The 81655-nt window shown below is 62.6% G+C and carries 82 protein-coding genes and 1 pseudogene (1 of these 83 running past the window's edge); 32 read left to right on the top strand and 51 right to left on the bottom strand.

The features are described 5' to 3' along the window. Positions 1 to 49: 49 nt before the first annotated feature. The 12 genes from GM676_RS15070 to GM676_RS15015 all read right to left on the bottom strand — a co-directional run bounded on the left by GM676_RS15070 (position 50) and on the right by GM676_RS15015 (position 16838). Positions 50 to 1507 carry a flagellin N-terminal helical domain-containing protein gene (locus GM676_RS15070; RefSeq protein ID WP_155464468.1) on the bottom strand — a complete coding sequence of 486 codons (1458 nt, stop codon included), beginning with the start codon at positions 1505 to 1507 and terminating at the stop codon, positions 50 to 52. Between the two features lie 73 nt (positions 1508 to 1580). Next, positions 1581 to 3176, bottom strand: coding sequence for an SEL1-like repeat protein (locus GM676_RS15065; RefSeq protein WP_155464467.1), 1596 nt, complete (start codon positions 3174 to 3176; stop codon positions 1581 to 1583). Between the two features lie 9 nt (positions 3177 to 3185). Next, positions 3186 to 5450 carry an EAL domain-containing protein gene (locus GM676_RS15060; RefSeq protein ID WP_155464466.1) on the bottom strand — a complete coding sequence of 755 codons (2265 nt, stop codon included), beginning with the start codon at positions 5448 to 5450 and terminating at the stop codon, positions 3186 to 3188. 7 nt (positions 5451 to 5457) lie between these two features. Next, positions 5458 to 7548 (bottom strand): HDOD domain-containing protein, encoded by a 2091-nt coding sequence (locus GM676_RS15055; RefSeq protein WP_155464465.1) that lies wholly within the window; start codon positions 7546 to 7548, stop codon positions 5458 to 5460. Positions 7549 to 7814: 266 nt separating this feature from the next. After that, positions 7815 to 9098, bottom strand: coding sequence for a multidrug effflux MFS transporter (locus tag GM676_RS15050; protein ID WP_155464464.1), 1284 nt, complete (start codon positions 9096 to 9098; stop codon positions 7815 to 7817). A 71-nt stretch (positions 9099 to 9169) separates the two neighbouring features. Further along, on the bottom strand, positions 9170 to 10369 hold the full coding sequence (locus tag GM676_RS15045) for a THUMP domain-containing class I SAM-dependent RNA methyltransferase (RefSeq protein ID WP_371866246.1): 1200 nt from the start codon (positions 10367 to 10369) through the stop codon (positions 9170 to 9172). A 10-nt stretch (positions 10370 to 10379) separates the two neighbouring features. Then, positions 10380 to 10796 carry a CopD family protein gene (locus tag GM676_RS15040; RefSeq protein WP_155464462.1) on the bottom strand — a complete coding sequence of 139 codons (417 nt, stop codon included), beginning with the start codon at positions 10794 to 10796 and terminating at the stop codon, positions 10380 to 10382. Positions 10797 to 10804: 8 nt separating this feature from the next. Beyond that, positions 10805 to 12070 (bottom strand): glutamate-5-semialdehyde dehydrogenase, encoded by a 1266-nt coding sequence (locus tag GM676_RS15035; protein ID WP_155464461.1) that lies wholly within the window; start codon positions 12068 to 12070, stop codon positions 10805 to 10807. Positions 12071 to 12085: 15 nt separating this feature from the next. Continuing rightward, the gene (gene holA / locus GM676_RS15030) at positions 12086 to 13102 is read right to left on the bottom strand and encodes a DNA polymerase III subunit delta (RefSeq protein ID WP_155464460.1); all 1017 of its coding nucleotides are present in this window, start codon (positions 13100 to 13102) and stop codon (positions 12086 to 12088) included. A gap of 9 nt (positions 13103 to 13111) precedes the next feature. Continuing rightward, complete coding sequence (locus tag GM676_RS15025; protein ID WP_155464459.1) at positions 13112 to 13717, bottom strand: LPS-assembly lipoprotein LptE; 606 nt, start codon at positions 13715 to 13717, stop codon at positions 13112 to 13114. 8 nt (positions 13718 to 13725) lie between these two features. Beyond that, a complete protein-coding gene (gene leuS, locus GM676_RS15020) occupies positions 13726 to 16347 on the bottom strand; it encodes a leucine--tRNA ligase (RefSeq protein WP_155464458.1) in 2622 nt (873 codons plus the stop codon). A 221-nt stretch (positions 16348 to 16568) separates the two neighbouring features. Then, complete coding sequence (locus GM676_RS15015; protein ID WP_176648119.1) at positions 16569 to 16838, bottom strand: PAAR domain-containing protein; 270 nt, start codon at positions 16836 to 16838, stop codon at positions 16569 to 16571. Between the two features lie 77 nt (positions 16839 to 16915). On the opposite strand from GM676_RS15015, the gene GM676_RS15010 reads away from it, so the two are divergent. Genes GM676_RS15010 through map form a run of 3 tightly spaced genes read left to right on the top strand, consistent with a single transcriptional unit; the run spans position 16916 to position 18960 of the window. Further along, positions 16916 to 17671, top strand: a complete 756-nt coding sequence (locus GM676_RS15010; RefSeq protein ID WP_155464457.1) for a helix-turn-helix transcriptional regulator — start codon at positions 16916 to 16918, stop codon at positions 17669 to 17671. Positions 17672 to 17707: 36 nt separating this feature from the next. Next, the gene (locus GM676_RS15005) at positions 17708 to 18076 is read left to right on the top strand and encodes a VOC family protein (protein ID WP_155464456.1); all 369 of its coding nucleotides are present in this window, start codon (positions 17708 to 17710) and stop codon (positions 18074 to 18076) included. A gap of 44 nt (positions 18077 to 18120) precedes the next feature. Then, positions 18121 to 18960: a type I methionyl aminopeptidase gene (gene map, locus GM676_RS15000; RefSeq protein WP_155464455.1), complete on the top strand. Its 840-nt coding sequence runs from the start codon at positions 18121 to 18123 to the stop codon at positions 18958 to 18960. Here the strand turns inward: map and GM676_RS14995 are convergent. Genes GM676_RS14995 through GM676_RS14975 form a run of 5 tightly spaced genes read right to left on the bottom strand, consistent with a single transcriptional unit; the run spans position 18947 to position 21820 of the window. Beyond that, entirely contained in the window at positions 18947 to 19264 is a 318-nt protein-coding gene (locus GM676_RS14995) for a barstar family protein (RefSeq protein ID WP_155464454.1), read from the bottom strand. The genes map and GM676_RS14995 overlap by 14 nt on opposite strands. Further along, positions 19265 to 19690, bottom strand: a complete 426-nt coding sequence (locus tag GM676_RS14990; protein WP_155464453.1) for an ExbD/TolR family protein — start codon at positions 19688 to 19690, stop codon at positions 19265 to 19267. 2 nt (positions 19691 to 19692) lie between these two features. Then, on the bottom strand, positions 19693 to 20358 hold the full coding sequence (locus GM676_RS14985) for a MotA/TolQ/ExbB proton channel family protein (RefSeq protein ID WP_155464452.1): 666 nt from the start codon (positions 20356 to 20358) through the stop codon (positions 19693 to 19695). Continuing rightward, positions 20355 to 21161 (bottom strand): 4-hydroxy-tetrahydrodipicolinate reductase, encoded by an 807-nt coding sequence (dapB, locus tag GM676_RS14980; RefSeq protein ID WP_155464451.1) that lies wholly within the window; start codon positions 21159 to 21161, stop codon positions 20355 to 20357. Before dapB ends, GM676_RS14985 begins: the two co-directional genes overlap by 4 nt. Before the next feature lie 14 nt (positions 21162 to 21175). Further along, positions 21176 to 21820: an outer membrane protein assembly factor BamE gene (locus tag GM676_RS14975; RefSeq protein WP_155464450.1), complete on the bottom strand. Its 645-nt coding sequence runs from the start codon at positions 21818 to 21820 to the stop codon at positions 21176 to 21178. 150 nt (positions 21821 to 21970) lie between these two features. On the opposite strand from GM676_RS14975, the gene fur reads away from it, so the two are divergent. After that, positions 21971 to 22402, top strand: a complete 432-nt coding sequence (gene fur / locus GM676_RS14970) for a ferric iron uptake transcriptional regulator (protein WP_155464449.1) — start codon at positions 21971 to 21973, stop codon at positions 22400 to 22402. Here the strand turns inward: fur and hrcA are convergent. Continuing rightward, the gene (hrcA, locus tag GM676_RS14965; RefSeq protein WP_155464448.1) at positions 22399 to 23415 is read right to left on the bottom strand and encodes a heat-inducible transcriptional repressor HrcA; all 1017 of its coding nucleotides are present in this window, start codon (positions 23413 to 23415) and stop codon (positions 22399 to 22401) included. The two genes, fur and hrcA, sit on opposite strands and share 4 nt — an antisense overlap. A 32-nt stretch (positions 23416 to 23447) precedes the next feature. Then, on the bottom strand, positions 23448 to 24164 hold the full coding sequence (locus tag GM676_RS14960) for an HAD family hydrolase (protein WP_155464447.1): 717 nt from the start codon (positions 24162 to 24164) through the stop codon (positions 23448 to 23450). 57 nt (positions 24165 to 24221) lie between these two features. Here GM676_RS14960 and GM676_RS14955 point away from each other — a divergent pair, with 57 nt between their 5' ends. The 3 genes from GM676_RS14955 (at position 24222) to GM676_RS14945 (ending at position 27049) form a co-directional block, all read left to right on the top strand. Continuing rightward, a complete protein-coding gene (locus tag GM676_RS14955) occupies positions 24222 to 25637 on the top strand; it encodes a metallophosphoesterase (RefSeq protein ID WP_371866244.1) in 1416 nt (471 codons plus the stop codon). 133 nt (positions 25638 to 25770) lie between these two features. After that, positions 25771 to 26385 (top strand): hypothetical protein, encoded by a 615-nt coding sequence (locus GM676_RS14950; protein WP_155464446.1) that lies wholly within the window; start codon positions 25771 to 25773, stop codon positions 26383 to 26385. A 31-nt stretch (positions 26386 to 26416) separates the two neighbouring features. After that, positions 26417 to 27049 carry a hypothetical protein gene (locus tag GM676_RS14945; RefSeq protein WP_155464445.1) on the top strand — a complete coding sequence of 211 codons (633 nt, stop codon included), beginning with the start codon at positions 26417 to 26419 and terminating at the stop codon, positions 27047 to 27049. 148 nt (positions 27050 to 27197) lie between these two features. On the opposite strand, the gene rsmA is transcribed toward GM676_RS14945, so the two are convergent. From rsmA to GM676_RS14925, 4 genes are all read right to left on the bottom strand, one after another. After that, positions 27198 to 27971, bottom strand: coding sequence for a 16S rRNA (adenine(1518)-N(6)/adenine(1519)-N(6))-dimethyltransferase RsmA (gene rsmA, locus GM676_RS14940; RefSeq protein ID WP_155464444.1), 774 nt, complete (start codon positions 27969 to 27971; stop codon positions 27198 to 27200). Beyond that, a complete protein-coding gene (gene pdxA / locus GM676_RS14935; protein ID WP_155464443.1) occupies positions 27968 to 29047 on the bottom strand; it encodes a 4-hydroxythreonine-4-phosphate dehydrogenase PdxA in 1080 nt (359 codons plus the stop codon). Before pdxA ends, rsmA begins: the two co-directional genes overlap by 4 nt. An 18-nt stretch (positions 29048 to 29065) precedes the next feature. Further along, a complete protein-coding gene (locus GM676_RS14930; protein ID WP_229262700.1) occupies positions 29066 to 30541 on the bottom strand; it encodes a peptidylprolyl isomerase in 1476 nt (491 codons plus the stop codon). Positions 30542 to 30622: 81 nt separating this feature from the next. Then, positions 30623 to 32869, bottom strand: a complete 2247-nt coding sequence (locus GM676_RS14925) for an LPS-assembly protein LptD (RefSeq protein ID WP_371866243.1) — start codon at positions 32867 to 32869, stop codon at positions 30623 to 30625. Between the two features lie 108 nt (positions 32870 to 32977). On the opposite strand from GM676_RS14925, the gene GM676_RS14920 reads away from it, so the two are divergent. Genes GM676_RS14920 through GM676_RS14905 form a run of 4 tightly spaced genes read left to right on the top strand, consistent with a single transcriptional unit; the run spans position 32978 to position 37235 of the window. Beyond that, complete coding sequence (locus GM676_RS14920) at positions 32978 to 34021, top strand: aminoglycoside phosphotransferase family protein (protein WP_155464441.1); 1044 nt, start codon at positions 32978 to 32980, stop codon at positions 34019 to 34021. A gap of 10 nt (positions 34022 to 34031) precedes the next feature. Beyond that, entirely contained in the window at positions 34032 to 34766 is a 735-nt protein-coding gene (murU, locus tag GM676_RS14915; protein WP_155464440.1) for an N-acetylmuramate alpha-1-phosphate uridylyltransferase MurU, read from the top strand. Further along, complete coding sequence (pepP, locus tag GM676_RS14910) at positions 34766 to 36097, top strand: Xaa-Pro aminopeptidase (RefSeq protein ID WP_229262699.1); 1332 nt, start codon at positions 34766 to 34768, stop codon at positions 36095 to 36097. Before murU ends, pepP begins: the two co-directional genes overlap by 1 nt. After that, entirely contained in the window at positions 36090 to 37235 is a 1146-nt protein-coding gene (locus GM676_RS14905) for a UbiH/UbiF/VisC/COQ6 family ubiquinone biosynthesis hydroxylase (RefSeq protein ID WP_155464438.1), read from the top strand. Before pepP ends, GM676_RS14905 begins: the two co-directional genes overlap by 8 nt. A 3-nt stretch (positions 37236 to 37238) precedes the next feature. On the opposite strand, the gene GM676_RS14900 is transcribed toward GM676_RS14905, so the two are convergent. Genes GM676_RS14900 through GM676_RS14890 form a run of 3 tightly spaced genes read right to left on the bottom strand, consistent with a single transcriptional unit; the run spans position 37239 to position 40138 of the window. After that, positions 37239 to 38702 (bottom strand): NAD(P)(+) transhydrogenase (Re/Si-specific) subunit beta, encoded by a 1464-nt coding sequence (locus tag GM676_RS14900; protein ID WP_155464437.1) that lies wholly within the window; start codon positions 38700 to 38702, stop codon positions 37239 to 37241. Then, positions 38699 to 39013, bottom strand: a complete 315-nt coding sequence (locus tag GM676_RS14895) for an NAD(P) transhydrogenase subunit alpha part 2 (RefSeq protein ID WP_155464436.1) — start codon at positions 39011 to 39013, stop codon at positions 38699 to 38701. The genes GM676_RS14900 and GM676_RS14895 overlap by 4 nt, the downstream gene beginning before the upstream one ends. A gap of 12 nt (positions 39014 to 39025) precedes the next feature. Beyond that, entirely contained in the window at positions 39026 to 40138 is a 1113-nt protein-coding gene (locus GM676_RS14890; protein WP_155464435.1) for a Re/Si-specific NAD(P)(+) transhydrogenase subunit alpha, read from the bottom strand. 198 nt (positions 40139 to 40336) lie between these two features. Here GM676_RS14890 and GM676_RS14885 point away from each other — a divergent pair, with 198 nt between their 5' ends. Further along, a complete protein-coding gene (locus GM676_RS14885) occupies positions 40337 to 40834 on the top strand; it encodes an NUDIX hydrolase (protein ID WP_155464433.1) in 498 nt (165 codons plus the stop codon). A 6-nt stretch (positions 40835 to 40840) separates the two neighbouring features. Next, positions 40841 to 41959, top strand: a complete 1119-nt coding sequence (gene mnmA / locus GM676_RS14880; RefSeq protein WP_155464431.1) for a tRNA 2-thiouridine(34) synthase MnmA — start codon at positions 40841 to 40843, stop codon at positions 41957 to 41959. Here mnmA and GM676_RS14875 read toward each other — a convergent pair. Both GM676_RS14875 and GM676_RS14870 read right to left on the bottom strand, forming a co-directional pair. Further along, the gene (locus GM676_RS14875) at positions 41956 to 42381 is read right to left on the bottom strand and encodes an ANTAR domain-containing response regulator (RefSeq protein ID WP_155464430.1); all 426 of its coding nucleotides are present in this window, start codon (positions 42379 to 42381) and stop codon (positions 41956 to 41958) included. The two genes, mnmA and GM676_RS14875, sit on opposite strands and share 4 nt — an antisense overlap. 16 nt (positions 42382 to 42397) lie before the next feature. Further along, entirely contained in the window at positions 42398 to 43171 is a 774-nt protein-coding gene (locus GM676_RS14870) for a 5'-3' exonuclease (protein ID WP_155464429.1), read from the bottom strand. 151 nt (positions 43172 to 43322) lie between these two features. Here GM676_RS14870 and GM676_RS14865 point away from each other — a divergent pair, with 151 nt between their 5' ends. Both GM676_RS14865 and GM676_RS14860 read left to right on the top strand, forming a co-directional pair. Further along, entirely contained in the window at positions 43323 to 43535 is a 213-nt protein-coding gene (locus GM676_RS14865; protein ID WP_155464428.1) for a hypothetical protein, read from the top strand. Next, positions 43532 to 43927 carry a type II toxin-antitoxin system VapC family toxin gene (locus tag GM676_RS14860; RefSeq protein WP_155464427.1) on the top strand — a complete coding sequence of 132 codons (396 nt, stop codon included), beginning with the start codon at positions 43532 to 43534 and terminating at the stop codon, positions 43925 to 43927. Before GM676_RS14865 ends, GM676_RS14860 begins: the two co-directional genes overlap by 4 nt. A gap of 1 nt (position 43928) precedes the next feature. Here GM676_RS14860 and GM676_RS14855 read toward each other — a convergent pair whose 3' ends face one another. Continuing rightward, complete coding sequence (locus GM676_RS14855; RefSeq protein WP_155464426.1) at positions 43929 to 44600, bottom strand: glutathione S-transferase; 672 nt, start codon at positions 44598 to 44600, stop codon at positions 43929 to 43931. Between the two features lie 154 nt (positions 44601 to 44754). Between GM676_RS14855 and GM676_RS14850 the strand changes: the two genes are divergently transcribed. Continuing rightward, positions 44755 to 46368 (top strand): FMN-binding glutamate synthase family protein, encoded by a 1614-nt coding sequence (locus GM676_RS14850; protein WP_211923236.1) that lies wholly within the window; start codon positions 44755 to 44757, stop codon positions 46366 to 46368. 3 nt (positions 46369 to 46371) lie between these two features. On the opposite strand, the gene GM676_RS32225 is transcribed toward GM676_RS14850, so the two are convergent. The 4 genes from GM676_RS32225 to GM676_RS14825 form a co-directional block, all read right to left on the bottom strand. Then, the gene (locus GM676_RS32225; protein ID WP_229262698.1) at positions 46372 to 46563 is read right to left on the bottom strand and encodes a BrnA antitoxin family protein; all 192 of its coding nucleotides are present in this window, start codon (positions 46561 to 46563) and stop codon (positions 46372 to 46374) included. A 371-nt stretch (positions 46564 to 46934) separates the two neighbouring features. Next, the gene (locus tag GM676_RS14835) at positions 46935 to 47207 is read right to left on the bottom strand and encodes a DUF6587 family protein (RefSeq protein WP_211923235.1); all 273 of its coding nucleotides are present in this window, start codon (positions 47205 to 47207) and stop codon (positions 46935 to 46937) included. Position 47208: 1 nt separating this feature from the next. Beyond that, a complete protein-coding gene (gene feoB / locus GM676_RS14830) occupies positions 47209 to 49113 on the bottom strand; it encodes a ferrous iron transporter B (RefSeq protein WP_155464423.1) in 1905 nt (634 codons plus the stop codon). A gap of 3 nt (positions 49114 to 49116) precedes the next feature. After that, entirely contained in the window at positions 49117 to 49383 is a 267-nt protein-coding gene (locus GM676_RS14825; RefSeq protein ID WP_155464422.1) for a FeoA family protein, read from the bottom strand. 179 nt (positions 49384 to 49562) lie between these two features. Between GM676_RS14825 and GM676_RS14820 the strand changes: the two genes are divergently transcribed. Together GM676_RS14820 and GM676_RS14815 are read left to right on the top strand one after the other, a co-directional pair. Further along, complete coding sequence (locus tag GM676_RS14820; protein WP_155464421.1) at positions 49563 to 49784, top strand: (2Fe-2S)-binding protein; 222 nt, start codon at positions 49563 to 49565, stop codon at positions 49782 to 49784. Between the two features lie 8 nt (positions 49785 to 49792). Next, on the top strand, positions 49793 to 50473 hold the full coding sequence (locus GM676_RS14815; RefSeq protein WP_170304301.1) for an energy transducer TonB: 681 nt from the start codon (positions 49793 to 49795) through the stop codon (positions 50471 to 50473). Here GM676_RS14815 and GM676_RS14810 read toward each other — a convergent pair. Beyond that, positions 50470 to 51006: a pyridoxamine 5'-phosphate oxidase family protein gene (locus GM676_RS14810; protein ID WP_155464419.1), complete on the bottom strand. Its 537-nt coding sequence runs from the start codon at positions 51004 to 51006 to the stop codon at positions 50470 to 50472. The two genes, GM676_RS14815 and GM676_RS14810, sit on opposite strands and share 4 nt — an antisense overlap. A 216-nt stretch (positions 51007 to 51222) precedes the next feature. Between GM676_RS14810 and bfr the strand changes: the two genes are divergently transcribed. Further along, positions 51223 to 51696, top strand: a complete 474-nt coding sequence (gene bfr, locus GM676_RS14805; protein ID WP_155464418.1) for a bacterioferritin — start codon at positions 51223 to 51225, stop codon at positions 51694 to 51696. Between the two features lie 18 nt (positions 51697 to 51714). Here bfr and GM676_RS14800 read toward each other — a convergent pair whose 3' ends face one another. The 6 genes from GM676_RS14800 to GM676_RS14775 form a co-directional block, all read right to left on the bottom strand. Next, on the bottom strand, positions 51715 to 53016 hold the full coding sequence (locus GM676_RS14800) for an MFS transporter (RefSeq protein WP_155464417.1): 1302 nt from the start codon (positions 53014 to 53016) through the stop codon (positions 51715 to 51717). Next, the gene (locus tag GM676_RS14795; RefSeq protein WP_155464416.1) at positions 53013 to 53933 is read right to left on the bottom strand and encodes a PfkB family carbohydrate kinase; all 921 of its coding nucleotides are present in this window, start codon (positions 53931 to 53933) and stop codon (positions 53013 to 53015) included. Before GM676_RS14795 ends, GM676_RS14800 begins: the two co-directional genes overlap by 4 nt. Continuing rightward, positions 53930 to 55801, bottom strand: a complete 1872-nt coding sequence (locus GM676_RS14790; RefSeq protein WP_229262697.1) for an alpha-amylase family glycosyl hydrolase — start codon at positions 55799 to 55801, stop codon at positions 53930 to 53932. The genes GM676_RS14795 and GM676_RS14790 overlap by 4 nt, the downstream gene beginning before the upstream one ends. Before the next feature lie 16 nt (positions 55802 to 55817). Then, positions 55818 to 58106, bottom strand: a complete 2289-nt coding sequence (locus tag GM676_RS14785; RefSeq protein WP_155464414.1) for a TonB-dependent receptor — start codon at positions 58104 to 58106, stop codon at positions 55818 to 55820. 128 nt (positions 58107 to 58234) lie between these two features. After that, complete coding sequence (locus GM676_RS14780) at positions 58235 to 59269, bottom strand: LacI family DNA-binding transcriptional regulator (protein ID WP_155464413.1); 1035 nt, start codon at positions 59267 to 59269, stop codon at positions 58235 to 58237. A 4-nt stretch (positions 59270 to 59273) separates the two neighbouring features. After that, entirely contained in the window at positions 59274 to 59882 is a 609-nt protein-coding gene (locus GM676_RS14775) for a glutathione S-transferase N-terminal domain-containing protein (RefSeq protein ID WP_155464412.1), read from the bottom strand. A 104-nt stretch (positions 59883 to 59986) separates the two neighbouring features. On the opposite strand from GM676_RS14775, the gene purB reads away from it, so the two are divergent. The 5 genes from purB to GM676_RS14750 all read left to right on the top strand — a co-directional run bounded on the left by purB (position 59987) and on the right by GM676_RS14750 (position 65543). Further along, positions 59987 to 61363 (top strand): adenylosuccinate lyase, encoded by a 1377-nt coding sequence (purB, locus tag GM676_RS14770; protein ID WP_155464411.1) that lies wholly within the window; start codon positions 59987 to 59989, stop codon positions 61361 to 61363. A 163-nt stretch (positions 61364 to 61526) separates the two neighbouring features. Beyond that, entirely contained in the window at positions 61527 to 62054 is a 528-nt protein-coding gene (locus GM676_RS14765; protein WP_155464410.1) for a cytochrome b, read from the top strand. A 25-nt stretch (positions 62055 to 62079) separates the two neighbouring features. Next, the gene (locus GM676_RS14760; protein WP_155464409.1) at positions 62080 to 62634 is read left to right on the top strand and encodes a YceI family protein; all 555 of its coding nucleotides are present in this window, start codon (positions 62080 to 62082) and stop codon (positions 62632 to 62634) included. Positions 62635 to 62656: 22 nt separating this feature from the next. Next, a complete protein-coding gene (locus tag GM676_RS14755; protein ID WP_155464408.1) occupies positions 62657 to 63223 on the top strand; it encodes a YceI family protein in 567 nt (188 codons plus the stop codon). A 166-nt stretch (positions 63224 to 63389) separates the two neighbouring features. Next, on the top strand, positions 63390 to 65543 hold the full coding sequence (locus GM676_RS14750) for a S46 family peptidase (RefSeq protein WP_155464407.1): 2154 nt from the start codon (positions 63390 to 63392) through the stop codon (positions 65541 to 65543). 144 nt (positions 65544 to 65687) lie between these two features. Here the strand turns inward: GM676_RS14750 and GM676_RS14745 are convergent. After that, positions 65688 to 65968: pseudogene (locus GM676_RS14745) on the bottom strand (transposase); the annotation flags it as partial. 345 nt (positions 65969 to 66313) lie between these two features. Between GM676_RS14745 and GM676_RS14740 the strand changes: the two are divergent. Further along, the gene (locus GM676_RS14740) at positions 66314 to 66532 is read left to right on the top strand and encodes a S1 domain-containing protein (protein ID WP_155464406.1); all 219 of its coding nucleotides are present in this window, start codon (positions 66314 to 66316) and stop codon (positions 66530 to 66532) included. 3 nt (positions 66533 to 66535) lie between these two features. After that, a complete protein-coding gene (infA, locus tag GM676_RS14735) occupies positions 66536 to 66802 on the top strand; it encodes a translation initiation factor IF-1 (protein WP_155464405.1) in 267 nt (88 codons plus the stop codon). A 21-nt stretch (positions 66803 to 66823) separates the two neighbouring features. Here infA and GM676_RS14730 read toward each other — a convergent pair whose 3' ends face one another. The 5 genes from GM676_RS14730 to GM676_RS14715 form a co-directional block, all read right to left on the bottom strand. Beyond that, positions 66824 to 67852 carry a GGDEF domain-containing protein gene (locus tag GM676_RS14730; RefSeq protein ID WP_371866241.1) on the bottom strand — a complete coding sequence of 343 codons (1029 nt, stop codon included), beginning with the start codon at positions 67850 to 67852 and terminating at the stop codon, positions 66824 to 66826. A 22-nt stretch (positions 67853 to 67874) separates the two neighbouring features. Beyond that, the gene (locus GM676_RS14725; RefSeq protein ID WP_155464404.1) at positions 67875 to 68096 is read right to left on the bottom strand and encodes a hypothetical protein; all 222 of its coding nucleotides are present in this window, start codon (positions 68094 to 68096) and stop codon (positions 67875 to 67877) included. After that, positions 68089 to 68460, bottom strand: a complete 372-nt coding sequence (locus GM676_RS14720; protein ID WP_155464403.1) for a hypothetical protein — start codon at positions 68458 to 68460, stop codon at positions 68089 to 68091. Before GM676_RS14720 ends, GM676_RS14725 begins: the two co-directional genes overlap by 8 nt. 588 nt (positions 68461 to 69048) lie before the next feature. Next, positions 69049 to 69282: a transposase gene (locus tag GM676_RS32220; protein WP_229262696.1), complete on the bottom strand. Its 234-nt coding sequence runs from the start codon at positions 69280 to 69282 to the stop codon at positions 69049 to 69051. Beyond that, on the bottom strand, positions 69173 to 69874 hold the full coding sequence (locus GM676_RS14715) for an IS110 family transposase (protein ID WP_229262695.1): 702 nt from the start codon (positions 69872 to 69874) through the stop codon (positions 69173 to 69175). Before GM676_RS14715 ends, GM676_RS32220 begins: the two co-directional genes overlap by 110 nt. Positions 69875 to 70230: 356 nt before the next feature. On the opposite strand from GM676_RS14715, the gene GM676_RS14710 reads away from it, so the two are divergent. Further along, positions 70231 to 70401, top strand: coding sequence for a hypothetical protein (locus GM676_RS14710; RefSeq protein ID WP_155464402.1), 171 nt, complete (start codon positions 70231 to 70233; stop codon positions 70399 to 70401). Between the two features lie 31 nt (positions 70402 to 70432). Next, positions 70433 to 70999 (top strand): NADPH-dependent FMN reductase, encoded by a 567-nt coding sequence (locus GM676_RS14705; RefSeq protein WP_155464401.1) that lies wholly within the window; start codon positions 70433 to 70435, stop codon positions 70997 to 70999. On the opposite strand, the gene GM676_RS14700 is transcribed toward GM676_RS14705, so the two are convergent. Beyond that, positions 71000 to 71761, bottom strand: a complete 762-nt coding sequence (locus GM676_RS14700; RefSeq protein WP_155464400.1) for a hypothetical protein — start codon at positions 71759 to 71761, stop codon at positions 71000 to 71002. It lies immediately after the preceding gene. Positions 71762 to 71945: 184 nt separating this feature from the next. Between GM676_RS14700 and GM676_RS14695 the strand changes: the two genes are divergently transcribed. The 3 genes from GM676_RS14695 to GM676_RS14685 all read left to right on the top strand — a co-directional run bounded on the left by GM676_RS14695 (position 71946) and on the right by GM676_RS14685 (position 76835). Continuing rightward, a complete protein-coding gene (locus tag GM676_RS14695) occupies positions 71946 to 73634 on the top strand; it encodes a M14 family zinc carboxypeptidase (protein WP_155464399.1) in 1689 nt (562 codons plus the stop codon). A gap of 81 nt (positions 73635 to 73715) precedes the next feature. Further along, positions 73716 to 75911, top strand: coding sequence for an FUSC family protein (locus GM676_RS14690; protein ID WP_155464398.1), 2196 nt, complete (start codon positions 73716 to 73718; stop codon positions 75909 to 75911). A 9-nt stretch (positions 75912 to 75920) separates the two neighbouring features. Next, the gene (locus GM676_RS14685) at positions 75921 to 76835 is read left to right on the top strand and encodes an EamA family transporter (RefSeq protein ID WP_155464397.1); all 915 of its coding nucleotides are present in this window, start codon (positions 75921 to 75923) and stop codon (positions 76833 to 76835) included. Here the strand turns inward: GM676_RS14685 and GM676_RS14680 are convergent, their stop codons facing one another. Then, positions 76836 to 78251: a diguanylate cyclase gene (locus GM676_RS14680; RefSeq protein WP_155464396.1), complete on the bottom strand. Its 1416-nt coding sequence runs from the start codon at positions 78249 to 78251 to the stop codon at positions 76836 to 76838. It abuts the gene before it with no gap. A 194-nt stretch (positions 78252 to 78445) separates the two neighbouring features. On the opposite strand from GM676_RS14680, the gene GM676_RS14675 reads away from it, so the two are divergent. Continuing rightward, the gene (locus GM676_RS14675) at positions 78446 to 78667 is read left to right on the top strand and encodes a hypothetical protein (RefSeq protein ID WP_155464395.1); all 222 of its coding nucleotides are present in this window, start codon (positions 78446 to 78448) and stop codon (positions 78665 to 78667) included. A gap of 207 nt (positions 78668 to 78874) precedes the next feature. Here GM676_RS14675 and GM676_RS14670 read toward each other — a convergent pair whose 3' ends face one another. From GM676_RS14670 to GM676_RS14660, 3 genes are all read right to left on the bottom strand, one after another. Further along, positions 78875 to 80335, bottom strand: coding sequence for an APC family permease (locus GM676_RS14670; protein ID WP_371866240.1), 1461 nt, complete (start codon positions 80333 to 80335; stop codon positions 78875 to 78877). A gap of 384 nt (positions 80336 to 80719) precedes the next feature. After that, positions 80720 to 81244, bottom strand: coding sequence for an EF-hand domain-containing protein (locus GM676_RS14665; RefSeq protein WP_155464393.1), 525 nt, complete (start codon positions 81242 to 81244; stop codon positions 80720 to 80722). A 92-nt stretch (positions 81245 to 81336) separates the two neighbouring features. Beyond that, positions 81337 to 81655: the final stretch of a succinylglutamate desuccinylase gene (locus GM676_RS14660; RefSeq protein ID WP_155464392.1), read on the bottom strand. 683 nt of this gene lie beyond the right edge of the window; the window shows 319 of its 1002 coding nt (coding positions 684-1002); the start codon falls outside the window, past its right edge — the gene reads right to left on this strand; it ends in the stop codon at positions 81337 to 81339.

Genomic DNA, 81655 nt, shown 5'->3' with positions numbered 1-81655 from the left:
GGCGGCGGGCGGCGGGCGGCGGGCGGCGGGCGGCGGGCGGCGGGCGGGGCTAGCGTAGCAGGAGCAGGGCCTGCTGGGGCATGGCGTTGGCTTGGGCGACGATGGAGGCGCCGGCTTCGCGCAGGATGCGGGTGCGCGTCAGTTGCGCGGCTTCGTCGGCATAGTCGGCGTCCAGTATCCGCGAGCGCGCTGCCGACAGGTTGTCCGCCGAATTGCCCGCATTGCCAGCCGCCGCCGTCAATCGATTGCTGGCCGCCCCCAACTGCGCGCGGATGGCGTTCACCTGGTCCAACTTGCCGTCGATATAGTCCAGCGCCGCACTCGCACCGCTGAACGTCGACAAATCCATCGGCGGCTCGCCCGCCGTAATCACCGATTTCGCCTGATAATTCGGCGGCCCTATTCTCACCGACGCCTGCGCGCCCGCGCTCAATCCCGCCTGCGCCGGATTGGCCCCGCCGATGCTCATGCTGTGCGCACCCGAACGCGGCGCCTCATCCACCGTCACAGAGCCCTTGTGCGCGCCGCCGCTCAACCCCAGCGACCCAAGCGCCCCCGCCACCGCTTCCGACAACACGATATCGCGCCCATCCATCGCCGTCAGCGTCAGCGTGCTGCCGCTGGCGCTGGCGGTGACGCCGCTGGTGCCGGCCGTCGCGCTGATCGCCCCCGCCGCATTGGCCGCGCGCGCCGCCGCCGTGGCCCCGGCAATCGGTCCCACATCCACGCCGTTCACGGAAAGCGCGGCATTGGCCAGCGGCCCGCCTGCGCCGACCGCGCCATCGAGCGTATTGGTGGCCGTGGCAGACACATTGCGGATACTGGCCGCATTGATCGCCGCCGCCACCGCGTACGCGCTGCCGGCACTCTGCCCCGCCTGCGCACCGGCCGACGTCGCCCCCACCACCGAACCATTGATCACCAGATCGCCATACCGCAACGCGCCCAGCACCGTGCCGCCCACCGCCGTCGACTGCTGCGGCGCCACGTCCAGCAGCGCGGTTGAATAACTTTCCATGATGACCGCACGCGGTATCATCAGCTGCATCACCTGCCCGGCCTCCGCCCCCACCTGCAACTGCTGCGAGAACGTCCCGTCCAGCAGGCGCTGATCGTTAAAGCGCGCGCCGTCGACGATATCGACATTGGCCGACACCAGCGCATTCACCTCCTGCTGAATGGCCGCGCGGTCAATCTTGCTGTTCGTATCATTGGCCGCCTGCACCGCCAGCTCGCGCATGCGCTGGTAATTATCATTGAGCTGCCCGGCCGCGCCATCGGCCACCTGTAGTAGCGAAATACCATCGTTGATATTTTGGTTCGCCCGCCGCAAGCCATTCACCTGCGCCGTCATGCGCGCGCTGACCGCCTGGCCGGCCGCATCGTCGCGCGCGGAGTTAATCCGCTGGCCGCTCGACATGCGTTGCAGATGCACGGCCATATCCTCGCCCGAGCGCGTCAAGCTGCGCTGGGCGTTCAGAGAGGCGATGTTGGTGTTGATCTGCATGGGCGGCCGTCGTCCCGGGCGCGGAATTGCGCTCGTCGTCTAAATAACGGCAGTGCCAATGAGAAACTTGAACTTAACCCGGCAGCATTTCCACCCGCTCGCGCGCCTGCGCCAGCTGGACCGGGTCCATGCGGCTGGCGGCATTCGGCAGATAGCGTGCGGCGGTCTGGTAACCGCCACGTTCGGCCATGGTCAACCACATCCAGGCCTGGGCGGCATCGGCGCGCACGCCCTGCCCCGCCAAAAACATCAGACCCAGATTGAACTGCGCGCGGGTGTGCCCCTGCGAGGCCGCTTGCAGATACCAGTGATGCGCCTGGGCGTAATCCTGCGGCACGCCCATGCCATTGTCATAACGCAGGCCGAGCGCGAACTGCGCCTGTGTGTGCCCCTGCTCCGCCGCCTTGCGATACCAGTGATTGGCTTGCGCGCAATCGGGCTGCGGGCCTTCGTCGTTATCATGCAGCAGACCGAGGCTGTACTGGGCCGCCACATAATCCTGCTCGGCCGCGCGGCGATACCACCCCATGGCCTTGCGATAGTCCTGCGGCACGCCGCGTCCCGTTTCATAGCGCAGGCCCAGATCGAACTGCGCCCGCAAATGGCCCTGATCGGCCGCCTTGCGATACCAGAAGATGGCTTCCTGATGATCGACCACCACGCCGTGGCCGGCGTCGTACAGCAAGCCAAGATGATATTGCGCGCCCGGGAAGCCCTGCTCCGCCGCCTTGCGATACCAGAACTGCGCCTGTTCGTAATCCTGTTCCACGCCTTGGCCATGGTCATAGCGCAGGCCGAGATTATTCTGCGCCGCCGCGTGCCCCTGTTCGGCCGCCTTGCGGTACCAGTCCAGCGCCTTCTGCTCATCGCGCGGCACGCCCTGGCCGTTATCGTATATCAGGCCCAGATTGAATTGCGAGCTGGCGTGATCCTGCTCCGCCGCGCGGCGATACCACAGGATGGCTTTCTGCGAATCCTGTGCGATGCCGTCGCCTTTATCAAAACGGAGCGCCAGATTGAACTGCGCCGGCGCATAGCCCTGATCGGCCGCCTTGCGATACCACGACATGGCCTGCCCCACATCCTGCGGCACGCCCTGTCCATTGTCATAGCGCAGGCCGAGATTGAACTGGGCGCGCGCATAGCCCTGCTCCGCCGCCTTGCGATACCAGAAGATGGCCTGCTTGAAATCCTGCGGCACACCCTTGCCGGTGTCGTACATCATGCCGAGATTATTTTGCGCGCCGGCGTCGCCCTGTTCGGCGGCCTTGCTGAACCAGTGCATGGCTTGCAGCGTATCGTTAGGCACGCCCTGCCCTTTCGCATACAGCCAGCCAAGGTTGTACTGCGCGGCCGCATAACCCTGCTCCGCCGCCAGCCGATACCACGCCGCCGCCTCCTCGAAATTCTGCTCGACACCCTGGCCCTTCTGGTACATCACGCCCAGGTTGTACTGCGCGTGTTCCAGGCCCGCCTGCGCGGCCTGGCGATACCAGACCACCGCCAGCTCATAGCTTTGCGCCACGCCCTGCCCATTGAAATACATAAAGCCCAGACTATGCTGGGCATTGGCGACACCTCGTTCGGCCAGTCCCTTGACGCGCAGGAATTCAGCTGTGTACGTACTGCCGTTGTTCGCGTCGGCTTCGTTGGGACTGTATTTCGTCATGCTTTATTATCAGGCTTGAATCGCAATCATCGCCGGTTGTTCGTCGACGGCGCTCGGCACCGCGTGCAGCACAGCCACCGATGGCGACGACCGGCGGTTCTGCTCCTGCAATACATCGATAAAGCTGGTCAGCGAAATCGGGCGATGGTACAGATAGCCCTGCATCGTGGAGCAGCCGTTGGCCTCCAGATAGCGCGCCTGCACTTCGGTCTCCACGCCTTCCGCCACCAGATGCAGGCCCAGGCCGCGCGCGATGGAGATAATCGCCAGAATCACCGGATAGTGGCCGTTCTCGTCGTGGATCTCCTTGACGAAGGACTGGTCGATCTTGATGGTGTGGATAGGGAAGCGGTGCAGATACGCCAGCGAGGAATAGCCGGTGCCGAAATCGTCGATCGCCACCGACACGCCCAGCTGGCACAATTTGTTCAGCTGTTCAATCGCATACTGCGGATTGCGGATGCAGATGTTCTCGGTGATCTCGACTTCGATCTGCGCCGGCGAAATGCCGTAGCGCGTCAGCGCGCCGCGCATCTTCTCGAAGAAATCGCCGCGGTCCAGATATTGCGGCGACAGGTTGAGCGACAGACGCAGCGCCTCGCCGCCATTGGCATTCCATTGCAGCAGATCGCGGCACAGGGCGCCCAGCATCCAGTCCGAGATCGGCAGCATCAGGCCATTCTCTTCGGCGAACGGCAGGAACTCGCCGGCCGCCAGCAGCCCGCGCTGCGGGTGGTTCCAGCGCATCAGGCCTTCGGCGCCGATGATGCGGCCGGTGGCTACGTCGACCTGCGGCTGGTAGTACATTTCCAGCTCGTTGTGCTCCAGCGCCTTGCGCAGCGACTGCTCCAGCGCGATCTTCTGATGCGACACATCCAGCATGGAGTTGTGATAGAAGCTGTGGCCATTCTTGCCCAGCGCCTTGACCTGATACATGGCGATGTCCGCATGGCGCAGCAGTTCGTCGATGGTCTCGCCGTCGCCCGGATAGATAGCGATACCAATCGACGCGGAGATGTGCACCTGATGGCCATCCAGATCGAACGGGCGTTGCAGGCTTTCGAGGAATTTGTCGGCGATGGCCTTGGCGTCCTGGCGGTCGCGCAGTTCCGGCAGCACGATGGTGAATTCGTCGCCGCCCTGGCGCGCCAGCGTGTCGCCGCGGCGCAGGCAATCCTTCAAGCGCTGCGCCGCCTGTTGCAGCAGCTCGTCGCCTTTGACGTGACCCAGCGTATCGTTCACCAGCTTGAAGCGATCGAGGTCGACGAACATCACCGCCAACTCGGTCAGCTTGCGCTTGGCCTGAATCACGGCCAGGCCAAGGCGGTCCTTGAACAGCATGCGGTTCGGCAGGTCGGTCAGGATGTCGTGGTAAGCCTGGTACGAAATGACTTCCTCGGCGCGCTTGCGGTCGGTGATGTCGCGCGCCACACCATAGGTGCCGAAGAACTCGCGCGTCTTCACTTCGTGATCCGGAATGTGCATGCCGATCGCGTTCAGCGAAATCGTCATCAGCGTGTTATTGAAGGTGCGCTCGATGCCGCCGCCGGCGCCGGTGCCGGGATTGCACTTCAAACGCAGCTCGACGTTGCGCGAAGCGCGTTCGTCGACGCGGCGCTCGTTGAAGGCGTAGCGCGCGCGCTCCTGGTCCTCGTCGTGCACCAGCACCGAGTAGTGCTTGCCGATCAGCTCTTCGCGCGTGAAGCCCAGCAGTTGCTGCACGCGGTCGTTGACGAAGGTGAACTTGCCCTCGTGGTTCAGGGTGTAGATGATGTCCGGCGACGAATCGACCAGATAGCGGTACATCTTCTCCGAGTTTTCCAGCTTGGAGGCGATGCGCTCGTTGTCGATGGCCAGACGGCGCTTTTGCAGCGCGTTCTCCACCGTCTTGAGCAGCTCCTCGCGGCTGTAAGGCTTGCGCAGGTAATCGTAGGCGCCGCGCTTCAAGGCGCCGATGGCGGCCTCGATGCCGACGTCGCCGCTCATTACGATCACGTCGCCGTCGATCTCGCGGGCGTTGATGTAATCCATGATCTCGTGACCGCTCATGTCGGGCAGTCGCAGATCGAGCAGGATCAGGTCGAATTTCAGTTTGGTCAGCTGCGCCAGCGCTTCGCTGCCGCAGGTGGCGGTCACCAGATGATAATCGCGGTCACGCAGCAGTTCGTACAATGACGACAGCAAGCGCGGTTCGTCATCCACCAGTAGCAGGCGCGGGCGATTATCGTTGGACAGCGGTTCGACGGGGGCTAGGTCGAAAGAGTTCAGGTTCATCATGGCCTTAAGCGGAATCCATCACCCGCGTTTGCACGCTGGCGACTTGGCTGGTACTGCCCTTGGCGGGCAGCAGGATTTCAAAGGTAGTACCCGTTTTGCCGGAGCGGCAGGTAATCAGGCCTTGCATTTTCTTGACCAGGCTGTGGACGATGGACAGTCCCAGCCCGTGGTGGGCTCCTTCCTTGCTGCTGCGTACAGGCGAGAACAGGTTGGCCAGCACCTCGGCCGACAGACCCGGACCGGTGTCACTGACCACCAGTTCCAGATACAGCTTGCGTTCACGATTGACGTGACCGCGATTCGAAATCTCGATCTTGCCGCCGTCGCCCAGTGCCTCAACGGCGTTCTTGATCAGATTAACCAGGATTTGCTTGAGCAGGTCGGCGTCGCCGTCGATCTCGGCCGGCTCCTCCTGCATGCGCACCACGATCTGCACCGAGGCCGGCACGAAGTCGGTGGCGCGGAACAGGCGCAGCACGTCATCCACCACCTTGGCCACATCGGTGACGCGCGAAGTTTCGGTCGGCTGCAAATCGGCCAGGCCGTTAATCAGCTGGCCGACGCGGTCGATCTCCTCGTTCAGGATCGACATCTCGCCCACCACCGGCTCGCGCTTGGCCAGCTTGCCGTCCAGGACCGACAGATAGTTCTTGATGATCGACAGCGGGTTGTTCACCTCATGCACCACGCGGCGCGAGGCTTCGCGGTATTCTTCCGCCACATGGGCGATCTGGCGCTTGGCGTGACCGCGCTCGCTGATCGCGGTTTCCAGCGAGGCCGCGGCCTGGGTGCCGAACGATTGCAGGAAGCGCTCGCGCTTTTGCAGGTGCGGCATCTGCCAGGCCGGCACGCCGCCGATCAGCACACCGAGGCAACGCTGGTTGGCCACCAGCGGCAGGCACACCATGCTCTCGCTGCCGAGGATGCGGAACAACTGCTCTTCCGCCACGTTGTGCACCTGGCCTTCTCGGCTGACGTAAGCCAGCGTGCGCTCCAGCGCCGACTGCGCCACCGCGCCGCCCTTGTTGAGCGGGATGACGAATTCCGCCAGCCGTTGCTGATGATCGCCGGTAGCCATGCCGTGCAGCGCGTGGCCGGTGGGGTTCTCCAGCAGCAGGACAGCGTTTTCAAAATCGAACAGGATGCGGGCCGAGCGCGTGATGGCTTCCAGCAGGCCCGCTTCGCCATGCTGGCGCGCGAAGGTCTGTCCCATCTCGGACACCAGCATGATGTTGCGCACTTCCTCCGACAGCCGCTGCTGCACCGGATCGACCAGCGGCGGCGCGTAGGCGGCAGGCGCCACGATGTCGTCGGCGCCGGTCAGGTCGATGCCCAGATAGTTGGCCGACTTCTCCACCTGGCGCGCGGCGTTCTTGATGATTTGTTCCAGCTTCTCGCCATCGAGATTGCACAGGCGCGCCGATTCGGCAATCGCCTGCTCCTGGTCGTCGTGGCTGCACAGCAGGTGCGCCAGGCGCACCATGCGGATCAGCGGATGCGCGGCCTCCAGGCGCGCGATCGGCTCGTGGTGATACAGCACGCTGTCGGCCAGGAAGGAGTCCAGGTTCCAGCGCTCGATCAGCCAGGCGCCGGCTTCCGAGTGGGTGATTTGCAGCGTGCGCTGCTCGACCGCGCACAGGTCCTCGTCGTCGCGCGCGGTGAAATTGAAGGCGTATTCCTTCGGCGCCGTCGCCAGCAAGGCCAGGCGGCCGACGTTGTGCAGCAGGCCGGCCAGATAGGCTTCCTCGACGTGCGGGTACTCCATCTGCCTGGCGATGTCGCGCGCGATCACGGCGGTGGTGAGCGAGCCTTTCCAGAATCCGCGCAGGTCGGTGCTGCCCGAGTGCGGGAAGCTGTTGAAGGTCTGGAAGACCGATTCGCTGATCACCAGCGTCTTGATCATGTCGGTGCCGAGCGACACCAGCGACTGTTCGAGGCCCACCGTGCGCTGGTTGCGATGGTAGGCCGAGCTGTTTGCTACGGTCAGGATCTTGCTGGTCATCGCCGCGTCCTTGGCGATGAGGGCGGCGAGTTCCGGCATGCCGGCGTCGTCGGCCTGCAAGTGCTCAATCAACTTGATGAGTATCTGCGGCATGGCCGGCAGACGGGCAATCAGCAGTCGATTGCGAATATCATGGTCAGATTGTTGATGCATCGTATCAAGCATTGCCGCCAGTAGACATCGGTCAGGGGGCGGAACTCAACGGCCAAGTTCCGCAAACGTAGGCTTTATGCGCTTCTCCGGCGTTTTTTGGGCCGGGAAACATTGCCTTAAAAAATTATATTATCATAAAGTCTGATAATAACTTAACAGCAAGTAAAATTTCTTTCTAAACTAAGTCTTTTTCCTGTCGTTAATGATTATCGGCCTTGATAGCGCGTTAATATGCTCCGGTAATAGCGCGACGTCAACCACAAAACGAGAGCAGAGGCACTAAACGCCGTCTGTCCCGCGGCTAGCCAGAGCGCGGAGTGTGATAGGACGGGTGCGATCACCCCTGCCACCACAGCGCCAAGCAGCGTCACCGCGAACGATTGGCAGGACGCCACCGTGCCACGGATGTGGGGGAAAAGATCCAGCGCCAGCAAAGTCGCCCCGGGCGCCACCACCGACATGCCAAAGGTATAGAACAGCATCGGCAGCACAGTCCATGGCAGCGCCGGCGGCAGGAACGTGTGGTAGATCAGGTTGAACAGGGAAGCCGCCAGCAGGAAGCAGAAGCCGATGCCGATCTGTCGCGAAAATGTCATCTTCCCGGCCATGCGGTTGGCCGCCAGCGCGCCGAGGAACACCCCGCTCACCGATGGAATGAACAGCCAGCCGAATTGCGAGGCCCCGAGATGCAGCTGCTGCGGCAGGAATTCCGGCGCGGCGGAAATATAGACAAACAGGCCGGCGAAGTTCAAGGCCAGCACGCCGGTCTTGAAGTGGAACAGCGGCGAGCGCAGGATCTCGCCATAATTACGCACCAAAAAGCGCGGGTTGAAGGGATGGCGCTTTTCCGGCGCCAGCGTCTCCGGCAGGCGACGATAGCAGAAGATGAACAGCAGCACGCTGTAGGCCAGCAGCGATAGGAAAATGGCGCGCCAGTCGGACAGCGTGACGATCCAGCCACCGAGGATGGGCGCGATGGCCGGGGCGATGGAGAAGATCATGGTCACCAGCGACAGCAGGCGCGCGGCGGCGGCGTCCTCATACAGGTCGCGGATGATGGCGCGTCCCACCACCACCCCGGCGCCGGCCGACACCCCCTGCATGATGCGGAACACCCACAAATAGTGCACCGTGTGCGCGGAGGCGCAGCCCAGCGTGCCGATGGCGAACATGCCCAGCGAGACCAGGATGACGTTGCGGCGGCCGAAGGCGTCGGATAGCGCGCCATGCCACAGCACCATGCCGGCGAAGGCCAGCATGTAGAAAGTCAGGCTTTGCTGCACTTCCAGCGGCGTGGCGTGCAGCGTGGCCTGGATGTTGGGGAAGGCCGGCAGATAAGCGTCGATCGAGAACGGGCCTATCATCGAGAGCGCGGCCAGCATGGTGGCGAGCGCGGCGGCGGTGAGCGGCTTGCGGTGCGGCGGCTCGGGTGGCGGAACGTCTTCGATGGTGTCCTGGTCGGGCAGACCGGCTGGCGGTGTCGGGAGCATAAATCGTTTTCCTTTCAGGTCGACGACGACGCCCGGCCGGCCTCGCGGCAAAGCGGCGAGGCCGGTGGTGCTTACTCTTTAGGTTTGGCGGCTTCGCGGCGGTTGAAGCCCGCCACCATGTCGAAGCGGAACAAACGGCATTCCAGCGCGCCGTTGAAGAATGGCGTCTTGCGCGATTCTTTCAAACGCAGCAGCTTGGGCACGCCCAGGTCGGCCGTGAACAGGAACACCGTCCAACCGGCAAAGCGCTGTTTCAGCGTGCTGCTGAAATCCGCATAGAAGCTGTTGGCCAGCTCATCCTGCTCCAGCGAGCTGTCGCCGCGCACGCCGATACGTTCGCCGTACGGAGGATTGGTCAGCAGGATGCCCGGCTGCGCGGTCGGCGCCTGCACCTGCTGCGCCTCGATCTGCTTCAACGGCACGTCGAACAGGATGCCGGCGCTGCGCAGGTTGTGGCGTGCCATCGCCACCATGTCGCCCGAAATATCGGAACCGAAAATGGTCGGCTCGGCCGGCAGCGGATTAGGCTTGATGGCGGCCTTCATGTCCTGCCACGGCTTCGGATCGAAATCGTGGAACTTCTCGAAGGCGAAACGGCGGCGCGCACCCGGTGGCACGCCCTGCACCATCTGCGCGGCTTCGCACAGGATGGTGCCGGAGCCGCACATCGGGTCGAACAACGGCATGCCAGGCTTCCAGCCCGCCACGCGCAGCAGGCCGGCGGCCAGGTTTTCGCGCAGCGGCGCGTCGCCGGTCTCGCTACGCCAGCCACGCTTGAACAGCGCCTCGCCCGAAGTGTCCAGATAGACGATGAACTGGTGCGCATCGACGAAGCCGAAGATGCGCATGTCCGGTTCCTTGGTGTCGACCGAAGGACGCTTCTTGTATTGATCGAGGAAGCGGTCGCAGATGGCGTCCTTGATCTTCAGCGTGGTGAACTCCAGGCTTTTCAGCGGCGACTTCACCGCCGTCAGGTCGACGCGGATGGTGTGGTCATACGAGAACCACTCTTCCCAAGGCTGCGCCAGGGTCAGGTCGTAGATATCGTTCTCGTTCTTGTAGCCGCCGGCGGCCATGCGCATCAGCACGCGCGACGCGATGCGCGAATGCAGATTGATGCGATACGAATCCTCAAGCTCACCGGAAGCGTGTACGCCGCCCGGCACCTCGTTGTGCACCTTCATGGTGGTGCTTTGTTGCGCGATTTCGCGCAGCTCTTCGGCCAATGCCGCTTCCATGCCTCGTGGGCATGGGCAAAAGAAGGATGCCATAGGTTCTCAGTTAAAACGGCTTGACTACTACCAGAATCACGATTGCCAGCATGATGAATACTGGCAGCTCATTAAATACGCGGAACCACTTGTGGCTACGTTTGTTTTCACCGCGTTCAAACTTTTTCAGGATCGGACCGCAGGCATGGTGATAGCCGATCACCAGCACCACCAGCGTCAGTTTGGCGTGCAGCCAGCCGGGCATGTGCACGCCATACTGCATGTACACCAGGATCGCGCCGAACAGCACCGCAAACACCGACAACCACATGGAAAAACGATACAGCTTGCGCCCCATCAGCAGCAGGCGCGCGGTGGTGTTTTTGTCGGTCTCCATCGCCAGGTTGACGAAGATGCGCGGCAGGTAGAACACGCCGGCCATCCAGGCAATCACGAAGAAGATGTGCAGTGCTTTAATCCAGAGCATAACGTTCCTTATTGACGGACTTCGCCGTTGCCGAAGACGATGTACTTCAGCGAAGTCAAACCTTCCAGACCCACCGGGCCGCGCGCGTGCAGCTTGTCGTTGGAAATGCCGATTTCGGCGCCCAGGCCGTATTCAAAACCGTCCGCGAAGCGCGTCGAGGCATTGACCATCACCGAGGCCGAATCCACCTCGCGCAGGAAGCGCATCGCCGCCGAGTGGTCTTCGGTGACGATGGACTCGGTGTGCTTGGACGAGTAGGTGTTGATGTGTTCCATCGCTTCGTCCATATCCGCCACCACCTTGACCGACAAAATCGCGGCCAGATATTCGGTGGACCAGTCTTCCTCGGTGGCGTCGGCCAGGTGCGGATAGCCGGCGAGGATCGCCTTCGCTTCGGCGTCGGCGCGCAGTTCGACTTCCTTGGTCGCGTACAGCCTGGCCAGTTCCGGCAGCACGGCCGGCGCGATGGCGCGCGCCACCAGCAGCGTCTCCATGGTGTTGCAGGTGCCGTAGCGGTGGCACTTGGCGTTGAACGCGATGTCCAGCGCCTTCTTCAAGTCGGCCTTGGCGTCGATGTAGACGTGGCAGATACCGTCCAGGTGCTTAATCATCGGCACCGTGGCCTCGGCCATCAGGCGCGCGATCAGGCCCTTGCCGCCGCGCGGCACGATCACGTCCACGTATTGCGGCATGGTGATCAGGGCGCCGACGGCGGCGCGGTCGGTGGTCTCCACCACTTGCACGCCGTCCGCCGGCAGGCCGGCGCCTTCCAGGCCTTCCTTGACCAGTTTCGCCAACGCGCGGTTGCAGTGGATCGCTTCCGAGCCGCCGCGCAGGATGGTGGCGTTGCCGCTCTTGATGCACAGGCCGGCCGCGTCCACCGTCACGTTCGGGCGCGACTCGTAGATGATGCCGATCACGCCCAGCGGCACGCGCATCTGGCCGACCTGGATGCCGGTCGGGCGGAATTTGAGGCCGGAGATTTCGCCGATCGGGTCGGGCAGCGCGACGATCTGGCGCAGGCCTTCCACCATGGTGGCGATGGCTTTGTCGGACAGCGCCAGGCGGTCCAGCATGGCCGGCTCCAGGCCGTTGGCGGCGGCGGCGTCCATGTCGAGTTTATTGGCGGCGCGCAGGGCGTCGGCGTCGCGTTCGATCGCGTCGGCGATCAGCGACAGCGCGCGGTTGCGCTGCGCGCTGTTGGCGCGGGCCATGGCGCGCGAAGCCTTGCGCGCCTGCTGGCCCAGTTGTTCCATGTAGTGCTTGGTGTCCATCGTCGTCTCGTCGGTTTAACCGCGTGCGACCTTCAACGCCAATTGCAGCATCGCGTCCCACGCGTCGCCCGCATGCGCTTTCGCGCGCAGGCCTTTGATCATCTTGTCCACTTGCGCGGCGTCTTTCATCGCCGCTTCCAGCGTTGGCAGCGAAATGCGGCGCAGCGCCGGGTCCATCATGCGTTCCTTCGGCCCCCAGATGCGATGCTCTTTCAGCAACGCGCCCAGAGGACGGCCTTGCGCCATGCCCGCCTTCAGCTTGAGCAGCGTGCGGATCTCGTCCGACACCGCCCACAGCACCAGCGGCAAGGCCTCGCCCTCGCCTTTCAAGCCGTCCAGCATGCGGATCAACCGCGCCGGATCGCCCGCCAGCATCGCTTCACTGAGCTTGAACACATCATAGCGCGCCACATTCAGCACCGCTTCGTGCACCTGCTCGTAGGTCAGCTTGCCCGGCTCGTGCAGCAAAGCCAGTTTTTGAATCTCCTGATGGGCCGCAAGCAGATTGCCTTCCACGCGGTCCGCGATGAAATCAATGCTCTGCCGGTCCGCGCTCTGCCCTTGTTGGGCAAGGCGCTGGCCTATCCAATTGGGCAAATGCGCCCGTTCCACCTGCGGGATGTCGATATACACCGCCGCCTGTTGCAGCGCGGTCACCCACGCCGCCTTCTGCGTCTGCCAGTCCAGCTTGGGCAGCGTGATCAGCGTCAGGTTGTCCGGACTCAGATCCTTCACATAATTCTGTAGCGCCGCGCCGCCATCCTTGCCCGGCTTGCCGGTCGGGATGCGCAGCTCGATCAGTTTCTTGTCTCCAAACAGCGACAGCGCCTGATTGGCCGCCAGCAGCTCGCCCCACTTGAAGCTGCGCTCCACGGTCAGCACATCGCGCTCGGAATAGCCTTGCGCGCGCGCCGCCTTGCGGATTTTGTCCGCGGCTTCCAGCGCCAGCAAATGCTCGTCGCTGGTGATCACGTACAGCTGCGACAGCGATTTGCCCAAATGGCCGTCCAGCGCCTCCAACCGTAATTGCATGCGGCGCCTTTACTGAATCGGCACGGCCGGCGGAATGGTCGACGGCTGGCCCGAAGGCTGCTTGTCGGTCGGCAGCGGCGCCGGCGGCAGCGACACGCCCGGCGTCTTCACGGCGGCGATGCGGCGCATCATCTGCTGTACCAGGTCGGTCTGCATGTCCTTGTACAGCAGCGCCTCTTCCTGCTCTTTGGCCAGCAGCTGGGTTTCGTTAAAGTCGATCGGCCGCGTCAGCGTGATGGTGGTTGGTCCCAGCAGCTCCGTGCCCTGCTTGTCCAGCACACGGAACACGATGTTGTAGGTCAGCAGATACTGACGCACGCGGCCATTGCTGTTCAGCGACAGAATGGTTTTGGTCTTGGTCTTCTCGGGATTCGACAGCACATCGATCACGCCGTCGGCATCCTTGGCGGAGTTGACCACCGTGGTGCCGCCGTTGGCGCGGATGTTGCGCTTCAAATCGATCGCCAATGGCGACGACTCCGGCAGCCCCACGTACAAGGACGGGAACGGCAGCGTGTAATGGCCGCTGTCGCCGCGCAGGTGGAAGCCGCAGCCCGACAGCGTCAGCGCCGCGGTCAGCACCGCCGCGCCCAGGAACTTCGAAGTCGTCGTCATAATCCGCCTTACACCACGATGTTGACCAGTTTGCCCGGCACCACGATCACCTTCTTCGGCGTGCCTTCGATGAACTTTTGCACCGCCTCGTTGGCCAGCGCGGCCGCTTCGATGGCGGCCTTGTCGGCGCTCTTCGGCACTACCACGCTGCCGCGCAGCTTGCCGTTCACCTGGATCATCATTTCGATTTCCGACTGCTCCAGCGCGGCCGGATCGACCTGCGGCCATTGCGCGTCCAGGATGTCACCGGCGTAGCCCAGCTCTTTCCACAGCACGTGGGTGATGTGCGGCGCCACCGGGTTCAGCAGGCGCAGGAAGATAGCGTAGCCTTCCGACAGCACGGCCGCTTCCACATCCTTGGCCGATTCCAGCGTGTTCAGCATCTTCATGCAGGCTGACACCACGGTGTTGTACTGGATGCGCTTGACGTCGTAGTCGGCCTGTTGCAGCACCTTGTGCACTTCGCGGCGCAGGGTCTTGCCGGCGTCCGACGTAGCGGCGGCGCTCAGCGGCGACCCGGCGGCGGCGATGGCTTCGCGCTGCGCGTAGCCGAAATTCCACACGCGCTTGAGGAAGCGGTTGGCGCCTTCCACGCCGCTGCCCGACCATTCCAGCGTCTGCTCCGGCGGCGAGGCGAACATGGTGAACAGGCGCGCCGTGTCGGCGCCGTATTGTTCGATCTGCGCTTGCGGGTCGATGCCGTTGTTCTTCGACTTCGACATTTTCTCGGTGCCGCCGATCTGCACCGGCTGGCCGTCGTCCTTCAGCACCGCGCCTTGCGGGCGGCCCTTGTCGTCCAGGGTCAGATCGACGTCGGCCGGATTGAACCAAGTCTTCTTGCCGGCGGCGTCTTCGCGGTAGTAGGTCTCGTTCAGCACCATGCCCTGGGTCAGCAGGTTGGTGAACGGCTCGTCGAATTTCACCAGGCCGAAGTCGCGCATCACTTTGGTCCAGAAGCGCGCGTACAGCAGGTGCAGCACGGCGTGCTCGATACCGCCGATGTACTGGTCCATCGGCATCCAGTAGTCGTTGCGGCTGTCGACCATGGCGTCGTTCGAGCCCGGCGAGGTATAGCGCATGTAGTACCACGACGAGTCCACGAAGGTGTCCATGGTGTCGGTTTCGCGGCGCGCTGGCTTGCCGCACTGCGGGCAATCGCATTTCAGGAAGGCTTCGTACTTGTTCAGCGGGTTGCCGCTGCCGTCCGGCACGCAGTCTTCCGGTAGCACCACCGGCAGGTCCTTCTCAGGCACCGGCACCGAGCCGCAATCGGCGCAGTTGATCATCGGGATAGGCGTGCCCCAGTAGCGCTGGCGCGAGATGCCCCAGTCGCGCAGACGGAAGGTGATCTTCTTCTCGCCCAGGCCCTTGGCGGCCATGTCGGCGGCCACGGCATCCACCGCTTCGGCGTAGCGCAGGCCGTCGTACTTGCCGGAGTTGGTGACGATCGACACTTCCTTGTCGCCGTACCATTCCTGCCATGCGTCGGTGGAGAATTGCTGGCCTTCGGCCTTGATGACTTGCTTGATCGGCAGCTTGTATTTCTTGGCGAAGGCGAAGTCGCGTTCGTCGTGCGCGGGCACGCCCATGACGGCGCCGTCGCCGTAGGTCATCAGCACGTAGTTGCCGACCCAGACTTCGACCTTGTCGCCGGTCAGCGGATGGGTGACGAACAGGCCGGTCGGCATGCCCTTCTTCTCCATGGTCGCCATGTCGGCTTCGATCACCGAGCCCAGTTTGCACTCGGCGTTGAAGGCGGCCAGTTCCGGATTGGTTTGCGCGGCCAGCACGGCCAGCGGGTGTTCGGCCGCCACGGCGCAGAAGGTCACGCCCATCACGGTGTCCGGACGGGTGGTGAACACGTACATCTTGCCGTCGCTGATCAAGTTGCCGTCGGCGTCCTTGATCTCGTGCGGGAAGGCGAAGCGCACGCCGGTCGATTTGCCGATCCAGTTCGACTGCATGATGCGCACGCGCTCAGGCCAGCCTGGCAGCTTGCTGTCGACGTGTTCCAGCAGTTCTTCGGCATAGTCGGTGATGCGCGCGTAGTACATCGGGATTTCGCGCTTCTCGATCACCGCGCCCGAGCGCCAGCCCTTGCCGTCGATCACCTGCTCGTTGGCCAGCACGGTCTGGTCGATCGGGTCCCAGTTCACGGTGCCGGTTTTTTTGTAGATGATGCCTTTTTCCAGCATCTTCAGGAACATCCACTGGTTCCACTTGTAGTACTCCGGCTTGCACGCGGTCATTTCGCGCGACCAGTCGATGGCCAAGCCCATCAATTCCATCTGCGAGCGCATGTGGGCGATGTTGGAATAGGTCCACTGCGCTGGCGGCACGTTGTTGGCCATGGCCGCGTTTTCCGCCGGCATGCCGAACGCGTCCCAGCCCATCGGCATCAGGACGTTGTAGCCGTTCATGCGCAGGTAGCGGTACATCACGTCGTTGATCGTATAGTTGCGCACGTGGCCCATGTGCAGCTTGCCCGATGGGTAAGGCAGCATGGAGCAAGCGTAGTATTTACCTTTCGGGAAGCGCGGATCGTTTTCGACGGCTTTGTAGGCGTCGATCGCCTTCCAGTGGGATTGAGCGGCTTTTTCTACGTCGGCGGGACTATATTTATCTTGCATGATCGGTGTACGGCCAAAAGTTGAATATGAACCGGACATTATACCGTTTCATTCCCCCGCTGAGCGCGTATCCCTCGATGACGACCATTCCGGACGCTTTTCCAGCGGCACCACGGCCTGGTCGAAGCTGTCCAGCCGCCTGAGGGTGGCGCTGTCATACAGGATTTCGGCTGACAGGCAGAGGACCAGCGTGCCGGCGCCCAAGAGGGCGGGCCGGAGCTTCATCCGCCGGCCGTATCGGTTTGCTGGCTGGCGATCAGGACCGCGCCGCAGGAGGTTTTCATGCCTTCGACGGCGACGTTTTTGCCCATGGCGATGAAGCTGGTTTCGCCTTCGACGATGGTGTGGGTGCCGCGGCATTTGGGGCAGCTGACTTTGTGGCCCACGCCCGCGATGGGCTTGCCCATGCAGATGCTGTCCTGGAAGCCTTCCAGTACGGTGCCGTTGTGCGAGGTTTTGTCGCCTAGCCGGATGATCGCCTTTTCGCCCACGATTATGTTCCAAATAAATATAAAATAAGCATGATTGCTAGCTTACCTGATCCGTTAAACAGACTCTGCACGATACGATGCATTACCGGGAATACGCTCCTCACCCTGCCCTCGCGCCCTATCTGGCTTGCGTGTGGGCGGCGCGCGCGCCTGGCGGGGCGCACAAGCACCGGGTACTGCCGGATAATTGCGTGGATATTCTCTGGCAGGACGGCGGGCAGGAGGGATTTGCGGTGGGGATGATGTCCTCGGCCATCCTGGTCGCCAGCGAGCGGCCGGTGCGGACGCTGGCGGTGCGTTTCAAGCCAGGCATGGCAGGGCTATTCCTGGCAACGCCGCTGCATGTGCTGACCGATCAGCGGGCGGAGATCGATCAGCTGTGGGGCCGCAGCGATGCGGACCGGCTGGCCGACGCGCTGTGGACCAGCGAGGCGCCCGAGCGCGCGCGGCTAGCCATCATCGAGCGCGAGTTGCTGCGGCGGCTGCGGGCCGCCCGGCCCGACGGCGGGGCGTTGGTGCGGCAGGCCTTGGCGCTGCTGGACGGCAGTGGCGGCGAGGTGCGGGTGGAGGCGCTGGCGGCGCGGCTGGGCGTGTCGCGCCAGCATCTGGCGGCGCAGTTTCGCGAGCATGTCGGGCTGCCGCCCAAGCTGTATGCGCGGATTTGCCGCTTCCGCCGGGCGACGGCGGCGCTGGATGCCGGCGGCGCGCCGGACTGGGCGCAACTGGCACTGGAATGCGGCTACTTCGACCAATCCCACCTGATCCACGATTTCCAGCAACTGGCCGGCAGCACGCCCGAGCGATTCCATTTTTCCAATCGCGAAGCTGCCTGATGTGCCAAGATGGTGTTTTCTTCAACAGGAGGCATCATGATTAACGGACTGCGCACCGCCATCTACCCGGTCACCGACCTGGCCGCCGCCAAGGACTGGTACAGCAAGGTCTTCGGCGCCGAGCCCTATTTCGACCAGCCGTTCTACGTCGGCTTCAACATCGGCGGCTTCGAGCTGGGCCTGCTGCCGGACGGCGGCACGCCCGCCAAAGCAGGCGCGCTGGTCTACTGGGGTGTCGATGATATCGAAGCGGAAGTGGCCCGCATCACCGCGCTCGGCGCCACCGTACACGGCGCCATCCAGGACGTTGGCGAAGGCATCCGCACCGTCGAACTGGCCGATCCCTTCGGCAACCTGCTGTGCCTCATCCTCAACCCGCACTTCGATTTAAAGGCGGTGCGCTGACGATTGTGGGACAATACCGCCTCAGCAAATAACGAGGTAGTCCCATGTCCCGCCGTAACGCCAATCTGATCAAAACGCCCGAGCAAATGGTGCCAGCCCGCGTCGCCGCCCAGCTGGCGGCCGATGTGCTGACCATGATCGCTCCCCACGTCAAGCCGGGCGTGACCACGGCCTACCTCGACCAGCTGTGCAACGACTACATCGTCAACGTGCAGCAGGCGATTCCGGCCAACGTCGGCTACGGCGGCTTTCCGGCCACCGTGTGCAGCTCGGTCAACCACGTGGTCTGCCACGGCATTCCGTCAGCAACGCAGGTGCTGAAAAACGGCGACATCATCAACATCGACGTGGCCGTCATCAAGGATGGCTGGCACGGCGACACCAGCCGCATGTACTACGTCGGCGAGCCAAGCAAGCCAACCCGCAAGCTGGTTGAGACCACCTACGCCGCCATGTGGGCCGGCATCCGCGCCGTCAAGCCGAAAGCCACGCTGGGCGACGTCGGCTTCGCCATCCAGAGCGTAGCGGAAAAGGCGGGCTACAGCGTGGTGCTGGATTACTGCGGCCACGGCATCGGCCAGGTCTACCACGAAGATCCGCAGGTGACGCACTACGGCCGCCCGGGCCAGGGCCTGGTGCTCAAGCCAGGCATGCTGTTCACCATCGAGCCGATGATCAACGCCGGCAAGGCCGCAACCAAGGAATTGAGCGACGGCTGGACCGTCGAGACGCGCGACAAATCGCTGTCGGCGCAGTGGGAGCACATGGTGCACGTCACCGAGACCGGCTTCGAGGTGCTGACGCTGGCGCCGGGCGAAACCGGCGCCAAGGCCAATATTCCGAACGCGACGCCGGCCGGCGTGGAGCCGGCTAGCGCAGCGTGAGTTTGAGGGCCGGCTTCTCGCCGTAGTCTTCGTAGCGCTCGTTCAGGCCGGCCACGCAGTAGGTGACTTCTTCAAGGATGTCGGGCTGCATCGCGGCAGCGTCCTTGATGACGATGTCCAGCACCTCGTTCGGCTTGAGCTTGAAGCGGCTCATGCTGTCGTCATCGCGCAGATAGCTCAGGCAATCCACCCATGCATCCATGGTGTTGCCATACGAGTCGGGGAAGCCCATCGCCGCCTTGCATTCGGCGTGGAAGCTGTCGAAATCCTTGATGGCTGCGCCATTCAGTTCTGCGGTTGCCATTTACTTCTTCTCCTTGGGATCCGTGACGAATCCCAACTTGGTTAATCCATTGCTTTGCGCGGCGGCCATCACCTGCGCCACGATTTCATAGCGGGTGTCCTTGTCGGCACGCAGTTGCAGTTCCGGTTGCGGGTCCAGCCTGGCCGCTTCGACCAGACGGGATTCCAATGCATCCCGTTCAACCGGATCGTTATTCCAGAAAATTTTGCCCTTGCCATCGATCGACAGCGTGACTGTGGCGGCGGGCGCGGTTTGCGCGGCGGGCGCCTGCGCCTTCGGCAGCTCCAGCTGCACCGAGCCGGTGAACATCGGCGCCGCCAGGATGAAGATCACCAGCAGCACCAGCATCACATCCACCATGGGCGTGACATTGATGTCCGCCATCGGGCCGGGATTGCGATGGTGATTGAATGCGCCGAAAGCCATGTTTATTTGGTCAGGTAAGCGTGCAGGTCATGCGCAAACGCGTCCAGCTCCGCCAGCGTAAGCCGGTTGACGCGGTTGAAACCATTGTAGGCCAGCACCGCGGGAATCGCCACCGTCAGGCCGATGGCGGTCATCACCAGCGCCTCGCCCACAGGCCCCGCCACTTTATCGATCTGCACCGTGCCGTGCGAAGACACATTGGCCAGCGCATGATAAATGCCCCACACCGTACCCAGCAGGCCGACAAACGGCGCGGTGGCGCCGATCGACGCCAGCAGCGTCAGGCCGCTCTCAAGCCGGTTGGTGGACGTCTGAATGGCGCCGCGCAGCACGCGCGTGGCCTGCGCCGCGCGGTCCATCTCGCCGCCCAGCGATGGACGCGACGAGGCGGTCAATTGCGCCGCGCCTTGCTGCGCCAGCGGCAGGAAAATCTTTTCGGGATCGGCCAGCGACAACGCATTCACGCCATCCTGCATCGACGGCGCATCCCAGAACGCCGCCACCGCCGGCGCGCCGCGGCGGATGCGCCACGCAGCGTAGGCCTTGGCCAGGATGAAGAACCAGCTCACCAGCGACATCGCCAGCAGCACAAACGCCACCGCATGGCTGATGGCGTCACCCTGCTCCCAGAAGCGGCTCAGGGTGAATTGGCTGGCGGCCGGGTTCATTTGTCTTTCAGGCCCAGTACGTCGTACATGTCGAACAGGCCGGTCGGCTTGTCGGCCAGGAAGCGGCAGGCGCGGATGGCGCCGTGCGCGTACGTGACGCGGCTGCTGGACTTGTGGCTGATCTCGATGCGCTCGCCGATGCCGGCAAACAGCACGGTGTGGTCGCCAACGATGTCGCCGCCGCGGATGGTGGCAAAGCCGATCGACGATGGATCGCGCTCGCCGGTCACGCCTTCGCGCGCGAACACGCCGTGTTCCTTCAGATCGCGGCCCAGCGCGTCGGCGATCACCTCGCCCATTTTCAGCGCGGTGCCGGACGGTGCGTCCACCTTGAAGCGGTGGTGCGCTTCAATGATTTCGATATCGTAGCCGGTCGACAGCGCCTTGGCGGCCTGCTCCAGCAGCTTCATGGTCACGTTGACGCCTACCGAGAAGTTAGGCGAGAACACGATGGCGGTTTTCTTCGCCGCTTCGGCGATGGCGGCCTTGCCGGCGTCGTCGAAACCGGTGGTGCCGATCACCAGCTTGATGCCGTGCTCGGCGCAATACTTCAGGTGTTCCAGCGTCGCTTCCGGACGGGTGAAGTCGATCAGGTACTGCGCGCCGGCCAGGCCTTTGCCGAACGCCGACTCCACCGGCACCCCGGCCGGCTTGCCGAGGAAGGCGGCGGCGTCGGCCTGCTCCGAGCCGGCACGGTCCAGCGCGCCGGACAGGCGGGCGTCGTCGGCGTTCTGCACGGCCTCGATCAGGATGCGGCCCATGCGGCCGCCGGCGCCGGCGATGGCGATATTCATTTGCGTCATGCTGCTTATCCTTGTTATTTCTTGTCGTTGCTGATCGTCACGCCCACCGGCGAAGCGGCGGCCGGGTTGTCGGCGCCGGCCGGCAGCGGCGCGGTCGGCGCCGGCTTCGACAAGGCGGCCTCGATGGCCGCTTCCTTCTTGGCGTTCGGCGCCGGGCCGGCGATGCGGGCGATGTATTCTTTTTCGGTCGGCAGGTTGCCGCCTTCCCAGCGCTCGACCTTGCCGTCCTTGTCGAAGAACACGATCACGCGGCTGGTGGTGATTTCGCCATTGCCCTTGGCCAGGCGGAAGGCGTAGTCCCAGCGGTTGCCGTGGAACGGGTCGGCCAGCAGCGCGGTGCCGAAGATGAAGCGCACCTGGTCCTGCGTCATGCCGACTTTCAGCTGAGATAACATTTCTTCGGAGACAAAGTTACCCTGCTGGATGTCCGGACGGTACGGCGAGAAGAACCACATGAAGCGTTGCAGCTTGGTAATAGTGGTGGTTTGCGCGCCCTTGTTGGCGTCCAGCGTCGGTTCGCTGTCCTTCACTTCCGTCGATTTCTCGCCCAGCGTGGTTTTGGTCGCGCAGCCGCCCAGCGCCAGCGCCACGCACACGGTGGCGGCAACGGGAGTCAAACGGTGCAACAAAGACTGCGAAAAAGCCTGGGTGACGCGCATAAATGTCCTCAATCTGGTCGAGCGGATGTGCCGAAAAACGCTATATCATAAAGCACCCGGCACGGGACGGGGCAAATCTTTGTAACCGGATTAGTCGGAGTACGGTAAACTACCGGCTAGCTATCGCCAACCAATCTACGAGTCTCGACCATGGGTAACAATCCTACCGATCTGAAGGCCAGCGGCCTGAAAGCCACGCTGCCACGCATCAAAATCCTGGATATCTTCCAGAACAGCGAAGTGCGCCACCTGACCGCCGAGGACGTCTACAAGATCTTGTTGGCGGACAATATGGACGTGGGCCTAGCCACCGTCTACCGCGTGCTGACCCAGTTCGAGCAGGCCGGGCTGCTGAACCGCAACCACTTCGAAACCGGCAAGGCCATCTTCGAGCTGAACGCCGGCTCGCACCACGACCACCTGGTGTGCGTGGACTGCGGCCGCGTGGAAGAGTTCTACGACGAAGCGATCGAGGAGCGCCAGCACGCCATCGCCCATGAGCGCGGCTTCAAGATCGCCGAGCACGCGCTGGCGATCTACGGCAACTGCACCAAGACCGCCTGCCCGCACCGCCCCTCCTAATTGTGGGTCAGGGCGTTTGACAGCAGCTTCGCGGTGATATCGACGATCGGTATCACCCGTTCATACGCCATCCGCGTCGGGCCGATCACCCCCAGCGTGCCGACGATCTTGCCATTGGCCGTGTACGGCGCGGTCACCACGCTCATCTCATCCATCGGCACCAGGCTCGATTCGCCGCCGATGTAAATCTGCACCCCGCTGGCCTTGGACGACACGTCCAGCAGCTGCATCAGGCCGGTCTTCTGCTCGAACATATCGAACATCTGCCGCAGCGACGTCATATTCGACGACAGGTCGCTGACCGACAGCAGGTTGCGCTCGCCGGCGATGACCATGTTGTCGGAATCGTCGGCCATGGCCTCGCTGCCCGCCTCCACCGCCACCTGCATCAGGCGGCCCATGTCGTCGCGCAGCTGGCGCAGCTCGGTTTGCAGGCGCGCGTGCACCTCGTCAAACGCCAGCCCGCCGTAATTCTGGTTGATGTAATTGGCCGATTGCACCAGCTGGGCCGGGCTGTAATCGACGTCCGTCAACAGCAGGCGGTTCTGCACGTCGCCATTCGGCGCCACGATCACCAGCAAAATCCGCTTCTCGCCCAAGCGCAGGAACTCGATCTGCTGGAACACCGACTCGCGGCGCGGGCTCAGCACCACGCCGGCAAACTGCGACAGCGAGGACAGCATCTGCGCCGCATTGGTGATCATCTTCTGCGGCTGCGGCGATTGCAGGCGCAGCTGCGCGCCCACGGCCTGCTCGTCGAGGTGCTGCACCGTCAGCAGGGTATCGACAAAGATGCGATAGCCGCGCGGCGTCGGCACCCGGCCGGCCGAGGTGTGCGGACTGGCCACGTACCCCAGCTCCTCCAGATCGGCCATGATGTTGCGGATGGTGGCCGGCGACAGGTCCAGCCCGGAAATCTTGGAAAGCGCACGCGACCCCACCGGCTGGCCATCCGCGATATAGCGTTCCACCAGCGCCTTCAGCAAAGTTTGTGCACGATTGTCGAGTTGCATACTAATTACCGGTATCGAAGTTCTGCTTACTATTATGCACGGCTATCCTGCATCTGCCCACGTATCCAGGCCAGCAGCTCGTCAAACGTGGCGCAAATGGCATCCGGCGTGACGCCCGCTGCCAGGTGCGCCGTGCTGCCGTGGCGGTTCATCCAGACCGCGCGCAGGCCGGCCGCTTGCGCGCCCTGCACGTCCAGCCGCAGGTCGTCGCCGACGTACACCGCGTCCTGCGGCGCCACGCCCATGGCCGCGCAGGCGGCCTGGAAAATGCCCGGGTCAGGCTTGGCGCGGCCATACTGCGAGGACGACAGCGCATACTCGAAATGGTGGTCCATGCCGATCACTTCAAGATCCGCATTGCCGTTGGTGATGACGCCCAGGCGCAGCATGCCCTGCAACAGCGGCAGCACCGGCAGCACGTCGGCGAACGGCACCACCAGGTTGCGCTGCACGGCAAAGTGCCGCATCGAGCCCTCGATGTGGGCCGGGTCCTCGCCCAGCTCGGCAAACACCTCTTCCAGCGCCTCGCGCCGCAGCTGGTACAAGTCCGAAATCAGCTCTGGCCGGCGCTCCAGCAGCGCCATGCGGCGCACCCGCAGCTCGGCCACGCTGAACGCCTGCGCCACCCGGGGCGCGCGCTCGGCCAGCCAGGCGTGCCAGCTTTCCTCGGCGGCGGCGATCACCGGGCCGATCGGCCACAAGGTATCGTCAAGGTCGAACAGCAGAGCGAGCGGACGGCGTGAAGTCATGGTGATGTAGGCAAATAAACACCATGGTAACATCAGGATTATCCCGCTGGAGATCCCGTGCTGTTACCCATCCTGAAACGCCTGGCCCCGGCCATGCTGCTGGCCGGCTGCGCCGCCACCAATCCGCTGCCGCCGCCCGACTTTACTTCCTACGTGGTGCTGGGCGAATACGGCGCCGCCGTCGCCCGCGTGCTGATCGACGCGCCCGCCTGCCCCGACATCGTCCTCAACCAGCGCAGCCAGCCCATGGCGCTGCGCGCGCCGGCCCAGACCATCCCGCTGCGTGGCACGCCGTCGGCGCCGGCCGATTCCAAACCGGCCGAATTCCCGCTGCTGACCTGCGAAGCCACGCTGCCGGCCGGCACCGCCAGCGCGACCGTGCTGGGCCGCAAGCTGCCCCTGCCCAAGGCCGAGCCCAGGCGCATCGTGGTGATCGGCGACACCGGTTGCCGCCTGCAAAAGAGCAGCAACAGCTGGCAGGCCTGCAACGACATCGCGCAATACCCGTTTGCCACCGTGGCCGCGCAGGCGGCCGCCTGGAAGCCAGACCTGGTGATCCACGTCGGCGACTACCACTACCGCGAGAACGCCTGCCCCGAAGGCAACGCCGGCTGCGCCGGCAGCCCGTGGGGCTATGGCTGGGACGCCTGGGACGACGATTTCTTCGCCCCCGGCGCCAAACTGCTGGATGCCGCGCCGTGGATCATGGCACGCGGCAATCACGAAAACTGCCAGCGCGGCGGCCAGGGCTACTGGCGCTTCCTCGACCCGCGTCCGCTGCTCAAGGGCCGCGACTGCAACGCGGCGGCCGATGACAACACCGGCAACTACAGCGATCCCTACGCCGTGCCGATCGGCCAGGCTACCCAGCTGCTGGTGCTGGACACCGCCAACACCACCTGGAAAGGCCTGAAACCGGGCGACGTCGGCTACGACAAATACCGCGACCTGTACCGCAAGCTGGACGCCCTGTCGCAGCAGGCGCCGCGCAATATCGGCATCGCCCACCACCCGCTGCTGGGCATGGGCGCCGACCGCAAGCCGGACGGCAGCATTGTGCTGCTGCCCGGCGACGCCGGCCTGCAAGCCAGCTTCGGCTCGCTTAATCCGCTGCTGTTCACGCCGGCGATACAGGCCATGCTGTCCGGCCACGTCCACCTGTGGCAGCAGGCCAGCTTCTCCAGCCAGCACCCGAGCCAGTTCATCGCCGGCTTTGCCGGCACCTCGGAAGACATCGTGCCGCTGCCGGAAACGCTGCCGCCGGGCGTGACGCCGGCGCCGGGCGTGACGCCGGCGCCGGGCGCGGTGGTCGAGCATTTCAGCTCGTGGGTGGACGGCTTCGGCTTCATGACCATGGAGCGCCGCGGCGCCGACCAATGGGATATCGAAGTGCATGATTTACAAGGAAAAATCCGCAACCGCTGCCAGTTGGACGGGCGTCGCTCGGTGTGCGACGTGGCGCAGGTGAAGTAGGCCGGCGTCACACGCTGTTACATCGATTTGCTCAGGCAAGGTTACCAAATGCACTAAAATACGGCGCACAAGTGTAATATGCTGCCTCCCGTGCGTGCTGCCGGGCCCTATTCGTTTTGGAGAGAGAGTTTTTATGAAAAGTTCGTATCTGCGTGCGGGCCTTGCCCTGCTGTGTGGTGTCATTCTGAGCGCCTGCGGCGGCAACAACGGCAGCCTGTCGCTGTCCGGCACCATTTCTTATCCTAGCGGCCTGCCAAAAGCTGGCCTGGTGCTGGTGAATAACGGCAACGGTGAAAAACTGACCATCGAAACCGGCGCCACCGCTTTCTACTTCACCAAGCTGCTGGGCTCCGACGAGCAGTTTGACGTGGAAATCGCCAACCAGCCGACCGGCGCCAAGTGCGAGATCGCCAACAACAAAGGCAAGGCCAGCGTGTACACCGTGTACACCGTGGCTGTCAGCTGCAAGGCCAACCCTTACACCCTGGGCGGCACCGTCAAGGGCCTGACCGGCAAGGGCCTGGTGCTGGCCAACGGCTCCGACCTGGTTTCCATCGATCCAGCCGCGACCGCCGGCGCCGATGTCACCTTCAAATTCCCGACCTCGGTATCGGACGGTTCGCCTTACGGCGCCACCGTGCTGACCCAGCCGGCCAACCAGAAATGCGCCTTCGACGCCGGCAACAACCCTGGCACCATGCCGGGCGACAACCAGCTGGGCCTGATCGTCAACTGCACCAACAACTAAGCTGCGGCCGTTCTAATCTTTGGAGAAATACATGAAATTTTCGTTCGTACGCGCCGCGGCGGCGCTGGCCATGGTGGCCTCGGTAGCCACGCTGGCCGGTTGCGGTGGCAAGGCCCAGTATACGGTGCAGGGCTCCGTTTTCGGCTTGTCCAACAGCGGCCTGGTGCTGGCCAACGGCAGCGACACCGTGACCGTGCCATCCGGCGCCACCAGCTTTGCCTTCCCCAAGCAAATTGACTACGGCACCGACTACAACATCACCATCAAGAGCCAGCCAGCCCACATGAACTGCACCGTCGGCGGCGGCAGCGGCTCGGCCGGCCACACCGTGACCATCCAGGCGGGGGTCAGCTGCGTGCAAAACGAATACACCCTGAGCGGCCAGTTCACCGGCCTGACGGTCGCGGCCGACGGCACCACCGCGCGTACCGTGACCCTGCTGAATGGCTCGACCAGCTCGGTCACGCTGAGCAGCGCCGGCGCCACCAATACCACCACCGGTTCCGGCACCTTCACCTTCGCCGCCACGGTGGCGGACGGCGCGGCTTACGGCGTGACGGTGCTCAACACCGACAACGGCCTGAACTGCACCATCGCCAACGGCACCGGCATCATGCACGAATCGCCGGTCAGCGATCTGGTGGTGACCTGCGTACCGAAATAAGGAAGGACGGCGGAGATATTCAATATCGAAATAATTGATATTGGGAAAATAAAGTGGATTTATATGCTGTGACGCAGCATACTGCACTTGTCTCCTCCACTTCTTGCAAAGGAAATGGATTTAGCCCGCTAGCTTAGCGGGCTTTTTTTTATTTGAGCAGATTGGTCAGGGCGACGTACTGGGCGAGGCCGACGGCTTCCGGGCGGTCGGTCGGGTTGATGCCGGCGGCGACGATCTGTTCTTCGGTGAACATGCCGGCCAGGCAGTTGCGGATCACCTTGCGGCGCTGGGAGAAGGCTTTCTGCACCACGGCCTCCAGTTTCTCGCCATCGCATTCCAGCGGCTGGGCGATCGGGATCATGCGCACGATGGCCGAATCCACTTTCGGCGGCGGATCGAAGGCTTCCGGCGGCACCACGAACAGCAGCGACATGTCATAACGCCATTGCAGCATCACCGACAGACGGCCGTACACTTTGCTGCCCGGTTCAGCCACCATGCGCTCCACCACCTCTTTTTGCAGCATGAAGTGCTGGTCCTTCACCTGCGGCGCAAAGGTCGCCAGGTGGAACAGCAATGGGCTGGAGATGTTGTACGGCAGGTTGCCGACGATGCGCAGCTTTTGTCCTTCCGGCACCGGAATGCTGCCGAAGTCGAATTTCAGGGCGTCGCCGGAATGGATGGTCAGCTTGTCACGCGGATAAGCTTTCTCCAGGCGCGCCACCAGATCGCGGTCCAGCTCCACCACGTGCATGTGCTTGAGCGTGCGTAGCAGCTGGTCGGTCATGGCCGCCAGGCCGGGACCGATTTCCACCATGGTGTCGTCCGGCGCCGGGTTGATCGACTCGGTGATGCTGCCCAGGACGTGCTGGTCGTGCAGGAAGTTTTGGCCGAAGCGTTTGCGGGCTACGTGTTGTTTCATTTTTTATTGTCCAAAGAATGGTTTGCCATGGCCAGCGCGGCGCCGATGGCCTGCTCCATGCTGCCGCAGTCGGCCTTGCCCAGGCCCTGCGCGGCCAGGTCCAGCGCCGTGCCATGGTCGACCGAGGTGCGGATCAGCGGCAGGCCCAGCGTGATGTTGACGCCGTTGCCGAAGGTGGCGTATTTCAGCACCGGCAGGCCCTGGTCGTGGTACATCGCCAGCACGCAGTCGGCGGCTTGCAGGTATTTGGGCTGGAACAGGGTGTCGGCCGGATACGGGCCGCGCGCATCGATGCCGCGCGCTTGCGCCGCCGCGATGGCCGGGGAGATGGTGTCGATTTCCTCGCGGCCCAGATAGCCGTTCTCGCCGGCGTGCGGGTTCAGCCCGCACACCAGGATGCGCGGCGCGGCGATGCCGAACTTGTCGCGCAGGTCGGCGTGGATGATGTCCAGCGTGCGCGCCAGGCCGTCCGGCGTGATGGCGGCCGAGACCTCTTGCAGCGGCAGGTGGGTGGTCGCCAGGGCCACGCGCAGCTGCTCGCCCAGCAGCTGGCCACTGAGCGACTGCGGGCCAGCCAGCATCATCACCACCTGCGGCGTGTTGGTCTTTTCAGCGAAATATTCGGTATGGCCGGAGAATTTCACGCCGGCGTCGTTGATGGTGCTCTTTTGCAGCGGCGCGGTGACCACCGCCTCGAACCAGCCGGCCCGCACGCCCTCGATGGCGGCGTCCAGCGTGGCCAGCACGGCGCGGCCGTTTTCCTTGTCCAGCTTGCCGGGCACGACGTGGGCGTCGAGCGGCACGTCGATCACGCTGATGCGGTCCGGGCCGAAATGCGGCAGGCCGCCATTGCGCACCGCCATCAGCGACAGCGCGGAGACTTTGATCTCGGGATCGATATCGTTGGCCGTCATGGCCAGGAAGGCGGCGTCGCCCAGCAGCACGCAATTGACTTCGTGCCGCCGCGCCCACGCCGCGCGCAGGGAAATTTCCGGACCGATGCCGGCCGGCTCGCCGACCGTGACGGCAATGGCGGGGCGCACTCCCGGGCGCCGTTTGGATGAAGTGGCGCTCATCGTGCTCCCCTTTCTGTCTTACTTGCTTGCGGCGTTGGCGGCTTTGTCGTCTTCGTTGCGGTACTCGACGTACGCGCGGTCGCGGACTTCACGCTGCCAGCTCTCGGTGGCTTCCTCCAGCTTGCGGTCGCGCAGCGCCTGGCGGGCGTTGTTGCGCTCGCGCTCTTTCGACAAGTCGTCGGTCTTGCGCTCCAACACTTCGATCAGGTGCAGGCCGAAGCTGGTTTCCACCGGCTGGCTGACTTCGCCGATTTTCAGGTTGTTCATGGCCGCTTCGAACTCCGGCATCACGTCGCCCGGATACAGCCAGCCCAGGTCGCCGCCCTTGGACGCCGAACCGTCGTTCGACACCAGGCGCGCCAGGTCTTCAAACTTGGCGGCGCCGTTGTCCAGGCGCTCCTTCAGTTCCAGCAGCTTGCGCTTGGCGTCGGCCGCGCTCATGGTCGGCGTCACCTTGATCAGGATGTGGCGCGCGTGGGTCTGCTGCACCGAGGCCACGGCTTGCGCCTCGGCCAGGCTGCGGCGGTCCACCGCCTTCAGAATGTGGAAGGCGCCGGTGCTCTTGATGATCGGCGTGACCTGGCCGGCTTTCAGCTTGGTCAGCGCTTCGGCGAACACCGGCGGCAGACGTTCGGGCTGGCGCCAGCCCACCGCGCCGCCTTGCAGCGCGTCGCTGGCGTCCGAGTAGGTGGCGGCCATCTTGGCGAAGTCGGCGCCGGTGCGCAGCTGGCGCATCACCTCTTCCGCGCGGGCGCGGCGCTGGGCGATCACTTCGGCCGTGGCGTTATCCGGAATGCGGATCATGATCTGCGAGATATTGATTTCGTACTGCTCGGCGGCGGCGGCTTTCTCCGCCGCCACGAAGCTGTCCACCTCGGCGTCGGAAATCTGGATCTTGGCGTCGACTTCATGCTCGCGCAGGCGCTGCATGATGATCTCTTCGCGAATCTCCTCGCGGAACGAGGCGTAAGGCGTGCCGTCTTTTTCCATCTGATCGCGCAGCTGCTGCACGCTCAGCTTCTGTGCTTCGGCGATGCGCTGGATGGCGCGGTCCAGTTGCAGGTCGTCCACGCGCACGCCGTATTCCTTGGCCATTTGCAGCTGCGAGCGCTCGACGATCATGCGCTCCAGCAGCTGGCGGCGCAGGTCGGCGGCCGATGGCATCTGCACGTTCTGCGCCTTCATGCGGGCGGTCACGGTCTTGATGCGGTTGGCCAGCTCGCGCTGGGTGATGACGTCGTCATTGACCACCACCACGATGGAATCGATGGCCACGTTGCCCGATTCGCCCGGCGGGATGAAGCCGCCGGTGTCTTTCTTGGCGGCGGCAGCGGCGGCAGGCGCGGCGGCCGGTGCGGCGGCGGCGGGAGCGGCGGCAGGGGCCGGCGCAGGCTCAGCTTTCTTCTTCGACGAGAACAGGCTACAACCGCTGAGCGCGGCCGTGCACAACAGGACTGCGAGGAGTTTCATCTGGTACTTACGGGCATTACGCATGTTAGAACGCTCAAAGGTGTAAAAAAGTCAAAAAGCGCCGCGGCATTTTTTGCGCGGCGGACGCCAAGTGTACATCAGGAGTTAGCGGCCATAACCCTCGTTCAAGCGCTGATAGCCGGGAATACTGCTCTTCATCGCCTCCAGCGGGCTGCCCACGCCGAGGTGCGACAGGCCGTTCAGCTCCAGCTGGAAGAAGATCTGGGTCGAGGCCTTGGTCGAGGTGGTCACGAAACGCTGGGCGCCGGTGCGGAACACCCAGCAATCGGCGTTGTACTCCAGACCGACCAGGCTTTCCAGGATTTTCTTGTCCTGCACCGAATAGCTGATGCGGCCGACGCCGTACCAGCGCTGGAAGATCGGCCACTGGCTGGACAGCTCGATATTCTTGAAGCTGTCGCGCAGGTAGCGGTAGCCCAGGTTCAGCACTTTCTTCGAGCCCGGAATCCACTGCGCGGTATAGCTTTCCGAGACGATGCGGCTCTGGCTCGGGTTGTACTGCACGGCGCTGTCGAAGGTCCAGGTTTCCGAGATGCGGCCGGTGGCGGCCAGCAGGATGTCGGAGTGGGCGTCGACCACCGGCGTGGACGAGTCCAGCTGCACCTTCTGATCGCGGAAGTAGAAACGCTGGCCGAACGCCAGGCGCAGCGCCTCGGCGCCGTTGGCGTCGAGGAAGCGCGAGGTCAGCGCGGCGGTCAGCTGGTTGGCGTCGCCAATGCGGTCCGAACCGACGAAGCGGTTTTCGCTGAAGATCTGGCTGAAGTTGAAGGTGGCCGCGTCGGTGTCGAAGGTCGGGAACTTGCTCTGGTCGCGGTACGGCGTGTTCACGTAGAACAAGCGCGGCTCCAGCGTCTGCGTCATGTTCTTGCCGCCGAACTTGACGTCGCGCTCGAAGATCAGGCCGGAGTCCAGCGAGAAGGTGGGCACCGTGCGCGACAGGTTCTCGGCCCGCTGCGAACCGAACGCATCGAGCTGATAGCTGGCCATGTTGACCATGACTTTCGGCGTGATGAAGTAGCTCGGTCCGATGATCGGATAGCTCAGCTGCGGAATCGCCACCAGACGCGTGCCGTTGATCAGCGTCGGGTGGTAGAAGCGGGTCAGTTCGGAATCGAAGGCCCAGTCGAAGCCGCCGGCCACGTCATACTGCGCGGCGTGCAGGTTGACCGCCGGCAGGCGGTCGTAGGGACGCGTCACCGTCAGCGTTGGATCGAGGATCGATTCCGGATCTTGCAGCACCTGGTACTTTTGCACGCGCGCGGTCAGGGTCCAGAAGTCGCCGTGGTAGTCGGTGCGCAATTCGCGCAGCAGCTGGCGCTCGGTCGAGCTCGACACAGTCTTGGAGAAATCGTTCGGATAGTTGTTATCCGAGGCGGCGCGGAAGTTCCAGCTGTACTCCCAGTCCTTGCTCAGGTCCTGGGTATGGGAGGAGCGTATCATCCAGCGGTCGCTCTTCACGTCCGGATTGGCCTTGGCGTATTCGCGGTCGTGCGGCAGGTACTCGATGTAAGTCTCGCCGTGGTACAAGCCGCTGTCGGTCTCGCCCAGGTAGCGGCCCAGCGCGCCCACCTGGATGCCGCGGTTGGCAATGATTTTCGGATACAGCGTCAAATCGCGGTTCGGCGCGATGTTGAAGTAGTACGGCACCACCAGCTCGGCGCCGTTCTTGGAGCCGAAGCCCGGCGTCGGCGACAGCCAGCCCGAACGGCGCGCCCCCGACAGCGAGAACGACAGCGCGGGCGTGCCGATGATGGGCACGTCCTTGAAATAAATCAGCGTCTTGCCGGCGGTGCCGACGTCGCGGCCCGAGTCCAGATTCAGCGTGTCGGAACGCAGATACCAGTCCGGGTCGGCGCTCTGGCAAGTGCTGTAGGTGCCGTTGACCACCTGCGCCTCATCTTCGTTGATGAAGTTGAGGCGCTCGGCCTTGCCGCGCGCGTGGTTGGCTTCCAGCTGATAGGTCGGGTTGAGCATGTAGCCCTTGCCGGTGTCCATGTTCAGCTTGAGTTCATCGCCGGTGAAATAGTCGCCGAAGCGCCAGATTTTCACATTGCCCTTGGCCTCGACCTCATCCTCCACCTGGCGATAGCAGGCGGTATCGGCCTTGACCTTGGTCTTGTCCTTGATGATTTCGGCGTCGCGCTCCAGATTCAGCTCGCGCTCGGGGCGGCCGCTGATATCCTCGGCCATGACGGTGGTGACGGCGTTCTTGTCTTCCACGCGCGGCGCACGCTGCTTGGGCGGCACATTTTGCGCATGGGCGACCGAAGGCAGCGCCGTAACGGTGAAGATAGCGGACAGGGCATACGCCAAGCGCTGCGGTTTGGGCATGCGACTCATGAAAAGAAGGGACCTGGCACCATGAAAGGCGATTTTTTGATTTGAATCCCTTATTATATGGGAATTGTCACCTGACGCCGGTTTCCTCGGCACGCATCAATGTCTTTATTACAGAATTTAACCACCGATACACGTCTGCAACTGCTGGTAACGTGGCTGCGCCGACTGAATGTGGTCGACGTGGACAGCATTCGTCCCGCCTCGGCCGACGCCAGCTTCCGCCGCTATTTCCGCCTCGACGTCTTGCCAGAACAGCAAGCCGCGCTGGGGCAGACCCTGATCGCCATGGACGCGCCGCCCGAGCGTGAAAATGTGCTGGGGTTTGTCAAAGTTGACGAAATGCTCACGCATGCCGGCGTCACCGTGCCGCGCATCGTCGCCACCGATTACGAAGCCGGCCTGATGCTGCTGTCCGACCTGGGCACCACCACCTACCTGGCGGTGCTGGACCACGACAACGCCTCGACCATGTACGCCGAAGCCCTGGAGGCGCTGGTGAAATTCCAGCTGACCAGCCGTCCGGACGTGCTGCCCGAATACGACCGCGCCTTCCTGCTGCGCGAGATGAACCTGTTCCCCGAGTGGTACATCGGCCAGCACCTGAAAGCCACGCTGACCGACAAACAGGCGGCCGAGCTGCAAGGCGTGTTCGACGCCATCCTGGCCAACGTCACCGCGCAGGCGCAGGTGTATGTGCACCGCGATTTCCATTCGCGCAACCTGATGGTGGTGGACTCGGGCAATCCGGGCGTGCTGGACTTCCAGGACGCGCTGTACGGCCCGATGACCTACGACCTCGCCTCGCTGCTGCGCGACGCCTACGTGGCGTGGGACGAGGAGCTGGTGCTGGACTGGGCGATCCGCTACTGGCAGCACGCCAAGTCGCTGGGCCTGCCGGTCAACCAGGATATCGACGCCTTCTACAAGGACTTCGAATACATGGCGCTGCAACGCCACCTGAAAATCCTCGGCCTGTTCTGCCGCCTGAACTACCGCGACGGCAAATCGCAGTATCTGGAGGATCTGCCCACCGTGATGGAATACGTGCGCAAGACCGCCGGCCGCTACAAGGATCTGAAACCGCTGATCAAGCTGCTGGACCTGCTGGAAGACCGTCAGCCGCAAGTCGGCTACACCTTCTGAGGACGCGCGCATGAAAGCGATGATCTTCGCCGCCGGACGTGGCGAGCGCATGCGTCCACTGACCGACACCACGCCCAAGCCGCTGCTCAAGGTGCGCGGCCGGCCGCTGATCGTGTGGCACATCCTGAATCTGGTGAAGGCCGGCATCACGGAAATCGTCATCAACCACGCGCATCTGGGCGACCAGATCGAGGCGGCGCTGGGCGACGGCAGCCAGTTCGGCGCGAAGCTGCTGTACTCGCGCGAAGAGCAGGCGCTGGAAACGGCGGGCGGCATCGCGCAAGCGCGCCACCTGCTGGGCGAGGAGCCGTTCGTGGCGATTTCCGGCGATATCTACGTGCCCTACTTCGACTTCCAGCAAGTGAAGGACGTTTTGCACGACAAGGACATGTGGGGCAATCCCTACCCGGCCGACAAGCGCGATATCTGCTGGCTGTACATGGTGCCGAATCCGGACTGGCATCCGGAGGGCGACTTCGGCATGACCATGTACTCGCTGACCAACGACGGCTCGCCGAAATGGACCTTCGGGAACATCGGCGTGTACCGCATGGAGATGTTCGACCGCGTTGCCGCCGGCGATTACGCCAAGCTTGGCCCGCTGATCCGCGAATACGCGGACAAAAAGCAGGTCGGCGGCGAAGTGTACGAAGGCGAATGGCACAACGTCGGCACTGTGTCGCAGCTGGACCTGCTGAACGCACCGCTGGCAGCGCTGGCGCCGGCCGGCAAGGGCGTGCAGTGATGGCGACCGCGACCAGCATCGCGCCTCACATCGCCCGGCGCGCGCGCCTGCTGGCACAGATGCAAGCGGGCGCGGTGGCCGTGCTGCCGACCGCACCGGAAGTCGCCCGCAACAGCGACAGCGACTATCCCTACCGCCACGACAGCTATTTCTACTACCTGACCGGCTTCACCGAGCCGGAAGCGGTGGTGGTGCTGGTGGCCGCGCAGGGCGAAGCGCCGGCGCGCGCCATCCTGTTCTGCCGCCAGAAAAACCTCGACCGCGAAATCTGGGACGGCTACCGCTACGGCCCCGAAGCCGCGCGCGACACCTTCGGCTTCGACGAAGCTTATGCCATCGAAACGCTGGACGAACAAATGGCCACGCTGCTGTCCAACGTGCCGGCCCTGTACTACCCGCTGGGCAGCAAGCTCGATGCGCGCGTTGCAGACTGGCTGTCCGCCGTGCGCGCCAAGGCACGCACCGGCGTCACGCCGCCCGCGTCGACGGTCGACCTGCTGCCGTTGCTGGACGAAATGCGCCTGCTGAAAGACGACAGTGAACAAGTCACCATGCAGCGCGCCGCCGACATCTCGGCCGCTGCACACATCCGCGCCATGCGCGCCGCGCGCGTCGGCGTGCACGAATACGAACTGGAAGCGGAACTGCTGTACGAATTCCGCCGCAATGGCGCACAGGCGCCAGCCTACACCTCCATCGTGGCGGCGGGCGCCAACGCCTGCGTACTGCACTACAGCGCCAACAACGCGCAGTCGCGGGACGGCGACCTGGTGCTGATCGACGCCGGCTGCGAGCTCGATGGCTACGCCTCCGACATCACGCGCACCTTCCCGGTCAACGGCAAATTCACCGAACCGCAAAAGCGCCTGTATGACCTGGTGCTGTCCGCGCAAGCGGCCGCGTTGCAAGCCATCGCCCCCGGCCTGCCCTACGCCGGCGCACACGAGGCGGCGGTCAAGGTGCTGGCGCAAGGCATGCTGGATCTGGGCCTGCTGACAGGCACGCTGGAAGAGGTCATCGCCAACAAAACCTATTTGCAGTTCTACATGCACGGCACCGGCCACTGGCTGGGCATGGACGTGCACGACGTCGGCCAGTACCGCGACGTCACGCAAGCCGACAAACCATCGCGCACGCTGCAAGCGGGCATGGTGGTGACGGTGGAACCAGGCATCTACGTGCGTCCGGCCGAAGGCGTGCCGGAGGAATACTGGAACATCGGCATCCGCATCGAAGACGACGTGCTGGTCACGGCCAGCGGCTACACCATTCTGAGCGCCAGGGCGCCCAAGACCGTGGCCGAGATTGAAGCCTTGATGCGGCATGACTGAACTGGATTACGACATCGCCATCTGCGGCGCGGGGCCGGCCGGCATGGCGCTGGCGGCGCTGCTGGTCAAGCGCGGCGTGTCGGCCGCGCGCATTGTCCTGATCGACGCCAAGACGCTGGAGCAGGCCAGCAAAGACCCGCGCTCGCTGGCGCTGTCCTGGGGCAGCCGGCAGATACTGGAACAAATCGGCGCCTGGCCAACTGCGGCCACCGCCATCGAGCAAATCCACGTCTCGCGCCGCGGCCAGTTCGGCCGCAGCCTGATCGACCGCAAGGACTACGACCTGCCCGCGCTGGGCTACGTCAGCCGCTACGGCAACCTGGTCACCGCACTGGGCGCGGTTTGCGCACAAGCCGGCATCGCCTCGCTGCGCCCGGCCCGCGTTGAAGCGCTCGACGAGATGGACGACGCCGTAGCGCTGACCATTACCGGCGGTGCGGACGGCGTGCCACGCGTGCAGCGCGCCGCCATCGTGGTGCAAGCCGAGGGCGGACTATTCAACGAACAGCAAAACCGCGCCACCCACCGCGACTACCGGCAAACCGCCATCATCGCGCAAGTGCGCAGCACCCTGCCGCCACCGCACCGCGCCTTCGAACGCTTCACCGAGCAAGGCCCGCTGGCGCTGCTGCCGCAAGACGATGAATACTCGCTGGTCTGGTGCGTACGTCCCGACACCGCGGCCGAACTGCAAGCGCTGAACGATGCAGACTTCCTGCAAGCCTTGGGCGCAGCCTTCGGCGACCGCGTGGGCAAATTCACGCACGCCACGCCGCGTCTCGCCTTCCGATTGGGGCTGAACGCCGATCCACGCAGCACCGCGCGCACCGTCGCCATCGGCAACGCTGCGCAAACCCTGCACCCGGTGGCAGGCCAGGGATTAAATCTCGGCCTGCGCGACGTCACCGTCCTGGCGCGCCTGCTGGCGCAAGGCGCGACGCCGGCCATGCTTGCGCAATTCACTGCACAGCGCCAGCGCGACCGCGGCACCACCGTCCGCATCACCGACACCATGGCCCGCATCTTCGCCAACGACTCGCCAGCGCAAGCCGTGCTTGGCCTGTCGCTGGCCGCCATCGACATCATCAGCCCCGCCCGCAGCCTGCTGGCCGAACTGATGATGTACGGCCGCCGCTAAAACTTACTCGACGGCCTTGACCATATCCTCGATGACCTTCTTGGCATCGCCGAAGACCATCATGGTGTTGGCCTGGTAGAACAGCTCATTGTCCAGGCCCGCGTAGCCGGAGGCCATGGAGCGTTTGTTGACGATGATGCTCTTGGCTTTGTAGGCCTCCAGGATCGGCATGCCGGCGATCGGCGATTTCGGGTCTTTGGCGGCCGGGTTGACGACGTCGTTGGCGCCGAGGATCAGTACCACGTCGGTCTGGCCGAATTCGCCGTTGATGTCCTCCATCTCGAACACTTGATCGTACGGCACTTCGGCTTCCGCCAATAGCACGTTCATGTGGCCCGGCATGCGCCCCGCCACCGGGTGGATCGCGTACTTCACGGTCACGCCCTTGTGGGTCAGTTTTTCCACCAGCTCTTTCAGCGAGTGCTGCGCGCGCGCCACCGCCAGGCCGTAGCCCGGAACGATAATCACGCTCTCCGCATTGGCCATGATGAACGAGGCATCATCCGCCGAGCCGGATTTGACCGGACGCTGCTCCTTGGCGCCGCCCGCCCCCGCCTCCGCCGGCGCGCCGCCGAAGCCGCCCAGGATCACGTTGAAGAACGAACGGTTCATCGCCTTGCACATGATGTAGGACAGGATGGCGCCCGACGAACCCACCAGCGAACCGGCAATGATCAGCATCGAGTTATTCAGCGAGAAGCCGATGCCCGCCGCCGCCCAGCCGGAATAGGAGTTCAGCATCGACACCACCACCGGCATGTCGGCGCCGCCGATCGGAATGATGATGAGCACACCCAGCACGAACGCAATCGCGGTCATGATCAGGAACGGCACCCACGCCGGCTCGGTGCCGCCAGCCGCCACGAACACCAGGCCCAGACCAACCATCACCAGCGCCAGAATCAGGTTCAGCAAATGCTGGCCGGCGAAGCTCACCGGCGCGCCCTGGAACAGGCGGAACTTGTATTTGCCCGACAGCTTGCCGAACGCGATCACCGAACCGGAGAAGGTAATCGCACCGACAAAGGTACCGATAAACAGCTCGATACGATTCCCGGTCGGCAGCGCTTCGCCCACCGCCGCGATGCCAAACGCATGCGGCTCCGACACCGCCGCCACCGCGATGCACACGGCCGCCAGACCGATCAGCGAGTGCATCGCCGCCACCAGCTCCGGCATCTTGGTCATCTCGACCTTCTTGGCCAGCACAGCGCCGATGCCGCCGCCGACGATCACGCCCAGCGCCACCAGCGGCAGCCCCATGCCCGCGCCGCCCGCCGCCGCTTCCGCGCGCAGCTTGAGGATCAGCGCCACCGTGGTGACGAAGGCGATCGCCATGCCGGTCATGCCGAACGCATTACCCTGGCGCGCCGTGGCCGGCGACGACAGCCCTTTCAAGGCCTGAATGAAACACACCGATGCAATCAGATACAGCATCGTCACCAGATTCATGGAGATGAAATTCATGCTTTATCTCCCTGCTTGGCTTTAGGCTCCTTCTTCTTGAACATCTCCAGCATGCGCTGCGTGACCAGGAAGCCGCCGAACACATTGACGGCGGCCAGCGCCACCGCCACCGTGCCGGCCACCTGACCGACAATACCCTCGGTCAGCGAAGCGGCCAGCATGGCGCCGACGATGATGATGGCCGATACCGCGTTGGTCACCGCCATCAGCGGCGTATGCAGCGCCGGCGTCACGGTCCAGACCACGTGGTAGCCGACGTAAATCGCAAGAACAAAAATAATCAGATTAATGATGGTGTGGCTGATTTCCATGTCGACTCCCGGTTATTTGCGCAGCAGTTCGCCGCCGGTGCACAGCAGCGTGGCCTTGATGATCTCGTCCTCGCGGTCGATCACCAGTTTGTCTTCCTTGTCGATGATGAGCTTGAGGAAGTCCAGCACATTGCGCGCATACAGCGCCGAGGCGTCGGCCGCCACATGGGTGGCCAGGTCCGGCTCGCCGACGATGTGCACGCCATGCTTGACCACCGTCTTGTTCAGCTCCGACAGCGGGCAGTTGCCGCCCTGCGATACCGCCAGGTCGACGATCACCGAGCCCGGCTTCATGGCCTTCACGGTGTCTTCGGAAATCAGCACCGGCGCCGGGCGGCCCGGTATCAGCGCGGTGGTGATGATGACGTCGGCCAGCTTGGCGCGTTCATGCACCAGCTCCGCCTGACGGCGCATCCAGTCGGCCGGCATCGGGCGGGCATAGCCGCCCACGCCCTGCGCGATCTCCTTTTCCTCATCGGTCAGGTAAGGCACGTCGATGAACTTGGCGCCCAGCGACTCCACCTGCTCCTTCACCGGCGGCCGCACGTCGGACGCCTCGATCACCGCGCCAAGCCGCTTGGCGGTGGCGATGGCCTGCAAACCGGCCACGCCCACGCCCATGATCAGCACCCGCGCCGCCTTGACCGTGCCGGCCGCCGTCATCAGCATCGGCATGAAGCGCTGGTAGGTGTTGGCCGCCACCATCACCGCCTTGTAGCCGGCGATGTTGGCTTGCGACGACAGCACGTCCATCGACTGCGCGCGCGTGATGCGCGGCACCGCCTCCAGCGCGAAGGCCTGCAAGCCGGCCGTTGCCATGGCGGCATTGTTGTCCGCATCGAAAGGATTGAGCATGCCGATCACCACCGTCCCCGGCTTGATCAGGGCGCGCTCGTCTGCATTGGGGGCACGTACTTTGAGGATCACATCGGCTGCCCAGACCTCGCTGCCGGACACGATTTGTGCACCGGCAGCAGCATAGGCTTCATCGGTCACCGAGGCCGCCAGGCCCGCACCCGCCTGCACCAGAATCTGATGCTTGGCCGCCAGTTTCTTGACCGTTTCCGGAGTCGCCGCCACCCGGGTCTCACCCGGCCGAGTCTCGGCCGGTACGCTTATTCTCATGGTGCCTCCAAATGATTAATAAACTGACTACAATCTATCATGGATTTTTAGACCATGATACTTAATACTTAATTCTCTATAGCCACTGATTTCATCACATCAAGTATTACTATTTGTCATTAATTCGCCGGTATATTGAGCTAGCGCAAACCAAATGGCCGGAACAGGCTAAAATATCGGCTCTTTCAAGGATGACTCATGCCGCGTATCTGGAAACCCTCTGTTACTGTTGCCGCCATCGTCGAAAAAGATGGCAAGTTCCTGCTGATCGAAGAAGTGACCAGCGACGGCATCCGCATCAACCAGCCTGCCGGTCATCTGGACCCGTACGAATCCTTGCAGGAGGCGGTGATCCGCGAAACGCTGGAGGAAACGGCGTATGACTTCACGCCGACCGCGCTGGTGGGCATGTATATGTCGCGCTACACCTCCAACCGCACCGGCGAGGAAGTGACGTATCTGCGCTTCACTTTCTGCGGCTATCCGGGCAAACAGCATGACCGTCCGCTGGACGAAGGCATTTTGCGCACCATGTGGCTGACGCGCGACGAACTGGCCGCCTGCGCCGACCGTCACCGCAGCCCGACGGTGCTGCAATGCGTCGATGAATATCTGGCGGGCCGCCGCGCACCGCTGGAACTGGTACAAACACACGCTTCCGTCTACAAGGAAGCGGTTAGCACTGCGAATGGATAAGGAAGTATGAGCAACGGGTCGGGCAAAAAAAGGGTCGTTATCGGCATGTCGGGCGGGGTGGACTCCTCGGTCTCGGCGTGGCTGCTCAAGGAACAAGGCTATGAGGTCATCGGCCTGTTCATGAAGAACTGGGAAGACGACGACGACTCCGAATACTGCTCCACCCGCCAGGACTGGATCGACGCCGCCTCGGTGGCCGACGTGGTGGGTGTGGACATTGAAGCGGTCAACTTCGCCAGCGAATACAAGGACCGCGTGTTCGCCGACTTCCTGCGCGAGTACCAGGCCGGCCGCACGCCGAATCCGGATGTGCTGTGCAATGCCGAGATCAAATTCAAGGCCTTCCTCGACCACGCCATGTCGCTCGGCGCCGACCTGATCGCCACCGGCCACTACGCGCGCGTGCGCCAGAACGGCGGCAAGAGCGAGCTGCTCAAGGCGGTCGACCACACCAAGGACCAGAGCTACTTCCTGCACCGCCTGAACCAGGCGCAGTTGTCGCGCACCCTGTTCCCGCTGGGCGAGATTCCGAAGACCGAGGTGCGCAAGATCGCCGAGAAACTCAAGCTGCCGAATGCGGCCAAGAAGGATTCGACCGGCATCTGCTTCATCGGCGAGCGTCCATTCCGCGAGTTCTTGAACCGCTACCTGTCGTACAAACCGGGGCCGATGATGACGCCGGACGGCAAGGTGGTGGGCGAGCACGTGGGCCTGTCGTTCTACACGCTGGGCCAGCGCAAGGGCATCGGCGTGGGCGGCGTGAAGTCCTATCAGAATGCCGACGGCTCCAGCGACGCCTGGTATGTGGCGCGCAAGGACGTGGCCAACAACGTGCTGTACATCGTGCAGGGCCATGACCATCCGTGGCTGCTGTCGTCGTCGCTGCGCGCCGACCAGGCCAGCTGGATCGCCGGCGAGGCGCCGGAGGCGCGCGCGCTGTCGGCCAAGACGCGCTATCGCCAGGCCGACGTGGCGTGCGAAATCGCGCCGGACGGCCAGTCCGACTTCGCACTCAAATTCATGGATGCCCAGTGGGCGGTCACGCCGGGCCAGTCGGCGGTGCTGTACGATGGTGAGGTCTGCCTTGGCGGCGGCATCATCGACAGCTCGGTGTTCGCGGCTTAATCGCTGGCTGGCGGCGGCGCTTCGCCGGCGGCTTTCTCCATGGCGGCGCGCTGGCGCTTGACCATGGCAATCACCACATTGCGGATCGTATTCAGGACCGTGTCGGCCTTGAACGGCTTGACGATAAAGCCGCTCACGCCCATCGCGTGCGCGGTTTGAATGGTGGCCGCATCCAGTTCGCTGGACACCATGAAGATCAGGGTCTTCGGCCAGTTGGTGCGGATCTCGCGGATCGCTTCCTCTTCGTTTTCAATCTGCTCGCGGGCGATGCAGACAATGTGCGGGTGATGTTTGATCAGCTGCACCATGGCGCTGGCGCAGGTATGGGTGGCGCCCACCACGTCGTAGCCGCCATCCAGCAGCACGGTGTTGAGCAAGCCGCGGGCGACGGCGCTGGGATCGATAACGACTGCTTTTAACATCTTGCAAACCTTGTTATTAGTGGGACCAGGCCAGCATGTTCCAGCTCACGCCGACTTTCACGTCCGTTTTCAACTGTACCAGTTGTCGAGAAAGATACAGCATTTCGCGTTCTTTTCGTAGTCTTTCGCCCAGCGTGTCCTTCAGAATGCCGGCGCCGGCCATGATGGCGTCCAGAGTGCCGTATGTACGCAACAGTCGGGCGGCGGTTTTGACGCCGACCTTGGACACGCCGGGAATCGAATCGGTGACGTCGCCCATCAGCGCCAGCAGGTCGGGCAACTGGTCGGGCGGCACGCCCCACTTCTTTTCGACCCACGCGTGGTCGTGCCATTCGCTCTTGAAGTGATCCCACACGCGCGCGCCTTGCGCGATCAGGCCGTGCAGGTCCTTGTCGGTGGTGGCGATGGTGGCTTCGCCGCGGCCCTCGGCCAACCAGCGCAGCACCACCGTGCCGATCACATCATCCGCCTCCACCTCGGGCAGCGACACCACATGCATGCCGAAGCCGCGCAGCTTGTCGTAAAAACCCGGCAGCGCCTCGCGCAACGGCGACGGCATCGGCGCGCGGCCTTCGCGGTAGCCGGCGTACAAATCGTGACGCCAGGTGCGGCCGCCGAAATCGAAGGCCGGCAGCACATGGGTGGGATCGTGGTCGTGCAGCAGGGTGCGGAACGACGACAGCGCATGGCGCAGCGCGATGTCCGCCTTCTCGGCGCTATCAGGTTCGGGACTGGCTTCGTAGACACGGCGCACAATATTGAGGCCGTCGATGGCAAGGAGTCTACCCATGCTCAACATCATCAGGTTTAATCAAGCCGCCATTCTAACCGACTGGGCTGATAGCTTCGCATGAGGCAGCGCAAAGTCCGACCAGACATCGGTTGCGGCCCTTGGGGAAAGGCGTAACATCAAACGACACCTCACCACGAAGGAGAACATCATGTGGCCCACCATGACACTGGAAGCATTCCTGGCAAATCCCCTCGCAGCGATTCGCGAAATTGCATCCTCTAAAAAAGTATATTTCATCACCGAGAATGGTGAACCGATACTCGATGTCCGCCCCTGGAGATCCGTCCCCATCGAGAAACTCCGCGGCAGCGTAATTTACTGCGGAGACGTCGTTACCCCGGTTGAAGACCCGTTCCGATGATTCTGCTCGATACACATACGTTGATATGGTGGTTTGATAACGATCCCCGGCTTTCTGTTGCCGCCAAACGTGTCATTGAGACCGAACTGCAAACCGGACTCATCGGAATATCATCCTTTTCCTGCTGGGAAGTCGCCCTATTGGTCTCACGAAGGAAAATCCGCCTATCGGATGAGATACGCGCCTGGCTGGGGGCGCTTGAGGCCCTCAACCCGGTGCGCTTCATCCCCGTCGACAACAACATTGCCGTAACCTCAATCTACCTCCCCCTTGGGCTGAATAACGATCCGGCGGACCGGATCATCGTCGCCACGGCCATGCAGCTCAACATTCCTATCGTTACCACTGACGCTCAGATACGGGCTTATCCGCACGTGCAGACCATCTGGTAGCTTATTTCAGCAGCTCGTAAGGGCCGCCGCGTTCGAGGGCGCGCTGGAAAGCCGGGCGACTGTGGATGCGTTTGAGGAAGGCGCTCAGGTTCGGGCGCTTTTCGTCCAGCCCGCCGCGCGCGGAGGCGGCTTCCAGCGGGAAGCTCATCTGGATGTCGGCCGCGCTGAATTCGGCGCCGGCAAACCACGGGAACTTGTTCAGTTCCGCCTCCAGGTAATCGAGGTGGCGCTCGATCTGCGGCAGGATGTAGCTGCCCTTCACTTTCTGCGCGATGCCGCGCGCGATCGGCTTGACGAAGAAGGGCGCGGGGCTGGTCTCGACGCGGTCGAAAATCAGTTTCATCAGCAGCGGCGCCATGGCCGAGCCTTCGGCGTAGTGCAGGAAATAGGTCCAGCGACGGCGCTCCGCCGTGCCGGCCGACGGCACCAGGCGGCCGTTGCCGTAGGTGTCGATCAGGTACTCGACAATCGCGCCCGATTCCGCCACCACAATGTCGCCATCGCTGATCACCGGCGACTTGCCCAGCGGATGAACCGCCAGCAGCTCCGGCGGCGCCAGCATGGTCTTGGGATCGCGCTGGTAGCGCACGATCTCGTACTCCAGGCCCAGCTCTTCCAGCAACCAGAGCACCCGCTGCGAACGCGAATTATTGAGATGGTGGACAACGATCATGTGAGTATCCCGCGAAAAAAGAACGGCCGTGCGCCGCAACCCCGCTAGCTTAGCATTGTTGCCGCCGTCGCGCCCGCCTCCTCTTCCCGGGATATGGATTCCTTCGGGAAACAGCAGTACACTCGGCAGATCCACAGCCGTCGCCGGAGTACCCATGAATTTGCTGTCACCGCGTTACCTTGCCCTCAATGCCGCCGTTGTCACCCTGCTGGTCTCACTGGCGCTGGGGGCGCCGTGGGAAATCCCGGCGGTGGCCGCCGCCCTCACCGCCGTCGGCATCAGCGACCTGCTGCAAACCAGGCGCGCGCTGCGCCGCAATTACCCGATCATGGCGCACTTCCGCTTCTTCTTCGAATCGATCCGGCCGGAGATCCGCCAGTACTTCCTGGAAGACGACACGGTGGCCGAGCCGTTCTCGCGCAACCAGCGCAGCATCGTCTATCAGCGCGCCAAGCTCGACACCGACAAGCGCCCGTTCGGCACCCAGCTCGATGTGTATGCGCCGGGCTATGAATGGATCAACCACTCGATCGCGCCGGCGCCCGAGCAGGACCACGACTTCCGCATCACCATCGGCAACCATCCGGACTGCCCGCGCGCCCAGCCCTATTCGGCCAGCGTGTTCAACATCTCGGCCATGAGCTTTGGAGCACTGTCGGCCAACGCCATCAAGGCGTTGAACGGCGGCGCCAAACAGGGCGGCTTCATGCACGACACCGGCGAAGGCAGCATCAGCCCGCACCACCGCGAGAACGGCGGCGATCTGATCTGGGAAATCGGCTCCGGCTACTTCGGCTGCCGCAACGACGACGGCAGCTTCTCGGAAGAGAAGTTCGCCGCCAACGCGGCCTCGCCGCAGGTCAAGATGATCGAACTGAAAATGTCGCAGGGCGCCAAGCCGGGCCACGGCGGCGTGCTGCCGGCGGCCAAGATCACGCCGGAGATCGCCCTCACGCGCGGCGTGGCCATGGGGGTGGATTGCGTGTCGCCGTCGCGCCATTCCGCGTTCGGCACGCCGATTGAAATGCTGGAGTTTATCGAGCGCCTGCGCAATCTGAGCGGCGGCAAGCCGACCGGCTTCAAGCTGGCCATCGGCCATCCGTGGGAATTCTTCGGCATCGTCAAAGCCATGCTGGCGACTGGCATCGTGCCGGACTTCATCGTGGTCGATGGCGGCGAAGGCGGCACCGGCGCGGCGCCGGTGGAATTCACCGACCACGTCGGCACACCATTGCAAGAGGCGCTGCTGCTGGTGCATAACACGCTGGTGGGCGCCAACCTGCGCGACAAGATCAAGATCGGCGCCTCGGGCAAGATCATTACCGCGTTTGACATCGCGCGCACACTGGCGCTGGGGGCGGACTGGTGCAACTCGGCGCGCGGCTTCATGTTCGCGCTGGGCTGCATCCAATCGCAGAGCTGCCACACCGACCGTTGCCCGACCGGCGTCGCCACGCAGGACAAGAGCCGCCAGCGCGCACTGGTGGTGCCGGACAAAATCCAGCGCGTGGCCAACTTCCACGAGAACACCATGAAGGCCCTGGCGCAGCTGATCGCCGCCGCCGGCCTGACACATCCCTCCCAGCTGCGCCCACGCCACCTGGTGCGGCGCATCTCGGCCAATCAGGTGAAACTGGCCTCGACCCTGCTGCCATATCTGGAACCGGGCGAACTGCTGGACCCCAGCCAGCTCTCGCGCCTGCCACCCGTCTTCGGCCACTACTGGCCGATGGCGCAAGCAGAAACCTTCGACCCGTATTGCGGTTAAAGTCTATTCGGGAAACGGCACGTAGCCACGTTTGATGGCCCATTCGCGCAGCACGGCATTAATTCCCTGCTGCCAATCGTCGCCCTGACGCTTGAAGGCGTCAATGGTGGCCGCATCAAACTCCATCGTCAACGTGACGGTGGGCGAACCCGGCGGTGCCAGCAGCCGGCTCCGCCAAGGACGAAATTGCGCCAACTCGTCCGTCGTCAGCGCTGTGCATCTGGATCAGACAGTGCAGCCGCAGTGATAATTGCGTCCTCCTCCGGAGTGCAAAAAATTATCTTACGTTCTTTGTGATACATAACGTACTTCCTCCGACATTCTGGCCCGGCGCAAACTAATGATGCAAGGTATTTCCGTGATCGGTCTGTCCAAATGACAGCATCAGCCCAGTCCAATCCAGCGGCCGCAGATAGCGAAACGCCATGCTTACGCCGGTTGAGCTTGTCTTTCTTGGGATCGAAGGTGATCACCATTTTTCATCTTATCCGCAGAAATTGAGAAATCAATCGTCTGCGGACCAGATAAAACTGGCGGGCGAAGGCGGCCTTGCGTCGCCTCAGGAGTTAGCGCTGCACGTGCAGTTTGATGACGCGGTGGGTGGTGGTGTCGGGTTTGGCCGGCGTGGTGTCGCACGAGCCGCAACTGGAGCAGCCACCGTCGTCGCCGCATCCGCCGCCGCCCTGGATCTTGAAGAATTTGGCCAGCCTGATTTCATCGAAGCCGCGCTTGGCCAGCGTGTAGACGATGCGCTTGCGCCAGCCCACCGGCAGGTATTTGGTGCTGAAGTGCAGCAGTGCCGCCGCCACGATCAACGCTACGATAATCTCTTGCCACATATTAGCCTCCCAATACGGCCAGCGAAATCCGGTAAGTCAGGAACGACGCGGTGTACGCCAGCGCGAACATATAGCCGGCCATCAGCAGCGCATAGCGCGTGCCGCCGGTCTCGCGGCGCACCACCGACAACGTCGACATGCACTGCGGCGCAAACACGTACCACGCCAGCAGCGACAAGGCGGTCGGCAGCGCCCACGACGCCGCGATGATCGGTTCCAGCGACTGCGCCAGTTCCTCGCCGCTCTGCGACAGCGCGTACACCGTGCCCAGCGCGCCCACCGCCACTTCGCGCGCGGCCAGGCCCGGCACCAGCGCAATGCAGATCTGCCAGTTGAAGCCGATCGGCGCGAAGATGTATTCCAGACCGCGGCCCAGGATGCCCGCCAGGCTGTAGTAGATAGGCGGATGGGTCGCGCCTTCCGGTGCGCCCGGGAAGGAGCTCAGGAACCACAGCAGCACCATCAAGGTCAGGATCACCGTACCCACGCGGGTCAGGAAGATCTTGGCGCGCTCCCACAGGCCCAGCGCCAGATTCTGCATGTGCGGCCAGTGGTAGGCCGGCAGCTCCAGCATCAGTGGCTGTTTCTGGTTGGCGCCCAGCGCGCGCTTGAAGAAGTACGCCACCGCCATCGCCGAGAAGATGCCGGCGAAGTACAGCGCAAACAGCACCAGCCCTTGCAGGCTGAGGAAGCCATACACTTCGCGCTCCGGAATGAAGGCCGCGATGATCAGCGCATACACCGGCAGGCGCGCCGAGCACGTCATCAGCGGCGCGATCATGATGGTCACCAGACGGTCGCGCGGATTCTGAATCGTGCGCGCCGCCATCACGCCCGGAATCGCGCAGGCGAAGCTGGACAGCAGCGGAATGAAGGCGCGGCCCGACAAGCCCACGCCGCCCATCAGGCGATCCAGCAGGAAGGCCGCGCGCGGCAGGTAGCCGCAATCTTCCAGCACCAGAATGAAGAAGAACAAAATCAGAATCTGCGGCAGGAACACCAGCACGTTGCCGGTGCCGCTCAGGATGCCGTCCACCAGCAGGCCGCGCAGCACGCCGTCCGGCATCGCCTCGCGCACCACCGAGCCGAGGTGGCCAACACTGTCCTTGATGAAGTCCATGGCCGGCGTGGCCCAGGTGAACACCGCCTGGAACACCAGGAACATCAGCACCGCCAGAATGATCGGCCCCAGCACCGGATGCAGCACCACGTTGTCGACCTTCTCGGTCATGGTGTCGTCGGTATGCGGCGGTGCGCTCACCACCAGATCGAGGATGCGGCGCACTTCGCGCTGGGTGTCTTCCACGCTGACCGCGTCGATGGCCGACAGCGGATGCGGCCTGGTCTCCGGCAGCGGCCACATCTGGTCCAGCGCGCGCAGCAGCGACTTCTCGCCGCCGGCCTGCACCGCCACGGTTTCCACCACCGGCATGCCCAGCTCCAGCGCCAGCTGGTCGGCGTCGATGCTGATGCCGCGTTTTTTAGCGACGTCGACCATGTTCAGCGCCAGGATCATTGGCAGGCCCAGGCGTTTAATCTCCAGCACCAGGCGCAGATTCAGACGCAGGTTGGTGGCGTTGACCACGCACACCACCACGTCCGGCGCCGCCTCGCCCTTGCGCAGGCCGGCCACCACGTCGCGCGTGATTTCCTCGTCCGGCGTGTGGGCCGACAAACTGTAAGCGCCCGGCAAATCCAGCACGCGGAAGCCGTTGCCGGCGATGGTGGTGAACGCGCCTTCCTTGCGCTCAATGGTCACGCCGGCGTAGTTCGCCACTTTCTGGCGCGCGCCGGTCAGGCGGTTGAACAAGGCGGTCTTGCCGCAATTGGGATTGCCCAGCAGCGCCATCATCGGCGTGCGGGACGTGACCGGCGCTTGTGGCGCCACGTTTTCTACTGCACCCATTATTTATTCCGGTTGAATCGAAACCAGCGCTGCCTCAAAGCGGCGCAATGCAAAAGTGGAGTTGCCGACCTTGATCGCCAACGGTTCGCCGCCCGGCATGCCGCGCTTGAGCATGCGGATTTTCTCGCCGGGCACAAAGCCCAGTTCCATCAGGCGGCGCGCCAGATGGACGCCGCCATCGTCGGCCGCGCCGGGCGCAACATGCACCACAGTGGCAGAGGCGCCCACCTTGAGGGTATCGAGAGTAATGAGGGGGGCAGCGTGCGTCATGGGTAATTTCCGGCTGGAATCTGATACTACCATTATAAACGGTAATGCGAATGACTTCTATTTAGCTTGCATACCGCTGAACTTTCGGGCAGTATACGATTAATGATAATGATTCGCATTAAGTTGATAGCAATCATGTCAGGAATGCCTTAACCGAATCTTAGCCAGAAGGTGCATCAATGATTGTTTGTGTTTGCAACAACATCTCCGATCGCGAAATCCGTCAAGCCATGGATCTGGGTATCACGTCGATGGACGAACTGCGCGATGCGCTGGGCGTGGCCACCTGCTGCGGCCAATGCTTCTCCTGCGCCGAAGAAATCCTCACCGAACACCTGGCCGCCCAGGCCGCCGCGGAAATCAAAGAAACCGTGCTGAAACGCCCGGCCTTCGCCAACTAATGAACAGCATGACCTACAGCCCGGCGGCCACGCTGTCCGGCGGCGACTTCCAGCGCCGCGGGCGCAAGCTGGCGCCGATGGCCGCCATCGCCGTAGGTCACGTCGCATTGTTTTACCTGGCCTATTCCGGCATGCTGCGCACGGTCACGCACGCCATCATGCCGCAGGTGGTGAATGTCACGTTCGTGGCCGCGCCCGAGCCGTTGAAAGCGCCGCCGCCACCGAAAGTGGTGCCGCTGGTGCAGCCGAAGCAAACCTTCGTGCCGCCGCCGCCGCAAGTGAATATCGTCCAGACCGAACCCACCATCACCCTGCCGCCGCCGCAACCGCGTGCCAGCGAGCCGGCGCCGGCCGTGGCTGCCGCGCCGTCGGCACAGCCGGCACCACCGGCGCCGCCGCAACCGTCGGCGCCAAAAACCGTCTCGGGCGTGGAGTATGTGCGCGCGCCGCAGCCGGTGTATCCCAGCATTTCGCGCCGCATGGGCGAAACCGGCACTGTGATGCTGCGCGTGCTGATCGGGGAAAAGGGAACGGCGGAACAGGTGACGGTGCAGAAATCGTCCGGTTCCAGCAATCTGGATGAAGCCGGCCGCCAGGCTGTGCTGCGCTCGCTGTACAAGCCGCATATCGAGGACGGCAAGGCCATCCCCGTGTACGCGCTGGTGCCTATCACCTTCCAGCTGGGTTAAAGATCCAGCCTGCCCTCGATGGAGTCGTCCATCGTCTTACCGATCACGGCGCCGATCAGCATCTTGACGCTGGCCACCGCCTTGCCGTGCTTGGTATCCCAATAGTAGCCATAGGTCGGCGCGAACTTGATCAGCGTGATGCGCGGATCGTCTTCGCCGCCGGTGAACCAGGTCTTCATGGTGAAGCTCCACAGCTCCTTGACCTTGACCGGGTCGCGCAGCACGGTGGCGATCCCTTCCAGATGCATGAACTCGGAATGGGCCGAGCCCTGGAAGTACAGCGTGGCCGAGGGATCGGCCGCCAGTTCCACATTCTTCAGACTGTCGCTGGCCGAGATGAACCACAGGTTGCCGAGGTTATCGACTTGCAGCGCCGTCATCGGCCGGGCGTCGCCGGGGCCGCCATGGGCATCGTTGGTGCAGAAGAAGCAGCCGGGCGTGCTGTCGACAAATTCGCGGATCTTGCGCACGGCGTCTTCGCCGATCAGATCCTGGTGGTTTGATTCTACTTGGTTGGCATTGATGGAATCCATGGCTAGCTCCTTAGTTGAGCTTCCATGTTAGCTATCCAGGCGCTGGCGCACTGTGGGTTGCCGCACGCTGCGAATGCTAATAGTTTTCATTAGCTCCAATATTTTCAGGCCGGGGATATTGATACACTTTGACGTGAAATCCTTGGCAATCGCTACACGTTGACAGTCCGTTCATGGCAAAATGCCGCTATTCCGTAACCACTTAGAAAGCCAGTCATGAAGGGCGACCAAGAAGTCATCCGCTTGCTGAATGCACAGCTGACCAACGAACTCACTGCCATCAACCAATACTTCCTGCATGCGCGCATGTACAAGCACTGGGGTCTGGAAAAGATCGGCAAGAAAGAATACGAAGAATCGATCGGCGAAATGAAACACGCCGACAAACTGATCGACCGCATCCTGATGCTGGACGGCCTGCCTAACCTGCAAGCCATGCACAAGATCATGATCGGCGAGAACACCGAAGAGATGATCAACTGCGATCTGAAACTGGAACGCGGCGCGCAGATCACCGTCAAGGAGGGCATCGCCGCCGCAGAGAAGGCCGCCGACTACGTGTCGCGCGACCTGCTGCTGATGATCCTCGAAGACACCGAAGAACACATCGACTGGCTGGAAACGCAGCTGGACCTGATCGGCAAGATCGGCATCCAGAATTACCTGCAAAGCCAGATGAACGAAGAGTAAGACCGAGCGCCAGCGATTTCAAGCTGGCGTTTTTTTTATCTTCACCATCAACACAGCCACTGCGCCGCACAACATCAGCACGCCGGCCAGGCGGATCACATTCTCCGGATTCCCACCCAGCAGGCTGCGGTAGTACAGCGGCAGCGTAAAGATCTGGATGATCATCGGGATCACGATGAACATATTGAAGATGCCCATATAGACACCGGTGCGCTCCGGCGGTATGCAGCCCGCCAGCATCACATACGGATTACCCATGATGCTGGCCCATGCCAGCCCGATGCCCACCATCGGCACATACAGCAGCGCCGGCGTGTGAATCATCGGGATGCTCATCATGGCCACGCCGGCCAGTGCCAGACACACACTGTGCGTGATCTTCGGACCATGGCGGCGCGTGAACGGCACCAGCGCCAGCGCCCCCACGAACGCGATGAAGTTGTAGAACGCGCCCACCTGCCCCGCCAGCAGCCCGGCATCGCGGAAGCCTTGCGAGGCCTGGTCGGTGGTGCCGTAGAGGGTGGTCGACAGCGACAGCATGATGTACTGCCAATAGCAGAACATGGCGTACCACTGGAACAGCTTCACCCACGCCAGCTGGCGCATGGTGGACGGCATCTCGCGCACGGCGCTGGCGATGTCGCCCAGCGCGTGGCGCCAGCCGGCCGGCTTGGCGCGCATGGCTTGCAGCTCGGCCTCGGTGAGCGGATTTTCCTTGGTGGTCTTCAAAGTCCACAGCACGGAGCTGATCGAGAACACCGCGCCGATCATGAAGGCAACGATCACGATGTGCGGAATATGGCTGCCGTTGACCGCGTCCTTGTTCATGCCCAGCCAGACCAGCAGCGATGGTGTGAGATAGGCCAGCGTTTGCCCCAGGCCGGTGAAGGCGCTTTGCGTCAGGAAGCCGATCGAATGCTGCTCCGGTTGCAGCTTGTCGCTGACGAAGGCGCGGTACGGTTCCATGGTGACGTTGTTGGCCGCGTCCAGTATCCACAGCAGGCTGGCCGCCATCCACAGCGTAGGGCTGAACGGCATCGCCAGCAGGCCAAGACTGCACAGGATGGCACCGATCAGGAAGTATGGCGTGCGCCGTCCCCAGCGCGTGATGGTGCGGTCGCTCATGGCGCCGATCAGCGGTTGCACCAGCAGTCCGGTCATCGGACCGGCCAGCCACAGATAGGGCAGGCTGGCTTCATCGGCACCGAGGTATTTGTAGATGGGGCTCATGCTGCTCTGTTGCAGGCCGAAGCTGAACTGGATGCCGAAGAATCCGATGTTCATGTTCACGATCTGCCAGAACGACAGGCGCGGCTTCATGCGATGGCTCCTTCGCGCCAGCGTGCGATCCACGGCGTGTAGAAGCCGATATCGGCCGGCACCGCGCCGGAGATGCCGCAAATGGCGCCGGCAAAGGCGTTGGCGCGCGCCAGCGTGAGCGAGAGCGGCCAGCCTTGCGATTGGCCGAACAGGAACACGGCGGAGAAGGCGTCGCCGGCGCCCACCGTGTCGACGATGCGTTCAGGGGCGTGGCATTCGTGATTGGCGGTGACCGTGCCGTCGGCGGCGAAGTGCATTGCGCCGCGCTCGCCCAGCGTGACGATCAGGCCTTGCAGGTCGAAGGTACGCATCAGGGTCTGGCAAGCGTCACGCATGTCGGCTGGCTGCGTGTGTGTGTACCATTTGAACAGGTCTTGCAGCTCGTCCTCGTTGACCTTGACGATATCGGCCAGCTTGAGCGACTCGTGGGCGATGCGTTCGGTGACCTGGCCTTCGCGCACGTTGAGGTCGAGGTAGCGCTGTGCCTTGCTGGCTTCCAGCATGGCACGCAAGGTGCTGCGCGATTGTTCGTGGCGCTGCGCCATGGTGCCGAAGTAAATCACCTGCGGTTGCGCGTCCGCCAGTGCTTGTAGTGCCGGCACGGTTTCAACGTAATCGTAAGCCTGGTCGGGCAGGATGATGAAGCGGTGGCCGCTGGCATCGCGCTCGACCACCACGCGGCCCGTGGCCTCGCGTTCGTCGATTTGCAGCGCGGCTTCGCTCATGCCGAAGCGTGTAAATTCGTTGCGCAGCAAGGCGCCGTTCTTGTCGGCGCCGATGCGCGTGACCATCAGGGTGGCGACGCCGAATGCGGCGAGGTTGCGCGCCACGTTGAATGGCGCGCCGCCCACCACCTGCTCGGTGATGAAATCGTCGACCAGTGCTTCGCCGAAGACGGCGATGGTGTGTTGACTCATGCTGTCGCTCCACGTTCCAGCCAATGCATTGCATACGGTTCCAGCGTGACCGCGCCATCCAGTATGCGCCCGTCGAGGCAGTCGGTCCACTGCCCTTGCAGCGCATAGCTTTGCGGCTGGCTGGAGAAGTTCATCAAGGTGACAAAACGCTCGCCGCGCGTTAGCGCCAGCATGCCATCCGGCGCATCGGCCAGCAGCGTGCGTGGCGCGTTGGCCGCCAGCGCCTCATGCCGGCGGCGTGCGTCCAGCAGGCGGCGCAGCGACTGATACATGTTCGCCGCCGCTGAACGGCCGCCGTCGCCATCGCCGTCGCCGGTGTGGGCATCCCCCTCGCCGCGCTGCCGCCAGCGCTCGTCGTCGAATCGCGGACGCTGGAGCCAGCGGCTGTCCATCGCGTGCTGCGGGCGATGCTGGTAGCTGTAATCATTCGTCATTGCCAGCTCGTCGCCCATGTACAGCACCGGCAGCGCGCCAAAGCTCAGCGCCAGGCCGTGCAAGAGCAGCAGGCGACGCATGGCCAGTTCGCGTTCCTCTTCGCTGCCGGCGGTTTCCAGCCCCGCCAGCGAGGCGGCCGAGCCGTTGCTGCCATGTGCCGCGTTCGGATCGGTGCTCTGGAATGCCGCGCCCGACGCATAGCTGCCTTCGGCGCCAGCAAAGAAGCGCGAGGCGCGTGCCAGCCGCGCGTTCGCATCGCTACCGTCGGCGCCGGCTTCCGCGCGCAACACGTTCCAGCCAATGTCGTCGTGACAGCGCACGTAGCTGAGCCACGTTGCCGCCGGCGGCAGCTCCGGCGTGTTGCGGATTACCTCGCGCAACGCGCTGGTTCCCTGCTCGGACAGGGCCAGCCAGCTGGCCGCCATCAGGCTGCTGTGATAGGCGATGTGGCATTCGCGCGCATCGGCACTGCCCAGATACGCCGGCAACTCACGCGTCGGCACAATGGCCTCCGCCTTGAGCAGCACGCCCGGCGCCACGATATCGACAATCGCGCGCAAGGCTTGCAGGATCTGGTGCGCCTCCGGCTGATTCATGCTGTTGGTGCCTTCGCGCTTCCAAAGGAAGGCGGTGGAATCCAGGCGGAATACCTCGATGCCGCGATTCGCCAGCCGCAGCATGGCCGCCGCCATCGCCGCGAACACCGCCGGATTGGCGTAGTTCAGATCCCACTGATACGGATAGAAGGTGCTCCACACCCAGCCGCCCAGCGCCGGCGTGAAATTGCCCGGCGCTACTTGAGGGAAGACCTGGCCCAGCGTACGCTCGTAGCGGTCCGGCATCTCGCGGTCCGGATAGACCAGGAACATGGCGCGCGCCGCCGCATCGCCAGCTTTGGCAGCGATGGCCCACGCATGATCGTCCGCCACGTGGTTCAGAATGAAGTCCGAACACAGGCTGATACCGGCCGCGCGCAGCTGCGCGGTCAGCGCATCCAGATCGGCATTGGTGCCCAGCGACGGTTCAACGTCATCAAAGCTGGACACCGCAAAGCCGCCGTCATTCTCACCGTCGCGGGCACGCAGGAACGGCAGCAGATGCAGATAGCTGACGCCCATCTCCTGCAAGTACGGAATGCGCGCCGCCACGCCATTCAGATCGCCGCCGAAGTTCTGCACATACGCGCAGTAGCCCAGCATGCGCTGGCTGAGGAACCAGTCCGGCTGCGCCGCGCGCCGTTCGTCCTGCGCGCGCAGCTCCGCCGGACGCGCGGCGTACAGCGCGCCCAGCGACGCCATCAACTCGTCCAGCCAGGCGTCGAAGTTGGCGTGCCCGCCGTACAAGCCGGCCAGCAGCCGGCGCAGCACCGGCTCGTTGGCGGCCAGGCGCTGCGCGGCTTGCGGCCGCAGTTCCTCGGGCAGGACCGCAAGCATGCGGTCCGTCATGACATTAGAAGGCATAGGACAGGCTGACTTTGGCGGCACGGCCGGAGATGGAGCGAGCGGCGTGACCGTCACCTTCCACCTCGGTGTAACCGATCTTGTTGAACAAATTATTCACGCTCAGCGACAACGTGGCTTTCTCGGTCAGGTTGTAATTGACGTAGGCATTCACCACCTCATACGCCGGCAACACGATGGTGTGCGCATCGTCGCCCCACGACTTGCCGGTGCCGATCAGGCTGGCGCCAACCGTGGCATTGCCAAAGCTGTAGCTCGGCGCCAGCTGGTAGATGTACTTGGCCTGGCGGCGCGGCGTATTGCCGATGTTCGCCACATCCGCCGCTGCGGTGCCGACAATCTTCGCATCGGTGTAGGTCATGCCGCCGGTGATGCGGAAGCCGCCGTTGCTGTACGCGCCTTCCAGCTCGACGCCCTTGGCGTCGTACTTGTTGGAAGTGCTGCGCTGGGTGGTCGCTTCGTAGTTGCTCTCGTCGGTCTTGGCCTGGAACAGCGTCACAAAGGTGCTGATGCCGCCGCTGCGCCATTTCACACCGCCCTCAATCTGCTTGACGGTGTTGATGTTGATCGGCGCCGTGCCATCCAGCGGCGTGCCAAACAGGATGCGGTCCGCATTGAAGGCCACGCCGTCGCTGACGCGGGCAAACGCCGACAGGTTTTTTGTGAACGCGTAGTTGCCGCCCACCGAGTACGAATTGTGATTCAGCTTGTAGTCGACAAACTGCTCGGTGGCCGGATCGTAGCGCAGCGCGCCGCCGCTCATGGTGGCGATGTTGGCGGTGCCGTTGGCACGCTGGCGATCCTGGCGGATGCTGGCGTCCAGGTTCAGCGCACCGGTTTCATAGCCCAGATTCAGGTAAGGCGAAGTGAGTTTGTACTCCATGTCGACCGCGCGCGAGCAGCAGCCGCCGAAGGCAGGACCGACCAATCCCGGTGTGGCGCTGGCAGTTTGCAGCAGCGCCGGTTTGTCGCCGGTGGCCTGCATCAGGTATTCGTTGAAGTTCCAGGTCAGCGCCAGCTTTTGCGTCGACAGGTACAGGCCTGCGGTGGTGGTCAGCTTGCTGCCGTCGGCCAGCTTGAAGGTCTTGGCCAGCTTGGTGTCGTTCAGCGTATTGCCGGCGTCGTCGATCGAGGTGTTGAACACCACGGCGGAGAAGGCGCGGCCATTGTACGCCTTGCCCTTGTTCGGACCAGTGGCGAAGGTGTAGTTGCCCACCGTGCCGTTATTCGCCGCGAACACGCCGGTAAAGCGGCCGCTGTTGTCGGAGGTGCGGAACTTGTTGTTCAGGTTCCAGCCATCGCCCAGATCGAACGAGCCTTCCAGGCCGACGGAATCGCTCTTCACTTTCAGGCCGTCGTTGACGTTGGTGGACACCGGCGTGTTGTTCTTGCTGAGCACCACATCCCGCACCCAGTACGGCGAATAGAAGCTGACCGTGCGCGGATCGATGCCCGGAATTTCCTGAATCTGTTTGTTCACCACCTGCACCGGCACCGGCAGCGCGGTCGGCGCCTTGTCGTCCAGATGCTTGAACGACAAGCGGATGAAGCCATTGTCCAGATCATGCGTGATATTGCCGCGAATCTGGCCACCGCCCTCGGTGCTCATGCCGGTGTTGCGCACGCCTTCGCCGGTGCGGTAGTTACCGCCGATGAAGAAGCGGGTCTTGTCCGAGATCGGCGCGCCGTAGTCGAAGTCGTAGCGGGTTTCGTCGTAGCCCAGGCCGCGGCTGATGGCGATGTGACCGCCCTTCTCCTCGCCGGTCTTGGTGATGAAGTTGATGATGCCGCCCGGCGCATTGGTCGCCAGCGTGGAGGCCGAACCGCCGCGCACCACTTCCAGGTGGTCCAGCGTGCCGTCGATCTTCACATAGCTGTCCGGCGTGATGAAGTTGAAGTCGCCCGATTGCAGCACCGGCAGGCCGTCTTCCTGAATCTGCACATAGCGCGCGCCGCCGGCCGAAATCGGCACACCACGCACGGTGATGTTGGCGTTGCCCTCGCCGCCCGACGATTCCGAACGCACGCCCGGCACCGAGCGCAGCACCTCGGCCGCGCTCAGCGGCGCGGCGTTCTTGATGGCGTCGCCTTCGAGGGTACTGATCGATACGCTGGTCTTCATCTTGGACGAAGCGCCGCTGGTGCCGGTGACGACCACGCGCTCCATGTTCAAGCCGTCGGACGGCGGGGCTTCCTGCGCGGCGGCGCCGCTCATGTGCAGGACAGCGGTTGCGACAGCGGCAGCGATGCCGCCCAGTTTAAGGGTGCGATGTTGCATGGTCGTCTCCAGTATTGTCGTTGTTGCTGCTTTATTGAGCAGGTGAACGCATTATGCAATCGATTGCATTAAATTGCAAAAGACTTTTTGTTATGGCTTTTAAAGCCGCATGCAATCGGTTGCACAAATCACACAGTGCTGTGGCGGATAATCAACCGGGTAGGCAGTTGCAGCGAGGGCGCGGGACGGCCCTCGGTCAGTTCCAGCAGGGAGGCGACCAGCGCCCGGCCAGCCTCCTGAATGGGTTGCTGCACAGTGGTCAGCGGCGGGTGGAAATAGCTGGACAACTGGATGTCATCGTAGCCGACCACCGCCACCCGGTCCGGCACATCGAGCCCGCGCTGACGCAGCGCGTTGATGGCCTCCATGGCCATCAGGTCGCTGCCGGCGAAGATGGCGTCGAACGCCACGCCGGCGGTCAGCAGCTGCTCGACCGCCAGACGGCCGCCGTCCGGCACGAACGAGGCCGGGATCAGCAGCCCGGCGTCCGCCGCCATGCCGGCCTTGCGCAAGGCGTTGCACAAGCCGTCATAGCGCTGGCCGATTTCCGGCAGGTTGATGTCGCCGAAGAAAGCGATGCGCTTGCGGCCCTGCGCCAGCAGATGCGCGCCGGCCAGCTCGCCGCCGGCCACGTTGTCGCCGCCGACGGTGCAATACAGCTGCTGCGGCAGCTGCGCGCCCCACACCACGATCGGCACATGGCGCGCCGCCAGCTGGTTCAGCTGATCGTGATGGCGCCATTGGCCGATCAGCACGATGCCGATCACGCGGCCGGTATCGAAGGGCGCGGCGGCGGCATCCAGCTCGCTGGCGTCCACGCGCGAGACCAGCATGTCGAAGCCCTGTTCGGTCAGCGCGTCGGCCAGGCTGCCCAGCATGGACAGGAAAAAGGGATCGGACAAGTGCTGGCGCGTGTCCGGGTCGTACGGCACCACCACGCCCACGGTGCGGTTCTGCTTCATGCGCAGGTTTTGCGCGCCGATGTTGATGTTGTACTTGAGCGAGCGCGCCAGCTCCATGACGCGGGTGCGCGTCTCTTCGCTGATGAGCTTGCTGCCGGCCAGCGCCCGCGACACGGTGGAAGTCGACACACCCGCCAGCCGCGCAATGTCGGCCATTTGCAGGCGCCGGCTCTCCGCCTCGGGCGGCGTGGACTTGGGCATGGGCTTAGGCAGGAACCGTGTCCTTGAACGACTGGCGTTCGGACAGCTTGTCGTACAGCTTGGCCAGGTTGGGGTAATCGTCGCGCCAGGCGATGTCCGGGAAGCGGAACGACAGCCAACCCAGCGTGCAGCCGACCGCCACGTCGGCCAGCGAGTAGTGGATGCCGGCGCAGTAAGGCTGCTCGCCCAGCCGCTCCGACAGCGCCTTCAGGCCGAGGTCGACCTTGCGCATCTGGCGCGCCATCCAGTCCTCGCTTTGCAGCTCCTTGGGACGCATGGTGCGCTCCAGGCGCACGCTCACGGCGGCGTCCAGCATGCCGTCGGCCAGCGCTTCCCAGCACTTGACGTCGGCGCGGTCGCGGCCGTTCGGCGGCAGCAGCTTGCAGACCGGCGTCAGGGTGTCCAGATATTCGACCATGACGCGCGAATCGATCATCACCGTGCCGTCTTCCATGACCAGGCTGGGCACCTTGCCAAGCGGATTGAGCTGGCTGATGGCGGTGTCCGCCGCCCAGACATTTTCCAATTCAAACTGGTAATCGAGCTTTTTTTCCGCCAAAACCACGCGCACTTTGCGCACATAAGGGCTGGCGAGGGAACCGATAAGTTTCATAGACGCTTAGAGAGGAAGATCAGGCCCCAGTATAACATCGGCGGCTCCGGGCCCGGCCAATGGTAAAATCACGGTCTGCTCTTTCAACTTCCGTTCTTTCCATCATGACCACTACTCCTTACTCCACGCTGTCGGCCCTGTCGCCGCTGGACGGCCGCTACGCCGGTAAAACCGATCTGCTGCGCCCTATCCTGTCCGAATCCGGCTTCATGCACCACCGCGTCAAAGTAGAAATCTCCTGGCTGCAAGCGCTGTCGCTGGCCGGTTTTGACGAGATCAAGCCGTTCTCGGCCGAAGCCAACGCCCTGCTGGGCAAGCTGGCCGCCGACTTCACCGAAAAAGACGCGGCGCGCATCAAGGAAATCGAAGCCGTGACCAACCACGACGTCAAGGCGGTGGAATACTGGTTGAAAGAACAAGTCAAGGATGTGCCGGAACTGGTGGCGGCGTCGGAGTTCATCCACTTCGCCTGCACCTCGGAAGACATCAACAACACCTCGCACGGCATGATGCTGAAAGCGGCGCGCGACAACGTCATGTTGCCGTCGCTGCGCAAAGTAATCATCAAGTTGACTGAAATCGCCCACGCCAACGCCGAACTGCCGATGCTGTCGCGCACCCACGGCCAGACCGCCAGCCCGACCACCCTGGGCAAGGAAATGGCCAACGTCGTGGCCCGCCTGCAACGCGCCATCAAACGCATCGAGCAAGTTGAAATCCTGGGCAAGATGAACGGCGCGGTGGGCAACTACAACGCCCACCTGTCGGCCTACCCATCGTTCGACTGGCCGGCGTTCTCGAAGAACGTGATCGAGCAGCGCCTGGGCCTGGTGTTCAACCCGTACACCATCCAGATCGAGCCGCACGACTACATGGCCGAGCTGTTCGACGCCTTCGCGCGCGCCAACACCATCCTGCTGGACCTGAACCGCGACATCTGGAGCTACGTCTCGCTGGGCTACTTCAAGCAGAAGCTGAAAGCCGGCGAAATCGGTTCCTCGACCATGCCGCACAAGGTCAACCCGATCGACTTCGAAAACTCCGAAGGCAACCTGGGCCTGGCCAACGCCGTGCTGAAACACCTGTCGGAAAAACTGCCGGTGTCGCGCCTGCAACGCGACCTGACCGATTCGACCGTGTTGCGCAATATCGGCGTCGGCCTCGGCTACGCCCTGCTGGCCTACGACAGCTGCCTGCGCGGCCTGAACAAGCTGGAAGTGAACCCGCAGCGCCTGGAAGCCGACCTGGACGCCAACTGGGAAGTGCTGGCCGAGCCGGTGCAGACCGTGATGCGCCGCTACGGCATCGCCAACCCGTACGAACAGCTGAAAGAGCTGACCCGCGGCAAAGGCATCTCGAAAGCCGCGCTGCAAGAGTTCATCAACGGCCTGGCCGTGCCGCAGGAAGCCAAGGACCTGATGCTGGCCATGACGCCGTCGAACTACACCGGCATCGCCGCGGCTCTGGCCAAAGCCATCTGATGTAGAAAAGCAATCTACCGTACACTAGCCCTGCCGGCCTGAACGCGCTCAAGATCGCGCTCAGTGCAGCAGGGCTTTTTCATGCAAATTAGCCCTGGCAAGCAGGCTTCAGCAATCTTTGGTATATTTAGTTCTAGTACGTACTATTCTTTCGGAGCCGCTCATGCCACGCTATACCAAAATCGCCATGTTGCTGCATTGGCTAGTCGCCTTGCTCATCATTGCCACCTTCTTCCTCGGCCTGTCCATGGTCGCGATTCCGGGCTTTTCGCCCACCAAGCTGAAATACTTCTCCTGGCACAAATGGATGGGCGTCACGGTGCTGTTCCTGGCCGTGCTCCGCGTCCTGTGGCGCAAGGCCAACCGCCCGCCGCCACCGCTGGCCTCCATCCCGGCCTGGCAGCACAAGATCGCCGAGGGCATGCACATCCTGCTGTACCTGCTGATCTTCGCCGTGCCGATCTCCGGCTACCTGTACTCGTACGCCGCCGGCGTGCCGGTGGTGTACCTGGGCCTGTGGCAGATGCCGGCCGTGATCGCGCCAGATCCTGAACTTAAGGCAACTTTAAAAACTGTACATTATGTTCTGACCATGACGATGGCCGCAGCGGTAGTCGCTCACGCCCTGGCCGCACTCAAGCATCACTTTATCGACCGCGACGTCACGCTGAAACGCATGCTGCCGCTGTAACCCTCATCCACTGGAGCCCTGTAACATGAACGCCATGAAAAAAATCGCCCTCGTTTCCCTGCTGGGTGTGGCCTTTGCCGCCAGCGCCGCCGCCCTGAAAGCCGATCCGGCCAAAAGCAGCGTGACCGCCACCTTCAAGCAAATGAACGTGCCGGTGGACGCCAAGTTCAAGAAATTCACCGCCGCCATCGACTACGATGCCGCCAAGCCGGACGCCGCCAAAGCCACGGTGGAAGTGGAAACCGGCAGCATGGATCTGGGCGACGCCGAGTACAACAAGGAAGTGGCCAAGAAAGAATGGTTCAACGCCGCGCAATTCCCGAAAGCCAGCTTCGTCTCGTCCTCGATCAAGCCGGCCGGCGCCGGCAAGCTGACTGTGACCGGCAAGCTGACCATCAAGGGCAAGACCACCGACGTCACCTTCCCGCTGACCGTCAAGGCCGACGGCAAGAACCAGGTATTTGACGGCGCGGTGCCGATCAAGCGCCTGGCCTACAACATCGGCGAAGGCGAATGGAAAGACACCAGCATGGTGGCTGACGACGTCACCATCAAATTCCACGTAGTAGCAGCGCAATAAACCACTCAGGGAGACTTACCACATGAAATTGCAGATTCTGATCGCCACGCTGCTGGCCGCCTCGGCCACTTCCGCCATCGCCGCCACCTACAACATCGACCCGACGCACACCTACCCAAGCTTCGAAGCCGACCACATGGGCCTGTCGGTATGGCGCGGCAAATTCGACAAGACCAGCGGCACGGTGAATCTGGATACTGCGGCCAAGACCGGCGCGCTGGACGTGAAGATCGATGCCTCCTCGATCGATTTCGGCTTCGACAAAATGAACTCGCACGCCAAGGGCGCGGACATGTTCAATGTGGAGAAATTCCCGACCATCACCTACACCAGCAAATCCTTCAAATTTGAAGGCGACAAACTGGTGGCGGTGGACGGCGAGCTGACCCTGCTGGGTGTGACCAAGCCGGTGGCGCTGAAAGTGAACAAGTTCAAGTGCATCATGCACCCGCGCCTGAAGCGTGAAGTGTGCGGCGCCGACGCCAGCGCCGAATTCAAGCGCAGCGACTTCGGCCTGAACTACGGCCTGCCGAACTTCTCGCCGGAAGTGAAACTGGCGATCCAGATCGAAGCCATCAAGGCCGACTAAAAATCCGGGGTCAGTTCTTGCAATCCAACACGGGCTCAGCCATTTAGTGGCTGAGCCCGTGTTGGATTGCAAGAACTGACCCCGGGTTTATTTTCCTGAAAATTCCAGTTGACGCGCACGTAAGGTCTGACGATACTTTGTTCGCCACAATTTATCAGGAAGACAAATGAAAAAATCCCTTCTCGTGCTCGCCATCCTGAGCACCGCCGCCCATGCCGACGAAGGCATGTGGATGCCGCAGCAGCTGCCACAAGTAGCCAGGCAACTCAAGGCCGCCGGCCTGAAACTCGATCCCGCCAACCTGACCAAGCTGACCGAATTCCCGATGGGCGCCATCGTCAGCCTGGGCGGCTGCTCGGCCTCGTTCGTGTCGCCGCAAGGCCTGGTCGCCACCAACCACCACTGCGTGTACGGCAGCGTGGCGCACAACTCGACCCCGGAGCGCAATCTGCTGGCCAACGGCTTCCTCGCCCATCACTTGGGCGAGGAATTGCCGGCCGCGCCGGGCACCCGCGTCTACGTGACCAAGGCGGTGACCGATGTCAGCAAGCAGATCATCACCCCGGCCGTGGCCAAGCTGAGCGGCAAGCAGCGCAGCGACGCCATCGAGAAGAATCAGAAAGCCCTGCAAACCGAGTGCGAAAAAGATGCCGGCCACCGCTGCACGGTGTCGTCCTACTACGGCGGCCTGGAGTTCTACCTGATCAAGCAACTGGAAATCCGCGACGTGCGCCTGGTGCACGCGCCGCCCGAAGGCGTGGGCAAGTTCGGCGGCGATACCGATAACTGGATGTGGCCGCGCCACACCGGCGACTATGGCTTCTACCGCGCCTACGTCAGCAAGGATGGCAAGGCGGCCGACTACAGCAAGGACAACGTGCCTTACCTGCCGCGGCACTACCTGAAGCTGGCCAGGGAAGGCGTGAAGGAAGGCGACTTCGTCATGGTGCTGGGCTATCCGGGTCGCACCAACCGCCACCGCCTGCCGTCGGAAGTGGCGTTCACCTTCGACTGGAGCTATCCGGCGTTTGTGAAGTCCTCGGCCGAGAACCTGGCCATCATTGCCGACACCACCAAGGACAACAAGGACACCGCGCTGAAATACGCCTCGCAGGTGGCCAACATCAACAACTACTACAAGAACCGCCAGGGCATGCTGGACTCCTACGCCGGCAGCGACATGCTCAAGCGTAAAACCGCCGAGCACGAGGCGCTGAAGCAGTGGATCAACGCCGACGCCAAGCGCAAGGCCGAGTACGCCGGCGATATCGAGGCGGTGGAAAAACTGATCGCCCAGCGCGATGCCGAAGTCAAGCGCGATTACTACTTCACCTCGTCCAAGCCGCGCCTGCTGAACACCGCGCGTACGCTGTACCGCCTGTCGGTGGAAAACACCAAGCCGGACGCCGAGCGCAAGTCGGGCTTCCAGCAACGCGACGTGCCGCGCATCAAATCGGCGGTGGATGCGCTGGTGCGCAACTACGACGAGAAGGTCGACAAGGCGCTGGTGCTGAACAGCCTGACCAAGTATGCGGCCCAGCCGGCAGCGCAGCGCAACGCCGCGTTTGACGCCGTGGCTGGCATCAAGGACGGCATGAGCAAAGCCGATCTGCAAGCCGCGCTGAACCAGCTGTACGCCGGCAGCAAGCTGGGCGATGCCGAGCAGCGCAAGGCCTGGCTGGAGCGCAAGCCGGAAGAGTTCAAGGCCAGCGACGACAGCTTCATCAAGGCTGCCGTGGCGCTGTACGAGCCGGATCTGAAAGACGAAGCCGAAGAGGAAGAACTGGGCGGCAAGCTGCAACAAGCTTATGCCAACTACATGAAGGCCAAGATCGCCTACATGCACAGCAAGGGCCAGGCCGTTTACCCTGACGCCAACAGCACCCTGCGCGTGACCTTCGGCAAGATCGCCGGCCGCGATCCAGGTTCGGACGGCAGCATCTGGAAGGCCTTCACCACGGTGCAGGGCGTGGCCGCCAAGGCCACCGGCCAAGGCGAGTTCAACGCCCCGGCCGCGCAGTTGAAAGCCATCAAGGACAAGGACTTCGGCAAGTATGTCGATCCGGTGCTGAAATCGGTGCCGGTGGCTTACCTGGCGACGCTGGACATCACCGGCGGCAACTCCGGCTCGGCCGCGCTGAACAGCAAGGGCGAATGGATCGGCCTGGCGTTTGACGGCACGCTCGATTCCATCATCTCCGACTGGGACTTCAACAAGGCCATGACGCGCGACATCCAGGTCGACCTGCGCTACATCCTGTGGAACATGAAGCACGTCGACCACGCCGACAATCTGCTGCAAGAAATGAACGCCGAGTAAGCGCCTCCCTCTTCATCCAGAAGCCACGCCGCAGAAATGCCGCGTGGCTTTTTCTTTGCAAAAAACACGGAGAGGCCAATGGTATAAAGACCGAATCTAGCTTCGCTCAACAAGATCGATAAGGCGCAAATAACGCGGATCTGACCGCTTTGCTTGCGGGCTTACCACTTTCGACCAACGACATCCTTCAGTGCAGCATTGTCCAGCATCGCATCGGCCAACAGCCGCTTGAGCTTGGCGTTTTCTGATTCAAGTTCTTTCAGCCGCTGCGCCTCTGACACAGTCATGCCGCCGAACTTTGCTTTCCAGTTGTAGAACGTAGCCTCGGCAATGCCATATTTCCGGCTTAGGTCCGACACCTTGGTGCCGGCTTCGGCCTCCTTGAGTACCGCAATGATCTGCTCTTCCGTGAATCGCTTTTTCATGCCTGCCCCCCAGTTGGCAGACTCTAGCTTAGCACCGTACTAATTTAGGGTAGCAGGTCACACACCCCTTAGCCGCCGGGCGATACCTCAACCGAGGATAAGCGGAACCTTTTAGTCTTGCTGCCTTTAGCGAGCCACTTCCGAGACAATATTGATTGCGGAATCAATGATATTTTAAATTTCACTAGGTGATTGCTCTAAATTCCTGTAGAGTCGCCCTTCCATTTCGGTACTCTGTCACCGTCCTGTCTCCTTCCTGATTAGGCCAACCCGCCACTCCTGTTTGATGCTCGACCACTGGCTCTACTTGAGAATTGGGTTCGTTCGTCTATAGCAAGGAGCAGCATGATTACGCATACAGGAACTATTCATTGGTTCAGTCGATTGAAAGGCATTGGCCAAATCAGGCCAGATGCGGGAGGGTATGATGTCATGGCAGATATCGGGGATTTCGTCGAGACGCAACCCCCAGGCGCGCTGGCAGATAAGCTCGTTGCTTATCAGTTGGACACATCGGCGCTCGGCGGGCGCGCGACCCAGATTCATGTAGTGCGGCGGATCTGATTAATGGCGAAAGAAGACCTTATTGAAATGCAGGGCGTGGTTCAGGAAATCCTGCCGGATAGCCGATACCGCGTCGAGCTGGATAACGGCCATCGCCTGATTGCCTATTCTGCGGGCCGCATGAAAAAGCATTTCATCCGCATTCTTGCTGGTGACCGCGTAACCTTGGAGCTGTCCGCTTATGATTTGGACAAGGGCCGGATTACTTTCCGCCATATCGACGCACCGAAGGCCAGCGGAGCACGCCGGCCTATCCGACGCAGCCGCTAAACCTCGCGATACAGCATTCTGCTAGTGCAGGCACCGCTTACGCTCGTACATGGCCCGGTCGGCTTGTTGGATACAGTCGTTCAGTGTCACGTTTGCCTCAGGGCCGCAAGACACCATCCCCACGCTGAGAGAAAGCTGATAAGGACGCTGCCGCAAGTGATTGAACGCGTCCAGTGTCTGTTGCAGACGCGAGAGCAGCGCATGCGGCTCGGCCTCGTCCACAGCGTAGGCAACGAATTCGTCACCACCCATGCGTGCAAGCACGTCAGTTTCACGTAATGACACGCGGAGCATGGAGGCAGCGTCGCGGATCATTTGATCACCCGTCATGTGGCCGAGCGTGTCGTTGACCTGCTTGAGTCCATCGATGTCGGCATAGACCACCGCACTCCCGCGAAATTGGCGCCGGGCTAGCTGAAATAGGGGTTCCGCTTTCATAAAAAAACCGCGCCTATTATTCAAACCAGTGAGTACATCGGTCAGGGATAAGGACAGCATGTCGTGTGCAGCCAGATCGAGCCGCGCTAGCGCATCGGCATGTTCCTGCGCCTTCTCAATGAGCTGGTTGCATTGTGAAGTGACCGTTTGTTCAAGAGAGCTGCGAATCTGGATGCGTCCCAAGGTTGCTGCGATTAATTCAAGCAAAGTCTCAAGAGTAGCTACCTGCTGTTGCTCGATCTCTAAGGCAGAGACCGGGGGACAAGCGGCCATAAGAACAGCTTTGGGATGCGATTGAGGCACCGCGACCATCAAGTTACCTGTTGGGTTCGGTACACTGGTGCCGCTTGCCATGCGTGCGTGGACTGTGGGATACCAAGCGTGTAATGTGGGGGCTGACATAGCCGTTCCATCGTCCCCGAAAGCAATGCAGAGCGGCGTATCCCCACCGATTAGTAGTAGCGCTTCCTTTGCTGCCAGCAGTTCAATAATTGAACGCCCGGCCAGACGCAACACAGCGCTCGCTTCATCGATCTGCAACAATTCCCTGGCCATCGTGAGCAGGCCCTGTAACTGCTCGCTCTTGCTCAGTGGTTCTGGCGGAGGGGGCACTCGTTTCTCCTTGGTTTCAATATCACGTCTTGCCTGGTGTGATAGCTTCCGAAAGTGATTGCTCTGCACTTTCACGCCTTCGCAGCGCCGGCTCCGCAAGTACCCGCGCGATCACTAAGGCAGGCACCTGCTTATACTCCATGTACCGGCGCGCCAGATTGGCGTTGCGAACAGCCAGAATATTGAGTCCACGGGCAACTGCATTGGCGGTCACCACATCAGCGCGTCGTTGTCGCTCAATCATGGGACGTCAGCTGGGCTGCCTGTTCGATTGAGGTCTTTGCTGATACTTGGTGCGCATAAGACAGCGCATGCTCGAGGTGATCATAGCGGAACTCCCTGAACCGATAGCTCCCGTTCACATAGCTGATGCCAAAGGTCGCCATGATCTCTGCCTCTTCAGCGGTGGGTTCAGTCCATTGCTCCCAGGTCAGTGGCAATGGCAATGGCTGGAAGTCGGGACGGCGCTGGTCTACCGTGGCGTAAGCAATCGCATCCGCCAATATGTCGTAGCGATAATGTTGATAATGGAACCTGCGGCCATCAAACCAAATGCATAGGTCCGGGTCGGCAAGCGGTGGTTCACCGCTAAATTGCGCATTGCCCATAAGGACCTCTTGACTGAGTAATAAACGTAAGCAGGTAACTTATGACCTGTGACTGTGGGCTGTTATGAGGAACCATCCCCGCATTCCAGACTATACCCCTTCCGGCTAACGCGGAATTTCTTTTTTTGCGCAACGCGTGCGACAAGTCTAGTTTGTACTTGAAACGCAAGACAGTAACTGCCAACTCAGAGGTCGACTCTGGGCCGATTGCAGTTGAGAACTACAGAACATCATCGCCACCAAATCTAGCGTAGGATGATCATCTGGGCTTGCCATTCACTGTATATCGCCTGGGTAGGTCCTCTCTATTGGAACCCCAATGATCAGAACAAAAATTCTAGGAACTTTCAAGGGGTGGACCGGTAGCACAGTTGTGAAGCTAGCGAACGGTCAAGTTTGGCAACAGATAGACGCCTCTTACCACAACCGTTACGTTCACTCGCCAGACGTCGCGATACAAGCCTACAACTTCGGGTACCAAATGATTGTCGCAGGTGTCGCGACGCCAGTTCAAGTAAAACGACTTAGGTAACAGTTCCAATATCGGTCAGTTGACCGTCTGCTTGTGGCCGTCAGTCGCCGGTGAGTTTAGCTCATCTGACGGCTTCGCGGATAATCAGGCTGGAACGCGATACCAGATCGAACCACGGCAAACATCAAGTGCACCAGTTTGCGCATGACCGCCCCAATCACTGCCTTCTTTGGCAAGCCGTTAGCATGAAGACGCTCTGCAAAGTTCTTGAGCACAGGGTTGTGGCGACTGGCGACGACTGCCGGCATATAGAGTGCGCTTCGAGTTGCTCGGTTCCCCGTTCGACACATCGACGTACGACCGCGAATAGATGTACCTGAGGTGCGCTGGCGTGGGCTCACGCTTGATTTGAACCTTCAGCCATTCCACATGCTGCCTGAGATGTTCTACCAATTCAGGATTCGCGGCGACGGTACAAGCCTCTTCTCGGTTTTCCTCTTGTAGGCGCATGTCCTTCAATGCCTTTAAACGATCACACCAAGCCCTTAATCGTCGCTGCTCTGGTGTTGGCGCTTTCCAGGGCTGCGGATGCATCTTCGCGCAATACCTGGCGATTAAGGCTGCATCGATTCCGTCATTCTTGTTGCGCACCAGCTCGCTCTGTCCATATCCTTTGATGCGAGCAGGATTAACAAGGCTCACCGTCAGACCTAGCGCCTGCAAACCGAGCGCAACAGGCTCGCTATACACTCCCGTTGACTCCATGCAGACCAGGCAGGTGTCCAGCTCGACGTTTTGCCTGGTCAGCCAGGCCGTCAGTTCCTGGTAGCCGGCAGATGAATTTGCCACCGACTTGCTGCGTACTTTTCCTTCGATGATCAGCGCAACATCCAGCTTATGTTTGCCGACATCTATCCCAATGGCAGTAGCTTCCTTGTCCATGGCTTTCCCTCCTCGTATGCAGGCTTGCGCGAGCTGCGGCAGCCTCAGATCAAGTCTGAGCTGCTATCTTTATTTTCTTACCTACTATTGACGCAGCCGCACTTGCCCCTGGCGATCCCTTACTACGATTGGATGAAACAAATCCAATTGCAAGCAATCGTCAACAGGGGCATACTCCAATGCACGCAGTCTTTTGGGAGCTACCTTCATTTGCCCGACACCGTGAGCGCTACCTCAACGATGATGAGTACCGGGTATTACACATCGAGATGATGAGCAATCCCACTGCCGGCACCGTCATTCCCGGTAGCGGCGGTTTGCGTAAGCTTAAACTCCCGCAATAGGAGACGCTAATAATGAAGAAGCGAAATCTCTTCAATGAACTGATGGAAGGGTTCGCGGCGATAGAGGCGGCGCGTAGGGGCGAGATGCAAATCAAGAAGATTCGTGTCGAGCTCAATCCCCCCAGCGCTGTTCAAGCAAAAGTTCTGCCGAATCCCCCACGCAAGAAGAATCGGGTACATTAGCAATTCCCTCAACCAGCCCGAAGGAGATGTCATGCCCGCGAAGAAAATCGCTGTTGTGATCGGCAGCTTGCGCAAGGATTCGCTCAACCGGAAATTCGCTCACGAAGTCATTGCGCTGGCGCCGCCATCGCTGGAGTTTGAAATCGTCGAGATCGGCGAGCTGGCGATGTATAACCAGGATCTGGAAGAGAACGGCGCGGTGGCGCCGCAGGCGTGGACGCATTTCCGCCAGCGCATCAAGGAGGTGGACGGCGTGCTGTTCTTTACGCCCGAGTACAACCGCTCGGTGCCCGCCGCGCTCAAGAACGCCATCGACGTCGGTTCGCGCCCTTACGGCAGCAGCGTGTGGAGCGGCAAGCCAACCGCCATCGTCAGCGTATCGCCCGGCGCCACCGGCGGCTTTGGCGCCAACCACCACTTGCGCCAGTCGATGGTGTTCCTCGACATGCCGCTGCTGCAACAGCCGGAAGCCTATATCGGCGGCGCCGCCAATCTGCTCGGCCCGGACGGCAAGATCAACAACGACAGCACCAAACAGTTCCTGAAAAAATTCATCGATACCTACGCGCAGTGGGTAGAGACCAACGGCAAGAAGTGATCAGCGTTTGATCGCCGTGAAGGCATAGCCGGCCGTGGTGAGCGTGGCCGGCTCGCCGGCTGCCGGTGCACCGCGATTCAGCGCCAGCAGGCGCGGCACCTCGCGCGAAGGCAGCAAGGCCAGATCCGCACCGGGCAGGCGCTGTGCCAGCGTGGCCGCCGGCACCTCTTCGCAACTAAGGTAGACGCGATAGGACGAGCGACTGTTCCCCACCTCCAGCATGAAGCCGGCCACGCCTTGCGTGCCGGGCGCCCCCGCCATCGCCGTCACCCGCAGGCGGGTGTTTTGCTTGCGCAGATCGAGTGTATTCCAGACCTGCATGGGATACAGGCGCGGCCCTTCCGCAGCAGCAGCGGCGGCATGCGCATGTGCGGCACGCGCCTGTCGTGCGGAGATTGCCGGCGCCTCCACTCCCGCCGCCTCCGTCACGATCACCGGCATGCCGGCGCGCAGCCCCCGTAGCGGCGCCGGCCCGTCGTAATGGCCGGCGGCAGCCGGCAGCACCAGCAACACATCGGCCGACGGCCAGTCGCGCACCGCCTCCGCGCTGTACGCCTCGCTATCCGCGTCCACCGCCAGCATGCTCAGGCCCTGGAAGCGTATCAGCGCCATGCCCTTGCCCGCCAGCTGCACGCGCCCTTGCGCCATGCCCACCGTGCCGCCGCCCTGGCCGCGCAGCTCGATCACATAACGCGGCCCGATCTGCGCCACGCCCCAGCGGCACACCAGCGCCAGCAACACCACCACAATGATCGCCCGCATGCTGTTCTCCCGGCAGATGAATGTCATCGCCAGTAAAACATCCGCCGTCCAAACTTACCTTGAAGCAACGCAACGCTCGGGCTGCGGGCGCTCAAAAAACGGGCACGATGATACAATCTCGCCCTCGACAGCGGGCTTATCCAGTCCGCCTTCCCCCAATACACTCTCTGAGATCCAGACGACCATGCACCCAGACATGCCGACGCCTTACGAAAAAGGCAATCAAAACCAGACCACCACGTGGAGCGAATGCATCGCCTTTTACCAAGAACTGGCGCAGCGCTTCCCGCAAGTGCTGCGATTTGAACAGATCGGCGTGTCCGACGGCGGCATCCCGGTGCATGCCGGCGTGGTCAGCGCCGACGGCGTGCACGACCGCAGCCAGATCAAGGCCGAAGGCCGCACCGTCTTCTTCAACAACAACGGCATCCACCCCGGCGAGCCGGAAGGCGTGGATGCCTGCATGGCCATCGTGCGCGACCTGTGCTTCGATCCGGCCAAACTGGCGGCGCTGGGCAAGACCGTGCTGCTGTTCGTCCCGCTGTACAACGTCGACGGCGCCCTGAACCGCGCCAACACCTCGCGCGTGAACCAGGACGGTCCGGAGCAATTCGGCTTCCGCGGCAACAGCCGCCACCTCGACCTGAACCGCGACTTCGTCAAGTGCGACACGCTCAATGCCCGCATCTTCAACCAGCTGCTGACCAGCTGGGACCCGGACGTGATGGTCGATACTCACACCTCCAACGGCGCCGACTATCCGTACACCATGACCCTGATCCATACGCAGGCGGACAAGCTGGGCTACGGCCTCGGTCCCTTCCTGCGCGAGACCATGCTGCCGCACATCTATCAGGCGATGGAAGCCAAGGGCTGGCCGACCTGCCCGTACGTCAATCCGGTCAAAGACACGCCGGACGACGGCATCGCCGAATTCCTGGAAGTGCCGCGCTTCTCGACCGGTTTCGCCGCCCTGCACCACGTGATCGGCTTCATGCCGGAGACGCACATGCTCAAGCCTTTCAAGGACCGCTACGACTCGATGCGCGCCTTGCTGGATGTGACCATGGCCTTCACCGTCTCGCACGGCGAACAAATCAGGCAGCTGCGCACCGAAGCGCGCGAGCAGGCCGCCAATGCCAGCGAGTGGACCGTGGCATGGAAGATGGACGAAAACAATCCGTCGACCTTCCGCTTCAAGGGCTATGAGGCCAAGCGCAGCCCGTCGCTGCTGGGCGACTACCAGCGCCTGTCCTACGACCGCAGCAAGCCGTGGGAAAAGGACATCGCCTACTACAACAGCTTCGTGCCCGCCGCCACCGTGCGCGCACCGAAAGGCTACATCGTGCCGCAAGCCTGGCGCGAAGCCATCGAGCGCCTGCAATGGAACGGGGTCGACATGGCCCGCTTCGACGAGACATCGACGGTGGAAGCGCAGTACTACCACATCGTCTCCGTCACCTCGCGCCCGACCGCCTACGAAGGCCATATGTACCACGACGAGGTGCGGCTGGAGGCGCGCACCGGCCGCTTCACCGTGCAGCCGGGCGACTACTTCGTCCCGCTCAAGCAGGCCAACGCCCGCTATGCCGTCGAAACGCTCGAACCGCAAGGCCACGACTCCTTCTTCCGCTGGGGCTTCTTCAACAGCGTACTGGAGAAAAAAGAAAACTACTCCGACTACGTGTTCGAAGACCTGGCGCTGGAAATGCTGCAAACCGAGCCTGAACTGAAAGCCAGTTTCGAAGCATGGAAGGCCGCCAATCCGGCGCTGCTGTCGAATCAGGATGCGGTGCTGGGCTTCATCTTCGCCAACGGCAAGCGCCACGCAGAACCTGAATGGCGCCGCTACCCGGTGCTGTCGGTCTTCTAAAAATCTAAAAACTGCGTTACACATCATGCGCACCGCGGCGATCCCGCGCTGCGCATGCAAGCTGCCCACAAGGCCATAGCCATGCACTACGCACTCAACCTGCGCACCTTCTTCTATAGCCATTACTTTTATCTTGGCTTGCGTTTCGCCGCCGGGCTGGTAGGCGTCACGCTGATCACCCTGCAATTTGCCGACATGGCGATCGCCATGACGGTGTGCATCGGCGCGCTCTGCACGGCGCTGATGGACATGCCCAGCCCTCTGCGCCACAAGTTCAACGAAATGAGCGCTTCGGTGCTGCTGTGCGGCGCCGTCACCCTGCTCATCAGCCTGTGCGCGCCGTATCACTGGCTGCTCATGACCATGCTGGTGGTGATCAGCTTTGGCGCCTGCATGATGGTGGTCTACGGCCGCAAGTCCATGCCGCTGCAACTGGCCACGCTGTTCATCATGACCATGTCGATGGAACATTCGATGACGGCGCGCGAGTCCTTCATCCATACCGGCTTGTTCACGCTGGGCGCGGTGGCCTATCTGGCTTACGCCATGGGCATCTCATGGATACTGCGCCACCGCATCAAGCAGCAGGTGCTGGCCGAGGCGTTGTTTGAGCTGGCGGCCTATATCGATATCAAGGCCGACTTCTACGACACGCGCTACAACCTCACCGAACAATTCAATAAGCTGATCCGCCATCAAAGCCTGCTGGCCGACCGCCAGCAGGCCTCGCGCGATCTGATCCTGCGCGCGCACAACAACACCAAGGACGCCATCGTGGTGCAGGTCCACGTCTGCATGCTGGACCTGTATGAGCTGATCCTGTCCACCCATACCGACTATGCGCAGCTACGCGTGCACCTGGTGGATTCGCCGGTGCTGAAAACCCTGCACGACCTGGCCTACAAGGCGGCGCGCGATATCGAATCGGTGGCGTATGACGTCACCCGCAAGAAGGCCTCCTACGCCGAGATCAGCTACGAGCCGGAGCTGGACGCCATCGAAGCCGAACTGGGAGCCATTCAGCAGCGCATCAGCGAAGGCAAGCCGCAGCAGGAAGCCTTGGCCGTGCTGCGCGCGCAGCGCAACAAGGTCCGCGCCATCATCAAGATGATCGGCGAACTGCATCAGGCCAGCCAGAAGGTCTACGACACCACACCTTTCTGGGCCGACGCCGACATGGGGCCTTTCCTGTCGCAGCAGAAGTACGAATTCCGCATGATCCTTTCGCACCTGCGCTGGGACTCGCCCATCTTCCGCTTCTCGCTGCGGGTGGCGATGGCAATATCGGCCGGCCTGCTGATCGGCGCGTGGCTGCCATATTCCGCGCACAGCTACTGGATCGTGCTGACCATCGTGATCATCCTCAAGCCGTCGTTCAGCATGACCAAGCAGCGGCGGCGCGACCGCATTGTCGGCACGGTGATCGGCTGCGTCATCACGGCGCTGATACTCAAGTTCCTCAGCTACCCGGCCTTCATCCTCGGCGCACTGGTGCTGTCCACCGTGGCCATGCCGACCTTCGTCTACCTGCGCTACCGCTACGCGGCGGTGGCGGTCAGCGTGATGATCCTGCTGCAAATGTATCTGCTCGCGCCGGGCAATGAGAACCTGATCATGGAACGGCTGGTGGACACCGTCGTCGGCGCGGTGGTGGCGACCGCGTTCAGCTTCGTGCTGGCGAACTGGGAGTATCAAAGCCTGCCACGCCTGGTGCGCGGCGTGCTGGATGTGAACCTGCGCTACATGCAGGTCAGCTTCGATCTGCTGCAAGGCAAAGGCAAGGACGATTTCGCCTATCGCATCGAGCGCAAGCGCCTGATGGATTCATTGGCGGGCCTGAGTTCCGCGCTGGCGCGCATGCTCGACGAGCCTTCCAGCAAGCAGCGCGCGGTGGAGGACATCAATCTGTTCATGGTGCAGAACTACCTGCTGATGGCGCACGTGGCGGCCCTGCGCGCCATCCTGCGCCGTCACACGAAGGAACTGCCGGCCGGGCAGCTGAACGCCATGCTGGCCGAGAGCCACGAACAGGTGGTGGAAATCCTCACACACGCATTGGCCCCGCATAACGCGGCGGCACGCGAAGCGGCCGGACAGGCCGGCGAGCATGCGCTGATGTCGGCATCGACACTGTCCGCGCAGGATGCCGCCGCCGCTGCCGCTGCGCTGGTGCCGTGGTCCGGCTGGCCGCTGGTTCAGCGCCGCATCCGCCTGCTGCAAGCCGACGCCGTGAAAATCATCGTCCACAGCGAAGCAATCCTGCGCGATGTGACGTAACATGGCGGGATGACCTCCAACGCATCCTTCACCACCCGCGACCTGCTCTCCGCCCTGGTGGTCGTTATCATCTGGGGCACCAACTTCGTCGCCATGAAAGTTGGCCTGCGCAATCTGACGCCGTTCCAGCTGGGCGCGGCGCGCTATGTGTTCGCCATCCTGCCGCTGATCCTGTTCTTCAAGCCGCCCAAGCTGCCGGCCAAGTGGATCATCGCCTATGGCTTGAGCCAGGGCGTGGGCCAATTCGGCCTGCTGTTCCTGTCGCTCAAAGTGGGCATGTCCGCCTCGCTGGCTTCCGTCATTTTGCAGACGCAGGTCTTCTTCACCGCCATCTTCGGTTATATGCTGCTGAAGGAACGCACCAGCCGCGCCTTGCTGGCCGGCTTGGCGCTGGCGGCGGTGGGCCTGCTGTGCTTTGGCATGAGCGCCGTGCAAGCCGTCCATTCCGCCGACATCACGCCGGCCGGCTTTGCGCTATGCCTCGCCGGCGCGGCCATGTGGGCGGTGTCGAACATCGTCGTGCGGCGCGCGCAGAAGGACACGCCGGAATTCGATGTCATCAGCTTTATCGTCTGGTGCGGCGCCGTGCCTATCGTGCCGTTTGTGCTGCTGTCGCTGGCGTTTGACGATCCGGCCACGCGCTGGCAATGGGTGGGCGCGCCGTTGGCGACGTGGGTGGCGGTGGCGTATGTCGGCTGGATGTCGACCATCATCGGCTATGCGATGTGGACAAGGCTGCTGAAACGCTACCCCGTCAACCGCGTCGCGCCTTTCAGCCTGGGCGTGCCGGTGGTCGGCATTACCTCGGGCATGGTGGCCCTGGGCGATACCATCACCAGCTGGCAGTGGGCCGGCATCGCGCTGATTGTGGCGGCGCTGATGTGCACCATGTTCGGCGGCCGCTGGCTGGACCGCCGTTCATAATCAGGCGGCGAAGCAGACGCGGTTGCGGCCCGTCTCCTTGGCGCGGTACAACAGCGCGTCGGCCTTTTGCAGCATGGCTTCCGCCGTGCCTGCCGCCAGGTCGGCGTACACGCCCATGCTCATGGTGACCTTCAAATCCGGATGCACCTGATGCCATGGGAAGGATTCGATAATCCCGCGCAGCTTGTCGCACAGCGCGGCCGCTTGCGGCAGCTCGGTTTCCGGGAAGGCGATCACGAATTCCTCGCCGCCGTAGCGCGCCACCAGATCGCTCAAACGCATATGGCTGCGCAGGATCTCGCCGACCTGGCGCAGCACCGCGTCGCCAGTGGCGTGCGAGAACTGGTCGTTGATCTTCTTGAAGTAATCGATATCGCCGATCACCACGGCCAGCGGACGCTTGTGGCGCACCGCGTGGCTGAACAGGGTGGTGGCCTGCTCGTCGAAGTGGCGGCGGTTGTGCAGCTTGGTCAGCGCGTCGCGCACACTGAGTTCGCGCATTTGCTCGGCCTGCGCCAGGATGGTCTGGTGCGACTCGTGCAATTCCTCGTGCGAGCGCGCCAGCTTCTCGCTCATGTCGTTGAAGGCGGCGGCCAGTTCGGCCACTTCGTCCTTGCCCTCGACCGGCACACGCTGCAACAGCGAGCCGCCGTGCATGGCGCGCACCGCCTTGGTCAGGTGGCCCAGCGTGCGGCCAAGGCTGCGGCTTAACAGGAAGCCCAGCACCAGCGCCAGCACCGCCGCGCCGCTCACGCCATACCACAGCGCTTCGCGCATGGCGGCCAGGTATTGCAGCTCCTGCTTGCTCGGCGTGATCACGCCTTCCGGCGATACGTAGGCCACCACATTGCCATTGACGCTGACGGCGCGTGCATCCTTGCGCGCCGCCTCCGGCAGCGCCTCGCCATGTTGATACACGCCTGCGCCCAGCAGCACCTTGAAGTCCTGATCGGCCAGGATGAAGCGGAATGGCGGTTCGCCGCCCCGGCGCGGTGGCCGGCGGCCTTCGCCATCGCCCTCACCACGGGGAGGAGGCGAACGATCGCCTGCGCCCTCGCCACGCGGAGGCGGATGGCCATCCTCGCCGCGTGGCGGGCCGCGGCCATCGTCCTGCGGCCCGCGCCCTTCTTCGCGCGGCGGGCGACGCTCCTCATCCTGCGCGCCATCGGACAGCTGCGGTGGATGCTCGCCCGACTGCATGAATTCATCGAATCCCTGCTTGCCTGGGCTGGCCTGCCAGCTGCCGTACTTTTGCAGATAAGCCGTCACCACCGAATGGAAATGCTCGGCCGCCTGCTCGCGCCGGATGGTGTCCACCTTCTTGGTCATGCCGACATAGGCCAGGCCGCCCACCATCGCCACCGCCGCCAGTCCGGTCAATAACAAAGCCAGCATGAATTTCGTGCGCAGGGACATCCGGACTCCATCAAATTATTGCCATATGGACAGCAATCATACCTTAATTTCGCTGCCTTACGGCAATGCATTTTCAGAGGAAAAATGGAGAGTTATTCGAATTATTTATGGCTTGTATCACAAATCAAAAGTTTATTTATTACTGGAACAGGCGCATACTGCATCGCATCAAACGAATATTTATGGAGCTTCAAATGAGCGCAACGACCCTGAACACCTTTGCTGACACTGGCTACTTCGCCAATATTGCCAACGCCGCGCGCCAGCTGATCGCCGCACTGTTCGCCGTGCAGCCGGTTGTGTCGCAGCGCAACAAAGAAGAAACCATCTGGTGGCTGAATCGCCTGGCCGCCGACAGCGAGCTGCATTCGCCAAACCTGGCTGCCGAGCTGCGCTACTTCGCTTCCCGCGGTTAATCGAATCTACCTTCAGGAGAAAACCATGCTGACCATCATCGAAAACCTGCCTGCCGCAATCGCCCTGTCCGGCCTGGTGCTGCGCCTCTACCTGGGTGGTAAGCCAGAAAACAAGGCTGAATAAGCTGCACAACGACTGAGCATACATGGCAAAAAGCCCCCGTCAGCCTGAGCGCGCTCAGGCTGACGGGGGCTTTTTTAACGACTTTAGTTCAATCGGGAGTGACGCATCCCGTACAGGAAGTAAGTCAGGATCGCCGCGCTCATCCAGATGACGAACACGGTATAAGTCGTCATCGACAAACCAAACATCAGGTACAAGCAAGCCGCGATACTCAGGCCCGGCACGAAATAAGGACCGCCCGGCACGCGGAAGCCCTTGACCGCCGACTCGCCCTCCTTGCGGCGCATCACCGGCACCGCCAGCGACACCACGATGAACGCCGTCAGCGTGCCCATGCTGACCATGTCCCACAGGAAGGTCGCGTCCACAAAGCCCGCCACCAGGCCCACCACGATGCACACGATCAGCGTGTTCTGCACCGGCGAACCGGTGCGCGGGCTGACCTTCTGGAATGATTTCGAAATCAGGCCATCCTTGGCGATGGCGTACAGGATGCGGGTCTGACCATAGATGGTCACCAGCGTCACGCTGAACACCGAAATCACCGCGCCTGCCGCCAGCACCAGCGCAGGCCAGGTCTGGCCGGTGACGTTTTGCAGGATCACGGCCAGACCGGCTTCCTGGCCGGCGAACTTGGCCGCCGGCTGCGCGCCCATCGCGGCCACGGCCACCAGCATGTAGAACACGGTGACGATGCCGAGCGCGGCCAGAATGCCGATCGGCACGTTGCGGGTTGGATTGCGCACTTCCTCGCCGGCGGTGGCCACGGTGTCCAGGCCGATGAAGGAGAAGAACACGGTGGCGGCGGCGGCCGTCACCCCGGCCATGCCGGTGTAGTGGGTGCCGCCGTCCGGGCTGAAGAATGGATGGAAGTTGTTGATGTCAAAGCCGCTGAACGCGATCACCACGAAGAAGATCAGGATCGCCAGCTTGACCATCACCATGATGGCGTTGGTGGTGGCCGATTCCTTGGCGCCGCGCACCAGCAGCAGGCAGCACAGGCAGACCAGGATAATCGGCGGCAGGTTGACGCGGCCGCCATGGACCTCGATGCCGTGCGCGGTGGAGACGATCATCGGCGAACGCAGCAGCTCGGGAATGTGCCAGCCGAAGGCGTTGTTGAGGAAGTTGTTCAGGTAATCCGACCAGCCAATGGCGGTGGCGCTGGCGGCCAGGCCATATTCCAGCAGCAGGCAGGCGGCCATGATGAAGGCCAGGAATTCGCCCACGGTGGCGTAGGCGAACGAATACGACGAGCCGGAGGCGGGAATGCGGAACGACAGCTCGGCATAGCACAGCGCGGTCAGGCCGGCGGTGATCGCGGCGATCAGGAAGGACAGGATCACGGAAGGGCCGGCCTTGGGTACGGCCTCGACCATCGTGAAGAAAATACCGGTGCCAATGGTGGCACCGACCCCGATCATCGTCAGGGGAAACAAGCCAATGGAGCGGTGCAGGCTGTTGCTGCTGCTTGGAGCGTGTTCGGTGTTTTTATTGTCGACCGGCTTGGTACGGGTCAGTTTCTGGACCAGCGTTTGGTTCACAGGCAATTCCTTGTGGGAGTGTATGTTCAGGCAAAAACACAGCGATTATAGGGCCATCCGGTGCGCGGCCCTACAGGTATTTTGTGCCAGAAATACAACCCCTTGCGCCTTGGCGTTACAAGTGCTTACTTTTGATACAGCGCCATGTATAGATTGGAAATGAGGCGCAGGTTACGCTTGAGACAAGTGTTACCAAAAGCCAAGAAGGAGCCAGCCATGCCGATCAAAAAAATCCCGACCGTATCCCGCCGCTTCCACCCCGCCGCCGTCACCGGCGCCGCCATGGTCCTGGTCGGCCTGGCCATCACCCTGACCGCACTGATCGTCCGCGCTTAAACTCTCTTCTTCTCAAGCGGTAGCAAGATTTGCTACCGCTTTCCCATCTTAGGCCAAGGCGTCGATATTGGTGCCGAGCTTGTCGACGCCGGTGGAGGCGGCGGCGGACTTGGCGGCTTGGGCCATGTCGTAGACCAGCTGTTCTTGTTGCGTCACCGTGCCGTCCTGGTTCTTGTCGGCGGCTTCGTAGGTTTTGGTGCTGCTGGCGCTGACGCCGCTGGCGCCGCCCCCTCCACCGCCCCCTTGCGGCGCGCCGCCACCCTGTGGGCCGCCGGCGCCGCCTTGTGGGCGGGGCGGTTTGAAGTCGCCGCTCTTGATGGCCGATTCAAGATCGTCCTTCGTGATCGAGCCGGCGCCTTCCTTGTCGATGGCTTCGTATTGTTTGGTCGCGTCTTCGCTTGAGACGCCTTTGGATTCAAGGCCTTTGACGAATTCGTCTTTGGTGACCTTGCCGTCGGTGTCGGCATCCATGTCGTTAAAGACTTTGGAGGCGAAACGCGCCGCGCCTTTCGAGGGATCGAAATGGGCGGCGCTGGTGCTGCTGCTGGAAATACTGCTGATTGCGGTCGTCATGGCTCTTACTCCGTGGTTAAGGACAATGCTGCTCCTGTTAACGAACTAATCCATGTATCTATGACCCCGCAAAGTGTAAAGACGGGTAAAGATCAGCCGACCCGCACCACCATCAAGCCCGCCCGCAAGCCCACCCGCACGTCGGGATTCGGGAACACCACCAGCTCTTCCGGATACTGCACGGTGTAGACGGTGTCGCCGTCGCGCGCAATTTCCTCACCTTGTTTCATGGCGGTGAAGTTGTGCGTCTCTTTGCCAAACGCCATCTGGAACTGGTCACTCAGTTTGATGATCTGGCGCGCGGTGTTGAAGATGTGCGGACGCTGCGTGCCTTCGCGCTGGGGCGCACCACGCAGCAAATCGTCCAGCGCCTGCGACGCATCCTTGAACTGCGCCAGGTCGTTCTGTCCC

Source organism: Duganella radicis (assembly GCF_009720825.1).
Classification (GTDB): domain Bacteria; phylum Pseudomonadota; class Gammaproteobacteria; order Burkholderiales; family Burkholderiaceae_D; genus Rugamonas; species Rugamonas radicis.
This window is presented reverse-complemented; position numbering and strand designations above follow the sequence as displayed.

Bases quoted from the DNA above. Each gene is read 5' to 3' on its own strand.
- GM676_RS14945 (WP_155464445.1), top strand. From the start codon at position 26,417: ATGAAATTTTCGTTCGTACGCGCCGCGGCGGCGCTGGCCATGGTGGCC.
- GM676_RS14950 (WP_155464446.1), top strand. From the start codon at position 25,771: ATGAAAAGTTCGTATCTGCGTGCGGGCCTTGCCCTGCTGTGTGGTGTC.
- GM676_RS14870 (WP_155464429.1), bottom strand. From the start codon at position 43,171: ATGGGTAGACTCCTTGCCATCGACGGCCTCAATATTGTGCGCCGTGTC.
- infA (WP_155464405.1), top strand. From the start codon at position 66,536: ATGGCGAAAGAAGACCTTATTGAAATGCAGGGCGTGGTTCAGGAAATC.
- map (WP_155464455.1), top strand. From the start codon at position 18,121: ATGTCCCGCCGTAACGCCAATCTGATCAAAACGCCCGAGCAAATGGTG.
- GM676_RS14885 (WP_155464433.1), top strand. From the start codon at position 40,337: ATGCCGCGTATCTGGAAACCCTCTGTTACTGTTGCCGCCATCGTCGAA.
- GM676_RS14865 (WP_155464428.1), top strand. From the start codon at position 43,323: ATGTGGCCCACCATGACACTGGAAGCATTCCTGGCAAATCCCCTCGCA.
- GM676_RS14665 (WP_155464393.1), bottom strand. From the start codon at position 81,244: ATGACGACCGCAATCAGCAGTATTTCCAGCAGCAGCACCAGCGCCGCC.
- GM676_RS14985 (WP_155464452.1), bottom strand. From the start codon at position 20,358: ATGAACCCGGCCGCCAGCCAATTCACCCTGAGCCGCTTCTGGGAGCAG.
- murU (WP_155464440.1), top strand. From the start codon at position 34,032: ATGAAAGCGATGATCTTCGCCGCCGGACGTGGCGAGCGCATGCGTCCA.
- GM676_RS14960 (WP_155464447.1), bottom strand. From the start codon at position 24,164: ATGACTTCACGCCGTCCGCTCGCTCTGCTGTTCGACCTTGACGATACC.
- GM676_RS15010 (WP_155464457.1), top strand. From the start codon at position 16,916: ATGCATTACCGGGAATACGCTCCTCACCCTGCCCTCGCGCCCTATCTG.
- GM676_RS14895 (WP_155464436.1), bottom strand. From the start codon at position 39,013: ATGGAAATCAGCCACACCATCATTAATCTGATTATTTTTGTTCTTGCG.
- mnmA (WP_155464431.1), top strand. From the start codon at position 40,841: ATGAGCAACGGGTCGGGCAAAAAAAGGGTCGTTATCGGCATGTCGGGC.
- GM676_RS14710 (WP_155464402.1), top strand. From the start codon at position 70,231: ATGAAGAAGCGAAATCTCTTCAATGAACTGATGGAAGGGTTCGCGGCG.
- GM676_RS14855 (WP_155464426.1), bottom strand. From the start codon at position 44,600: ATGATCGTTGTCCACCATCTCAATAATTCGCGTTCGCAGCGGGTGCTC.
- GM676_RS14860 (WP_155464427.1), top strand. From the start codon at position 43,532: ATGATTCTGCTCGATACACATACGTTGATATGGTGGTTTGATAACGAT.
- GM676_RS14820 (WP_155464421.1), top strand. From the start codon at position 49,563: ATGATTGTTTGTGTTTGCAACAACATCTCCGATCGCGAAATCCGTCAA.
- pepP (WP_229262699.1), top strand. From the start codon at position 34,766: ATGGCGACCGCGACCAGCATCGCGCCTCACATCGCCCGGCGCGCGCGC.
- GM676_RS14995 (WP_155464454.1), bottom strand. From the start codon at position 19,264: ATGGCAACCGCAGAACTGAATGGCGCAGCCATCAAGGATTTCGACAGC.
- GM676_RS14755 (WP_155464408.1), top strand. From the start codon at position 62,657: ATGAAATTGCAGATTCTGATCGCCACGCTGCTGGCCGCCTCGGCCACT.
- GM676_RS14765 (WP_155464410.1), top strand. From the start codon at position 61,527: ATGCCACGCTATACCAAAATCGCCATGTTGCTGCATTGGCTAGTCGCC.
- GM676_RS14675 (WP_155464395.1), top strand. From the start codon at position 78,446: ATGAGCGCAACGACCCTGAACACCTTTGCTGACACTGGCTACTTCGCC.
- GM676_RS14685 (WP_155464397.1), top strand. From the start codon at position 75,921: ATGACCTCCAACGCATCCTTCACCACCCGCGACCTGCTCTCCGCCCTG.
- GM676_RS14700 (WP_155464400.1), bottom strand. From the start codon at position 71,761: ATGCGGGCGATCATTGTGGTGGTGTTGCTGGCGCTGGTGTGCCGCTGG.
- GM676_RS14750 (WP_155464407.1), top strand. From the start codon at position 63,390: ATGAAAAAATCCCTTCTCGTGCTCGCCATCCTGAGCACCGCCGCCCAT.
- holA (WP_155464460.1), bottom strand. From the start codon at position 13,102: ATGCAATTACGGTTGGAGGCGCTGGACGGCCATTTGGGCAAATCGCTG.
- GM676_RS14875 (WP_155464430.1), bottom strand. From the start codon at position 42,381: ATGTTAAAAGCAGTCGTTATCGATCCCAGCGCCGTCGCCCGCGGCTTG.
- hrcA (WP_155464448.1), bottom strand. From the start codon at position 23,415: ATGCAACTCGACAATCGTGCACAAACTTTGCTGAAGGCGCTGGTGGAA.
- GM676_RS14810 (WP_155464419.1), bottom strand. From the start codon at position 51,006: ATGGATTCCATCAATGCCAACCAAGTAGAATCAAACCACCAGGATCTG.
- GM676_RS32220 (WP_229262696.1), bottom strand. From the start codon at position 69,282: ATGTGTCGAACGGGGAACCGAGCAACTCGAAGCGCACTCTATATGCCG.
- GM676_RS14795 (WP_155464416.1), bottom strand. From the start codon at position 53,933: ATGAGTCAACACACCATCGCCGTCTTCGGCGAAGCACTGGTCGACGAT.
- GM676_RS15045 (WP_371866246.1), bottom strand. From the start codon at position 10,369: ATGGCATCCTTCTTTTGCCCATGCCCACGAGGCATGGAAGCGGCATTG.
- GM676_RS14695 (WP_155464399.1), top strand. From the start codon at position 71,946: ATGCACCCAGACATGCCGACGCCTTACGAAAAAGGCAATCAAAACCAG.
- GM676_RS14720 (WP_155464403.1), bottom strand. From the start codon at position 68,460: ATGGGCAATGCGCAATTTAGCGGTGAACCACCGCTTGCCGACCCGGAC.
- GM676_RS15065 (WP_155464467.1), bottom strand. From the start codon at position 3,176: ATGACGAAATACAGTCCCAACGAAGCCGACGCGAACAACGGCAGTACG.
- GM676_RS14775 (WP_155464412.1), bottom strand. From the start codon at position 59,882: ATGAAACTTATCGGTTCCCTCGCCAGCCCTTATGTGCGCAAAGTGCGC.
- GM676_RS14790 (WP_229262697.1), bottom strand. From the start codon at position 55,801: ATGCTTGCGGTCCTGCCCGAGGAACTGCGGCCGCAAGCCGCGCAGCGC.
- GM676_RS14975 (WP_155464450.1), bottom strand. From the start codon at position 21,820: ATGCGCGTCACCCAGGCTTTTTCGCAGTCTTTGTTGCACCGTTTGACT.
- purB (WP_155464411.1), top strand. From the start codon at position 59,987: ATGACCACTACTCCTTACTCCACGCTGTCGGCCCTGTCGCCGCTGGAC.
- fur (WP_155464449.1), top strand. From the start codon at position 21,971: ATGGGTAACAATCCTACCGATCTGAAGGCCAGCGGCCTGAAAGCCACG.
- GM676_RS14780 (WP_155464413.1), bottom strand. From the start codon at position 59,269: ATGCCCAAGTCCACGCCGCCCGAGGCGGAGAGCCGGCGCCTGCAAATG.
- GM676_RS14835 (WP_211923235.1), bottom strand. From the start codon at position 47,207: ATGTGGCAAGAGATTATCGTAGCGTTGATCGTGGCGGCGGCACTGCTG.
- GM676_RS14930 (WP_229262700.1), bottom strand. From the start codon at position 30,541: ATGCGTAATGCCCGTAAGTACCAGATGAAACTCCTCGCAGTCCTGTTG.
- bfr (WP_155464418.1), top strand. From the start codon at position 51,223: ATGAAGGGCGACCAAGAAGTCATCCGCTTGCTGAATGCACAGCTGACC.
- GM676_RS14890 (WP_155464435.1), bottom strand. From the start codon at position 40,138: ATGAGAATAAGCGTACCGGCCGAGACTCGGCCGGGTGAGACCCGGGTG.
- GM676_RS14850 (WP_211923236.1), top strand. From the start codon at position 44,755: ATGAATTTGCTGTCACCGCGTTACCTTGCCCTCAATGCCGCCGTTGTC.
- GM676_RS14705 (WP_155464401.1), top strand. From the start codon at position 70,433: ATGCCCGCGAAGAAAATCGCTGTTGTGATCGGCAGCTTGCGCAAGGAT.
- GM676_RS14680 (WP_155464396.1), bottom strand. From the start codon at position 78,251: ATGTCCCTGCGCACGAAATTCATGCTGGCTTTGTTATTGACCGGACTG.
- GM676_RS15060 (WP_155464466.1), bottom strand. From the start codon at position 5,450: ATGAACCTGAACTCTTTCGACCTAGCCCCCGTCGAACCGCTGTCCAAC.
- rsmA (WP_155464444.1), bottom strand. From the start codon at position 27,971: ATGAAACAACACGTAGCCCGCAAACGCTTCGGCCAAAACTTCCTGCAC.
- GM676_RS14725 (WP_155464404.1), bottom strand. From the start codon at position 68,096: ATGATTGAGCGACAACGACGCGCTGATGTGGTGACCGCCAATGCAGTT.
- GM676_RS15025 (WP_155464459.1), bottom strand. From the start codon at position 13,717: ATGACGACGACTTCGAAGTTCCTGGGCGCGGCGGTGCTGACCGCGGCG.
- GM676_RS14825 (WP_155464422.1), bottom strand. From the start codon at position 49,383: ATGACGCACGCTGCCCCCCTCATTACTCTCGATACCCTCAAGGTGGGC.
- GM676_RS15070 (WP_155464468.1), bottom strand. From the start codon at position 1,507: ATGCAGATCAACACCAACATCGCCTCTCTGAACGCCCAGCGCAGCTTG.
- feoB (WP_155464423.1), bottom strand. From the start codon at position 49,113: ATGGGTGCAGTAGAAAACGTGGCGCCACAAGCGCCGGTCACGTCCCGC.
- GM676_RS14905 (WP_155464438.1), top strand. From the start codon at position 36,090: ATGACTGAACTGGATTACGACATCGCCATCTGCGGCGCGGGGCCGGCC.
- GM676_RS14785 (WP_155464414.1), bottom strand. From the start codon at position 58,106: ATGCAACATCGCACCCTTAAACTGGGCGGCATCGCTGCCGCTGTCGCA.
- GM676_RS14900 (WP_155464437.1), bottom strand. From the start codon at position 38,702: ATGAATTTCATCTCCATGAATCTGGTGACGATGCTGTATCTGATTGCA.
- GM676_RS15035 (WP_155464461.1), bottom strand. From the start codon at position 12,070: ATGGACACCAAGCACTACATGGAACAACTGGGCCAGCAGGCGCGCAAG.
- GM676_RS15040 (WP_155464462.1), bottom strand. From the start codon at position 10,796: ATGCTCTGGATTAAAGCACTGCACATCTTCTTCGTGATTGCCTGGATG.
- GM676_RS15055 (WP_155464465.1), bottom strand. From the start codon at position 7,548: ATGCCGCAGATACTCATCAAGTTGATTGAGCACTTGCAGGCCGACGAC.
- GM676_RS14715 (WP_229262695.1), bottom strand. From the start codon at position 69,874: ATGGACAAGGAAGCTACTGCCATTGGGATAGATGTCGGCAAACATAAG.
- GM676_RS15005 (WP_155464456.1), top strand. From the start codon at position 17,708: ATGATTAACGGACTGCGCACCGCCATCTACCCGGTCACCGACCTGGCC.
- GM676_RS14690 (WP_155464398.1), top strand. From the start codon at position 73,716: ATGCACTACGCACTCAACCTGCGCACCTTCTTCTATAGCCATTACTTT.
- GM676_RS15050 (WP_155464464.1), bottom strand. From the start codon at position 9,098: ATGCTCCCGACACCGCCAGCCGGTCTGCCCGACCAGGACACCATCGAA.
- pdxA (WP_155464443.1), bottom strand. From the start codon at position 29,047: ATGAGCGCCACTTCATCCAAACGGCGCCCGGGAGTGCGCCCCGCCATT.
- GM676_RS14740 (WP_155464406.1), top strand. From the start codon at position 66,314: ATGATTACGCATACAGGAACTATTCATTGGTTCAGTCGATTGAAAGGC.
- GM676_RS14990 (WP_155464453.1), bottom strand. From the start codon at position 19,690: ATGGCTTTCGGCGCATTCAATCACCATCGCAATCCCGGCCCGATGGCG.
- GM676_RS14800 (WP_155464417.1), bottom strand. From the start codon at position 53,016: ATGAAGCCGCGCCTGTCGTTCTGGCAGATCGTGAACATGAACATCGGA.
- GM676_RS14815 (WP_170304301.1), top strand. From the start codon at position 49,793: ATGACCTACAGCCCGGCGGCCACGCTGTCCGGCGGCGACTTCCAGCGC.
- GM676_RS14920 (WP_155464441.1), top strand. From the start codon at position 32,978: ATGTCTTTATTACAGAATTTAACCACCGATACACGTCTGCAACTGCTG.
- GM676_RS14925 (WP_371866243.1), bottom strand. From the start codon at position 32,869: ATGCCCAAACCGCAGCGCTTGGCGTATGCCCTGTCCGCTATCTTCACC.
- leuS (WP_155464458.1), bottom strand. From the start codon at position 16,347: ATGCAAGATAAATATAGTCCCGCCGACGTAGAAAAAGCCGCTCAATCC.
- dapB (WP_155464451.1), bottom strand. From the start codon at position 21,161: ATGACGCAAATGAATATCGCCATCGCCGGCGCCGGCGGCCGCATGGGC.
- GM676_RS14760 (WP_155464409.1), top strand. From the start codon at position 62,080: ATGAACGCCATGAAAAAAATCGCCCTCGTTTCCCTGCTGGGTGTGGCC.